Origin of the sequence: Bacteroides sp. (assembly GCF_030151085.1) — a bacterium.
Taxonomy (GTDB): domain Bacteria; phylum Bacteroidota; class Bacteroidia; order Bacteroidales; family Bacteroidaceae; genus Bacteroides.
Genome location: NZ_JASLER010000078.1, coordinates 1 through 115,343 on the forward strand (window position 1 = coordinate 1; position 115,343 = coordinate 115,343).

Annotated in this window: 85 protein-coding genes (1 of these 85 running past the window's edge); 45 read left to right on the forward strand and 40 right to left on the reverse strand. The window is 42.0% G+C overall.

The window, feature by feature from the left end; translation table 11 throughout:
* Positions 1 to 119: 119 nt before the first annotated feature.
* The 8 genes from Q1W14_RS15195 to Q1W14_RS15230 all read right to left on the reverse strand — a co-directional run bounded on the left by Q1W14_RS15195 (position 120) and on the right by Q1W14_RS15230 (position 7,688).
* Positions 120 to 518 (reverse strand): hypothetical protein, encoded by a 399-nt coding sequence (locus Q1W14_RS15195; protein WP_300702877.1) that lies wholly within the window; start codon positions 516 to 518, stop codon positions 120 to 122.
* A 155-nt stretch (positions 519 to 673) separates the two neighbouring features.
* A complete protein-coding gene (locus tag Q1W14_RS15200; RefSeq protein ID WP_300702879.1) occupies positions 674 to 2,347 on the reverse strand; it encodes a LuxR family transcriptional regulator in 1,674 nt (557 codons plus the stop codon).
* A gap of 262 nt (positions 2,348 to 2,609) precedes the next feature.
* Positions 2,610 to 3,092, reverse strand: coding sequence for a hypothetical protein (locus tag Q1W14_RS15205; RefSeq protein ID WP_300702882.1), 483 nt, complete (start codon positions 3,090 to 3,092; stop codon positions 2,610 to 2,612).
* Entirely contained in the window at positions 3,082 to 3,591 is a 510-nt protein-coding gene (locus Q1W14_RS15210) for a sigma-70 family RNA polymerase sigma factor (RefSeq protein WP_300702884.1), read from the reverse strand. Before Q1W14_RS15210 ends, Q1W14_RS15205 begins: the two co-directional genes overlap by 11 nt.
* Positions 3,592 to 3,652: 61 nt before the next feature.
* Positions 3,653 to 4,426, reverse strand: a complete 774-nt coding sequence (argB, locus tag Q1W14_RS15215) for an acetylglutamate kinase (protein WP_300703056.1) — start codon at positions 4,424 to 4,426, stop codon at positions 3,653 to 3,655.
* 43 nt (positions 4,427 to 4,469) lie between these two features.
* Positions 4,470 to 6,362 carry a biosynthetic arginine decarboxylase gene (gene speA / locus Q1W14_RS15220; protein ID WP_300702886.1) on the reverse strand — a complete coding sequence of 631 codons (1,893 nt, stop codon included), beginning with the start codon at positions 6,360 to 6,362 and terminating at the stop codon, positions 4,470 to 4,472.
* Between the two features lie 107 nt (positions 6,363 to 6,469).
* Positions 6,470 to 6,997 carry a shikimate kinase gene (locus tag Q1W14_RS15225; protein ID WP_300702888.1) on the reverse strand — a complete coding sequence of 176 codons (528 nt, stop codon included), beginning with the start codon at positions 6,995 to 6,997 and terminating at the stop codon, positions 6,470 to 6,472.
* A gap of 88 nt (positions 6,998 to 7,085) precedes the next feature.
* Positions 7,086 to 7,688 (reverse strand): nitroreductase family protein, encoded by a 603-nt coding sequence (locus Q1W14_RS15230; protein ID WP_300702890.1) that lies wholly within the window; start codon positions 7,686 to 7,688, stop codon positions 7,086 to 7,088.
* A gap of 100 nt (positions 7,689 to 7,788) precedes the next feature.
* On the opposite strand from Q1W14_RS15230, the gene Q1W14_RS15235 reads away from it, so the two are divergent.
* Positions 7,789 to 8,424, forward strand: a complete 636-nt coding sequence (locus tag Q1W14_RS15235; RefSeq protein ID WP_300702892.1) for a ribonuclease H family protein — start codon at positions 7,789 to 7,791, stop codon at positions 8,422 to 8,424.
* A gap of 313 nt (positions 8,425 to 8,737) precedes the next feature.
* On the forward strand, positions 8,738 to 8,920 hold the full coding sequence (locus Q1W14_RS15240) for a hypothetical protein (protein ID WP_300702894.1): 183 nt from the start codon (positions 8,738 to 8,740) through the stop codon (positions 8,918 to 8,920).
* Positions 8,921 to 8,973: 53 nt separating this feature from the next.
* Here the strand turns inward: Q1W14_RS15240 and Q1W14_RS15245 are convergent, their stop codons facing one another.
* Positions 8,974 to 10,812, reverse strand: coding sequence for an ABC transporter ATP-binding protein (locus tag Q1W14_RS15245; RefSeq protein ID WP_300702896.1), 1,839 nt, complete (start codon positions 10,810 to 10,812; stop codon positions 8,974 to 8,976).
* A 451-nt stretch (positions 10,813 to 11,263) separates the two neighbouring features.
* Between Q1W14_RS15245 and Q1W14_RS15250 the strand changes: the two genes are divergently transcribed.
* From Q1W14_RS15250 to Q1W14_RS15275, 6 genes are all read left to right on the forward strand, one after another.
* The gene (locus tag Q1W14_RS15250) at positions 11,264 to 12,229 is read left to right on the forward strand and encodes a glycosyltransferase (RefSeq protein ID WP_300702898.1); all 966 of its coding nucleotides are present in this window, start codon (positions 11,264 to 11,266) and stop codon (positions 12,227 to 12,229) included.
* A 112-nt stretch (positions 12,230 to 12,341) separates the two neighbouring features.
* A complete protein-coding gene (locus tag Q1W14_RS15255; RefSeq protein ID WP_300702901.1) occupies positions 12,342 to 13,343 on the forward strand; it encodes a glycosyltransferase in 1,002 nt (333 codons plus the stop codon).
* Between the two features lie 22 nt (positions 13,344 to 13,365).
* The gene (locus Q1W14_RS15260) at positions 13,366 to 14,292 is read left to right on the forward strand and encodes a glycosyltransferase family 8 protein (RefSeq protein ID WP_300702902.1); all 927 of its coding nucleotides are present in this window, start codon (positions 13,366 to 13,368) and stop codon (positions 14,290 to 14,292) included.
* Positions 14,293 to 14,338: 46 nt separating this feature from the next.
* Positions 14,339 to 15,439: a glycosyltransferase family 1 protein gene (locus Q1W14_RS15265; protein ID WP_300703058.1), complete on the forward strand. Its 1,101-nt coding sequence runs from the start codon at positions 14,339 to 14,341 to the stop codon at positions 15,437 to 15,439.
* A gap of 15 nt (positions 15,440 to 15,454) precedes the next feature.
* A complete protein-coding gene (locus Q1W14_RS15270; RefSeq protein ID WP_300702904.1) occupies positions 15,455 to 16,315 on the forward strand; it encodes a glycosyltransferase family 2 protein in 861 nt (286 codons plus the stop codon).
* 46 nt (positions 16,316 to 16,361) lie between these two features.
* Positions 16,362 to 17,348 carry a glycosyltransferase gene (locus Q1W14_RS15275; protein WP_300702907.1) on the forward strand — a complete coding sequence of 329 codons (987 nt, stop codon included), beginning with the start codon at positions 16,362 to 16,364 and terminating at the stop codon, positions 17,346 to 17,348.
* Positions 17,349 to 17,363: 15 nt separating this feature from the next.
* Here the strand turns inward: Q1W14_RS15275 and Q1W14_RS15280 are convergent, their stop codons facing one another.
* The 4 genes from Q1W14_RS15280 to Q1W14_RS15295 are packed head-to-tail and all read right to left on the reverse strand — an operon-like array spanning position 17,364 to position 21,774.
* Positions 17,364 to 18,665: a glycosyltransferase gene (locus Q1W14_RS15280; protein ID WP_300702909.1), complete on the reverse strand. Its 1,302-nt coding sequence runs from the start codon at positions 18,663 to 18,665 to the stop codon at positions 17,364 to 17,366.
* A 33-nt stretch (positions 18,666 to 18,698) separates the two neighbouring features.
* Entirely contained in the window at positions 18,699 to 19,682 is a 984-nt protein-coding gene (locus Q1W14_RS15285) for a glycosyltransferase family 2 protein (RefSeq protein ID WP_300702911.1), read from the reverse strand.
* A gap of 16 nt (positions 19,683 to 19,698) precedes the next feature.
* Positions 19,699 to 20,697, reverse strand: coding sequence for a glycosyltransferase (locus Q1W14_RS15290; RefSeq protein WP_300702914.1), 999 nt, complete (start codon positions 20,695 to 20,697; stop codon positions 19,699 to 19,701).
* A 12-nt stretch (positions 20,698 to 20,709) separates the two neighbouring features.
* Positions 20,710 to 21,774 carry a CDP-glycerol glycerophosphotransferase family protein gene (locus tag Q1W14_RS15295; protein WP_300702916.1) on the reverse strand — a complete coding sequence of 355 codons (1,065 nt, stop codon included), beginning with the start codon at positions 21,772 to 21,774 and terminating at the stop codon, positions 20,710 to 20,712.
* A 253-nt stretch (positions 21,775 to 22,027) separates the two neighbouring features.
* Between Q1W14_RS15295 and Q1W14_RS15300 the strand changes: the two genes are divergently transcribed.
* The 8 genes from Q1W14_RS15300 to Q1W14_RS15335 all read left to right on the forward strand — a co-directional run bounded on the left by Q1W14_RS15300 (position 22,028) and on the right by Q1W14_RS15335 (position 30,138).
* Complete coding sequence (locus Q1W14_RS15300; protein ID WP_300702918.1) at positions 22,028 to 23,830, forward strand: LTA synthase family protein; 1,803 nt, start codon at positions 22,028 to 22,030, stop codon at positions 23,828 to 23,830.
* Positions 23,831 to 23,913: 83 nt separating this feature from the next.
* A complete protein-coding gene (locus tag Q1W14_RS15305) occupies positions 23,914 to 24,519 on the forward strand; it encodes a DUF4254 domain-containing protein (protein WP_300702920.1) in 606 nt (201 codons plus the stop codon).
* Positions 24,516 to 25,544, forward strand: coding sequence for a glycosyltransferase family 9 protein (locus tag Q1W14_RS15310; RefSeq protein WP_300702922.1), 1,029 nt, complete (start codon positions 24,516 to 24,518; stop codon positions 25,542 to 25,544). The genes Q1W14_RS15305 and Q1W14_RS15310 overlap by 4 nt, the downstream gene beginning before the upstream one ends.
* The gene (locus Q1W14_RS15315; protein WP_300702924.1) at positions 25,541 to 26,281 is read left to right on the forward strand and encodes a lipopolysaccharide kinase InaA family protein; all 741 of its coding nucleotides are present in this window, start codon (positions 25,541 to 25,543) and stop codon (positions 26,279 to 26,281) included. Before Q1W14_RS15310 ends, Q1W14_RS15315 begins: the two co-directional genes overlap by 4 nt.
* A 101-nt stretch (positions 26,282 to 26,382) precedes the next feature.
* On the forward strand, positions 26,383 to 27,432 hold the full coding sequence (locus tag Q1W14_RS15320) for a histidinol-phosphate transaminase (protein WP_300702926.1): 1,050 nt from the start codon (positions 26,383 to 26,385) through the stop codon (positions 27,430 to 27,432).
* On the forward strand, positions 27,429 to 28,160 hold the full coding sequence (locus tag Q1W14_RS15325; RefSeq protein ID WP_300702928.1) for a phosphocholine cytidylyltransferase family protein: 732 nt from the start codon (positions 27,429 to 27,431) through the stop codon (positions 28,158 to 28,160). Before Q1W14_RS15320 ends, Q1W14_RS15325 begins: the two co-directional genes overlap by 4 nt.
* Positions 28,161 to 28,166: 6 nt before the next feature.
* Positions 28,167 to 28,979 carry a phosphorylcholine transferase LicD gene (locus Q1W14_RS15330; RefSeq protein ID WP_300702930.1) on the forward strand — a complete coding sequence of 271 codons (813 nt, stop codon included), beginning with the start codon at positions 28,167 to 28,169 and terminating at the stop codon, positions 28,977 to 28,979.
* 25 nt (positions 28,980 to 29,004) lie between these two features.
* Complete coding sequence (locus tag Q1W14_RS15335) at positions 29,005 to 30,138, forward strand: glycosyltransferase family 1 protein (RefSeq protein WP_300702932.1); 1,134 nt, start codon at positions 29,005 to 29,007, stop codon at positions 30,136 to 30,138.
* A gap of 40 nt (positions 30,139 to 30,178) precedes the next feature.
* On the opposite strand, the gene Q1W14_RS15340 is transcribed toward Q1W14_RS15335, so the two are convergent.
* The gene (locus tag Q1W14_RS15340) at positions 30,179 to 31,159 is read right to left on the reverse strand and encodes a glycosyl transferase family 90 (protein ID WP_300702933.1); all 981 of its coding nucleotides are present in this window, start codon (positions 31,157 to 31,159) and stop codon (positions 30,179 to 30,181) included.
* Positions 31,160 to 31,348: 189 nt separating this feature from the next.
* Between Q1W14_RS15340 and pdxB the strand changes: the two genes are divergently transcribed.
* A complete protein-coding gene (pdxB, locus tag Q1W14_RS15345; protein WP_300702935.1) occupies positions 31,349 to 32,392 on the forward strand; it encodes a 4-phosphoerythronate dehydrogenase PdxB in 1,044 nt (347 codons plus the stop codon).
* Positions 32,393 to 32,536: 144 nt separating this feature from the next.
* On the opposite strand, the gene purN is transcribed toward pdxB, so the two are convergent.
* Positions 32,537 to 33,112, reverse strand: a complete 576-nt coding sequence (purN, locus tag Q1W14_RS15350; protein WP_300702937.1) for a phosphoribosylglycinamide formyltransferase — start codon at positions 33,110 to 33,112, stop codon at positions 32,537 to 32,539.
* A 149-nt stretch (positions 33,113 to 33,261) separates the two neighbouring features.
* Here purN and Q1W14_RS15355 point away from each other — a divergent pair, with 149 nt between their 5' ends.
* From Q1W14_RS15355 to rnc, 3 genes are read left to right on the forward strand one after another with little or no spacing between them, the layout of a single operon-like run.
* A complete protein-coding gene (locus tag Q1W14_RS15355) occupies positions 33,262 to 33,498 on the forward strand; it encodes an acyl carrier protein (protein ID WP_002558672.1) in 237 nt (78 codons plus the stop codon).
* Between the two features lie 21 nt (positions 33,499 to 33,519).
* Entirely contained in the window at positions 33,520 to 34,785 is a 1,266-nt protein-coding gene (fabF, locus tag Q1W14_RS15360) for a beta-ketoacyl-ACP synthase II (protein WP_300702946.1), read from the forward strand.
* A 7-nt stretch (positions 34,786 to 34,792) separates the two neighbouring features.
* Positions 34,793 to 35,635, forward strand: a complete 843-nt coding sequence (rnc, locus tag Q1W14_RS15365) for a ribonuclease III (protein WP_300702949.1) — start codon at positions 34,793 to 34,795, stop codon at positions 35,633 to 35,635.
* On the opposite strand, the gene Q1W14_RS15370 is transcribed toward rnc, so the two are convergent.
* Positions 35,594 to 36,604, reverse strand: a complete 1,011-nt coding sequence (locus Q1W14_RS15370) for an ATP-dependent 6-phosphofructokinase (RefSeq protein ID WP_300702951.1) — start codon at positions 36,602 to 36,604, stop codon at positions 35,594 to 35,596. The two genes, rnc and Q1W14_RS15370, sit on opposite strands and share 42 nt — an antisense overlap.
* A 27-nt stretch (positions 36,605 to 36,631) precedes the next feature.
* Positions 36,632 to 37,681, reverse strand: coding sequence for a Gfo/Idh/MocA family oxidoreductase (locus Q1W14_RS15375; protein ID WP_300702952.1), 1,050 nt, complete (start codon positions 37,679 to 37,681; stop codon positions 36,632 to 36,634).
* A gap of 250 nt (positions 37,682 to 37,931) precedes the next feature.
* Between Q1W14_RS15375 and Q1W14_RS15380 the strand changes: the two genes are divergently transcribed.
* Entirely contained in the window at positions 37,932 to 39,443 is a 1,512-nt protein-coding gene (locus Q1W14_RS15380; protein WP_300702955.1) for a GH3 auxin-responsive promoter family protein, read from the forward strand.
* 67 nt (positions 39,444 to 39,510) lie between these two features.
* On the opposite strand, the gene Q1W14_RS15385 is transcribed toward Q1W14_RS15380, so the two are convergent.
* The 5 genes from Q1W14_RS15385 to mnmA all read right to left on the reverse strand — a co-directional run bounded on the left by Q1W14_RS15385 (position 39,511) and on the right by mnmA (position 48,603).
* Positions 39,511 to 41,058 (reverse strand): RagB/SusD family nutrient uptake outer membrane protein, encoded by a 1,548-nt coding sequence (locus Q1W14_RS15385; protein WP_300702957.1) that lies wholly within the window; start codon positions 41,056 to 41,058, stop codon positions 39,511 to 39,513.
* Between the two features lie 11 nt (positions 41,059 to 41,069).
* On the reverse strand, positions 41,070 to 43,997 hold the full coding sequence (locus Q1W14_RS15390; protein WP_300703060.1) for a TonB-dependent receptor: 2,928 nt from the start codon (positions 43,995 to 43,997) through the stop codon (positions 41,070 to 41,072).
* Between the two features lie 59 nt (positions 43,998 to 44,056).
* Entirely contained in the window at positions 44,057 to 45,508 is a 1,452-nt protein-coding gene (locus Q1W14_RS15395) for a sulfatase (protein ID WP_300702959.1), read from the reverse strand.
* 201 nt (positions 45,509 to 45,709) lie between these two features.
* Complete coding sequence (locus Q1W14_RS15400; RefSeq protein WP_300702961.1) at positions 45,710 to 47,422, reverse strand: DUF6377 domain-containing protein; 1,713 nt, start codon at positions 47,420 to 47,422, stop codon at positions 45,710 to 45,712.
* A 125-nt stretch (positions 47,423 to 47,547) separates the two neighbouring features.
* Positions 47,548 to 48,603 carry a tRNA 2-thiouridine(34) synthase MnmA gene (gene mnmA / locus Q1W14_RS15405; protein WP_300702962.1) on the reverse strand — a complete coding sequence of 352 codons (1,056 nt, stop codon included), beginning with the start codon at positions 48,601 to 48,603 and terminating at the stop codon, positions 47,548 to 47,550.
* Positions 48,604 to 48,665: 62 nt separating this feature from the next.
* Here mnmA and Q1W14_RS15410 point away from each other — a divergent pair, with 62 nt between their 5' ends.
* Positions 48,666 to 49,412, forward strand: a complete 747-nt coding sequence (locus Q1W14_RS15410) for a hypothetical protein (RefSeq protein WP_300702964.1) — start codon at positions 48,666 to 48,668, stop codon at positions 49,410 to 49,412.
* Positions 49,413 to 49,526: 114 nt separating this feature from the next.
* Positions 49,527 to 51,002, forward strand: a complete 1,476-nt coding sequence (cysS, locus tag Q1W14_RS15415) for a cysteine--tRNA ligase (protein ID WP_300702966.1) — start codon at positions 49,527 to 49,529, stop codon at positions 51,000 to 51,002.
* A gap of 60 nt (positions 51,003 to 51,062) precedes the next feature.
* Here cysS and Q1W14_RS15420 read toward each other — a convergent pair whose 3' ends face one another.
* From Q1W14_RS15420 to Q1W14_RS15435, 4 genes are all read right to left on the reverse strand, one after another.
* A complete protein-coding gene (locus Q1W14_RS15420; protein ID WP_300702968.1) occupies positions 51,063 to 51,608 on the reverse strand; it encodes a methylated-DNA--[protein]-cysteine S-methyltransferase in 546 nt (181 codons plus the stop codon).
* A 68-nt stretch (positions 51,609 to 51,676) separates the two neighbouring features.
* A complete protein-coding gene (locus Q1W14_RS15425; protein ID WP_300702970.1) occupies positions 51,677 to 53,710 on the reverse strand; it encodes a patatin-like phospholipase family protein in 2,034 nt (677 codons plus the stop codon).
* Between the two features lie 160 nt (positions 53,711 to 53,870).
* Positions 53,871 to 55,424, reverse strand: a complete 1,554-nt coding sequence (locus Q1W14_RS15430; protein ID WP_300702972.1) for a sulfatase — start codon at positions 55,422 to 55,424, stop codon at positions 53,871 to 53,873.
* The gene (locus Q1W14_RS15435) at positions 55,421 to 56,620 is read right to left on the reverse strand and encodes a glycoside hydrolase family 88 protein (protein WP_300702974.1); all 1,200 of its coding nucleotides are present in this window, start codon (positions 56,618 to 56,620) and stop codon (positions 55,421 to 55,423) included. The genes Q1W14_RS15430 and Q1W14_RS15435 overlap by 4 nt, the downstream gene beginning before the upstream one ends.
* Before the next feature lie 165 nt (positions 56,621 to 56,785).
* On the opposite strand from Q1W14_RS15435, the gene Q1W14_RS15440 reads away from it, so the two are divergent.
* A complete protein-coding gene (locus Q1W14_RS15440) occupies positions 56,786 to 57,193 on the forward strand; it encodes a hotdog fold thioesterase (RefSeq protein ID WP_300702976.1) in 408 nt (135 codons plus the stop codon).
* A gap of 26 nt (positions 57,194 to 57,219) precedes the next feature.
* Here the strand turns inward: Q1W14_RS15440 and Q1W14_RS15445 are convergent, their stop codons facing one another.
* Both Q1W14_RS15445 and Q1W14_RS15450 read right to left on the reverse strand, forming a co-directional pair.
* The gene (locus tag Q1W14_RS15445) at positions 57,220 to 58,020 is read right to left on the reverse strand and encodes a DUF3108 domain-containing protein (protein WP_300703063.1); all 801 of its coding nucleotides are present in this window, start codon (positions 58,018 to 58,020) and stop codon (positions 57,220 to 57,222) included.
* 25 nt (positions 58,021 to 58,045) lie between these two features.
* Positions 58,046 to 60,013: an Ig-like domain-containing protein gene (locus tag Q1W14_RS15450; protein WP_300702978.1), complete on the reverse strand. Its 1,968-nt coding sequence runs from the start codon at positions 60,011 to 60,013 to the stop codon at positions 58,046 to 58,048.
* A gap of 293 nt (positions 60,014 to 60,306) precedes the next feature.
* Here Q1W14_RS15450 and Q1W14_RS15455 point away from each other — a divergent pair, with 293 nt between their 5' ends.
* The 4 genes from Q1W14_RS15455 (at position 60,307) to lpxA (ending at position 67,022) form a co-directional block, all read left to right on the forward strand.
* The gene (locus Q1W14_RS15455; RefSeq protein ID WP_300702980.1) at positions 60,307 to 61,479 is read left to right on the forward strand and encodes an efflux RND transporter periplasmic adaptor subunit; all 1,173 of its coding nucleotides are present in this window, start codon (positions 60,307 to 60,309) and stop codon (positions 61,477 to 61,479) included.
* Between the two features lie 11 nt (positions 61,480 to 61,490).
* Positions 61,491 to 64,703, forward strand: a complete 3,213-nt coding sequence (locus Q1W14_RS15460; protein WP_300702982.1) for an efflux RND transporter permease subunit — start codon at positions 61,491 to 61,493, stop codon at positions 64,701 to 64,703.
* Positions 64,704 to 64,786: 83 nt separating this feature from the next.
* Positions 64,787 to 66,175 carry a TolC family protein gene (locus tag Q1W14_RS15465; RefSeq protein ID WP_300702984.1) on the forward strand — a complete coding sequence of 463 codons (1,389 nt, stop codon included), beginning with the start codon at positions 64,787 to 64,789 and terminating at the stop codon, positions 66,173 to 66,175.
* 79 nt (positions 66,176 to 66,254) lie between these two features.
* Complete coding sequence (lpxA, locus tag Q1W14_RS15470) at positions 66,255 to 67,022, forward strand: acyl-ACP--UDP-N-acetylglucosamine O-acyltransferase (protein ID WP_300702985.1); 768 nt, start codon at positions 66,255 to 66,257, stop codon at positions 67,020 to 67,022.
* Positions 67,023 to 67,115: 93 nt separating this feature from the next.
* Here lpxA and Q1W14_RS15475 read toward each other — a convergent pair whose 3' ends face one another.
* Together Q1W14_RS15475 and Q1W14_RS15480 are read right to left on the reverse strand one after the other, a co-directional pair.
* The gene (locus Q1W14_RS15475; RefSeq protein ID WP_300702987.1) at positions 67,116 to 67,721 is read right to left on the reverse strand and encodes a DUF1016 N-terminal domain-containing protein; all 606 of its coding nucleotides are present in this window, start codon (positions 67,719 to 67,721) and stop codon (positions 67,116 to 67,118) included.
* Positions 67,722 to 67,803: 82 nt separating this feature from the next.
* Entirely contained in the window at positions 67,804 to 68,697 is an 894-nt protein-coding gene (locus Q1W14_RS15480; protein ID WP_300702989.1) for a PHP domain-containing protein, read from the reverse strand.
* 925 nt (positions 68,698 to 69,622) lie between these two features.
* Between Q1W14_RS15480 and Q1W14_RS15485 the strand changes: the two genes are divergently transcribed.
* Together Q1W14_RS15485 and rhuM are read left to right on the forward strand one after the other, a co-directional pair.
* A complete protein-coding gene (locus Q1W14_RS15485) occupies positions 69,623 to 70,030 on the forward strand; it encodes a hypothetical protein (protein ID WP_300702991.1) in 408 nt (135 codons plus the stop codon).
* Between the two features lie 175 nt (positions 70,031 to 70,205).
* Positions 70,206 to 71,201 (forward strand): RhuM family protein, encoded by a 996-nt coding sequence (gene rhuM / locus Q1W14_RS15490; RefSeq protein WP_300702993.1) that lies wholly within the window; start codon positions 70,206 to 70,208, stop codon positions 71,199 to 71,201.
* A gap of 71 nt (positions 71,202 to 71,272) precedes the next feature.
* Here the strand turns inward: rhuM and Q1W14_RS15495 are convergent, their stop codons facing one another.
* Complete coding sequence (locus tag Q1W14_RS15495; protein WP_300702994.1) at positions 71,273 to 72,007, reverse strand: carbohydrate-binding family 9-like protein; 735 nt, start codon at positions 72,005 to 72,007, stop codon at positions 71,273 to 71,275.
* Positions 71,998 to 73,080: an aminoglycoside phosphotransferase family protein gene (locus Q1W14_RS15500; protein WP_300702996.1), complete on the reverse strand. Its 1,083-nt coding sequence runs from the start codon at positions 73,078 to 73,080 to the stop codon at positions 71,998 to 72,000. The genes Q1W14_RS15495 and Q1W14_RS15500 overlap by 10 nt, the downstream gene beginning before the upstream one ends.
* 189 nt (positions 73,081 to 73,269) lie before the next feature.
* On the opposite strand from Q1W14_RS15500, the gene Q1W14_RS15505 reads away from it, so the two are divergent.
* From Q1W14_RS15505 to Q1W14_RS15530, 6 genes are all read left to right on the forward strand, one after another.
* Positions 73,270 to 77,349: a hybrid sensor histidine kinase/response regulator transcription factor gene (locus Q1W14_RS15505; protein ID WP_300703065.1), complete on the forward strand. Its 4,080-nt coding sequence runs from the start codon at positions 73,270 to 73,272 to the stop codon at positions 77,347 to 77,349.
* Positions 77,350 to 77,542: 193 nt separating this feature from the next.
* On the forward strand, positions 77,543 to 79,102 hold the full coding sequence (locus tag Q1W14_RS15510) for an arylsulfatase (protein WP_300702998.1): 1,560 nt from the start codon (positions 77,543 to 77,545) through the stop codon (positions 79,100 to 79,102).
* A gap of 168 nt (positions 79,103 to 79,270) precedes the next feature.
* Entirely contained in the window at positions 79,271 to 82,351 is a 3,081-nt protein-coding gene (locus Q1W14_RS15515; protein ID WP_300703000.1) for a TonB-dependent receptor, read from the forward strand.
* Between the two features lie 23 nt (positions 82,352 to 82,374).
* Positions 82,375 to 83,877: a RagB/SusD family nutrient uptake outer membrane protein gene (locus Q1W14_RS15520; RefSeq protein WP_300703001.1), complete on the forward strand. Its 1,503-nt coding sequence runs from the start codon at positions 82,375 to 82,377 to the stop codon at positions 83,875 to 83,877.
* 195 nt (positions 83,878 to 84,072) lie between these two features.
* Positions 84,073 to 86,322: a glycoside hydrolase family 95-like protein gene (locus Q1W14_RS15525; RefSeq protein WP_300703003.1), complete on the forward strand. Its 2,250-nt coding sequence runs from the start codon at positions 84,073 to 84,075 to the stop codon at positions 86,320 to 86,322.
* Between the two features lie 186 nt (positions 86,323 to 86,508).
* Positions 86,509 to 89,325 (forward strand): two-component regulator propeller domain-containing protein, encoded by a 2,817-nt coding sequence (locus tag Q1W14_RS15530; RefSeq protein ID WP_300703005.1) that lies wholly within the window; start codon positions 86,509 to 86,511, stop codon positions 89,323 to 89,325.
* 18 nt (positions 89,326 to 89,343) lie between these two features.
* Here the strand turns inward: Q1W14_RS15530 and Q1W14_RS15535 are convergent, their stop codons facing one another.
* On the reverse strand, positions 89,344 to 89,571 hold the full coding sequence (locus Q1W14_RS15535) for a hypothetical protein (RefSeq protein ID WP_300703007.1): 228 nt from the start codon (positions 89,569 to 89,571) through the stop codon (positions 89,344 to 89,346).
* 115 nt (positions 89,572 to 89,686) lie between these two features.
* On the opposite strand from Q1W14_RS15535, the gene Q1W14_RS15540 reads away from it, so the two are divergent.
* The 3 genes from Q1W14_RS15540 to Q1W14_RS15550 all read left to right on the forward strand — a co-directional run bounded on the left by Q1W14_RS15540 (position 89,687) and on the right by Q1W14_RS15550 (position 96,794).
* On the forward strand, positions 89,687 to 92,635 hold the full coding sequence (locus Q1W14_RS15540; protein ID WP_300703009.1) for a TonB-dependent receptor: 2,949 nt from the start codon (positions 89,687 to 89,689) through the stop codon (positions 92,633 to 92,635).
* Between the two features lie 20 nt (positions 92,636 to 92,655).
* Positions 92,656 to 94,284: a RagB/SusD family nutrient uptake outer membrane protein gene (locus Q1W14_RS15545; RefSeq protein WP_300703011.1), complete on the forward strand. Its 1,629-nt coding sequence runs from the start codon at positions 92,656 to 92,658 to the stop codon at positions 94,282 to 94,284.
* Between the two features lie 158 nt (positions 94,285 to 94,442).
* A complete protein-coding gene (locus Q1W14_RS15550; protein WP_300703012.1) occupies positions 94,443 to 96,794 on the forward strand; it encodes a glycoside hydrolase family 127 protein in 2,352 nt (783 codons plus the stop codon).
* 55 nt (positions 96,795 to 96,849) lie between these two features.
* Here the strand turns inward: Q1W14_RS15550 and Q1W14_RS15555 are convergent, their stop codons facing one another.
* Both Q1W14_RS15555 and Q1W14_RS15560 read right to left on the reverse strand, forming a co-directional pair.
* Positions 96,850 to 99,495, reverse strand: coding sequence for a glycoside hydrolase family 2 TIM barrel-domain containing protein (locus Q1W14_RS15555; RefSeq protein WP_300703014.1), 2,646 nt, complete (start codon positions 99,493 to 99,495; stop codon positions 96,850 to 96,852).
* Between the two features lie 26 nt (positions 99,496 to 99,521).
* Complete coding sequence (locus tag Q1W14_RS15560) at positions 99,522 to 101,990, reverse strand: polysaccharide lyase family 8 super-sandwich domain-containing protein (RefSeq protein WP_300703016.1); 2,469 nt, start codon at positions 101,988 to 101,990, stop codon at positions 99,522 to 99,524.
* Positions 101,991 to 102,194: 204 nt separating this feature from the next.
* Here Q1W14_RS15560 and Q1W14_RS15565 point away from each other — a divergent pair, with 204 nt between their 5' ends.
* Both Q1W14_RS15565 and Q1W14_RS15570 read left to right on the forward strand, forming a co-directional pair.
* Positions 102,195 to 103,331, forward strand: coding sequence for a glycoside hydrolase family protein (locus tag Q1W14_RS15565; protein ID WP_300703018.1), 1,137 nt, complete (start codon positions 102,195 to 102,197; stop codon positions 103,329 to 103,331).
* Positions 103,332 to 103,350: 19 nt separating this feature from the next.
* A complete protein-coding gene (locus tag Q1W14_RS15570) occupies positions 103,351 to 104,301 on the forward strand; it encodes a tRNA-dihydrouridine synthase family protein (RefSeq protein ID WP_300703020.1) in 951 nt (316 codons plus the stop codon).
* A gap of 117 nt (positions 104,302 to 104,418) precedes the next feature.
* Here Q1W14_RS15570 and Q1W14_RS15575 read toward each other — a convergent pair whose 3' ends face one another.
* From Q1W14_RS15575 to Q1W14_RS15595, 5 genes are all read right to left on the reverse strand, one after another.
* Positions 104,419 to 105,777 (reverse strand): sulfatase-like hydrolase/transferase, encoded by a 1,359-nt coding sequence (locus Q1W14_RS15575; protein WP_300703067.1) that lies wholly within the window; start codon positions 105,775 to 105,777, stop codon positions 104,419 to 104,421.
* A gap of 17 nt (positions 105,778 to 105,794) precedes the next feature.
* Positions 105,795 to 108,878, reverse strand: a complete 3,084-nt coding sequence (locus Q1W14_RS15580) for a chondroitinase family polysaccharide lyase (protein ID WP_300703022.1) — start codon at positions 108,876 to 108,878, stop codon at positions 105,795 to 105,797.
* A gap of 10 nt (positions 108,879 to 108,888) precedes the next feature.
* Positions 108,889 to 109,572: a DUF6250 domain-containing protein gene (locus tag Q1W14_RS15585; protein WP_300703024.1), complete on the reverse strand. Its 684-nt coding sequence runs from the start codon at positions 109,570 to 109,572 to the stop codon at positions 108,889 to 108,891.
* Between the two features lie 318 nt (positions 109,573 to 109,890).
* On the reverse strand, positions 109,891 to 110,400 hold the full coding sequence (locus tag Q1W14_RS15590) for a DUF4348 domain-containing protein (protein WP_300703026.1): 510 nt from the start codon (positions 110,398 to 110,400) through the stop codon (positions 109,891 to 109,893).
* Between the two features lie 58 nt (positions 110,401 to 110,458).
* A complete protein-coding gene (locus tag Q1W14_RS15595; protein ID WP_300703028.1) occupies positions 110,459 to 111,745 on the reverse strand; it encodes a DUF2851 family protein in 1,287 nt (428 codons plus the stop codon).
* A gap of 97 nt (positions 111,746 to 111,842) precedes the next feature.
* On the opposite strand from Q1W14_RS15595, the gene dapB reads away from it, so the two are divergent.
* The 4 genes from dapB to Q1W14_RS15615 all read left to right on the forward strand — a co-directional run.
* Positions 111,843 to 112,616 (forward strand): 4-hydroxy-tetrahydrodipicolinate reductase, encoded by a 774-nt coding sequence (gene dapB / locus Q1W14_RS15600; protein ID WP_300703031.1) that lies wholly within the window; start codon positions 111,843 to 111,845, stop codon positions 112,614 to 112,616.
* A gap of 101 nt (positions 112,617 to 112,717) precedes the next feature.
* Positions 112,718 to 114,211, forward strand: a complete 1,494-nt coding sequence (locus tag Q1W14_RS15605) for a S26 family signal peptidase (protein ID WP_300703033.1) — start codon at positions 112,718 to 112,720, stop codon at positions 114,209 to 114,211.
* Positions 114,208 to 115,140, forward strand: coding sequence for a signal peptidase I (lepB, locus tag Q1W14_RS15610; RefSeq protein ID WP_300703034.1), 933 nt, complete (start codon positions 114,208 to 114,210; stop codon positions 115,138 to 115,140). Before Q1W14_RS15605 ends, lepB begins: the two co-directional genes overlap by 4 nt.
* A 98-nt stretch (positions 115,141 to 115,238) precedes the next feature.
* On the forward strand, positions 115,239 to 115,343 hold the 5' end (the start) of the coding sequence (locus Q1W14_RS15615) for a WbqC family protein (RefSeq protein ID WP_300703037.1). It continues 537 nt past the right edge of the window; only the first 105 of its 642 coding nucleotides appear in the window; it begins with the start codon at positions 115,239 to 115,241; the stop codon falls past the right edge of the window.

Consider the following 115,343-nt stretch of genomic DNA (forward strand, 5'->3'; position numbering starts at 1 on the left):
CTACTGTGCCCTCCACTTTAACTGTTTGTGCTATTGCTGTAATATTCACCAGCAATATCAATATATTTATTATAAATACTTTTTTCATAATATGATTTTCTATACGTAAATTATCATGTTTATTTCTTCAAAGCCTCTTCAATAAGACTCTTTATTTCTTCAGCCGAAGGAAGTTGCTTTGAGTTCCATTCTTTATCTTGATTTTCCGAAATGTCATAGACCGAATCGCAATGTTCCGACATCAGCAAATAAAGCATCTTATCCAAAGTCTCACCCGACTCTGTAATAATCTGATAGTGGACTTCGGCATACTTACAATCTTTACCGTCCACATTGCGACCATTTTTTCGTTCAAGATAACCCCAACGATATTTTTCTTTTTTGCCAAGTTGTGCCTCGACATAATCGGTAGTTGCCGATTTAATTTTAGACTGGTCACTTCCGGGGAAATAACATGAAGAACAAAGAACAAGCGTGAAGCACGCTGTAAATGCAAGTGTTTTTAATGAAGTTTTCATAAGACATTTTTATTAATTGATTTGAAGCAAAGGTATAGGGAAAAACACCTTAACGCCTACTTAATCAATGAATAAAAACTCTTAATAGCATAGCAATAAACAGCTGATTATCAATACTGTTTATTTATAAAAGTCTTAATCGGTACTTTTCAAATCTAAATGGTATTTATACAGTCTACAATATCCTGCTTTTCACCCGCTCCAATCTTCTTTCTTATAGAAGATTTCCTCACGTAAATGGTAGCGCTCGTCTGCTGCGTAACTACTCCGATTTCTTTGGTTGAGAAGTTTGCGCAAAGCAGACAACATATCTGCACTTCTTTATCTGTGAGGAGTGACCCGAATTTTTCATTAAGACGGGTATAGAAACCATCATACAAATTGTCGATAATAGGATAAAGATCCACCCAAACCAATAGTCCGTCTACCGGGATTTCATTGTTACTGATTCCTGAGATAAGTTTTAGTAAAGACTGATTTTGCGAAGTAGGTGCACCGGCTACCAAACGTATAATGCCAAGTTGTTGAAGAAGTATTTTCTTAAAGAAAGCATCACTATCTTTCTGTTCCGAATCGTCAGATACCTTTTGAGCATCGTTCAATAGCCGTGTCAATGCATCAATACTTTCTTCTGCCTCAGCAAGTCGTTTCTGTCTGTTGCGGAGATACAGATATAAGCCTGCGGTCATAGCAATTAGGAGGGCTACAATAACCACTAAGCGCAATTTTACCTTTTGACGGTTAATAATAAGCTCGTAATTTTCCTGTTGCAACTTATTCTTGGTGACTAATTGCTGCTCAATCGTGCTCTGCTGGTCTTTCATCTCAAGCACAATGGAATCTGCAAACCGCCCGAAAGTTACTATATCCAAAGGTGTCCCACTGGTATAGTCCAAGATAGCCTTTAGCTGTGCCAAACTTCCACGGATTGTAAGGTTCTTGCTTCCTTCCGTTTCCGCTTTCCGGTTGTTGTCCCAAGCAATGTTCCAGTAATACCGGGCTGAATCCAATTGATGTAAATTGATAAAGTTTTCGGAGAGTATAACTTGCAATATCGGATATTTATCATACACAGGCATCAGCTGCCTGGCTCTTTGCAGTAACTCATTGGATTTTATAAAACTATGATTGTTGGCAAGAACGGACGCATAATTCCGCATATAATGACATGCCGAAGCAGTGTCTCCCGCTGCTAAAGCCATATCAATGCTTTGTTCATAATAATCAGAATAATGAGGTTCGTTAATTAAGGACATATTCAAGCCCAGCATATAAGTCATCATATATCGTTCGCGAACAGAGAGCTTATCGGAGAATTGCAAGTACTTTTTCGTTGCATCTATCGCTGCGGCATGGTCATTCTTCAAAGTACTTATCTCCATCTTTCCACGATAGAAAGTGGTAATAGCAGAAGTATCTTTTATAGTATATGCATACTTTAAGCCACTGTCGAACACTTTCATCATACTACTATCCTGCTTGTTCCATCTCAGATAGCTCACCTCAAGCAGATAACACTCAAGCAATTTATCCGAATCATTACGTTGCCGATAATATTCCAGCGCACGAGGCAGCAAAGTATCTTCAGTCATCGACATTCCCAACCATCGATGCGCTTGCGCACGGTTCCAGATCAATTGCATCCATTCTTCTTCAGAAAGGCCACCTACTTTTTCTATGGAATCAAGCAATTTCAGAGTGCTGTCGGGATGGCTTTTCAGCAAAGAATCCGCCTGTACCAGAAGTAATTTACTCCGATTATTATTATTGCAGCCAATGATAAGCATGACGCCCAAGAACATCACGCAGATATATAATATGTTTCTCATAATCTTACTACTATTACGCTGCCCACAAAGTTGATAAAAAAAATGATATACACCAATTTTACATGAGTTAATTGCAAGGGGGGGGATAAAAATAAAAGGGACGCTGCATCTCGCGGCGTCCCGTCTATCTTAGTTAGTTTTTTATAAGATTTTGAGAGAATTGAAACTTCACAGCCTCGTTTCCAGTTGTTTTAATAAAGCACACTAACTATATTCTGTTTAAAGCAAATGAAAATGTTATTTAAAAAGTAAATGAAATCATCTATTCTTTGATTTCCTTCTTCTTATCCACACGGTGCAGACTATCCAAAATCTGTTTTTCGTGTGTCACGGCTGCATCCTCCGAAAGGGCAACCGATGGAGCGGAAATCTGTTTACCGATAGTATCGGCGGCGGCTATCTCTTTCACATCCGAGAAGAACGAATGTTGCATTACGTTGCCCAGTGAAAGAACCACTACCACTACTGCGGCGGCTTTGAACAATGGCATAAAGCGTGCGGTCAACGTCAGGCGGCGTGCCTTAACAACCGGAACTTCAACCTCAGCGAGTACTCGTGCGTCGAAATCTTCGCTCAAGTGCTCTTCTTGCAAGAATTGCTGATATACAAACAAATCTTTGTAACGAAGCAGGTGTTCAGGAACATCGTTTCCGCTAAAGAAAGCACGTAGCCGAGCTTCATCTTCCAAGGAAGTTTCGCATTGCCAGTAGCGTTCTAAGAGTTGTTCTATATATTTAAAGTCCATAACCTTCTATATTTATAAACTGTTGTTTTACTTTTTGCCGCGCCCTGAAGAGGTTCACTTTTACCTGTTCCTCGGTCAAGTTCAAGGCGACCGCTATTTCTTTGTAGCTCTTATTTTCGATATCCCTAAGCAACATAATTTGTCTTTGTTTCTCAGGGAGCTCTTTCATCAACCGGTGAATCAGCATCATTCGCTCTTTGGTCACCAGCTTTTCATAAGGGCTCGATGCATCGGAGGCTTGCTCCATGGCAGGGGTTAGTTCTACGGTTTGAGCATCTTTCTTTTCGCTGCGGTCTATCGCGAGGTTTTTTGCCACTGTCAGGCAATAGGCTTCAATAGAACCGAACTGCGTCCACTCTTCACGCTTGTTCCAGACCCTGATCAACGTTTCTTGCACGATATCTTCCGCTTCTGCCCTGTCGAATGTAATCCTTAAGGCTACCCGAAAGAGTTTATCTTTCAGGGGGAGAATGTCATTACGAAAGTTGATTTCTTGCATCTCTAATAAATTGACGGTTAAGTAATGAGAAAGTTACAGCGAGGTTGCACTTTTTTTTGAATTATTTTTTAATGTGAGTTCCACCATCACCATTAATGGCTGATGCTAAAGTAATTACAACTTCGGACACACCTGCATTAATTGCTTCAAAAGAGTTCTCCAACTTCGGAATCATGCCTCCTTGAATTACTCCTTCGGCAACGTACTGCTTAAATTCATCCGGTGTAATCTGCGGAATTACGCTGTCATCATCGTTTTCATCGCGCAACACACCTTTCTTTTCAAAACAGAAGACGAGCGTGACATCGAATTCCTTTGCCAAAGCTTTCGCTGTTTCTCCGGCAATGGTATCGGCATTTGTGTTCAATAGATGCCCGTCACCGTCGTGAGTGAGCGGAGCCATCACAGGAACTACTCCTTTATGGATAAGATCGGCAAGGAAAGTCTCGTTCACTTGCTTTACGTCTCCCACAAAGCCATAATCCACTTCTTTCACAGGACGTTTCACGGAACGAATCACGTCCATGTCGGCCCCCGTAAGTCCCAGAGCATTAACGTCACGTGCCTGTAAACCGGCCACGATGTTTTTGTTTACCAATCCACCGTATACCATCGTTACCACTTTCAAAGTTTCGGCATCCGTGATACGGCGTCCATTTACCATTTTGCTTTCAATACCCAGTTGGGCAGCTAGTTTCGTTGCCGAACGTCCACCTCCGTGAACCAAGACCTTATAGCCGTCGATAGCGGCAAAGTCATCCAACAACTTGTACAGTGTGGCTTCTTCTTCTACAATCTTGCCACCGACTTTAATTACTGTTAGTTTTTCTCTCACCATAATTTAAATTAAGAATGATTCTTAATTCTTCATTAATAATTTATTCCAAATACGTATATCCGTACAACCCTGAACGATAATTAGATAGGAATTCTTTTCCTTCTTCGAGGGAGATACGTCCTTCTTTCACAGATTGAGTTACCCATGTTTCGAGAGTGCGTACTAATTTCTTGGGGCTATATTGTACATAGTCAAGCACTTCTGCTACCGTTTCACCGTCAATCACCTGATCGATTGAATATCCTTTATCATTGACGGAGATGTGTACGGCATTGGTATCGCCAAAGAGGTTGTGCATATCACCCAGAATTTCCTGATAAGCACCTACGAGGAAGACAGCTACATAATAGGGTTCTTTCGCTTTTAAAGAATGCACGGGCAGGTAATGTGCCACGTTTTTGGTCGAAATAAAGTTGGCAATCTTCCCGTCAGAGTCGCAAGTAATATCCTGCAATGTAGCAGAACGATCGGGCTTCTCGTCCAAACGCTGAATAGGCATGATCGGGAAGATCTGGTCAATCGCCCAAGAGTCCGGCAAAGACTGGAAGAGCGAGAAGTTACAGAAATATTTATCGGCCAATAATTTGGAAAGTCCACGAAGCTCATCGGGCGAATGCTTCAACCCGCCGGATATTTGGTTGACTTCACGCATAATAGACCAGTATAGGCGCTCAATCTTGGCACGTGTTTTCAGGTCGACTATACCGTGACTGAACAAGTCCAGAGCCTCTTCGCGAATTTGCTGTGCATCGTGCCAAGCCTCTAACATCCTGTTCTGATTGAGTTTATCCCAGATATCATAGAGTTCTTGTAACAATTCATGGTCCTCCTTTGTTACCTCCTCGTCGTCGTCCCACTCCGGAAGTGTTGCAGTTTCCAGTACTTCGAAGATCAGTACGGAGTGATGGGCAGTCAACGCACGTCCGCTTTCGGTTATAATATTAGGATGAGGTATACCGTTCTTGTCACTAGCATCCACAATGGTAGAGATGGAGTCGTTCACATATTCCTGAATGGAATAGTTCACACTACTTCCACTACTGGAAGAACGGGTACCATCATAATCAACACCCAAACCACCACCAATATCCACGAACTCCACTTTGAAACCTAAAGTGTGCAACTGTACATAGAATTGTGATGCTTCACGCAGAGCAGTTTTGATACGACGTATCTTCGTAACCTGACTACCAATATGAAAATGTATCAATTTAAGACAGTCTTTCAGGCCTTTATCAGATAAAAAGTCAAGTGCTTCGAGCAATTCACTGGATGATAGTCCGAATTTACTGGCATCGCCACCAGACTCTTCCCATTTGCCACTTCCCGAAGAAGCAAGCTTAATACGAATGCCTATATTAGGTCTGACATTCAATTGCTTCGCCATCTTAGCTATCAACTTCAGCTCGTTCATTTTTTCTACTACAAGAAAAATGCGCTTACCCATCTTCTGGGCAAGCAAAGCCAGCTCTATATAGCTCTCGTCTTTATAACCATTACAGATTATCAGTGAGTCAGAATCCGTATTGACTGCAATTACCGCATGCAGCTCCGGCTTAGAACCTGCTTCCAGTCCTAAATTGAACTTCTTTCCATGACTGATAATCTCCTCAACTACAGGACGCATCTGATTCACCTTGATAGGATAAATGATGAAATTCTCAGCTTTATAGCCATATTCCTCAGCAGCTTGCTTAAAGCAGCAAGAGGTCTTTTCAATACGGTTATCAAGGATGTCGGGGAAACGAACCAGCATGGGAGCCGTCACATCACGTAACTGTAACTCGTCCACCAATTCCTTCAAATCGACGGCAACTCCATCTTTACGGGGTGTTACCACAACATGACCTTTGTCATTGATACCAAAGTACGAAGTGCCCCAACCTGTTATGTTGTAAAGCTCTTCTGAATCTTCAATACGCCATTTTCTCATTTTTTGTTACTCTGGAGTTTAGTAGTTTAAAATTATAGGGGGACAAAAATACATATAAATCTAATATCTTTCGCTGATTTCATCGAAAATTGCACATTTACAATGAATTATACTCCCAATAGGGTACGTAATTGCTGTACGGATTCTGCTATCTGCCGATGACTTTCCAAATGCCCTCCATCGAAACGATAACGTGCTTGCGTATAGAAGGGTGCACGTTTTTGGAGTGTTTCGATGATAAAGGCAAGCAATTCTTCATCGGTTTTGCCTTGCAGGATAGGTCGTTGCTGGGTAGCTACACGAAGACGGCGGAAGAGTATATCCGGATGGACATCAAGCAATACAGTTTGCCCGACTTTATTCATGTACTCCATATTATCGAAAAAGCAGGGTGTACCTCCACCGGTAGAGATGATTACATCTTCAAATTCTCCTACCTCATGCAGCATACTCCGTTCCAGTTCACGAAAAGAGGCCTCTCCCCGCTCGGTGAACAGTTCACTAATAGATTTGTGAAAACGTTCTTCGATGTACCAGTCCAGGTCAATGAACGGCACATTCAGTTCGCGGGCAAAAGCCTTTCCTAAAGTTGTTTTACCGGCTCCCATGTAGCCGGTTAAAAAAATACGTATCATATCGGCTTACCGTTTACAGCAAAGATAGTTCAGTCTATCTTCGTTTTGCGACAAAGGTAAGCAATTCTATGTTGCGAGCCGTTTACAATCAGCGGAAAATTTTAATCCGTTCGCTCAAATCCAGGAACTCTTTTCCTCCCGGTTCGGCTGTAGGCATGCCAAATGGCATTTCAGCAATCAGTTCCCACTCTTTCGGCAGTTTCCAGGTATGGCGTACTTCTTCATCAATCAGCGGGTTGTAATGCTGAAGGGTGGCACCTAGTCCAAGGTCTTCGAGCATAGTCCAAATAGCAAATTGGTGCATGGCAGAGGTATGCTGTGACCAGGTAGGGAATCTATCCTGATAAGCGGGGAAGGCTTCTTGCAGTTTCTTTACAGCGGATGTATCTTCAAAAAACAATACCGTACCGTGCCCGCTCGCAAAACAGCCGTCAATCTTGGCTTCTGTTTGGACAAAGGCTTCGGCAGAGATCATTTTTTTCAATGTTTCCTTTACAATATTCCACAGTTTCGTATGTTCATCGCCCAGCAGCAACACAATTCTCGTCGATTGCGAATTGAATGCCGAAGGCACGTTCTTTACAGCTTGACGGATGATGTGTACTACCTCTTCATCCAATACCGGAGAATCACTGCCGATTGAATAATAGGAACGGCGATGTTCCATGGCTTCTTCAAATGTTCGTCTCATGGCTTCTTCTTTCATTTTCAGTAAGTTTATTTTTATAAAACAACAAATGAAGCGAGCAAGTTGTTCAATCTATTTTATTTTCTACCTTTGTCTCCCGATTATGAAGAAAGAAAAGTTTTACGTCGTTTGGGCAGGTACCAATCCGGGTATTTATACTTCATGGACGGATTGTCAATTGCAAATAAAAGGGTACGAAGGCGCAAAGTACAAGTCATTTGAGACACGCGAAGAAGCGGAAAAAGCCTTTGCATCCTCTCCTTATGCCTATATCGGTAAAAACTCCGCACCTAAAATGAAGGAAAAAAGTGGTGCTAACACTCCCCTGCCCGCCTCTGTTATAGACAACAGCCTCGCCGTAGATGCTGCCTGTAGCGGTAACCCCGGAGCAATGGAGTATCAAGGAGTACACGTTGCCAGTCGCCAACAAATTTTTCATTTCGGACCGATGTATGGTACCAATAACATCGGAGAATTTCTTGCCATAGTCCATGGCCTCGCCCTGCTGAAGCAAAAGGGGTTTGATATGCCTATCTATAGTGATAGCGTCAATGCCATCAGTTGGGTAAAGCAGAAGAAGTGTAAAACCAAACTGCCACGCGATGCCAAAACCGAAGAACTTTTCAAATTAATAGAGCGTGCCGAGAAATGGTTACGCGAAAATACCTACACTACACCTATCTTGAAGTGGGAAACCAAACAATGGGGCGAAATTCCCGCTGATTTCGGACGCAAATAAGCTGGATTGGTATCCCTTACCACAAATGTGCATGCTTGTTTCCACAGGCAATCACGTCCGTTTCCACAAGCAGATACGAGCGTTCCCATTAGCAGATACGGTCGTTCCCATTAGAGGATACGAGCGTACCCACTAGTAGTTACGGGCGTATCCTAGCCTCAGAAACGACTGTATCCAAGTGTAGAAACGCTCGTACCCTACCTATAGGGCACGGTAACTAACAGTATTCCAATAAGATAAAAACTGTATTTTTACAAGAAGAGAATTATAAGAAAACATGGTAAAAGATAGGCATAAAATACACTTCACATAAATGGAAAGAATCTTGAGTGGTAGCAAAGTAGTGGTAGATAAGTCTACTGCCACTTTGCCTCCATTACTCAATATACTTAATAATCAATGCTATGCGAGTATGGCAGTGGAAGTAAAAAATATTGCTTCCACCTATAACGGACTTCTTATCAACAAGATAGCCAAAAAGGTGGAAGCAAATTGACAAAAACAACTTCTATGTAGTAGAAGTTATTGGAGTATTAATTACACATGGAATCAAGTAAGCGATTGCATCTCATTCAATCTCTTGTAATAGCCGTCCTTCTCCAGAAGTTCCTCATGCTTACCACGTTCCACAATTTCTCCTTCATAAAGCACACAGATCTCATCGGCATTGCGGATGGTAGAAAGTCTGTGGGCAATAGCAATGGTAGTACGGGTTTTCATCAATCTTTCCAAAGCTTCCTGTACCAGACGTTCGCTCTCTGTATCGAGTGCTGAGGTAGCCTCATCGAGAATCAATATCGGAGGATTCTTCAAGATAGCACGAGCAATACTGATACGCTGGCGCTGACCACCGGAAAGTTTACCACCCCGGTCACCGATATTTGTCTGATACCCCAGTTCAGTCTCCATAATGAAATCGTGCGCATTGGCAATCTTGGCAGCTTCAATAACCTGTTCCATGGTGGCATTTTCCACTCCGAACGAGATATTATTGAAGAAAGTATCATTGAAAAGAATAGCTTCCTGATTCACATTACCTATCAGAGCACGCAAATCATGTGTACGGAAGTTCTTGATATTCACACCATCAATAGTGATTTCTCCCAATTGCACATCATGATAACGCGGCAACAGGTCGACCAACGTAGACTTACCCGAACCGGATTGACCAACCAAAGCTATCGTTTTACCCTTAGGCACGGTCAGATTGACATGCTTCAATACATCCCGCTTCCCATCGTAGCTGAAAGTCAAATCTTTGAACTCGATCTTTTCATTCATTCCATGCAAAGGCAATGGATTGACAGGTTCCTTTATCGGGTTTTCCGCTTTCAGAATCTTGTCGACACGCTCCATAGATGCCAATCCTTTCGGTATATTGTATCCTGCTTTCGCAAAGTCCTTCAAGGGATTGATAATGCTATACAGAATTACCATATAAAAGATAAATGTCGAAGCGTCAATGGAATCGGATTTTCCCAGAATCAGCATACCACCAAACCAAAGTACCAACACAATCAACAGTGTACCCAAAAACTCACTCATCGGATGAGCCAACGACTGGCGTATAGCCACCTTATTGGTAGCATTACGCAACTCGTTACTGCATTGAGTAAAACGGTTCACCATCTTATCTTCAGCAATAAAAGCTTTGATAATACGCAGTCCGCCCAAAGTTTCTTCTAGCTGTGACATGGTATCACTCCACTTGCTCTGTGCCTCCAAGGACTTACGTTTCAGTTTCTTACCGACTTTACCCATTATCCAACCCATACCGGGCAGTACCAAAACAGTAAACAGCGTCAACTGCCAGCTAGTAACAATCAATGTCGAGAAATAGAGAAGAATCAGAATCGGGTTTTTCAACAACATATCCAGCGAACTGGTAATAGAGTTTTCTATTTCACCCACGTCACCACTCATACGGGCTATAATATCGCCCTTACGCTCTTCAGAAAAGAAACTGAGAGGCAGGTACATCACTTTAGAATATACCATGATACGGATATCGCGCACTACTCCTGTACGAAGCGGTATCATGATAGCAGACGAACCAAAGTAACAGCCCGTCTTCAGCATAGTCATGAAAGCAAGGAATAGTCCCATGAAGAGCAGTGTCATAGTTGGTCCGTGCATTTCAATCATCTGTGTAATATAGTAGTAGAAATTATTTATAACCACAGTCTTCAGGCTGCCGCTTCCCCATTCCATAAAAGTATAAACCTGTGCATTTTCACCCGTCTTAAAGAGGATATTCAAGATAGGAATCAATAAAGTAAATGAGAATACATTGAATATAGCTGATAGAACATTGAGCACAATTGCCCAACCGATATACTTCTTATAAGGCGACACAAAACGTCGCATGAGTTGCAAGAATTCCTTCATTGGTTGTAGTTAAGTGAATATGAGGGCGCAAAGATACAAGAAAATCAGAGAATGAGGAAAGAAAACGGGAGAATTCTCGGTAAAGAAAACCGAAAACACATCTCAAAGTCTCAAAGAGATGTTCCATAAATTCTTTATCAGAGAATACAAAATAGGGATAAATTGTTTATTGCAGTCAACAATCTCAGTTTTTCTAAAAAAGCAATTAAAATCATATGCTCATAGCTTCATTTTATTTAGAAGAACACGTAAAAATAAATAGCCAGGTTAAGATTATACTCAAAATCCACCTACCTTATCTACAAATACTTTATCTTTGTCCATGATAAATATAAATTGAGATATTAATGAAATGAACATATATCTTTTATAAGTATCTATTATTTATTACCATAGCTAACTAATTTATTCATATTGTTCCCAAAAGGTATATTCTCAAAAAATGAATTTTATGTTTAGACACCTATTGCAATCTTTTAGAAAAAGGAATGAGTTTTACACCGGACATTTAGAGCCTACTTATACAAATTGGAATATTTTAAGCCAAAAAGATTTGTATCTCGATAAGGTATCCGAATCCCAAAGGAAACAATCACTCCACTTGCTTACAGAAAAAACAATCTTCCATGCTTATTGGCACGGAACATTCGGTCTTAAGCAGGCTTTTTCCGTCAAAAGTTTCTTGTGCACACAAAACCTGGAACATACAGAACTGTGGTTATGGCTTGATGCAGCAGATGGCTATTCTCAAATAGAGAACAACCCCTATTTGCAGGAACTGAAAAGTCGAATAAAGATATTATCATGGAACGCTGATGATGAGATAGCCAATACGCCTCTACTTAGAATTAAGAAATACATCAACATGCCCAAGAATCTTGCGGCTAAAGGAGACGATTTCAGAATTATCTCTCTTTATAAGTATGGGGGAGTATATTTTGATTTGGACGTAATGTTTCTGAAAGACTTTACCCCACTACTAATGGGGCATGAATTTGTCTATGCATGGGAATATCAGCCCTACGCCAATAGTGCTTTACTCTATTTACGCAAGAACAGTTATATCACCAACTACTTAGCACAGAAATTCTTAGAGAGGAAAGAAGCTATGCCTTGGGTATTATTCGACTATAAAGATAAAAAGTTAGCAAACCTGCGAAACTACCCTTGTGCCTTTTTCGATCCTTTATGGGGCGGTTATTGCGAAGGCATGCCTTTCAAAGAATTTGCAGACTTCTTTAAAAGATTTGGTAATGGCTATGAAAAAGAGCCACACATCAACAGTTATAAAAACTTCTTTCCCGGCGCTTTCGCATATCATTGGCACAACAAATGGGATGCCGAAGAATTTGATGATTCATACTTCGGTTTGTTTAACTGCGAATTTAATAAAATACTGAGTCAGAATGAAATTTAAACTATTCAAAAAGAACAAGAAGCACTACACGCTCTATTCTCTTTGGAATAGAAAATGGGCATATATATCATATATTCCCGACGTGTATTACAATAAGAAAAATACATCATATATGCTTTCTCATCAAAATAAACGAGAAGCATTAATCATCGGAGAAGTATTCTATTCTTTGGGATATAATGTAAAAGTAGCACTTTACAATGCTCCCGAAGAGTGTGATAACCGCCACTATGATATCATTTTTGGATTAGAACCCAATTTCGTAACGATGATCCAAAGAAATCCTCAAGCATTGAAAATTTATTATGCTACAGGAGCTTATTGGGTACATCAATATACTATGGTAAAAGAACGGACAGACCTATTTAATAAAACACATGGAGTACATCTACCATATTCCCGGTTAGTGACTTCACACGATAGTTGTGATATAGCAGATGCTATTTTCCAAATTGGCAGTTCGTATACTATTCAAACATATCCTTCTAAATTGCAGAACAAAATCAGGATAATCAACCAATCCAGTAATTTTGCCCAAGAGTGTGATTTAGAATATAAACTCCAACATGTTTCAAAGAAAGATTTCCTTTGGTTCGGTTCTAGTGGTAGCATACTCAAAGGCTTGGATTTAGTCTTAGAATATTTCATTGAGCACCCCGAATACAAATTACATGTAGTTGGCCCTGTAGATAAAGAATTCATGGACTATTATTACGAGCAAATATCTTTATGTCCAAACATTCATTTTTATGGATTTCTTAATACCAATTCGGAACAATTCATGCATTTAGCCTATCTTTGCTCCTTTAATATTTTTCCATCCGGTAGCGAAGGATGTCCCGGTTCCGTTATAACCTTAATGCAAATGGGGATTATTCCTATCGTTTCTAAGTGGGGAGCAATAGATAAAATAGACTATTACGGATATTTATTACCGGAATTGTCTATCGATGCAATAGATATGGCCGTAAAATGGGCTTCTGCATTGCCAAAAGATGAATTGCATAAATTGATAGAAGAAAACATTTCGTATTCAAAGCAAACATGGAATTTAAAGCGGTTTGAAGTTGAACTGCGTTCTGAATTAGAAGAAGTCATAAAAACTAATATCTAAAAAAGAAAGGTATCTATTTAGTATGAATATAGTTTGTTCCATTGATAATAACTACGTTGAGCATTGCTGTGTGATGCTCTGCTCGTTTTTTACAAATAATAAGGATGAGCAGAATACAATCTTTCTGCTAGGCGATAATCTGAGTACTAGGAATCAAGCAATCATCAATGATCTCGTAACCTCTTTTAACGGAATATTCGTTTATTGCCAAGTTGATGCCGATGCACTAAAGGACTGTCCCATTAAAGAAACAGATCATCTTACCATAGCCACCTATTATCGTCTATTCATGGTAAGATTATTACCCAAGGACACAGACAAAGTATTATATTTAGACTGCGACATCGTAATAGACGGTTCTTTAAAAGAATTGTGGAATACCAACCTTGACAATTACGCCTTAGCCGGCATTGAAGAAATGGGTTGGCATTCAAATGATGTCTTTGAACGGTTAGGATTTGACAATAAATATGGTTACTTTAATGCAGGGGTTATTCTTGTCAATCTGAAATACTGGAGAGAGCAACATCTGACAGAGAAATTTATCGATTATCTCGCATTAAATTCCGCAAAACTGAAAGCCCACGATCAAGACGTGCTAAATGCCGTATTACATAATAAAAGCCTGCATATATCATGTAAATGGAATGTAGAAACCGGATTTTGTTTACACGAATTTCTCAAGATACACAACTTTGACCCTCAATTACTGAAAATAATCAGAAAACCTATAATTATACATTACACCTGGAAGCCAAAGCCATGGGAGAAAAGAAGTAAGCATCCATTTAGGATCGTTTATTATAAGTACTATAATAAACTGCCCATGAAAGAACTGTTTGGAAGAACCCTGACTTTTGAAAAGCGTCTGCGTTTGTATTGGTACAAATACTGTTTCATATTACTTTTAACTTTTTCGATTAAGAATGCAAAATACTATAAGATGTAATACTACGCTACATCACAAGGAAATATTAATAACTAAACGATAAATGATGAGATCTCCATATATATTATGTGATTCGCAAATCTTCGACTTACAGAAGTTCGGAGGAATTTCAAGGTATTTCTGCGAAATTATTTCCAGACTAAATATAAAGTATGACATATCTGTGCGCTATACAGAAAACCATTATCTCAAAAACAGCAAACTAGGCAAGCACTTTTTAAATCTACCTCACTTTATCTTCAAGCGCTATGAATGGAAACTTTATCGTAAGAACAGAAAACTGACAAAGAGAATATTGCAATCAACATCTCCTTACTTATTTCATCCAACGTATTATGATCCTTACTTCCTAAAATATATAGGTAATAATCCTTTTGTAGTAACGGTACACGATATGATTTATGAACTCTTTCCCCAGTATTTCAATGACTCAAAAGAAATTATTAGCCAGAAGAGAGAAATAATAACAAAGGCCAATAGAATCATAGCCATAAGCGAAAACACCAAAAAAGACATAATAAACATATTAAATATAGATCCTTCAAAAATTGATGTCATCTATCATGGTACAAGCATCCAAACTCCTTGCAAAAAAAACAAATTGCAACTACCGCAGAGATACATTCTTTTTGTAGGAGATAGAGTTACTTATAAAAACTTTCAACGCCTGTTAGAAGCTTTTGCTATCCTTGCCAAATCAGATAAAGAGTTAGTACTGATATGTACCGGCAAACCATTTTCTAGAGATGAAAAAGAAAAGGCTCTCCATTTAAACGTCAGTACACAAATTATGCAAATCCCGATAGATGACAAAAAGTTAAATGAGCTCTATGCCAGAGCATTACTATTTGTATATCCTTCATTATACGAAGGATTTGGCATTCCTATTCTAGAAGCATACTCTTGCAATTGTCCGGTAGCATTAAGCAAAGCGAGTTGCTTCCCCGAAATTGCAGGTGATGCCGGTGCTTATTTTGATCCTTATTCTATAGAATCGATAGCCAACACAATCTCCGATTGTATTTATAATGAAGAAAAACGAATGGAACTAATAAAAAAAGGAAAAGAAAGACTTAAACTATACTCTTGGGAAAAAGCCGCCCAAGAAACAGAGGCAGTATATCAAAAAGTTTTAAGTGAAATCTAGCAGTAAGAAAGAAATATGGAAAAGCCTACACTTAGCATTATTACAGTCAATTACAATAACAACGACGGATTAATTAGAACGTTGCAGAGCGTAAAAGCACAGTCATACAAGGATTATGAGCACATCATCATTGATGCCAATTCATCCGATGGTAGCAAAGAGACCATCATACGCTATAGCAAAGAAGAAGATAATCACCTTACCTATTGGGTGTCCGAACCGGACAATGGTATTTATAGCGGAATGAATAAAGGCATTACACAAGCTAAAGGAGAATATTTATACTTTCTGAATTCAGGAGACTGCCTGACAAATGATGTATTGAAGGATATTCCATTTGACGGAACACAATATATCTATGGAGATATGGTATTGATAGAGCCTCAAGGAAGAAGAGACAGAATTGCCCCTGACTATCCCGGTTTAATATTCTTCTTCTATGACTCCTTATCACATCAGGCATGTTTTATCCATCGGTCACTCTTTATTAACGAACTATACAGTACTCAGTACAAAATCATTTCAGACTGGGCACATAGCGTAAAGTCCATTGTATTAGAAGATTCTACTTACCGTCATATTTCACGTGTAATTGCAGAATGTGATGGAACCGGTATCAGTTCTAAATATATTGATGTTCAGACTGAACGTATCAAATGGTTCCAAGAGAATCTGTCACAACAAATGTATTCAATGCTAATGGAGTTGTTAGAGTATAACAAATCAGGATTCAAGTCTATTATACCCACAATGAACCGAACGAGACGATTTCAGAAAAGAGCTTTGAAATTAGTTAAAATCCTTCTAAAAATAAATTCTTTCTTCTCTAAACCTAAAAACAATGATCCTTATAATAATATATTATATCGTCCTTGAAGTTTGACATCCTAACCTAACGTGAATTATATCTCATTGAACAGTTATGAACACTCCTTTAAAATTCTCTATTATAATACCCGTATTCAATGCCGAAAAATACATCAGTAAATGTATTCTATCATTAATACACCAAGATATTACTCTTGATGAATATGAAATCATTGTCATCAATGATGGTTCTACAGACAACAGTACCCAAATATGCGATGAATTATCTGAGAAATACCATAATATAAAGCATATTATAACCACCAACAGTGGCGTAAGCGCAGCAAGAAATCGAGGACTGGACATTGCACAAGGAGAACTTATCTTATTTTTGGATGCTGATGATTACTTTACTACCAATACACTATCTAATATATACAAAGCGTTCAATGAACAACAATTAGACATACTCATCTTTAATTATAATTATTGGGATTCTCAAGGAAACTTATTACAAGGTTTCGACGAAAAAGAAAGAAAACATTATCCACAAATTGTTGTACCGGGAAAGGCTTTCATTAAAACGGAATACATACCTTCTACAGTCTGGACAATGGCTTATCGCAGAGAATATATGCAAAAAATGAAGTTTCACTTTATCAATATCAGGCATGAAGATGTAGAGTTTATACCTCGCGTCTGCTACTATGCAGAAAAGGTAATGTATTCTCCCTCTATCGTCTGCTACAACTATATCCAGAGCGATATTTCATTCATGCAAAACTACAAAAAAACAGGCTTCTTCGACAAAATCAAAGCTATGAGCAGTTTGAATAAATTCAAAGAGGAGTTTGTAAAAGAGAAAGACATACGCTTTCACTTAGAAAATTATATATCGTCTGTACTAATGGAAAATCTGAAATTCAGCTTTTCAATAAACAGCAAAGCTCAATTCCAGATGATAAAATCAATGAAACTGGCTAACCTCACACCACTAAAACACGCTAAGAGAAAAGGAGTACATGCTATTTTATATAAATATTTTCCCGCTTTGTTCATTGCCTATTATCGACGTAAACACTCCAAACGGAACCGCTCCTAAGCCGGCAGGAAACACTCAAGTCGGTTCTTCCAAAATTCGATTATAGATAGCTAGTCTTGTATCCAACATTTCTTGGGGATTATACAGCTGCCGCAATCGATATTCTGCCTGATTAACTATTCTCTCTTGCAAGTCCTTATCATCTGCCAATCGGGCAATTGTTGTGGCAAAGTCTTTAGCCGTATCTGCTATAAGGCATTCTTCTCCATCACGAAAATCCAGGCCTTCAACTCCTTTCGTAGTCGTAACAAACGGAGTTTTAGAAAACACAGCATCCAATATTTTCATTCGCATACCACTACCTATACGAATAGGGACCAGGACTATACTTCCACTCAAGAAGTGTTGCAAATCATCTACATATCCAACCAATTCCATTTCAGGACAAGAAGCACAAAGTTCTTTTAAAAGTTCCTTATTCCACATCCCGCTCACCTGAAAAGTAAAAGAAACCCCCAAATTACGTAAATGAGGAGCAATCTCATTACAGAACCACGCAACAGCATCCAGATTAGGACAATGATTTCCACTCCCAAAGAATGTCAGTCTATTGGTTGTAGCTGGTACAAAACCTATTTTTGAGGATTCTTTCTGCTGAACTACCGCCGGAGAAGCATAAATACATTCTTTATGTCCTACAAACTCTTCCAATACCTTGCAATCAAACGCCGTTAAAGCAATAATATACTTAAAACGCTGTAAAGCATTACGCTCAAATTCTTTTGCTATTTCAAATGACATCCGGTCTTCATCCGTAACCTCTTTGAATAACGACATTTCATTTTCATTATGTACATAACGTAACTCATGATGCAAAAAGATCGTTTTCACATCGGCCGGTAAAACATACCCTAATGAAATCAATTCATAAAATTCAACTTGAATAATATCAAATCCCTGTCTCGCCACCTGCCCTACATACTTAATATATCCAGAATCAAAATAGCTAAATACAGAATGATGAAGGGTAGACTTTTTACGTACCCAATCTACAGAACCAGTCTCTGAAAACAACAGTTGCCTGTTCAATTTCCGTTCAATGGAAGATTTCATTTTCCCTAACCATTTATAATAGATAGGTCGCTTCACTTTTAAAGTATCTTGAGCATTCTCTTTAGTAAATACAAAGAATTCTACATTCCCCCAAATCTTTCTCAATTCCTCAACATTCCTTTTTTGTGAGCCTGTTTTGGGATAAAGCAGTATAGAAACAGACATTTTATGACGGATATAGTCAACCATATTAAAAAAAGCCTGATTCCCTCCAGAATTCAGAGGATAAGGTATAAAAGGAATAATAAAAAGAATTCTTTTCATAGAGTCATATTATATAATAAGTTACAATATTTTTTATAATCGGTCTCTTTGCTCGGTAGGTAAATAAGGTATAAAAGAACTCAAATATTTATTCATTCTTTCTATCAGATATGCTTTATATCCTCCATGCAGTGTTTCGCTTAGTTTTTCTAACAAAGAATGTCTGGTCTTTGAATCAAATTGAGCACGTTCTATTTTTTTGTAGAAGATGCCACGTCGCAGAATTTTTCTATATGTAGTAATCTGCGGATATTTCTTTTCAAGTCTACTAATTACAGCAAAATCTTCTTCCCAAGCAAGCCCTGTCTTTCTTACTTGCACAGAAGTTGATTGGTGAAAACGAAAATAGTTCAACTTCTTATATACTTCAATAACCTTTCCCAAGCTTGCCATTTCTGTCCAAAACAACCAGTCTCCACTAGATTTCATAGACAACCATTCGGTTTCATCTATCAACTCTGACAAATCACGTCTAAAAAGAACACTACTGGCATTGAATATGTAACACCGCCAATACATATTGCGCAAAACATAATCTGAACTATCAAATATTCTATATCCTTCTTTACAAGAATATTGGTTTTTTCCCCATCGATCATGATCTATTTGCAGTTTATTTCCAGCCTCATCTACACAATAACTTCCCACAAAGCACAAAGCAGCGCCTTCATTTTCTTCCATCAAAGGAACAGTAGTAGCTAAAAAAGAAGTATCAGCATAATCGTCGCTTTCTGCAATCCATATATATTTGCCATGAGCCATGGAAAGCCCTTTTTCCCATTGTACAAAAGGGCTACCTGTGTTTTTACAATTTACTTCAACATAAGAAACATGAGGATGGTTCTTATATAGGTTTATAACCTCAAGACTCTCATCAGTAGATGCGTCATCCAACAAAATTATCTCAATATCCGTATACGTTTGACTCAAAATAGAATCCATACGCTGTTTTAAGAAACGCGCATAATTATAATTGGGAACAATAACACTTACTAATGGATTTTGATTCATTGCCATACCTCTAACTCAGCTGTCAAAGACGATGTCGCTTTGATTTAAACATTAATCTAAAAAAACGATATATATTACGATACAAGGATGGGCTATTATAAACCATCCATCGTTTTATTGCACAAGACACTCCTATTTGTCGCCAATTAAACCGATCATATTTATGCATCTCCAAAAGTACCTTCGTCACAATATCTTCGGTAGCAGAAGAAGAATCTACAAGTTGGATATGATCTATCAAATGTAATCCTCTCTGAATGACAAATATCGGAGTTTTATCCCAGATATCCTCAGCAAGGATAAAATCATTTTGCTCGCATACAGCCAAAAATAATTGATACTCTCTTTGAGGATTATACTTACTCTGCATTGTACTCCCCTTCCGTATCACATAATGATACTTAGGAGTATCTTGCAACACCACTTTTTCTGCCCTATAGAATATACGATAACAAATAGCCAAATCCTCAAAAACACGATTCTCCGGAAAAATAATACCTTCAAACAAGCACCGTTTGAATAATTTATCCATCATATAGTTCCTGACATGTTTATCTACTGCCAAAGCACGAACTGCTTCAACACGATCGAACATGAACTGTTCACCGGAAGAATACTTCGCCTCACTCTTTCCTCCCTTTTCTATATAACGCGAACAAATGGATATATCAGCGCCATTCTCTATCAGTAGGCGATACAAGAATTCGTACATATCCAACTCAATCCAATCATCACTATCTACAAAACCGAGATATTCACCTTGAGCTATGGCTAAACCTCTATTTCTTGCTACGCTTTGACCTGCATTTGTCTGATGAATAACTTTTATCCGTTTATCCTTTTGGGCAAATAAATCACAAAGCTCTCCCGAACCATCGGAAGAGCCGTCATCTACTAATATTATTTCCAGATTCTTATAAGTCTGCTCACAAATCGAAAGCAAGCATTTCTCTAAATAGTCTTTTACATTGTAAACAGGTACTATAATGCTTATCTGGGGCAATGTTTCAGTGTTCTCCATACGTCATAACAATTACCACAACCGTAAAGTACTCATCAAAGGATAGCCAACCCGCCATCTTAGTTTAAACTTACGTACCAAATTCCACGGTTTGGTTCTTGTTCTTCCCTGATAGTACCAAATATAGTTATTCACAGCATCCAACACGCGTGAAGAGGATTCACCATCCAAATGTGCCTCATGTCTATCAACATAAGCACGAATTTGCTCCATCAAGGCAGCAGGACGAGAGAGTGCTTTTTCCAAGGCACTTTCTACCTCATTTACATCCGTTACATTCAGCAAATGATTACCGGGGGTGGTATTGCAATAAGTCACCACCGGCTTATCTAACATCATATATTCTACAATGACAGATGATGCATCGGATAATAACACATCCGCACGATTTAATAATTCGGCATCTACCAATCCACTCTCATGGAAAATGACATTCGGACAAGTTTTTGCCAATTCCTTATACTTCTTGAGTATATCAGAATTTGCAAACTTTGGATGGAACGAGATAATCCAATCCCATTCTTTTTCTTTGGCCAAACGTTTAATGGTTTCAAACAGATAAGGAGCCGAAGTAATAGTCTTCGTAAATGTTGTAGAGTACAACACTACCGGACGTGCGTTATGAGAAGATAAATTGCGTTCTTTTACCAACGCATCTGCCTTGCACCATCCTGTTTCATAAACCTTGAAGAAACCATATTTCTTTTCAAGTTCTTTAAATGGTGCAGTACTAGTCTCCCCTTGCGTACAATACATATCGAACCAACCACGAACAGAAAAATGATCGTCCTTTTCGTCACCTCGTTTATTGATAGGATATCCATGAAAAAGACAGACTTTTACTCCCGGAAAGAAATCGTAGATATAATTGCCTGGTGCAAAAACAGCAATGGGATTGTAATCCATAACAGCCTGTACAGATCGCAACCACCTTTCATTCTTTTCCAGTAGTTTCGGACAGCCTTGCTCTATAAACCATGCAACTTCATCACCCCTGCGCAGAATTTCATCCTGCAAAGGTCGTAGAATAGGATATGAGTATGCTACCGATACAAAAAACAAATATTTCTTCTTCATAAAATTAAACGTCTCCGATACTATTCTTTGTAATCGCGAGATTAAAAACAGAATAGTTTAGTTTAGGCTAAATTAATGTCTTCTTTTCTATTCAAAAACTCACTTTCAGTAATTAAATGCAAAAGTATATATTTTACTGCATCCATACACATACTATTTATAACAATTTGCAGTTCGTTCTTAAAAACCTCATTAATTAAGGTACATTATTTTTTATTATCTTTGCCACCGAAATGATTAAATAAATAGTGCAATGACCAAAAGCAAATTACAGCGTAGCTACCACGAACATCACCGAAAAACCGATAAAGCCACTTTATTGTTCGGAATTACCATCTTTTTCAAATTCTTACTTTTTGACTTTATTTGGAGTCTGACAACTACATTTGCTTCGTTTTCTACTTTTGAGTTTTATACCACTAAATTAATCACGACTCTGGTACTACTTATCCCCTTCCTTTTTTTCAGGCTTTGGAAAACAGAAATTGTTATTATGTTCCTACTGGATATACTTCTTATCATTAATTTGATGTATTTCCGTACTTACTATACCGCTATTCCTCTAAGCAGCTATGCACTATCGGGAAATCTCGCCGATTTCAAAGGAAGTGTTTATGACTCTTTCTGCTGGTACGATATATTCTTCCCTTTATCCACTCTTGCTTGCATTCCACTTTATCTATTTTACAAACGTAAACAAGAGAAAAAGCCCCATACTCTTTATTGGATACTTTTAAGCGGTAGTATCGCAATCTTTGCTATAGTTACCACCCTCAAAGGTGGATTTAAAGAAGCATATGGTAAAATACGCCAAGAAGCTTATTTATGTGCAAGTACTACTTCTATATACACAGTATTCGGAAACTTGTATTATGATCTGATAAATCAGAAACAAGAACTCACCCCTCAAATACAACAAACAATTGAAAACTGGCTAAGTCAGAAGCCCGAACATCATGCTCTCGCCCAAAAAATATCCGTACGCAATAATTGTATCGTTATCTTGGCTGAGTCATTGGAAAGTTGGGTGCTTGAAACAAAAATAGAAGGGCAAGAAATCACTCCTCATTTAAATAAATTACTACAAGATTCCACCACTTTATATGCCCCGTATGTATTAACCCAAGTAAAGGGTGGACGGTCTATTGATGCCCAATTGCTACTTTGTGCAGGAATGCTTCCAATCAATAGCGGAACATACAGTAGCCAATACCCCGATCACACTTATGGCACTCTACAAAAGGCTATGCACCAGAAAAAGAATTCACGTAATTATCTTTTAACTATAGACAAGGTATCTACCTGGAATCAAGGTGTGATTGCCTACAATTTCGGCATCGACTCCATCATTGCTTATCATGATTTTGAGCAAACCGGAGCTTTCGGTACCCATAAACGTGTCGGAGACCACCCTTTCCTGAAACAATGCCGCAAAAAAATCGAGAATGGAGAAATCTGGAAGAAAGGAGAAAATGCATATATACAATGTATCACTTATTCCGGTCATGCACCTTTCAAGCTCCCCGAAGAATTGAAAGAAGTGTCATTCTCAACCGCCATTCCTCAAAAGATGAATGATTATATGACAATGGCACATTACACAGACAATGCGATTGGAGAATTTGTAGAATTCCTAAAAACACGTCCGGAATATGCAGAAACACTGATAGTCATCACCGGCGACCACGAAGGATTAGCCAATTACCGTCCGGAGTTATGCCATGCTCCCGGTGGAAAAGGAGTCGTATCCGATAAAACATTTACTCCATTTATTGTAGTCAACTCGCCGGTAGGAATGCGTTACGACAAAGTAATGGGACAAATAGATATGTATCCAACTCTGCTAAACCTGCTGCAATTGGATGATTATGAATGGACAGGATTAGGAGAGAGTATCCTCAATCCACAGAAAAAAGGATTTGCCGTCAACCCACAAATGAATGTAGAAGGTGAAGCAGTCAGTCCGGAAGAAAGTGAGTTTGCTAAGAATGCCTATGACATTTCCGATATGATGATTCGCTTTGACTATTTAGGCAAATGCACTAAAGAGAAGTAAAAAGGAATGTAATAATTGGAAATGTAGAAAAGTTTGCATAGTTTTGTAAACAATTAAAATTTTATCACCAAATCTTTGAATTTATGAGTTTTACAACACTTAGCAACGGTATCTTTGCGGAATCCATTCTCGATTACCACAAGAAGAATCATGTAGATACTCCTATCCAAAACCCATATCCACTAAAAAGCATCGAATACTATTTATATCTGAAAAATTGGATTGACACTGTTCAGTGGCATCTGGAAGATATCATACGTGATCCAAACATCGATCCGGTAGAAGCTTTGAAAATAAAAAGAAGAATTGATAAATCCAATCAGGATCGTACGGACCTAGTTGAATTAATTGACAGCTATTTCCTTGATAAATACAAAGATATTCAAGTAAAGACAGATGCTATTATCAATACCGAAAGTCCGGCATGGGCTATCGACCGTCTCTCTATTCTTGCATTAAAGATATATCACATGCGTCAGGAAGTGGAACGTACCGACACCACTCCCGAACACCATGCCCAGTGTGAAACTAAACTGAATATTTTGCTAGAACAACAAATTGATTTATCAACCGCCATCAACCAACTGATTGCAGACATTGAAGCCGGAAGTAAATACATGAAGGTTTATAAACAAATGAAGATGTATAACGACCCCAGCCTAAATCCTGTTCTTTACGGTAAAAAATGAGGTTACTAATTATAAGGTTCTCTGCATTGGGCGACATTGCAATGACAGTTCCGATCATTGATTCATTAGCCAAACAATATCCGCATTTAGAAATCACGGTATTGAGCAAGCCCTTTGCAGCTCCTATATTCTCACAGATGCCTGCCAACGTAAAATTTCAAGGAGCAGACATTAAACAATATAGCGGGTTTACAGGCTTATTACGATTATTCTGTAAGCTTAGAAAAGAAAAATACGATGCAGTTGCAGATCTACACGACGTACTTCGCTCTAAAGTATTACGCGGACTATTTTTCCTATTCGGGAAAAAGACTGCACATATAGATAAAGGCAGAAAAGAAAAGAAAACATTAATACGAGCTAAGCATAAAATATTGCGTCCACTAACGAGCTCCTTCAATCGATATGCAGATGTATTCCAGCAATTGGGTTTTCCAGTAGAAATAAAATTCAACTCTATCTATAAAGAGAAGAAAGGAGATACCACTCTGTTTCAAGACATTACCGGAGTACCTGATAATAAACATTGGATCGGCATCGCACCTTTTGCAGCACATAAAGGGAAAATATTGCCGGATGAAACCATTGCAACGCTTATTCATGAAGCATCTTTGCATGATGATTGGAAAATATTTCTGTTTGGAGGAGGTAAAGCTGAAACGGAAAAGCTGGAAGCTTGGGCAGGAAAACACCTCAATGTACAATCACTGGCCGGTAAACTCAACATGAATCAAGAGCTGTCACTGATGAGTTATCTGGAAGCGATGATTTCTATGGATTCAGCCAATATGCATTTAGCCTCTTTGACAGGAACACCGGTGATTTCAATATGGGGAGCTACTCATCCCTATGCAGGTTTTATGGGCTGGAAACAAAGCATTCAAAATGCAATACAAGTAGATCTTCCTTGCCGTCCATGCTCTATCTTCGGCAATAAACCTTGCTGGAGAGGTGACTATGCATGCTTGACAGGCATTCGCCCGGAAAGCATCATTCAGCATTTAGAAAAAGTAATCAAAGTATGAAAATTATTATCAGTCCTCAATATCAATCTGCACAATCATTCATTTCACAATTCCCTGAAATCTTCCGGAATAAAGGCGAGCTGATTTTCAAAAAGCGAAATGAAGTGAAACGTTTCTACACAGATTATGGTGAATGGATTGTGAAACGGTATAAAACCCCCAATATATTCCAGCAATTAGCTTATACGTTCTGGAGAAAAAGCAAAGCCGAAAGAGCATTCCTTTATGCTGAAAAGCTGTTATCGCTTGGAATTGATACTCCGACAGGCATTGCCTACATTGAAAAAAGAAAAGGAATATGGTTTGATGACAGCTATTTTATTTCCGTAGCGTGTCCTTATCCACCCGTATTCCCATTACTTATCGAAAAATCGGACTTTGATAAAGAACTGGCCAACGCACTTACTCTCTTTTTTGTAAAGCTACATCAGAAAGGTATCCTACACGGAGACCTTAACCTTGACAATATCCTCTATCATATAGATGATAAAGGTGAATATCAATTCTCCGTTATAGATACTAACCGTACTCTATTCAAATCGAAGCCTACTCCCAAAGAGTGTCTTGATAATCTAATAAGAGTTACCCATCGCCGCGATCTGCTACAATATATTGTAGAAAAATACGCTGAAATACGAAGATGGGACGCAGCCAATTGTACCCAAAAAGTCATTAAGGCTTTAGATAAATTCGAAAAAAAGAAAAGGTTAAAACGAAAATTGAGAAACAAGAAGTAAATCAGCTTGTTTGCCGCTACTAAATAAAATGCATATATTTGCAAAATTTTAATCAATATCCTTTAGTTAGGCTTATAAAAAGGAGTAATACAAAAAACAAGATGAAAGAGGATTTGAACTTTTTAGACCGTAATGAATTTAACTTTCAGCCATCAGAAGAAGTTGTAGAAGCTTTTAAGAACTTTGATATACATAAGCTTTGCTTTTATACCCGCATCTACGATGAAGGTAAAAAAAGCATACTATCTGTATTTCTGTCAGAACTATATGGAATTGAAGAACCGCAAGTTTTACTAGGTTATGGCGGAGAAGATATTCTAAAACAGGCAGTGCATTATTTCCTGACTGAAGAAGACGGCAATAAAACAATGTTGATTCCAAAATTCTCATGGTGGTATTACAAATCCATTGCCGATGAAGTGAATGGTCGTACCTTACAGTATCCTCTTTACGAAGATGGGAATACTTTCAAATATGACTTCACCGTCATGAAAGAAATGGTAAAACAAGAAAATCCAAAGATCTTATTGATTGCCTCTCCAAACAATCCTACCGGTAACGGTATGACTCCCGACGAGTTAGATTCTTTAATGGCCGAAATACCTGCTCGTACTACTGTAGTTGTAGACGAAGCATACGCTTCTTTTGTTTCGGCAGACGCCGGTTATATCCGCACGCTTATCAACAAGTATCCTAACCTGATAATTTCACGCACCCTCTCCAAATTCTATGGATTACCCGGCTTGCGGATGGGTTTCGGATTCATGAGCAAAGAACTGGAACGGTTCAGCAAATACAGCAATAAATACTTAGGTTATAATCGCATATCAGAAGATCTAGCCATTGCAGCCCTTAAATCAGATGCACACTATCGGAATATTGCTCAATTGATGAATAAGGATCGTGCCAGCTATGAATCAGAAATAGGTACATTACCAGGCTTTAAGGTATATCATTCGGTCGCTAATTTTATTTTGATCAAATATCCCATTGTGCTGAAAGAAGCTTTGCAGAAAGCTTTCGCAGAGAAAAGTTACAAAATAAAGTTCATGAATGAACCTGATATTAATACTCATCTTCGAATTACATTGGGACGGCCGGAGCAGAACCGTATTGTTATAGATACCATAAAAAAAATAGCTACCCTATGAAAGCCGTCATTTTAGCTGCCGGAATAGCCTCCCGTCTTCGTCCTTTAACTGATGAATGCCCGAAGTGTCTACTCAAAATAGGAGAGCGTTGCTTGTTGGAACGTACTTTAGACGCACTTATCGGTAACGGCATTAAAGAATTTATTATTGTTACCGGATATCGGCAGCAGCAAATAGCCAGTCTTCTGAGCAAAAATTATCCGCAGCAGGACATTACATTGATATATAATGAGCGGTATGAATCAACCAACAATATTTATTCCCTTTGGCTCACCCGCTCTCTAGTAGAGGGAGAAGATGTATTACTATTAGACAGCGACATTCTTTTTGATCCGCTAGTCATCACTGATATTCTAAACTCTGACAAAGCAAACACACTTGCTGTCAATCGCCACGAGTTAGGGAAAGAAGAGATTAAAGTAATTGTTGATACTTCGGGTAAAGTGTTGGAGATTAGTAAAACCTGCTCCATCGAACAAGCTTTGGGAGAGTCTATAGGTATTGAAAAAATGTCGCCCGCTTATACCAAAGCCTTATTCAACGAGTTGGAGACAATGATTGAAAAAGAAGGATTGGACAATATCTTCTACGAACGGGCATTTGAACGATTGATACCCAAGGGACACTGCTTCTGTATAACAGATACCACACAATATTTCTCCATTGAACTGGATACTGTAGAAGATTTTAATCAAGCGGAACGACTGATCCCAGCTCACTTACACTAAGATATTATGGCTACATACGACATTCGCCCGCTGCAACTCCGTATACTGGATATCTTGCTCGCCATTGATGAGGTTTGCAAGGCACACCATCTGAGATATTACATCATGGCCGGAACGATGTTGGGAGCTGTACGTCATAAAGGTTTTATTCCTTGGGATGACGACTTGGATATCGGGATGCCAAGAGCTGATTATGATCTGCTCATGTCGCACGCACATGAATGGTTGCCTGCGCCTTATGAAGCTGTATGCTCTGAGACTGACAAGTCTTATCCACTCCCATTCGCTAAAATACAAGATGCAAGTACCACTCTTATAGAACGAATGCACTTAAAATATCTGGGAGGTATTTATTTAGATGTATTTCCATTAGATGGCGCACCTACAGAAAAGATGTCACAACGCTGGCATTTCGCCCGCTATGAATTTTACAAACGTGTTCTTTACTTTATTCATCGTGATCCTTATAAACATGGTAAGGGGCCCAGTTCATGGCTTCCATTGTTATGCCGTTCCATTTTTACTATGGATGGCGTACAAAAGAGTATCCGCAAAATAATGAAGAAATACGATTTCGATAAGTGTGGACTTGTTTGCGATTATGATGATGGAATGAAAGGTATTATGCCAAAAGAGATCCTAGGTAATCCAACGCCTGTTCTGTTTGAAGGAAAAGAAGTATGGGGTGTCGAAAACTATCCTGTTTACTTGAAACAAAAATATGGTGATTATATGACTATTCCCAAAAGAACTCAACAGAAACAGCACAATTTCCACTATCTGGATTTGGATAAACCTTATCGGGAATTTAAAAGTTGAATATAAATAAAGCAGGAAAGAAAATATGAAAATAGGCTTTGACGGAAAACGCGCCGTACAAAATAACACAGGATTAGGTAACTACAGTCGCTACATTGTAGATATCCTGTGCCGTGCTTATCCGGAAAATGACTACGTACTTTTTTCTCCTAAGAAACAAAGAAATGGTAGACTGGAGCAATTATTAAAAGATTTTTCTCACCTCAGCCTCGTCTATCCATCACCGGCCTTCTGGAAATTGCTCAGTTCATTCTGGAGAATTTGGGGAGTCACGAGCCAACTGGAAACTGAACAAGTTACTATATTTCATGGACTAAGCAACGAGTTGCCTTTGAATATCGGCAAAAGTAGCGCTAAAAGCGTTGTCACCATCCATGACTTGATCTTCCTGCGTTTCCCAAAATATTATTCTTTTATAGACCGAAAAATATACGCATATAAATTTCGTAAAGCATGTGAGAATGCAGACAAGATTATTGCTATCAGTGAATGTACCAAAAGAGATATCCAACATTTCTATCGTATCCCGGCAGAGAAAATAGTTGTTGTTTACCAAGGATGTGATGCCTCTTTTGCTCAACCTGTATCAGACAAGAAAAAGCAGGAAGTAAAGGCTCGTTACCAACTGCCGGAGCATTACATTCTTAATGTAGGCAGCATTGAAGAACGTAAGAATGTATTGTCAGCAGTTCAGGCATTGCAACAACTTTCTTCACCGGAAACCCACCTTATTATTGTGGGGCGTCGCACCCCATATACAGAAAAAGTGGAAAAATTCATTTCTGATAACAAGTTAGGAGGAAAAGTTCATATTCTTTCTAATGTTCCTTTTAAAGATTTGGGTGCACTCTATCAAATGGCAGATATTTTTGTCTATCCTTCACGTTTCGAAGGATTCGGCATCCCAATTATTGAAGCATTAAATTCAGGTGTTCCCGTAGTTGCCGCCACAGGTTCCTGTCTGGAAGAAGCCGGTGGACCGGACTCTCTATACGTACACCCTGACGACATCAATAGTATGGCAAAAGCCTTTCATACATTACTTTCTGATGAGAAGAAACGGGAATATGTCATTGAGAAAGGGAAAGAATACGCCAGCCGGTTCTCCGAAGTAAAGCAAGCAGACCAGTTAGCAGAGATTTATCGATCAATCCTTTAATTGATTGAAATAGTTAAAATAAGGACCATTCTATGGTGTTTTAATCTAAAAAATTCTGCCCAGTCATTTTGAAATACTTATCCAATACAAGTATAGAAATCAATTTTTCCCGCTTTTTATCAAAGAATTGAGCACACCATTCATGGGCATGAGAAATTATAGCCAATGCCTCATCAGTATGTTCCATAAAATATTCCATACGTTCTTTTAAGTCTGAATAATCCGACTTGATTTCTACATAATGATAATCTGGAATCAACTTCCCTTCCATAAACCAAGTTTCACAAGTTGGCTTTGGCATTACAGCCAATGAGTTGGAATTCATCACCCATTTCAAATTACTTGCCACATCATTACCTTCAAGACACATAATAAACTTAAAATCCAGATGATCATACAACGACATCTTAGATACAACCCATTCCAAATGAACACTGTGCTTTCCTTCAATTCCGCCAATATCACAAATAGGGTCACTAAACCAACGCTCACAAAAGGCAATGCGTCGAGGTTTATCTGATATTTTACCTCGAAAAATCACCTCATTCTTTTTTTCTATAAAGCGCCTTTTATCATTCAGAAATATAAAATGCCGTACTTTATCCAAATTCAGCAATACAGAATTCTCATTTTTCTCTGTTATTGGCCGACTCTTTACAACTGATGGTGAAGACTGCAAAGTATTAACATCACCAAATCTATAATTCCACCTCAAACTTTTAGGGAAATATCTCAAAAACTCATAAGTATCAAAGAAGTATACAGAATTATACTTTCCTTTTCTACCAAAATTCATAATCATCCCCTTATCTTCCTGCATTGGGATAACAGACTGCAAACGGCAATAATAATCTACACGTGAAAGAATATAATCTTTATCTAAGCGATTATTTAAACTATCAATAATAGCCTTACGTCTAACTCTATACAGAAAGTCAGGGATAGAATACACACGTATGAAATTTATGATATAGTACTTTAACTTATTATTTTTACCACTTCGAAAAAGATATTTCAACATACTCTATATATTATTAACACGCAGAGTGCAAATCTAATAATTTTATTAACAAGATCAAAACATTCTTTTCCTATAAAATATTTCAATTTTCAGAATATCATTTTATGATTATCAAGAAGAAACATGAAAGCAAGTACAATTATAAGCAAAAGCAGTATCTTTGTAGATATTATCCTAAAAGACTAAAAAATGAAAGTCATCGTCGATAACAAAATTCCTTTTATCCAGGAAGCTATTGAAAAGATAGCTGATGAAGTAGTTTATTTATCAGGTAAAGATTTCACCCCTTCATTGGTGAAAGACGCAGACGCCTTGATTATTCGTACCCGTACTAATTGTAACCGAGAATTATTAGAAGGCAGTAAAGTCCGTTTCATAACTACTGCTACTATCGGTTTTGACCATATTGACACGGATTACTGCCACAAAGCAGGCATCACTTGGACTAATGCTCCCGGATGCAACTCTGCCTCTGTTGCTCAATATTTGCAATCCTCTTTATTACTACTGCAACAACTAAAAGGAATGCAGCTGTCAGGTTTGACATTAGGTATTATTGGAGTTGGCAATGTAGGCAGTAAAGTCAGCAAAGTAGCCCGGGATATAGGTATACATGTATTACTAAACGACTTGCCTCGTGAAGATAAAGAAGGAAATACAGATTTCAGCTCATTACAAACCCTCGCCGAAGAATGCGATATTCTCACTTTTCACGTTCCTTTATATAAAGAAGGGAAATATAAAACATTTCATCTGGGCGATGATACTTTCTTCCGGTCATTAAAACGACGTCCAGTCATCATCAACACTTCACGTGGAGAAGTAATTGAAACCAATGCACTGTTGGCCGCCTTAGAGAAAGGATTCATTTCTGATGCAATCATTGATGTTTGGGAAAATGAACCTGATATCAATCTCACCTTATTAAATAAGATATTCATCGGGACCCCACATATCGCCGGCTACTCTGCCGATGGAAAAGCGAATGCCACCCGCATGTCACTGGATGCCCTCTGCCGTTTCTTTCAGGTAGAAGCCGACTATTGCATCACTCCACCCGAACCGGAAAACTCCATCATCACAACCAGCACTTTAGCAGAAGCCTATTTACAGATGTATGATCCGAGAAGAGACAGCAATGCATTGAAAGAGCATCCGGAACTCTTTGAAACATTGCGCGGCGACTATCCTTTAAGAAGAGAAGCGGAAGCTTTTACTTTAAAACTACCCTAACCCCCATCCGGTTCTGTTCTATTTCTCCTCTCCTTCTTATTCCCTCCCTGTTTTCTCCGTGTCTATAGCGAGCTATTTTATAGGGAGCAGGTACGGACCGGGTAAGGAGCAGATAGGGAGAAGGTATGGATCGGAACAAATTGGTCATTTTGTCGAATTCAGCAGTTCATCTATCACCTTCGGGTAGAACTCATACTCCAAGGCATGAATACGATGTGCCAGGCTATCCGGTGTATCTTCCGGCATTACGACACATCTTTCCTGGCAGATGATAGCTCCTTCATCGTAATGTTCATTAGTATAATGTATAGTGATACCACTTTCTTTCTCGCCCGCAGCAATCACCGCTTCGTGTACACGATCACCATACATACCTTTACCGCCAAACTTAGGCAGTAACGAAGGATGTATATTTATCATTTTATTAGGATAAGCATGCAAAATGTTATCAGGTACTCGCGCCAGGAAGCCCGCCAACACTACAAAGTCTATACGATACTCTTGCAGCATGGATAAAATTGCCTCTCCATTTTCCCAATCACTCTTACCAAAGTAGGCACAAGGTACATTCAAGCCCTTTGCACGCTCCAAAACGAACGCATTCTGCCGGTTGGTCAAAACCAAACTCACATAATCCAATCCTTTTTCTCTAAAATAACGAATGATATTCTCGGCATTCGTACCACTTCCCGAAGCTAAAATTGCGATTTTTTTTCCCATAAACCCTCCAATCAGTGCACAAAATGGTGAAAAATGTGCAAAACAGTGCATTTAATTCCTCAAATATTTGCTAGGAACAATAAATATTTATTCCTTTGCACCGCAAATTTAAAGAAATAAAACTAATTATTAATTAAAAACTTAAAGTTATGTCTGAAATTGCATCAAGAGTGAAAGCGATTATCGTCGATAAATTAGGCGTTGAAGAATCAGAAGTTACAACAGAAGCTAGCTTCACTAACGATTTAGGAGCAGATTCTCTTGACACGGTAGAACTTATCATGGAATTCGAAAAAGAATTCGGTATCTCTATCCCTGATGACCAAGCTGAAAAGATTGGTACTGTAGGTGATGCTGTATCTTATATCGAAGAACACGCTAAGTAATTTCATCCATTATTTATTAATATGGAATTAAAAAGAGTTGTAGTAACAGGTCTTGGCGCCATTACCCCTATTGGCAAGAATGTTCCCGAGTTTTGGGAAAATCTGGTGAATGGGGTTAGCGGAGCAGGGCCTATTACTCATTTCGATGCATCCCTTTTCAAGACTCAGTTTGCATGTGAAGTAAAAGACTTTGATGCAACCCAATATATGGACCGCAAAGAAGCACGCAAAATGGACTTGTACACACAATATGCCATTGCAGTAGCTAAAGAAGCGGTAAGTGACTCTGGTCTTGACGTCGAAAATGAGGATTTAAACAAAATCGGTGTCATCTTTGGTGCCGGTATTGGTGGAATCAATACATTCGAGGAAGAAGTAGGTAACTACGCTTTGAATGGCAAAGAAAACGGTCCTAAGTTCAATCCCTTCTTCATCCCTAAGATGATTTCGGATATCGCTGCCGGACAGATTTCTATTATATATGGTTTCCACGGTCCCAACTACGCAACTTGTTCAGCATGTGCTACTTCAACGAACGCTATCGCTGATGCCTTCAACCTGATTCGTCTGGGCAAGGCAAATGCTATTGTAAGCGGTGGTTCGGAAGCAGCTATCACCCCTGGTGGTGTAGGCGGTTTCAATGCCATGCATGCATTATCAACTCGCAATGAATCTCCCGAAACAGCCTCTCGTCCGTTCAGCGCAAGCCGTGACGGTTTCGTGATGGGTGAAGGTGGCGGTTGCCTTGTTCTTGAAGAACTGGAACATGCCAAAGCACGCGGTGCTAAGATTTATGCAGAAGTTGCCGGCGTAGGAATGTCTGCCGACGCTCACCACCTGACTGCTTCTCATCCCGAAGGTTTGGGAGCAAAGTTAGTGATGAAAAATGCGTTGGAAGATGCAGAAATGACCCCTGACAAAGTAGATTATATCAATGTTCACGGTACATCTACTCCTGTAGGTGATATTTCGGAAGCCAAGGCTATCAAAGAAGTATTCGGTCAACATGCTTATGAGTTGAACATCAGCTCAACCAAGTCCATGACTGGTCACTTGCTCGGTGCTGCCGGTGCGGTAGAAGCTATCGCAAGTATTCTTGCTATCAAGAACGGCATTGTGCCTCCGACTATCAATCACGAAGAGGGTGATAATGACGAAAACATCGACTATGACTTGAATTTTACATTCGACAAGGCTCAAGAGCGTGAAGTGAATGTAGCTCTATCCAATACATTTGGATTCGGTGGTCATAATGCCTGTGTTATTTTCAAGAAATACGCAGAATAATATAGTCGTGTTACGTAATCAAATAGATAAGATAAGGCTCTTATTCCATAAGGAACGGGAGTCTTATTTTTGTTTCTATAGGATACTTGGCTTCTTTCCCCACAATATTCAAGTTTATCAGCAAGCTCTGCTACATAAGTCCACTTCTTTACGTTCAGACAAAGGACGTCCTTTAAACAATGAACGATTAGAATTTCTAGGCGATGCTATTCTTGATGCCATCGTAGGAGATATTGTCTTTAAACATTTTGAGGGTCGCCGTGAAGGTTTCCTGACTAACACTCGTTCTAAAATCGTTCAACGGGAAACCCTGAATAAACTCGCAGTAGAAATAGGACTGGATAAACTGGTAAAATACTCCACACGTTCTTCTTCTCACAACAGTTATATGTACGGTAATGCTTTCGAAGCATTCATTGGTGCCATTTATCTGGACCAAGGCTACGAACGCTGCAAACAGTTCATAGAGGAGAAGATTTTTAAGAAACATATCGACCTCGACAAGATGTCACGCAAAGAGGTTAACTTCAAGTCGAAACTCATTGAATGGAGCCAGAAGAATAAGATGGAGGTATCCTTTGAGCTTATCGAACAATTCCTTGATGAAGATTACAACCCGATGTTCCATACCGAAATACGCATAGAAGGACTTTCGGCAGGCACTGGCACAGGATATTCCAAGAAAGAATCGCAACAAAATGCCGCACAAATGGCATTAAAGAAAATCAAGAGCGACGAGACTTTCAAAGAAGAGATTCAAACTGCTTGGGAAAATCACCATAAAACAGAAATCATCACTGAAGAGGAATCAGCCGAAACAGATCCCCATACGGCGTCCCTGAACGACTAAGTCGTTATCTTCCGTCACCAGTTTCAACTTACCTGCGACTTCAGCCAATGGCGCAGAAGATATCTCATCTCCTTTCAAGGTAATCATACGACCGAATTGCCCGGTTGCAATCAATTCTGTGGCATGTCCACCCATACGTGTAGAAAGATTACGGTCAAAAGGCGTAGGTGAACCTCCACGCTGAATATAACCTAATACTGTTTCACGAGTTTCAATACCCGTCTCATACTCTATTTCCTGAGCTATATACTCAGCAGCACGTTTTCGCCCATCCGTTTGAATACCTTCGGCAACTACGACAATAGAATAAGGCTTGCCTTTCTTCAAACGATTCAGGATCGTCTCTCCTATATTATGAATGTTATAAGGGATTTCAGGTATTAATATCACATCTCCTCCACCTGCCATACCGGAATATAAAGCAATCCAACCGGCTTTGTGTCCCATTACTTCAATGACCATTACACGTTTATGCGAGCTTGCCGTAGAATGCAGACGGTCAATAGCATCGGTAGCTATACTAACGGCAGAGTCGAAACCGAAAGAAATATCTGTTCCCCAGATATCGTTATCTATCGTTTTGGGCACAGAAACAATGTTCAGTCCCAGAGCAGCCATCTTTGCGGCAGTCTTTTGAGTACCGTTGCCACCGATACAAACCACACAGTCCAGGCCTAACTCCTTTATATTCTGTTCAATCAGAGCCGGTTTGTCTACATCAGACATCACACCATTCTTCTTGAACGGCTTTTCACGCGAAGTCCCCAGCATGGTGCCACCTAGATTCAGCAATCCTGATAAAGATTTGTCTGAAAACGACTCCACATCTTTAGTTAATAATCCTTGAAAACCACTATGAATACCTACCACTTCCATCCCATAATGATTGATAGCAGTCTTACATACACCACGTATGGTAGCGTTAATACCAGGGCAATCGCCTCCTGAAGTCAAAATACCGATTCTCATAATTGTTTTTTTTGAGTTAGAACCTGTTTAACGAGATAGAATAACAGCTTTTCCTGTTTTTGAACTTTTAATAGCAGCTTCAAGTATTTCTACTACGATTAAATTGTTTTCCAGAGAAGACAAGTCTTTGGGACTTATCTGAATGTCATTCCGCACGGCAGCCTTTAAGTAATAGAAAGAATCATTATAGGGCGCTGCCAGTTTGGGAGCAGTTGCAGATACTTCCTGGTTGCTGGCACTCATGCGGATTTTAGTTGGGGTATCCTGATAAATATACCCTTTACTACCGTAAATATGCATGTCCTTACGGTTCATCGGCCAATTCCAGGAACCCATAATTTGCACGGTAGCGGATGGATATTCGGCAATGATGGTAGCGTCATCATCTACTTTAGGATATGTCTGAGGCTTATATTGTTTTAATACACCATAAACTCGAGTCGGTTTCTGACCATTAAGCAACCAAGTTGCCAAATTAGCACCATAACAACCGAAATCAATTACAGCACCTCCTCCATTCAATATCGGATCGGTCAACCAGTCGGTAAATTCTTTGCCACATTTAATTTCAAATGGTCCTTGATGCCCATCGTAGACGTTAATTCTATGGATGTCGCCAATGGTTCCCTCTTTTACTAGCCGATTTACTTCGTGATTGGTATCATACCAAGTGGTTTCATAATTGGTAAGGAGCAACGTATGATGTTTCCGGACCAGTCCAGCCATTCGGTTAGCATGTTCCATATTAACTGCTAAGGGTTTTTCCACCATTACATGAATGCCGCGGGGGGCACAAGCCTCCACAACCTTTAAGTGATCGTATATTGAACCATAAGCAACAACTGCCTCCGGTTTAGTTTTGTCCAGCATCTCTCCTAAATCTTTATAAAAGACAGAAGCACTTAACTTTTTACGCAGCCCATTGTTCTCACGAAGTTCATCGTTCTCCTCCGCAACGCCAACAACTTCAAAATCTCCTCTGGCTAGCCGGGCAATAACCTCATTCAGGTGTCCGTGAGAGACTCCGGCAACGCCCAAACGAAGTGGTTTAGAGGTTTGTCCGTTGGCATGGAACATAAATATAGATGTGAGAACGAAGTATAAAATACTAATAATTCTTGGTGTACACATAATATTTCAATATAGTTTTGACAAAGGTAAGAATAAACGCGAAAAAGAAGCTTTGAACAATATATAAAAATGTACTCAAGAAGACATGCTCGTCAACCGAATACTGTCGTAAAGATAGAAAAAAAAGTAAAAAAAAGATAGAGATGCCAATAAATAAGATTATTTTTGTGCTTTAAATATGATTTCAACTAGAACGATGAATATTACAAAGTTTCTGAATAAGGTATATTTTGCCCCCCGTCTGAAAGAAATCGAACAATACACTGACCATGCCGGTGAATTGCAACAACGTGTGTTGCAACGTCTCGTAAGCAAGGCAGCCAATACAGAATGGGGAAAGAAGTACGATTATGCCTCTATCCATACTTATAAAGAGTTCAAAAAACGCCTCCCTATACAAACTTACGAAGAGATTAAGCCGTATGTTACCCGCCTTCGTGCCGGTGAACAGAATTTGCTCTGGCCTTCAGAAATTCGTTGGTTTGCCAAATCATCCGGAACAACCAACGATAAAAGTAAGTTCCTTCCAGTCAGCAATGAAGCTTTACATGATACCCATTATAAGGGAGGTAGAGATGCCGTTGCTCTCTATCTGAAACAAAACCCCGAAAGCCAACTTTTCTCCGGCAGGAGTCTCATTTTAGGAGGAAGTCATGCTCCCAATCTGAATACCAATCACAGTCTTGTAGGCGATCTCTCCGCCATTCTGATAGAAAACATCAACCCATTAGTAAACTTCGTTCGCGTACCAAGCAAGAAGACTGCCCTGATGGAGCATTTTGAACCAAAGATGGCAGCCATTGCTGATGAAACAATCCATGCTAATGTTACCAATCTTTCTGGTGTCCCCTCGTGGATGCTTGTCCTCATCAAGCACATGCTCGAAAAGACCGGCAAAGAGAGCTTGGAGGAGATATGGCCAAACTTGGAAGTATTCTTCCACGGTGGCGTAGCTTTTACCCCCTACCGCGAACAATACAAAGAGATTATCCGTAGTAGCAAGATGCATTATGTAGAAACCTACAATGCCTCTGAAGGTTATTTTGGGACACAGAATGACCCGAATGATTCCGCCATGCTGTTAATGATAGATTATGGCATTTTCTACGAGTTCATCCCTCTGGAAGATATCGGCACAGACCATCCACGTACCTATTGCCTTGAAGAAGTTGAATTGGATAAAAACTATGCTATGGTGATCTCCACTTCTGCCGGTTTATGGCGATATATGATTGGAGATACGGTAAAGTTTACCAGCAATCATCCCTACAAGTTTGTTATTACCGGACGTACCAAGCATTTCATCAATGCCTTTGGAGAAGAGTTGATAGTGGATAACGCAGAGAGAGGCTTAGCCAAAGCATGTGCTGAGACCGGTGCACAGGTTATAGAATACTCCGCTGCTCCTGTCTTTATGGACGAACATGCCAAATGCCGACACCAATGGTTGATTGAGTTTGCTCAATTCCCGGATAATTTGAAAAGATTCGCTCAAATACTAGATGACACCTTGAAGGAAGTCAACTCGGATTATGAAGCCAAACGTCAGAATAATTTAGCATTGCAACCCTTGGAAATAATTATTGCCCGTAAAGATTTATTCCATGATTGGCTGGACAGTAAAGGCAAATTAGGAGGACAACATAAAATACCGCGTCTCTGTAACACAAGAAAGTATATTGAAGAGATGTTGAGACTCAATAAATAAAATCTTAGAACAATAAATAATGAGGGCAAGTCATTTCACGACTTGCCCTCATTGTTTGAATTAGATTTTAATATCCCGGATTTTGTTTCAGATTCGGATTCTGGTCGAGAATTGATTGGGATATCGGTAATTTATAGTAGTTCCTATTGAATAAATTGCCTAATACTGCACGACCTTTATCACGTTCAGGCAGAGAGTTCATCACTTCTTCTACCTTGCCCCAGCGTACAAGGTCATACCAGCGTTGTCCCTCTAATGCTAATTCAAGGCGTCTTTCTTTCATTAAAGTTTCAAAAGCTGCTTCTTTACCAGAAGGAGTAGATAAATCCGCTAATCCGGCACGATGTCTTACTTGATTGATAATCCCCATTGCATCACCTATACTGCCATTTCCTAGTATTAAAGCCTCAGCTTTCAGCAGTAATATATCGGCGTATCGGTATTTGATGACTGTCGAGTAAGAAGAACGTATCTTATACATAAATGGATAATGTTCTCTCGGATAATGGTTATCCCATTTCGTTTGATAATAAACCACTGTTTCCTTGAAACGTTCTGTATCTCCGGCTGACTCAAAGGCTGCTAGTAAGTCTCTGGAAGGCGTTATCCATTTGGCATAAGTAAACTGACTATCCCAATTATCCAGAAAACGTCCCAAAATATTAGGCAACCAAGAGCCACTTCCTGAAAAGTATTGCGCTTCTAAAATAGACTCAATTGTATTTCTACATTTAGCATCTGTTGCCAGATTATCAGGCCCCGGAGGTAGCATCTCATTTTGTAGTTTTACTCCAAATAAATCACTAAAATCATCGACTAAACGGAAGCCGTCCGCTGTTACTTCATCACAATATTTAATCACCTTTGAATAATTACGAAGCGGTTCTTCTGCATAAATCTTTGCCAATAGAGTACGGGCTACAGACTTAGTAAAACGTGTTTTATCTGCCGGATTATTATCAGGAGCCGAGCCAAGAGCTTCCAATAAATCCTTTTCTATTTGCTGATAGACCTCTTCTTCGGTATTTTGTGAAGGGAAATAGGCAGGATATACATCTTCTACCGTCTCCGAAGTAATATCACCGGCTTCAGTGGTTACAATAGGTACGTTTCCCCAGTTGCGTACCATATCAAAATAAATCATAGCCCTGAAAATCTTAGCCTGGGCTTTGTATGATTCCCGCTCCTGCGTTGTTAAAGAAGCATCAGTCACGGCATCTACATTACAAATCAATTTGTTAGCCCGTGCAATATCTTCCATATAACGATTCCACCCACGTTGCAAAGGAGCAATCGTGCTAGGTATCGTATTATTTTCAAAATACTGCGGAGCACCCGATCTTGTCCCGGCATACGCATTATCCGCATGGGTATCTCCAATCAGGTACATATCCTGATACCAATGCTCCTGACGATCGCGCATCTGATTATAGAGTGTCAATAAATGTGCTTCCACCGCTGCTTTATCTTTGAATACCGCACCTTTATCTTCTTCTTTCTGCACCCCTTCCGTTACATCCGAGTAGATATCAACGGGATCATAATCCAGTGAACATGAGGTAGCGGTAAAAATCAAACCACCTACCAATAATCTGAGAATAGATATATATCTCATAGTCTTTCAATTTAAAATTCAACATTAACACCAAAAACAAACGATTTACTGTGAGGATAGGAACCCCAGTCTATACCTTGTACTCCACCATTATTACCCCATTCATTTACTTCTGGGTCCATTCCTTTGTAGCCAGTAATAGTAAACAAGTTATTAGCCGTGAAATAAGGTTGCAAACGAGTGACCCCCCATTGCTTCAGTAACTTCCCTGTAAAATTATAGGAGAAAGTCAGGTTCTTAAGGCGCAAATAACTTCCATCTTCGACAAAATAGGACGAATTCTTGATCGCGAAACCGGCTTTAGGCACATCGGTTATTTGTCCCGGTTCTCTCCATCTGTTCAAAACCCGCGTCGATTGGTTCTTGCCATCGAACATAGCTTCTGTTTCAATGCGGGAGGCATTATACACATCGTTTCCCTGAGAACCCTGAATGAAGAAACTCAAATTGAAATTCTTCCAAGAGAAAGAGTTTGTCATACCATACGTAAAATCCGGATTAGGATCACCAATATAGGTACGGTCTAAGGCAGAGATGATTTTGTCATCATTAATATCCCGGTACATCAACTCTCCGGTTTGTGGGTCAACGCCATCGCTGATATAGCCATAAAAGCCTCCTAATGGGCGTCCCGGCTCATTGCGCACCACATATTCTTTTAGGATATCACTGCTGAGTTGTGCTCCCGAATAAATTTTCTGTAATTCCAGTTTTTCAAGACGATTCCGGTTGAAAGATATATTGAAGTCTGTGTTCCAAGTAAAAGCACCTTTAAAATTCTGTGTACTGACTGAAAACTCAAATCCCTTGTTAGTCATTTCTCCTTCATTACGTACTATACTATTTGCAGCTGCGGCGCCGGCAGGTAGAGAAACGTACATCAACATGTCAGTTGTTCGTTTGTAATAATAGTCCATTGTAACATTGACACGGTTGTTAAAAAGAGTTACATCCAAACCTATATCTGTTTGAGAGGTCATTTCCCAAGTCAAATCGGAAGTGCGGAGATTGGCTTGCGAAATAGTAGGCAAAGCATTCTCATTACCTTCTTTAAACCACTCCTGACGGGTGACATTATACTTCTGCAAATAAGCATAATCTCCTACACCCGATTGATTACCGGTTTGTCCCCAACTGGCACGGATTTTCAAGTCATCCAGCCACTCCAAGCCACTCATAAACTTCTCTGAAGACATACGCCATGCAGCAGATACGGAAGGGAATGTACCCCAACGATGATCCGGATGTAATTTGGAAGAACCGTCTCTACGCACATTGGCAGTCACCATATATTTCCCGTCAAAGTTATAGGACAGACGTCCGAAATAAGACATTATTCCCCATTCAGAAGCGCCTGCACCCGTATTATTCCAGGCAATCTTATTAGCAACGTTCAATGTGATGATTTCAGAGTTTCTGAAATGAGAGCCATTAATCCAGCTTTCCTTATAGTTGGAAGTAGTCCACGAAGTACCTGCCATAGCTTCTATATTGTGTTTGTTGAAAGCTTTATGATAGTTCAGTACATTATCGAAAACAATCACGGTATTCATATTCCGGTTATCTGAGGCATTTCCCCACTCATCGATACCTTCAATATGTACCGGTGGAGTGAAAGTTGTCTTGATATAATTCCTGCGGTCCAGAGTAAAAGAACTCTTCAATGACAATTCAGGCAAAAAAGTAATCGTAGCATTGCCCGAAGCAATCAAACGACCTTCCTGGGCTTTGTTATTCTTCCCGTTCTCCATTGCTTCTACCGGGTTCACCAGATTCATGCCATAAAAGTTACGGTTATAATAATTGTTTTCATCATTCCAAACCGGCACACTGGTAGGTAGATTGATAACAGCCAGTACCACACCGCCACGGTTAGAACCCATTCCTGTGGTAATGCCATTCTTTGTATTGTCTGAGTAAGATATATTAGCGCCTACCGTTAACCAGTCCCTCACCTTATTTTCAAGATTTGCACGAAAGTTATATCTCTTGAAGAAAGCAGCTTTCAAAACTCCTTGTTCATCAAGATATCCGGCAGACAGATAGTATTTAAACTTATCATTTCCATTTGACACCGACACCTGATAATTCTGGGTAAGTCCGGTTTGGTAAACCTCATCATGCCAGTCGGTAATATCAGCTGTACCAGGATTAAGGATAGCTCCAATCTCCTCTTGTAACTCCTTATATTGTACGGCATTCAGAGACTCAATTTTATTAGCAACCTGGTTAATGCCTATCTGTGCATTCAAAGCAACCTTAGCTTTACCGGTTTCTCCGGCTTTGGTAGTAATCATAATGACACCATTTGCCGCACGCGAACCATAGATGGCAGCCGAAGAAGCATCTTTCAAAATCTGCATACTAGCAATGTCATTGGGAGAAAGAAAGTTGATATTATCCACTGCTACTCCATCTACAACATACAACGGATCATTGCTTCCATTGAAAGAAGTAGTACCACGTACACGAATAGACATCTCTGCCCCCGGCGTGCCACTTGGTTGCATTACATAAACCCCGGCAGCTTTACCTTGTAATGCTTGTGCAGCCGATACAATGGGACGCTCATCAAGATCTTTCGTAGAGACGCTGGATATAGCTGTTGTTACATCTTTGCGTTTCTGCGTACCATAGCCGATAACGACTATTTCGTCCAACAATTCCCCATCTTCTTTCATTCGGATAGTCAGATTGCTTTGCTGCCCTACTTTCACTTCTTCTGTCTGATAACCGATATAGCTCAAAACTAAAACAGCATCGGCAGAAGGTATACTTACCTGGAAGTTACCATCCATATCAGTGATTCCTCCGGTAGCGGTTCCCTTTACTTGTACAGATACTCCAATCATGGTTTCACCCGTTATATTATCGAGTACCTGTCCTTTAATCATTCTCTGCTGCCCATAAGCATGGATAGCAAATAGCTGTGCCAACATAAGCAGTGTCAGCATCCATAAATTTTCTTTTTTCATGTGTATTAAATTAAGTTCAACTATTATTTCACATTCACGAACCCGTCTGTTTCCGTACTTTTATCTTTTATACCGGCTGCCTTGGCTTTTTCTCTTGCATCCTGCCGTTGCTGACGTAAATATTTGGAAGCATCATTACCGGTCATTACCATTGGAGGAGGTATTTCACCAAAGTTTCTTCTGTATTCCTGTAACTTTTGTAACATCTCTTTTACCTTTTCAGGATACTTATGATAGACATTATTCTTTTCTCCTATATCTTCACGAAGATTGAAGAGCAATGTATCATGAGCAGCGGTAGATGCACGCCAAAAATTTCCTTTAATCCCGGGAGCAGGGAGAGAAATCTTCCAATCACCGGAACGGTAATCGGTAATATCACGATTATTGCGGAAGTAAGCATAGTCCTCACTGGCACGTTTACCAGATCCATCCAAAACATCCGCCAGGTTATAACCATCCAAACGTACTTCCGGTAAAGAGGCTCCACTAAGATCGGCTACCGTTGGCAACCAGTCGAGCAAACTCACAACATCTTTATTGACCAATGGCTTGATATGCCCCTTCCAATAGGCTATACATGGAACACGGACACCACCTTCATAAGCTGTGGTTTTACCTTCGCGCAACGGCAAAGCTCTCCCACCCAATGGCCCTTCTTGTAACCAAGGTCCATTGTCACTTGTAAATACAACCAATGTATTATCATCAAGTCCCAATGAACGAAGTGCTTCCATAACCTTACCTACACTCCAGTCTACTTCCAGTACTGCATCGCCATAAATACCAGCACCCGATTTACCTGCAAACTCTTTGGAAACATAAATAGGTACATGCATCATGCTATGTGCTAAAAAAAGGAAGAAAGGCTTATCAGCTTTTCGATGGATATAATCAACGGCTTCTTCTGTATATTTCTTAGTCACATTATCAATGTCGATATGGAACTCTTCCACTTCATTGCCCCGTAGAAATACTTGGGCACTCATATCGTTGCTATACGGAATACCGAAATATTCATCGAAACCTTGCTGCAATGGCAGGAACTTGTCTCGGCTTCCTAAATGCCACTTGCCAATGCAAGCAGTTGCATACCCTTCTGCCTTCAAGACTTCTGCCATTGTAACTTCATCCGGTGCCATACCCGTGTAGCTATCCGGGTAGAAAACTCCTTGAATACCCATACGTGCCGGATAACGCCCGGTAAGAAAACCAGCACGAGAAGGGCTTGAGATAGGTGATGCTGCATAGCAATCGGTAAACTTCATGCCTTGTTCGGCTAAGGCATCTATATTCGGTGTAGTCCAGCGTGTTTCTCCATAACAACTGACATCCGAATAACCCATATCATCCATATAAATAAAGACGAAATTAGGTTTTACACTCTTGGCAGGAGTGGCTGCCATACAGGAAGCTCCGACAGTTCCCAGTACTCCACCCCATACCCAATTAAGATAGTTCTTCATGTTTTTCATACAACTAAATGTTTTTTTGAGATGGAACAAAAATAGGGGGAAAAGAAAACCGGATATCAGCGATTAAGTTGAAATGAGGATAAATGAGACCAGCCCACATCATAAACAAATGATATACAGCACACTAATCATTCCACTTTGATAGTAAGAATGAGATGAGAAGGAAATGAATAAGGAGAAATAATACCGGATTATTCCGTTTTATTCCGCAGAGAGTGTACCGATTTTCATAATCAGCACCTCAAAAGAGTCCTTGGAAACAATAGATTTATTCTTTGCTTTGGAACGTATATTATAAATCGTATTAATGGAATATCGAAGCATTTGAGCAATCGTTGCACTATCGCTAAAACCCAACCTTATCAATGCGAATACCCGTAATTCAGAAGTCAGTGTTTTACGGTCTTTTTGCTTGTCGGTCAATATTATCTGGTTTTCTTCCGCCATCAGCTTGTTATATTCTTCGATGAAATGGGGGAAAATAGAGAGGAATGCCTCATCAAAATTAGCATAAAATTCTTCCAGATCTTCATCATCGACACCGGCACTCAAAGTCATACGGAGAGCTTCTTCTATCTTTCCTTTTCGGAGAGCTTTGTTCACTTCGAGTCTGAACCTCTGGTTCTTGTCTATATACTCTGAACTCAATCGGATAAAATGGGCTACATAATTTTCTTTGATGTAGTTATTCTCCATAAGTTCATTGTTAACTTCATTCAAGTGAGTGTTGGCATCCGCTAGTTTGGAGCTTAGAGCATTCAGGTTGTCATTTGATTCCTGCAATTTGCGGTGCATGCGCGAAAGCTTGTTCTTTTGCACAACAACCACAACCAATATCCCGACACATAAAAACAGTAATAAGAAGATAACCGTAACACCTGTTCGTAGATTTGTGATATAAGTCTGATTCTTTTTTTCATAAGCCTGAGTGACTACCGGAAGCGTTTTAGCTATCTGCAAACTGCGCAAGTTGGCATTATAGAAATAAATGTCCTCCATGCAAATTTGTATGTAGCCCGCTGCTCGTGAAACTTCATCCCATTCATACAAAGTACGGGCAATGCGGTGCAAGGAGGCATGGTCTTTGATACACAACTGCATATCTTCTATAGCAGAATTCAACATAGCTTCAAAGAAACCATTTTTATCTCCCATACTGTATTTCACATCTCCTATATTGTACCAAACGCCGGCATTTTCGCGGTCATCGGATGCCATCGAGGATAAACGTTCCTTCGACAATACCAATGCCTCTGCAAATCTCTTCTCGTCCATATACTTCTGCATATAGACATCGTAGTAAATAATGGAACCACTATCCATCACTGCTAATAAAGAATCCTGATATAACTTTGCCGAGGGCGAAAAGACATGTTCGGCAAGTACTTTATCTTTGGAGATATAGGCTATTTGACGATAGATAAGGTTATAAGCACGATAATAAGAAGGAAGCAATTCCTCACTAACTTCTGCTCTTTTGATAGAATCCATCAGAACAAGGGCTTCCAGATACATACCCGATTTGGCAAGGTAAGTTGCCAGAAACATTTCCGAGTCCATTGTTTTGACATCATCATGCAATTGTTTAGAGAGCTTGATATTTTCATAGATATAATATATCAACGAGTCGCAGATATATCCCCGATATAATTGTTGTATCTCTTTATTCAGTTCATACCTTTGGGGAGACAAAGCCGGAAGTTTACTTAGTTTCTTCTTGACGTCTTTAATATCCTGCTCTTTCTTTGTCTGGAATTGCGGACGCAATTTGATAAGGCTATCAAGAGTGGTCAGTTGTTTTGTATATAGTGATATAGGGGATTGATGTTCAGTACACCCTACAAGACAAGTTATTGATACAATCAAAAGAAATATATAAATAGGAGAAATAAAAGGCTTTATTGTATTTTTCATATCGTATTATATTGTGGTATTCCTTCATTCAGACATAAAAGACTTATGCAAAAGTAAGAATAAATACAATCGACTTCATACAAACACAGAAAATTAACCTTCGCCTATCCTTTAACAGAAAGATGTTATATAATAATTCCACCACCTAAAAGCAATCCATCTGCATCATAAAATGCCGCTGCTTGTCCCGGTGCTATGGATTCCAAAGGCTCTATAAATCTAACATGCAGCAATCCCTTCTCCGTTAGGGTGACTTTACAACGGTTTGCCTGCTTGCGGTAGCGTATCTTCACAATTACCTCTTCTGCATGGAGCACACGGCAATCTTCTATAAGATTCCACTCTTTCAAATACATTTCTTCTTTATATAATGAGGATAATGGGGCAAGCATTACTTCATTTCTTTCTACAGAGATTTCTTTTACAAAAATAGCACGGTTCAAATGTATGCCCAGTCCACGGCGTTGACCTATCGTATAAAAAGGATAACCTTCGTGCCAACCTAGAAAAGCACCGTTTTCATCAACAAACCGGCCGCGCCCGGGCAGTTGTTCGACAGGTACTTCACGTTTCAGGAATGACCGATAGTCAAGCGGACAAAAGCACACACCGATGCTGTCTTTCTTGGTTGCTACACGCTCGAAGCCACGGGCGGCAGCATAGGCACGAGCATCCACTTTTGTAAGGTCGCCCATGGGGAGGAGCATACGTTGCAGGATATTCTGCTTTAGGCCCCAGAGGAAGAAAGTTTGGTCTTTATCGCGGTCGGCGGCAGGGGTGATATAGAATTTATCTGCTAAGAGGGTCTTGCGCACATAGTGTCCGGTGGAAATCCAATAAATACCCATTTTATCGGCAATATTTGCGAGGAGTGCCCATTTCAGTTCGTTATTGCAGAGGGTGCAAGGCACAGGAGTACGCCCGTTGAGATACTCGTCGAGGAAGTAACGGATGATGTGTGTACGGAATACTTCGCGAGCATCGTAAGTGATATGTTCTATACCCAGTCGGGAGGCCAGCTCACGGACATCTTGCAGATATTCTGCTGTATTGCCTTCCGCCTCATAGAAGCGAAACGTCACGCCGACCACCTCGTACCCTGCCTCTTGCAACTTCATGGCAGCCACAGAACTATCTGTACCACCACTCATACCCAATAACACACGTTTCTTTGAATTCATGGATGCAAAAGTAATAAAGGATAATTTAATTTACTACTTTTGCGAAATTTATCAATCAGCCTATGAATTATCACCTTTGCGACAAAATCACCTGGAAGCAATCGCTCCTTCTCCTGAAGCATGACATGTATGCCCAACGTTTCTATACCAACTGTTGGTATCTGACGAAAGATGTACTTTATTTATCGCTGCCCCTTAGCGGCATATGCAGTCTTGCCCTGATGATTCCTGCCTTGATAAACCCACTTGAAACCTGGTGGGATACTATCTGCATAATCGTGTTTGTTCCGCTATCATTCATCCTGCCGCTACTGTGGATATGTGCCTACTTCGGCTGGTATAAAAACATCAAGAAGATAAACACCATCATGCTCAACCTTATCAGTTCGCTGGATGGGGTCGATTCGATAGCGCAATACTCGCCCGTGGGCTATACCTTCCAGTACGAGCAGCAAGAGTTTCAAGCTGTATTCCAAGAGAACCAGTCACCCGGCAAGCCGGTATCAGTAGCAGAAGGCAAACTACTGCTGGCCTTGTTCTATATGGACCCACAGGAACGAGACTTCGAGACACTGGTAGAAGAAATAGCAGGCTACCTAAAAGGAAAACGAATCGGGGACTTTGCCATTAGTACCAACCAGTTGTTATACCGATTCGACAGCAAGCGCCTGCCATCTCCCAAAGAGGCTATTGAGGCGTTGAATCTGATGCTTTACCTAGTACAGCGATTCAATCTGGCACTCTCTTCGGAAGAAGGAGAAGAGTTATCCGATGAGGAAGAAGACGAAGATGGGAACGAGGTAGATTAAGCCCGTCGTCACTTACAGACGGAAATCTGAAGCAGGAATATTTCCTGCCTATAGATAGATTTTCACAGATTTATTATACCTTTGTGATTCAAAAGAAAACAAAATCAGAACGTTATGGAACAACAACTGACCATTTACAACACTTTAGATAGAAAGAAAGAGTTATTTGTACCGCTACATGCACCCAATGTAGGCATGTACGTCTGCGGTCCTACCGTTTACGGTGATCCGCACTTGGGGCATGCACGCCCTTCAATCACCTTCGATTTGCTTTTCCGCTACCTGACGCATATCGGTTACAAAGTGCGTTATGTGCGCAATATCACTGACGTAGGCCATCTGGAACACGATGCCGACGAAGGCGAAGACAAGATTGCCAAGAAAGCCCGCCTGGAGCAGTTGGAGCCGATGGAAGTGGCACAATACTACATCAACCGCTACCACAAGGCAATGGAAGCCTTGAACGTACTCTCCCCCAGCATCGAACCGCATGCCAGCGGTCACATTATCGAGCAGATAGAGCTGGTCAAGGAGATATTGAAGAACGGTTATGCTTACGAAAGCGAAGGTTCCGTTTACTTCGACGTAGAAAAATACAACAAGGATTACCACTACGGCAAGCTCTCCGGACGCAATCTGGACGACGTGCTGAACACCACCCGTGAGCTGGATGGACAGAGCGAGAAGCACAATCCAGCCGACTTCGCCTTGTGGAAGTGCGCACAGCCGGAACACATCATGCGTTGGCCCTCTCCCTGGAGCAACGGTTTCCCCGGTTGGCACGCCGAATGTACCGCCATGGGCAAAAAGTATCTGGGCGAGAGCTTCGACATTCACGGCGGTGGTATGGATCTCATCTTCCCGCATCACGAATGCGAAATCGCACAATCTGTAGCCAGCCAGGGGAAAGACATGGTGCGCTACTGGATGCACAATAATATGATTACCATCAACGGACAGAAGATGGGCAAGAGCCTCGGTAACTTCATCACCTTGGAAGAGTTCTTCAAAGGTAGCAACCCGCTGCTGGCACAAGCTTATACCCCGATGACTATCCGTTTCTTCATCCTGCAAGCGCACTACCGCAGCACAGTGGACTTCAGCAACGAAGCCCTGCAAGCTGCCGAGAAAGGTTTGGCAAGACTGATGGATGCTATTCACGGATTGGATAAGATTACGCCTGCCGCAACGTCAACGGTTGACGCAAAATCACTGCGCGAAAAGTGTTATGAGGCCATGAACGATGATTTGAACTCTCCGATTGTTATCGCCCATCTCTTCGACGGCGCACGCATGATAAACAATATCCTTGCAGGTAACGATACTATCACTGCCGATGATCTGGAAGAGTTGAAGGAGACATTCCATCTGTTCTCATTTGATATCCTCGGCCTTAGTTCAGACAATGCTTCCAACGAAGAGCGTGAAGCAGCCTTTGGTAAGGTAGTAGATATGCTGTTGGAAGAGCGTATGAAAGCAAAAGCCAATAAAGACTGGGCAACGTCCGACAAGATACGCAATGAACTTACCGCACTCGGTTTCGAGATAAAAGATGGTAAGGAAGGATGCGAATGGAAACTAAATAAATAAGCATATAAACTGCCTCGGAATACAGATTTACTCTACTATTTATTTCGAGGCAGTTTCTTTTTACCAAATCAGCTTATCAGCAGATTCTAATTCCAGCAATAACTTCTTTGCCAATAATCCACCGGCATATCCTACCAGTTTATGATTGCTACCGATAACCCGATGGCAAGGTACCAAAATAGAAATCGCATTTGCCCCATTGGCAGCAGCAATCGCACGAACGGCTTTAGGGTTATTCAACCTTTGCGATAAAGTAGCGTAAGAAGCTGTTTCTCCATAAGAGATATTCAACAATTCATTCCATACAGATTTCTGGAAATCAGTCCCAGCAAAGAGCAACGGGACATCAAATTCTTTTCGCTGATTAAGGAAATATTCATCTAACTGAGCTATTGTTCTTTCAATAATCTCGGAAGTACCCACTTCATAGTGGGCATGCAACGCTTTCTGTATCCTTTTATCAATCAACATTCTGCGCTGTTCATTTACCATCCAGTCGCACAGACAAAGTTTATGATTAAATGACCCCAGTATCAGTTCCCCACAGGGAGATTGATAGTACTGTATCTGCACTACATGTTTTACGTCTTGAGAATTATCATTCATATCTTACATTTTAATAATCACAAAGATACGAAGTTTGCAAATACAAAACATATCGATACATGTTAAACTTAGAATGTAAATCCTAAGCCCGCATACCAGCCAACACTCTTTGTTTGGTTAGACCAGTTAAGTTGTATCTCCACAGGCCCCAAAAAGCTATTGTACATGTAGCCAATGCCTGCTCCTACCAAATCATACGAAAGAGCATTATCAAAAAGCTCATGTAATTCTCCTGAACTCCGCCCGTAATTCCCTACTATTGATATATATTGATTCTTCAATATCCGTTGACGAAGTTTCAAACCTGCAATAATCACCGTGCCAGAAGCCAATTCCGCTTTATTAATACCTACAAAAGGAATTTGTTGCGGCATATACCGTCCCGGCATATTACCGCCCAACAGATTGCTAACGGCAAAAGTATAATTATCATGCCCCCCTGTCAAAACACGTCCATCGATTGACGGAATAGCGGTAAAGTCCTTCATCGGCGTAATACAACTCTGCCAATGGGCATAGAATGCTGAAATAGGATTATTATCCTTATACTGGAAGAAGTTATCGGTATAAAGATTATAAGTCAGTGCCCATGCCATACCTTTAGTCGGTACACTTCTTCCATTCATATTATTATATACCAATCCGGCATAATAGCTGAACAAAGATTCATTCTTGAACATGATGGCATCCACCGGTTCCAGGGATAACATATCATGATAACGATAATTATTAAAGTTTATACCTGCACTAACCTGAATCTGATGCCAGTCTTTCGCTACTCCGGCATTAATCAGTTGATGGGTAAAGGTCAAGTCCAAGGTTCGTTTACCTTCATTATAAATACTGATATCTTTATAGTCGAATTGATAAGTTATTCCGGTCTGCCAACCCTTGCGCCATTGATAGTTGTATCCAACTTGCGCCATGGTACGTTTACCCAAACGTGCCGTCAGGCTAAGTTGAGACATCTGCTGCTTACCCAGATAATAGACTGTATTCGCCTGCAAAGCCGCCAGTTCTTCGGTATCAAAACGGAAACCTACATTCAACTTATTCTCTCGTGCAGCAGGAGCAGAGATCTGCGGATCGACGGGTATTTTCTTGCTCTCGGCAACATTCGGAACAGGATAAGGACCCGGTCGATGAGGCTGGTAATCTGTACTTAACCCTAGTTGCTTCTTTAAGTCAATCAGTTTGTTCCAATCGCTTCTGGCTGCCTGCTCTCCTCTCACAATCAATGTATCAATCGCTTCTTTGCTAAAGCTTGCTGCCGAATATCCATTTACATCTACTTTGATATGCACATTGGTCTTACGAAGGTTTTCCAAATACTTCTTTTCTCCCTGAAGATTGATAATCTGCCCAAAGATATCTTTCACCGAATTCAACTGCGAAGCGTCCAGCAACGGGCTTTGTACATCTACTCCGACAATAAGGTCAGCTCCCATAGCCAAAGCTACATCCACCGGGTAATTATTAACCATTCCACCATCCACCAATACCATACTATCTAAATAAATAGGAGCAAATACACCGGGAATAGACATACTGGAGCGCATAGCCGTAGCCAATATACCGTCATGGAACACGACTTCAGTACCATTTACCAAATCCTCGGACACGCAAGCAAATGGAATAGGCAAACGACTAAAATTAGCCGAGTCCTGATAACCATACGTCAATGTAGAGAACAACCGTGCCAGGTTCTTTCCTTTAATAATTCCCGCTTCCAGCACATTACCGGACTTAAAAGAATATGGAATAGAGAGTACATAACGTTCCGATTTTAACCTGTCGTCCAGCAAAAGGTCTTTGGGATTCGGTGCATCGGATAAGAGGAATTTCCAGTTCTGAGCCCTTGCCATACTATCGAGTTGTTCTGGAGTATAGCCTATAGCATACAATCCTCCCACAATAGCTCCCATGCTTGTTCCCACTACATAATCAACCGGGATGCCTGCCTCTTCTATCACTTTCAATGCACCAATATGGGCGGCACCTTTGGCACCACCACCACTTAACACCACCGCTACCTTGGGACGACTCTGCGCCCACAAGAAAAGGGGGAGAAATAATAACGCTATTAATAATCTGTACCTCATATATTATAAATCCTCACCCCCTTTCTCCCCTCTCCAAAGTCAAGGGGTCGGGTGTAAGGATTTAATAGAACAACCCGCCCCGGCAGATAGTTCATTCTTTGCCGAAACGGGTTGCAATAAATCCCCTCAAAGGAATTTGTAGATTATCTTAAGATATTACCTATTGTCCACTATAAGGTATCATGTCCGGTAAAATATTCTCTTTATACCAAGGATCGTCTATTTCTTTCAAGACTTTTCCCATCTCGGCACACAGTTCTTTTACCACTTCCTGATTCTCTTTCAAAGGAAGATTGTGCAACTGATAAGGATCTTTCTCGTCATCGAAAAGGAGGCTCTTTGTTAGTTTATGGTCTTTACGATCAATGTAAAGCGCCAAGGTATAACGAGCGGATTTAAACCCACGGGAAGAAGGGAAATAAGAACGGACTTTGCCATCCGCATCCTTCTCACCATCCAGATTTTGAATATACAATGCTCCGGTAGGACGTACAATATCAGCCTTTTCATCGAAGAAAAGCGGTGCATAGTTACGCCCTTGCACTTCTGCCGGAATAGAATCGGACAAACCCGCTAGGCCCAACAAGGTAGGCATGATATCCGGTGAAGAAAGCATAAGGTCATCTACACGAGGCTTGATCTTCTCCGGGAAACGAACCAGGAAAGGAACATTCATAGACTCGGAATACGGAGAGTTCTTCGGATCATCCGTACGCTGGCTGCACATCGTTTCACCATGATCGGAAGCAAATACCACAATGGTATTCTTATCCAATCCAAGCTCCTTCAACGCATCGAGTATTTGCCCGAAAGCACGGTCAACCCCTGTAACAGAAGCAAAGTAATAACGTGCACTTTCAGCCTTAGCCATCTTAGGATCGGCATTCGGACGTATCAACAAGCTATCCAGAGGCTGGTCTTTATACAAGTTGAAATCCTGCTCCATACAATCGTCCAGCGAACGGTAAGGACTATGAGGCGGATTCATACCCACCATAATAAAGAAAGGTTTCTTCGGATCGCGTATATTCCCTTCGTTCTTCAGATAGGAAACAACCATGCCCGACTCATGCAAAGGCGACCATTCATGCGGGTCATGACGTTTGCCGTCTGTATCCCAGTAATGAGGATTCTTATGTTCATCGAATGTACCGTAAGAATACCAGTAATTAAATCCATGGCGACGGGATTTCGGTGTATAGGCATCCCATGCGGGTACTTTATCTTCAACATAATGCCCCGGACGTGCCGGATCGTTCGGAGTAGGAAAATCGGCATGCAGTTTACCAAAGTAGGCGCAATCATATCCCGCCTTACTGAATACATCGCCTACACATTCTACATCTTCACGCAATGAACTGATAGGGCGGTCTGAGTTGCAATTCAAAGGCACACCGCTCTTATTAGGATACATACCCGTCAGCAACGAACCACGATGAGGACTACTTAACGGACAATTGCTCATGGCCGAACTCAACACCAAAGATTGGCGGGCAAAGTTGTTCAGACGAGGGGTATGTACGGGATCATTCCGGAAGTTCACCTTATCACGGAAGCCCTCTTGTCCCCAGAACTCCATTGCCTGATTGCGATACTGGTCGGGAAAGACATAAATAACATTAGGGGATTGCACCTGTTCAGCCGACGGGGCTTTACAACCCTGCAAGGCAAACAATCCCAAGCCACCTAATATTATATTCAATTGATTTCTCATTTTTCCAAATCTCTTTTACGCATCAAGCCTTCGAGGAAATAATAATCAGCATAATTCAATGGCACATCAATCTCCGCACCGTGAGGAATACTACCTACCGAATGCATCAGGATAAAGTTTCCATTAGTACCTACCGCTGCACGATATGCAGGAGATCCCAAACTTTCCATAATCTTATCGGCTTGTTCTTTATAGCCTTTACCCGGAATATACGTGCTCAATTCATAGAGAGCGGATGCAGTACAAGCCGCAGCAGAAGCATCACGAGGCTCATTCGGTATTTTGGGAGCATCGAAGTCCCAATAAGGAACCAAGTCTTCCGGCATGTTCTTGTTATTAAAGATGAAGTTGTAAATCTTCTCAGCCTGTTCCAGGTACTTGGCATCGTGTGTATAACGGTAACACATGGTATAGCCATACAAAGCCCAAGCTTGTCCGCGTGCCCAAGCAGATTCGTCAGCATATCCCTGTGCTGTACACTTACCACGAACTTCACCGGTTTCAGGATCATAATCCACTACATGATAACAGCTGTTATCGGCACGGAAATGATTAGCCATCGTAGTATCGGCATGCTTCTTGGCTATATTATAATAGGTAGAGTCACCCGAAAGTATGCTAGCTTCAAACAATAGTTCGAGATTCATCATATTGTCAATGATAACGGGACATTTCCAACCGCGTTCAGCTTGCCAACCTTTGTCTGCATCCCAAGACTGGAGCACACCGGCTGCCGAACGGAAGCGGGTAGACAAAGATTTTGCTGTCTGTATAATAACAGGCTTATACGCTTCTTTCTGTGCAAAACGATAACCATTCAAATAGCTGGAACCAATCATAAAGCCTACATCATGATGCCAGGTGAGATACTGTACCGAATCCAAAGCTTCGGTATACTTTTTTGCCAATGGCAACCACTTCTTGTCACCAGTCAACTCATACGTGTACCAGATGTTACCGGGGAAGAATCCTGAGCACCAATCGTCAATGGGTACATAGCGGATGCTACCGTCATCATTGATAGTACGCGGATTAAGAATTTTACCTGATTTTTCGATAATGTCTGTCTGGATAGTTTCCTGAGCTACCGCATTATCAATGTTTTCCTGGATAAAGTTGCTTTCGGTCTTCTTTTGTCCTGTGCAACCAGCCAATACAAGGAGGGAAATTCCCAACGAAGTGAGGACTGTTTTCATAATAAGGGATTTATTTATTAATGTTTGATGATTTATCTTTTGCAAAAGTAGGCAAGGTGGGCAGATTTGACCCTCACAAATAATCCAATTAAAAGCTAAAATCGTTACTTTTGCCCCGAAATCATAAACAAATCACATATCACTAATAACTAATCACTAATTATCATGTCTCCACAAGAATTTTTCAAGTACGACTTATTCGCCACAAGAGCTGGCGTAGAATTGTTAGAAGTAAAAGAAGGATATAGCAAAGCAAAGATGGTTATCACAGAAGAACATCTCAATGCGGGACACCGCACACAAGGTGGCGCAATCTTCACCCTCGCCGACCTGGCTTTGGCTGCCGCCGCCAATTCACACGGAACACTGGCATTCTCACTTTCTTCCAACATAACCTTCTTGCGCAGTAGCGGACCGGGTGATACGCTGTTTGCCGAAGCTCGCGAACGTTACATAGGACGTACCACCGGTTATTATCAAATAGATGTCACCAATCAGAATGGCGATTTGATTGCCACCTTCGAGTCGAGTGTATTTAGAAAAGGAGATGCGTTGCCGTTCAACCTGTCATGATGAAATGTCAGGTTGTTTCTTCCTTCCTATTTCGCGACTATCGATGTCATTGGATAACGATTGCCCCTTACACTTTTCAGATAGGCTTTAGCCGAACCAAAGTTAAGATACATATCCAAACGGATGGGAAGGTGATTCTTGTCATCGGACACAAAGAAGGTGATAACTTCTTTCTCCTTGCCTTTCTTATATTCTACAAAGGAGAATACGAGGCAACGGTAAGTAGTATCATTATTTGCCTTAATGTTTTCCTTTCCACGATATATCAGGGTCTGCTCTTCCACTTTGCGCCCTGTTGCCATGGGAAAGAGAATCTTCTCACCTATCTTATAATCCTTCGAATCGTAGGAACGTGCCTGAGCCAGAATGCTCAACATATCAAAGATACAACGACTATCACTATATTCCATTTCCTGCGGCTCACGTAGAGGCTCATGCCATGTACGGCGTTGCTTGACATGCGACACGCCATCCGAGTAAGAGAACCAAGCTTCATCCACCGTATGGCGTTTGCCCTCTTCGGCCGCCTTACGGAAATAGAGAGGTTCCAATTTCTCGCTGACATAACAAGTCAGGGTATCACGCATCCTAAAGAAGAAGTCTGTTTGCTTGCTACCTACCGAAAGCAGGTTGAAGCGATATGCCGGTTGCGAATGATAAGTCGTAGCATTGGTAGTAAGGCTTGCCAGTCCCACCTTCTTCCATATAAACTTCCAATTAAAGTATAAATCGTACATTACATGCTCACCGGACTTGAATGCTTCATTCTTTGCCGTACACTGAGCTTGTATCGGTTGGGAGGCTACCAAACAGATCAGCCCCACCATTACTAACGTTAATATCCGTTTTTGCTTAGTAACTATAGCTTCGCCCGCTGTTACGGTTGCCGTTACGGTTGTTGCTGCTATTGTTGCGGCTATTCTGGCTATTTTGGTTATTCTTGTTTTTGTTCTTCTTGTCTTCATCTGGTTTTTGCTTTTTCATTTCTTCCGGTTTTTGCTTATCCAGTGGTTTTTCCTGTACATTCCAGTCTTGAGTCAAATCAAAGTTGGCCTTGAGATCCAAAACCTGTGGATAGTAATAAACCATTTCGGGTTGGCGTTTATCGGCATAGTTTCCTGTGTCCCATACTCCATTCCCATTTGTATCATTGATCAATCGTGCACCATACTTACCCGGATTCAAGAAATAGAAATCGGCTTTCCCATCAACCAAAGGTACAGTACGTAGCACTTTATCCTGTGCGTCCAATAATTCGACGAAAGCAAGCGAGTCGGCACCGTGCACATTAAAGAATATCTGTCCGTACTCTTCCAGTTTTTTTGCCTTGAACTCCTTCTTTATCTTATCGGTAAACAATCCATATAATCCGTTCATGGCTGTAGAGTCCACTTCAAATGCATAACTTTCGCCAGGCTGCCACTCAGCAAAAACATTGTAGCGTTTTATATCCAAGGAATCATGGACAAATTCAAACGACAAATCTTGCCAAAGCGTATCTACTTTCTGCTTTAAATGAATGGCAGCAGTATCTACACTAGCTAACGGTTCAGTAAAAGTCAAAGAGATATAGTCGTACACATCCATCGCAGAAGGGGCATACACATCTACCTGTAGGAATTCAGTATCCGGTTTCTCCGGTTCACCCTTCTTTTTTCTCTTTTCTTTTTCCTTCTCTTTCTCTTCCCGTTCCTTTTCTTTCTCCTTCTCGGTCTTAGGTTTCAACTTCGACACAAGTTTCAACGTATCTGTACGGGGAACTAATTGCTTCAAACTATCCGCATATAGGTAAGTAACGCTCATTTTCAGAGTATCTTGCTTATAGACCAAAGAATCCTTGATCCAATAATGAAGCGTATCATTACGTCCGGTAGTCTGTTCTATAATAAACGCATCACGCTCGTCAAAGTTCAAACCTTTCAATAAAGGTAAAGTATCTGCCGGGGCAGTAAAATAAAGAGAGAACTTTTGAGGAGTCAGGCGTTCGCTCTTAGCCAGACGTTGCGAGAAGTTGAGTTCTTTGAAGGAACGCAGCAAAATGTCATCGGGTAGAAAATGCGTGTACTTATGATCCATTATCGTATCTATCGTCAAAGAATCTATCCATACGGTGTCCTGATGCATCCGCTCTTCCATAGAAGGAATAATAATCGAATCGTGGAAAGCAATGATTTCCGTAGGTTGCGAAAAAGCAAAGTTCTGATCGGCATCCTGCAATCCGTAGATATGATACTTACCCGGAGATATACCACGGATGGAGAAACGGCCACGGCTATCAGTGCGCCCTACACGTTCGAAAGGCAACTTCAAGAAGGCGGAATCTTCAAGGTTGGAGTGCAGACCTACCATCATGCCCTTCACCGGTTCCAAATTATAGGCATTCAACAAAGTTCCCGATACGGCCATCGTATCGAGTTCCGCCCCCGTAGAGAATGTATACGAAAAGTTCTCCAACGGATTGCCTTCGTTGTTGTCCTGGATAGCGTCACCAAAATCGATGGTATAGGTAGTATTTGCCTTAAGGGTATCTTGCAACGTGATAACGACCTTCTTACCACTCGCCTTAATCTCGGGCTGCTGCACTTGAGGAGGGGATATAACAATCTTCTCGTTGGGCTTATCGAGCTTGATGAACTCATCAAACTCTATAACGATCTTCTTCTTGCCGACGTGAAGGGCATCCGGCGTTGGAGTACCGCCTATAAAACGCGGGGGTGCCTCATCAATCGGCCCCCCTTCTATGCGGCCTACACTTGCACAAGAATACAAGACGGCAGCAATGGTAGCAACTCCCAATAACCGGCGGAAAAGTGGCTTCATGTTAATATCATCTTTACAATTTACAAGATGCAAAAATAAAGGTTCTCTACCAATTAGCAGTATGCTTTACAGTATTTTAATCAAAAAACGCCCTTTTCACCTTATCTATATATAAAACATAGTTAAAAATGGAAGAATTTCACACCTTATATACGGATAAAAGGATAATTTTGCGAACGAAAACTAAATAAGAGCATTTAGTTTCCTGTTATACCATCAATCCGAATTATGAATTACACAGAAAGACCTTTCAATTAACGGACATAAATTATACACAGAGAATAAAAAAGAGTATGAAGAGTAGATTAGTTTTACTGGCATTTTGCCTGTCACTGTTCAGCTGTGGACAAGGTGACAAAACTGCGGGTAAAGTACCCGAGTGTGCTGTGATTGCCGTGCAATCTTCAAGTGCAAGTTTAACAAACAGCTATCCTGCTACTATTAAAGGTAAGCAAGATGTTGAAATCCGCCCGATGGTAAGCGGTTTCATCACAAAATTGAATGTGGACGAAGGTTCTATTGTACGCAAAGGACAGTCCTTATTTATCATTGACCCCGTTCAATACCAAGCTGCCGTAAATGTAGCCAAAGCGAACGTAGAAACAGCCAAAGCTGCCCTAAGCACACAGCAACTGACCGTTAACAACAAACGCGAACTGAACAAGAAGCAGATTATCAGTGACTACGACCTGCAAATGGCGGAAAACCAATTATTGCAGTCCAAAGCCAATCTGGCACAAGCTGAAGCTCAGCTTATCAACGCCAAGAATAATTTGTCTTATACCAATGTAACAAGTCCCAGCGACGGTGTGGTAGGTGTAATACCTTTCCGTGTAGGTAGCTTGGTTAGTCCTTCTTCGACTACTCCGCTTACAACGGTTTCGGACATCTCACAGATGTTTGTTTACTTCTCCATGACTGAAAAACAATTACTCAACCTCACTCGTGAAGGTGGTAGCATCAAAGAGATTCTTGAGAAGATGCCTCCGGTAAGACTGCAACTCATTGACGGAACCATGTACGCAGATAGCGGACGGGTAGAAACCATCAGTGGCGTGATAGACCAGAGCACAGGTGCCGTAAGCATGCGTGCAACTTTCCCCAACATGCGCAACATTCTGCGTAGTGGTGGTACGGCAAATGTTGTATTCCCCAACCAGTTAGAAAATATTATCCTGGTTCCGCAATCGGCCACCATCGAAATCCAAGACAAGAAGTTTGTATATGTAGCACAAGGCGACAATACACTGAAAACTACAGAAATTACAGTTTATCCTTTGAACGACGGTAAGTACTATCTGGTAACCGCAGGCTTGAAACCCGGTGACAAGATTGTAATCGAAGGTGTACAGAACCTGAAAGACGGTCAGGCTATCAAAGCTATCACTCCGGCAGAAAAAGAAGCCGAGTACCAGAAAGCAATGAAAGACCAAAGTGAAGGTAACATCGCCACTGCGTTTAATTAAACATTGAAAACATGAAATTAGATAGATTTATTACGCGTCCGGTACTATCAACGGTGATCTCCATCCTGATAGTAATCCTGGGTGTCATCGGATTGTTCACGCTTCCGATTTCCCAATACCCGGACATCGCACCTCCTACCGTATCGGTAAGAGCCACCTATACGGGTGCCAGTGCGCAGACCGTATTGAACTCCGTTATCGCCCCGCTCGAAGACCAGATTAATGGTGTGGAAAACATGATGTACATGACTTCCACGGCCTCCAACAACGGTAGTGGTGACATCAGCATTTACTTCAAACAAGGTACCAACCCCGACATGGCTGCCGTAAACGTGCAGAACCGTGTTTCTATGGCGCAAGGTTTACTGCCTGCCGAAGTAACCAAAGTCGGTGTAACCACCCAAAAGCGTCAGAACTCCATGCTGGCGGTATTCTCTCTTTACGATGAAACCGACACTTACAACGTAGAGTTTATCGAGAACTATGCCAAGATCAACTTAATCCCCGAAGTACAACGTATCAAGGGTGTGGGTGATGCCATGGTGATGGGACAAGATTACTCTATGCGTATATGGCTGAAGCCGGAGATCATGGCTCAATACAAGCTTATCCCGGGCGACGTAACAGCTGCCCTGGCTGAACAAAATGTGGAAGCTGCTCCCGGTCAATTCGGTGAACGCGGAGATCAGACCTTCCAATACACTCTCCGTTACCGCGGACGTTTGCAGCAGATACAAGAGTTCGAGAACATCGTAATTAAGGCAATGCCCGATGGTGAAGTTCTTCGCCTGAAAGATATCGCCGATGTTGAGCTAGGACGTCTTGCCTATACTTTTGAGAATAAAGTAAACGGACATACAGCTGTAACTTGTATCGTATTCCAGATGGCAGGCTCCAATGCAACCCAGACCATCAACGATATCGAAGCTCTGCTTAAAAAGTCAGAGGAAACCCTTCCCGCAGGCTTGAAGGTGAACCTTTCCATGAATGCCAACGACTTCCTCTACGCCTCTATTCATGAGGTTATCAAGACGTTGCTCGAAGCCTTCGTATTGGTATTTATCGTAGTATATGTATTCCTACAGGACATACGCTCCACTTTGATTCCCGCTATTGCTATTCCGGTAGCCTTGATCGGTACATTCTTCGTACTATCACTGATCGGATTCAGTATCAACTTGTTGACGCTTTGTGCCATGGTGCTTGCCATCGCTATTGTCGTCGATGATGCCATAGTGGTGGTGGAGGGCGTCCATGCCAAGCTTGACCAAGGCTACAAATCGGCCAAACAAGCTTCCATTGATGCCATGAGCGAGTTGGGCGGCGCTATCGTTTCCATCACCCTCGTTATGATGTCCGTATTTATTCCGGTAAGTTTCATGAGCGGTACGGCAGGTACATTCTACCGTCAGTTCGGTTTGACGATGGCTATCGCTATCGCTCTGTCCGCATTGAACGCCTTGACACTGAGTCCGGCGCTTTGTGCTATCTTCCTGAAACCTCATGATGAGCACGCAGAAAAGAAGGCTACATTGGTTTCACGTTTCCATATCGCCTTCAATGCCGCTTACGATAATGTATTGAAGAGTTATAAAAAGCGTGTGCTTTTCTTCATCCAAAAGAAGTGGCTTACCTTCGGAATGGTTGCCGGCTCTATCGTACTGTTAATATTCTTCATGCAAACTACGCCTACCGCGATGGTTCCTAACGAAGATACAGGTACACTGATGGGTGCTGTAACATTACCTCCGGGTACTTCACAAGAGCGTGCAGGCGAAATCATGAACCGTGTAGACAGTTTGATTGCTTCCGACCCTGCCGTAGAGTCACGTACTATGATCGTTGGATATAGTTTCATCGGCGGACAAGGTCCTTCTTACGGTTCATTCATCATTAAGTTGAAGAACTGGGAAGATCGTTCCATGATGCAAAACTCACAGATAGTATTTGCTTCGCTATACATGCGTGCACAGAAGGTTATCAAGGAAGCACAGGTATTGTTCTTCCAGCCGCCTATGATTCCGGGTTACTCTGCATCCAGCGATATTGAGTTGAACATGCAGGATAAGACCGGTGGTGACCTTAATAAGTTCTACGATGTGGTAAAAGATTATATTGCCGCTTTGGATGCACGTCCCGAGATTAAATCGGCACAAACCACTTTCAACCCCAACTTCCCGCAGTATATGATTGACATTGATGCGGCAGCTTGTAAGAAAGCAGGTATCAGTCCGAGCGACATTCTTACTACGATGCAGGGATATTATGGTGGTTTGTATGCTTCCAACTTCAACCGTTTCGGTAAGATGTACCGTGTAATGGTGCAGGCCGATCCGTCTATGCGTGCCAATATGGAATCACTCCAGAACATCAAGGTACGCAATGGCGACCAAATGGCTCCTATTTCACAATTCATGAGCATCAAGAAGATTTACGGACCGGATATTATCAGCCGTTTCAACCTTTACACCTCTATGAAAGTGATGGTAGCTCCTGCCGAAGGTTATACTTCCGGTCAGGCACTGGCTGCACTTTCCGAAGTCGCCAAGGAGAATCTTCCTGCCGGATTCAGTTATGAATTGGGAGGTATGGCACGCGAAGAGGCCGAAACCAGTGGTAGTACCACAGGCTTGATCTTCGTTCTCTGTTTTGTGTTCGTATATCTGTTGCTCAGTGCGCAGTACGAAAGTTACATCCTGCCGTTCTCGGTATTGCTCTCTATTCCGTTCGGATTGCTGGGTAGCTTCCTGTTCGTGAATGGTATGAGTGCGATAGGTAACATATCGGTGATGAAGATGATACTCGGCTCCATGTCCAATGACATCTACATGCAGATTGCATTGATTATGTTGATCGGTCTGTTGGCGAAGAATGCCATCTTGATTGTAGAGTTTGCGCTCGACCGCCGTAAAATGGGTATGAGTATCACTTGGGCAGCCGTACTGGGTGCCGCCGCCCGTCTTCGTCCGATCTTGATGACGTCTCTGGCAATGGTAGTAGGTTTGCTCCCGATGATGTTCGCCTTCGGTGCGGGTGCTCACGGTAACCGTACTTTGGGTACTTCGGCCATCGGCGGTATGCTTGTTGGTATGATCTTGCAGATCTTTATCGTACCCGCCTTGTTCGTAGCATTCCAATACCTGCAAGAGAAGTTCAAACCGATGGAATGGACAGATGTGGATAACTCGGATGCTAAACCTGAAATAGAGCAATACACGAAATAACGTTTAGTGATTAGTGATTAGTGATTTGTTTGTAACAGCAAATCACTAATTACTAACCACTAATCACTAAAAAAGAAGCTTTTATGAAGAAACAAATAATAACTCTGATGTGTGCCACTGCCTTCCTGAGCAGTTGCCATATCTACAAATCATACGACAGACCCGATGACATCAGTACATCTGCTCTGTATCGCGACACGGCTTCCGTAAACGATACATTAGCGGCTGATACGGCTAACTTCGGCAATCTGCCTTGGAGGGAAGTGTTTACTGATCCGCAATTACAAGCTCTTATTGAGAAAGGCTTGGAAAACAATTCGGACATACGTACTGCTGCCCTGAAAGTGAAAGAAGCGGAAGCTCCGTTACTTATAGCTAAAATGGCATACGCACCTTCGTTGACGTTGTCTCCGCAAGGAACAGTGAGTAGTTTCGACAAGAGTGCTGCTACCAAGACTTATTCGTTGCCTGTACAGGCAGGATGGCAAATCGACCTATTCGGTCAATTGCTCAATCCGAAACGTTACGCTAAAGCAACATTGGAACAAACCAAAGCTTATCAGCAAGCTGTACGCACACAGATCATTGCCAGCATAGCCAATATGTATTATACTCTTCTGATGCTCGACCGCCAGTTGGAAATCTCTACCAACACTGCCGATATTCTGAAGAAGAATACAGAAACCATGCAAGCCATGATGGATGCCGCCCTGTATAGCATCAACGGAGCCGGAGTGGAGCAGAGTCGTGCCGCATACGCACAAGTATTAGCTTCGCTACCTGAAATTCGCCGCAGCATCCGTGAGACGGAAAATGCTCTCAGCATTTTATTGGGTGAAACCCCTCAAAACGTACAACGCGGTGTATTGGAAGCTCAGCAATTACCTTCAGAATTCTCGGTAGGTATACCTTTACAACTCCTCTCCAACCGTCCGGACGTAAAAGCTGCCGAAATGTCTTTGGCCGCCGCTTACTACAATACGAATACCGCCCGTTCGGCTTTCTATCCTAAAATCATGCTGAGTGGTTCGGCTGGTTGGACAAACAGTGCAGGTTCTGCCATCATCAACCCCGCCAAGTTCCTGGCTTCGGCCATTGGTTCGCTGACTCAACCTCTGTTCCAGAATGGAGTGAACATAGCCAAACTAAGAATAGCCAAAGCTCAACAAGAAGAAGCTAAGATTCAGTTCCAGCAAACACTGTTGAGTGCCGGAGGAGAAGTAAGCAATGCTTTGTATCAATACCAAGCAGCCACAGAGACTGCCGCCTCTCGTAGCGTACAGGTAAATTCATCTAAGAATGCTGCCGATTATACAAAAGAATTGTTTAACTTAGGCACGTCAACCTACTTGGAAGTACTTTCTGCCGAGCAATCTTATCTCAGCGCACAGATTTCCGAAGTTTCCGATACTTACAACCGCATGCAGGCTGTAGTAAGCTTGTATCAGGCGCTCGGAGGAGGAAGAGAGTAAAAAATAACTGTTAGTGATTAGTGATTTGTTATCACAAGCAAATCACCAATCATTAATCACTAATATAAAATCTATTATTATGATCAGTCCGTTAGCTTTTGTAGATTCTGCCGCTAAAGTAGGCAAGAATGTAACGATTCAGCCCTTCGTTTATATCGAAGGGGATGTAGAGATTGGTGATGATTGCATAATCATGTCCGGTGCAAGAATCCTAAACGGCACTCGCTTGGGTAAAGGGAATAAGGTTCATCATGGTGCCGTACTGGGTTCCGAACCGCAGGATTTCCATTATACAGGTGAGAACAGTCTGTTAGTGATCGGTGACAACAATGATATCCGCGAGAATGTAGTGATAAGCCGTGCTACGCATGCAGGTAAAAGCACTCGCATAGGTAATGAAAACTATCTGATGGACGGCGTGCATCTTTGCCACGACGTACAGATTGGTGATCATTGCGTTGTGGGCATCAAGACCACTATTGCCGGTGATTGCTGCATAGACAGCTGTACTATCCTGAGCAGCAACGTTATCCTACAACAGTCTTGCCATATAGGAAGTTGGGTATTGATTCAAAGTGGTTGTCGCATCTCGAAGGATGTACCGCCTTATATCATTATGAATGGTAACCCGGCAGAATATCACGGTGTAAACGCCACGGTATTGCAACATAAGAACCAAGTTACCGAACGTGTATTGCGTCACATCATGAATGCATACCGTCTGGTATATCAAGGCAACTTCAGTGTGCAAGATGCGTTGCAGAAGATTGAAGACCAAGTGCCGATGAGTGACGAGATACACAATATTCTCAATTTCATCAAAAACTCCAAAGGTATTGTGAAGTAATAAGCAAGCATAAAGTGCCTATACAATTAAATAATCCCCAAACTTACTAACTGTAAGCTTGGGGATTTTTGTATGAAGCGGGGAAGATGCTGATTACAATTCCCGTTTCAATTCATTCTCCAATTCTTCTATACTTGGTAATGCACTCTTGAAATTAAGGAAGCGGGAAATATTATCGACTAAAGCTGCTTCTAATTCTTTTTCTTTAAAATTCTCAGTTAATGTCAAGAAATCAAAGTTATATGGGTCCTTCGTTAATTCCTGAGCCAAATCACTTTCTATCTCAGGTAGTTTAGCCTTGAAATTAGTTATTGCTTTTCCCTTAGCTTCATATAACCCGGTATCTAAGAAATTGAGTAATACAGCCCGGCTCCAATTGTATTGCAATGTCTCTTTGACAAAGAAAATAGCTTTGTCCATGTTTCCATCGCTTTTATCTATAATCGAACGTATATGTCCCCAAGGTATTTTGAATAATATTTGCTGCACAAAATCGTCCACAGCTTGTGGACGATTTGCCAAACAAGGAGCATATAACTCATAAAAGTACTTTGTGTATTTAAGATTAGTAGGCGAAAGCCCCTTAACATCAGGAAGTTCAGCTACCAAATCTTTACTAAGTTTCTGATAGAAACCTGTTCCGTACCGATTGTCTGCTTGATTTAAGGATATATCTTTCCCTAAATTCCAATAGCACATTATTAACAGCTATAGTAGCCTTCTTTTTCATTCTATCTATGTGTTTTTCGTCTGTCTCATCAAAGTATGAAGGCAAGCGTGTTTAAATACTTAGGTTACTCAATCGTTGTATGGAATGTTCAAGATAATCTTCGTATTGATTGTCGAACTTAGCTTGTCCGATATTTATCAGAGGCTTTGTCTTTCCATGAAAATCGCTTCCACAAGTCATTATTGCATTTCTCTTTTGAACTAAAGCGGCAAAATAACTGATTTGCTCCATACTGTGATAATTATTGAACACTTCTAGTCCTTCTGCACCATTATCCAATAACGTTTCTACAATACTTTCCTTATTTTTGAGATTAAGTCCGGGATGAGCAACGACGGGTACCCCGCCATTGTCCTTAATTATCTCAATAACATCCTTATAAGTAATGAAATTTATCGGTACAAAAGCAGGTTTACCCTGAGCAAAATAATCCAGATAAAAATTGATGTACGGCATATCACTCCTTTCCCCACCTTTCATATATGGAGTAAGTAAGGGTGAATAGTACTTCTCATCCGATAACATGACCTCAGCAATTAATTCTCCGGTAGGTAACTTACCATTTGCCTGAGCAAGAACAGTAGGGGCATCTATGATGAAGCCTAATTTGTTTATGTTATGAATCATCTCAGCAAATGAATCCATAACTTTAGAATAAACACTCTCTTCTAACCGACTAAAATCAACTGATTTCCAATTCACTTGATAGCCCAACACATGCAAATCAATGCCTTCGAAATTACAATCAATCTCAATGCCAGGTATAAAGGTTATGCCTGCTTTCTTAGCTAAAACAACAGCTTCATCTATACCTTTTACCGAATTATGATCCGTAAGAGATAAGTAATCAATGTTCTGTGCCAGACCTTTACTTATAATATCAAAAACCTCAAATTCTCCATCACTACTATAATTGGAATGGATATGTAAATCTGCTTTAATCATAGCTTTATCATTCTTTATTCTAGTTCTTCTATATCACACGTAAAGATAAAGAAGAATTGATGAACTTTATATGGCAGAAAGCAATATTTAACCATTCTCATTCGGCAATAAGCGTAAGCACATATTGGGAAAGAAACAATAAGAAGTCACTCCGTATTCTGTTTCCCCTAATAATACGATCTGTTTCAACTAGCGAAACATTTTGTTTCAAATAGAGAAACAGTTCGTTTCAACGTACAAAACAAATCGTTTTGACTTGATAAAACAAATCGTTTTCCATGTTGAAACAAATCGTTTCTATACTATAAAACAAAGTGTTCAGTTCTATGAACTAACACATTAACCTATTATCTATAATCTAAAAAGACTAAATCTGTTGTAAACTCTCTATAACACTACAATACTTACAAATACATGTGTTGCAGATAAAACATCTGCAACCTATCTGCAACAGGTATCTGCAACGCTATATCTTCCTAATTATCAGTAGTATATAAGCAAAAAGGTGGCAGATGGCAGATACTTTTCCAAAAACAAACTTTTGTGTAGAGCGAGCTGAATTCAAGTAGTAAATGCGATGTGTCTCTTTTTAATAACTTCATGCTAAATAAATTGGCATGGACAAAAAAGAGGCAGTCTACTTTGCAATTCACAATGAATCAGCTATCTTTGCAGTATGCCGAAGAAAAATGCGGCGCATTGAAACGTTTTTTGACAACGATAAAACCACCAATTTATTCTAAATAAAAAAACACCCCTTCAATGAATTTGTTTCATGCGAACGACTAAGGGTCGGGCGTGTGAGCATATTTATTTGGGGGTGTGGGCTGTGGTGGTGCCATTCGTTGGATAAATATTAGTAATACGTCCGACTTCTTTTATGAAAAGATCAAGGGCGATTTAAAAACTTTAAATCCAAGTAGATATGAAAACCCTTGATGATGAGATTTTATTTATCTTTCGCCTTATAAAAAGACAGTCTTATTTCCAAAAACTAAAAGTACTCAACTCTTTGAGCGAAAAGCAAAATTATATACTTACAGAAGATTTGGTCTTATTTCTTACTCAAACGGATGATACGAATGAAATTCAGTGCAATCTCCGACTCAAGATAGACGATATCTACGGAACTCTCTACACAGACGATTTTCTCTTTATCCTAAAGCATAATGCCGTTTTATATATTCTCAAATTAAAAGATCATGAACTATATTATTGGGAGCCTAAAAAAGATAGTATATATACATCATTAATGGGTTGGGAATGCAAAACAAGAATAGGAACCCTTTGGCTAAAGCTATTGAAGGGAATAAAGATACTTTTCGGTCTATAAATTTAGTCTACTTTCCTGAATCGGTACACCTTTCAGACTTGTCGTTAGAAAAATGTGATACAAACTTTGCTAAATATTATATCGCTCTCAGGAATAATCAATATCTTTACATGAGATATCAAGTAAATCAGTTGACATGAAAGAGTTGTTTAAATAGTAGTAAATGATTATACACATGGAACAAAATGAAATAATCATATATCAGTCTCAGGATGGTACGATAAAAGTTGATGTCCTATTCTCCGAAGAGACGGTTTGGCTAACAATTGATCAAATGGCTACTTTGTTTGGGAAATCCAGGTCAACTATCAATGAGCATATTCTGAACGCATATAGCGAAGGTGAGCTGAACGAGGAGAGAACGAAGAGAAAAATCGGAATTTCCGATTTTTCTACCAAGCCGACAAATTATTATAATCTGGACGTCATCATTTCGGTTGGTTATAGAGTAAAATCTGTGCAAGGTACGCAGTTCCGTATTTGGGCAACGCAACGTTTACGGGATTATATCATCAAGGGATTTGCTCTGAACGATGAGCGATTCAAGAGTGGATCATCTATGAACTACTTCCGGGAGCTGTTAGACAGAATTCGGGAGATTCGTTTGTCGGAGCGGCTATTCTATCAGCAGATCAAAGACATTTACTCCACAAGTATTGATTACGATCCGTCCGACGAAATGACCCTTGCCTTTTACAAAGAGGTGCAAAATAAACTTCTTTGGGCGGTTAGTGACAAGACTGCAGCGGAGTTGATTTATTATCGGGCAAATGCCGCATTACCGCAAATGGGGCTGACGTCGACTTCTTTGCCGAACAAGGTTCGTAAGGCAGATGTGGAAATTGGGAAGAACTATTTGAATGAAGAGGAGATTGGGCTTTTGAAATTGATTGTAGAGCAATTCCTTGCTTATGCGGAGACTCAAGCGATTCAACACAAACCGATGTATATGCGGGATTGGATTGAGAAACTGAAGCAGGTGCTTACGATGAATGATAAAAATATATTGGAGCACGCCGGATCAATCTCTCATAAACTGGCACTACAAAAAGCCGCTGATGAGTATGACAAATACAAGGAGACACAAAAGCAGTTGGAGCGATTAGAAAGCATTAAAGAATTGGAACAAGACATTCAAAAGCTGAATAAAAATAAGAAAAAAAGGGAATAGAAGAATCTCGCCCTCTTATAGATCAGAGAGCGAGATACTTCTATTTACTAAAATGTATTCTATTTCCGCTTTTATTCCATATTCAACGTTCCGAAGAACTCCGGACAATGGAAGTTCGGCTTTTCCAGTTCGATGGGACTCCATGAAAGAAAGTGAGGCGTCTGAAGACCATCGCCGCATTTATAGAAATTGGCACGAACCGTCTTACCATCTAAGGAAGTAATGTTGTGCAAGAAGAAAGCAGAATAAGGGATAACCAAGGCTACTTCCCAACCACACTCTCCTACTCTTTCAGGGAAAGATTCACGACCCAGTGAAGACCAGCGTTGTACTTCGTCGAGTACTTCTTGCGGGGCATGCTGACGATTGTTTCGTCCGGCACCGGCACCAATCAGTAAAGTTCCGGCACAGTTGCATTCCATATTGTAATAAACTCCATCACCAGCAGGAATAGAGAAAAACTCAACACAAGCATCTTCCCAAACCGGACCGTTGTCTTTTCCGGCAATGGCACGCACACTGGCTTCTTTCACTTTGTAATGCAACAGGATAGCATCTTCCGTATGGGCTATACGGAATTCCACATTAGGACAATACGGAAACGCAGCCCAATTTACCGTGTTTATCGGTTCAAAAGCTACCTTCTCCTGATCCAGAAGGGCGGGAACGGATTCCACAGGTATGCTTGCCGCACTTACCTTCTTTACATTCAATTCTTTCATTTTACTATTTTGAGGATTAATTGCAGATAGTGGCAGCACACAGAGTACCACTACCACTATCGTTAAACATTTTCTCATATACATGAGGCTATGAATTTTTGCATCTCCGGAGTATGTTCTTCTACGCTCTGAAGCAACTTAAACTGTGCTTTAGTACGTACAAGGTTATGTTCCGGATACTGTATTTTATAATAAGTATCACCATTAATGTAATCCGCCAAGAAACGTACACACTGCATGTAAGGGAAAAGAGCGGCAGCGTATGGCAGATTCTCAATCTCTAGCGGCAACAAGAAAGACTTAGCTGATTCCAGATAACCTTTGGTGAATGCCTTGAAGATCTCCATATTAAAGTTCACATTATCCAGGTTCTTGTCATCTTCGAGTCCGGTATTAGCACCCGAACGAAGGAAGTCGCCGAAATCGGAGAAGATATAGCTGGGCATTACGGTGTCGAGGTCGATAACACAAAGAACAGTACCATCTTCGTCGAACATCATATTATTCACCTTAGTGTCGCAATGGCAAACACGTTTCGGAAGCTTTCCTTCACGGTGCAGACGCTCTGCCTTGCACATTTCATCGGCGCGCTTCTCTATTTCATCCAAGAAGTACTGTACTTCCTTGACACGTCCTGCTGCATCGGCAGCTACTGCATCACGAAGTTGCTTCAAACGGAATTCCATGTTGTGGAAGTCGGGTATGGTTTCACCCAGTGTATCGGGAATATCTGCCAGCATAGCTTGGAAATTACCGAAGGCTGCTCCTGCATAATAGGAATATTCAGGATTCACCGTTTCGTAAGTCTTAGCACGTGGAATGAATGTCATAATACGCCAGTAGTTTTCGCCATCGTACCAGTAAGTCTTTCCATCCATAGCGGGGATGAAATGGAGTACTTTACGGTCGATATCCGTTTCTCCCTTTTCTTCCAGTTTCTTGCGGATGTGACCGGTTACAGCATCAATATTTGCCTGCAACATTTCCACATTCTGGAAAATGGCATGGTTGATGCGTTGCATTACGTAGTCAGGAGCGTCTTCCTCAACAGTAGTAACTTTGTACGTGTCGTTAATAAGTCCTGCGCCTAACGGTTTGATTTCTTGAACTGTACCCTCCAACTGGAAGTGAGATACAATAGATAAAAGGTCTTTCATGATAACTAAACATTTAATTATTATACAAATATACGTTCTTTACATTCTACTAAAAGGCTAATATCGTCCGATGAGCCTCCAAAATTATACATTTAAACAGACATTACAACAAAAACCGTTGAGTAAATGAGAAATCTTGCACAAAATATTCATATATTTGTAACTGAAACCTTAAAAAATGCCTCAACCGTGCAGAAGTTTATCATTCGGCTATCTATTGTTATAGTATGCTTGGTTACTACCACCTTGCAAGGACAGAACATTACTTTTAACCACATAACCACCGATGACGGTCTATCACAATTCTCGGTTAACAGTCTGTATATCGATGAAAACGGTGCTATTTGGATTGGTACCCGTGAGGGATTGAACCGATACGATGGAAAAGATATTCAAACTTACAAATTGCGTAAGGATGATCCAAACAGTTTGTTTTGCAATACAGTATTGCGCATAACGGGCAATCGTAAAGGTAAAATCTACCTGCTTTGTACAGAAGGAATTGCTGAATTTAATCTTGCCACACAAAAGTTCAGAACGCTACTACAGGGTAATATCAGCAGTATTTATTATAACGACGGACTTTTCATTGGGAAGAAGAACGAGATTTACTGCTATAACGAGCAGACCGGCAACTTCAATCTATACTACCAGTTGGCAAATAAGAATCTGGAGATCTTCTGCATGCACATAGACAAAGGACAGCTTTGGATGGGTACTACCAGCGACGGTGTCTATCGGCTGCATTTAGATAACAAGGAACTGACGCATCCCATCCTGAAAGGAAATATTACCAGCATTTACCAAGATAACGAAGGCAAGTTGTGGATAGGTAGTTGGGAAGAAGGCCTGTTCAAGGTAAAGACAAACGGCGAAATTGTAAACTTCAGATATGATTCCAATAATACTCACAGCCTCTCTTCCAACTTTGTAAGAGCCTGCTGTGAAGACAATCTCGGCAATATCTGGATAGGTACTTTCAACGGACTTAACCGCTACGATAAGAGTACCGGACTATTTCAGAATCACACCGCCACTGATACCCAGACTGATGGTCTGACCAATTCTTCCATCTGGTGTATCGTTAAAGATAACCAAGGCACTTTATGGATGGGGACTTACTTTGGCGGCGTTAATTACTTCAATCCTGAATATGAGATTTATACCCGCTACATCTACTCTCCGATAGAAAAGAACGGACTGAGTAATCCGGTAGTAGGACGTAGCATAGAAGACAAAGACGGTAACCTATGGATAGGAACTGAAGGAGGCGGATTGAATTATTACAACCGTCGTACGCGTGAATTCAAGTGGTTCCGACCGGGCGACGGCGCAAACAGCATCTCACACAATAATATCAAAGCTCTCTATTACGATGCCGACAAGCAATTAATATGGATAGGCACGCATCTGGGAGGTTTGAACAAACTGGATATACGCACCAATCGCTTCACGCATTACCGCATGGAAGCCAATAATCCGGAAACACTGCCTTCGGATATCGTTCGTGATATTGCCCCTTATCAAAATTATCTGATTATCGCCACACAGAATGGCGTATGCCTTTTTGATCCGGATAACGGTAAATGCCAACAGTTATTCCAGGACTCAAAAGAAGGTAAAAGGATTAAGATGGTAGCCGATGTAATGTTCGATAGCCAGGGTACTCTTTGGATTGCCGCCACAGGTGAAGGGGTATTCAGTTACCGCTTTGATACCCGCAAATTGGTTAATTACCGTTACGACCCAGCCAACATTCACAGCATCAGCAATAACAATATAAACAATATTACCGAAGATAGTAAAGGCAATTTATGGTTCTCTACTTCTGGTAGCGGACTGGACTTATATCGCCCTGCAAGCAATGATTTCGAAAACTTCGACCAACAGGACGGGTTATCCAGTGATTGTATTTACGAGACGCAAGAATCGCCCAGTAGCCACAAGCTGTTGCTCATTACCAACGAAGGCTTTTCGATCTTTGACTACCACAACAAGCAGTTCCAAAACTACAGTACGGAAAACGGATTCCCACTGACGGCTGTCAACGAGAATGCCCTTTGCGTAACCCGTGACGGCGAGATATTCCTGGGTGGTACGCAAGGCATGATCTCCTTTCACGAAATGGAATTGAACTTCACTCCCAAACCCTATCAAATCAACCTTTCACGCCTCATCGTGAACGGAACTGAAATACAGGTAGGAGATGATACGGATATCTTACAGCAGTCTTTGTTCTATACTCGTGAGATTACACTCAATGCCAATCAGTCCATGTTCAGTATAGAGTTTGCCACCTCCAACTATGTGGCTGCCAACAAAGACGATATTATCTACAAACTGGAAGGTTTTTCCAAAGATTGGAACAGCACCCGTGGATTGCATACCATTACTTATACGAACCTGAATGCAGGCACTTACAACCTACTGATTAAACCTGCCGGCAAAGATGAAAGTCTCTGTCCGCAAGTACACCTCACCATCCATGTGTTACCGCCTTATTACAAGACTCCCCTAGCCTATATTATCTATCTCATTATTACCGGGGCATTGTTATGGTACTTGGTACGTACATACAAATCGAGAATCAAACTGCGTGAGTCTCTGAAATACGAACAGAAGCACATTCAGGATGTAGAAGCGCTGAATCAGTCGAAACTGCGTTTCTTTACCAACATCTCGCACGAATTCCGTACTCCGCTAACTTTGATTGTTGCGCAAGTGGAAACCTTGCTTCAATTGCAGAACTTTACACCCGCTATTTATAATAAGGTGTTAAGCATTTACAAGAACAGTATCCAGTTGAGGGAACTCATTACCGAACTGCTCGACTTCCGCAAACAAGAACAAGGGCACATGAAGATAAAGGTAAGTCAGCACAATATAGTGAACTTCTTGTACGAAAACTATCTGTTATTCATGGAATATGCCAGCACCAAGCAAATCAGTTTCAACTTTGAGAAAGAGACCGATAGCCTGGAAGTATGGTACGACCAGAAACAGATGCAGAAAGTTATCAATAATCTTCTCTCTAATGCCATTAAACACACAAAAGCCGAAGATTCCATTACCCTCAGCATCAAGACAGAAGGTAACAACGCTGTGATTCGGGTAACCGACACCGGTAGTGGCATTGACGCCAAAGAGGTAGACAAGATTTTCGACCGCTTTTACCAAATAGAACAATTAGACTCTACCGATGCAAGTAAAACAGGTACCGGTATTGGTCTTGCCCTGACAAAAGGCATTGTGGAGCTTCATCACGGTACTATTCGTGTAGAAAGCCAGTTAGGAAAAGGAACCAGTTTCATCGTAACCTTGCAACTGGGCAATGCACAATTCATCGAAGAACAAATCAATAAGAATGTCGATAGCATTCAGCAGATAGAAGCTCCTAAACCGGAAAACGACGCTCTGCTGAAAGCTGAACTGGAAGAAAACGCACCTAATAAACGTCTGCCCGACGCCAAAATACTCATTGTAGAAGACAATGATTCTATACGTGAGATGTTGGCTAATATCTTCAATCCTTTCTATGAAGTACTTACTGCTGCCGACGGAGAGGAAGGTTTGGCTCTTGTAAACAGCGAAATGCCTACCATTGTTGTCAGTGACGTAGTAATGCCCAAAATGTCCGGTACAGAATTGTGCAAGCAGATAAAAAGTGACTTCAATACCTGCCACATCCCCGTAGTACTGCTGACGGCACGGACTGCCATCGAACAAAATATTGAAGGACTACGTATCGGAGCCGACGATTACATCACCAAACCGTTCAATACGAACTTGCTAATATCCCGATGCAACAACCTCGTGAACTCACGCATCCTCTTACAGGAGAAGTTCAGCAAGCAACCGCAAGCTTTTGCTCAAATGCTTGCCACCAACCCGATAGATAAGGATATTCTGGATCGTGCCATGACCATCATCGAAAATCACCTGGATGATACAGAGTTTAATGTCAACGTCTTTGCCCGTGAAATGGCTATGGCACGTACCAACTTGTTCACCAAGCTGAAAGCCATCACCGGACAAACCCCGAATGACTTTATCCTGACCATCCGTCTCAAGAAAGGTGCATTCATGTTGCGCAATAACCCGGAACTGAATATTACCGAGATTTCTGATAAAATAGGCTTCAGTTCTTCCCGTTACTTCTCGAAGTGCTTTAAAGATATCTATCACGTAAGTCCGCTAGCATATCGCAAAGGGGAGAATTCGGAAAACTCAGAAGATTCAGAAGACTCAGATACCGACGAGGAAGCATAATTGACTTAATCCATGAATTAATTTATTCAATTATTATCCTAACATCAAGCAAACTTTCCACTTGCATGTTGGGATAGTTCTTTCTTTGTACTTCTGTACATTTTCTCCTTTCCTGCGTACTTCTTTGTACACTGGTTAAGAATAGATAGCCCTATCTTTGGGGTCAGAAATCAAACTTAAAAGTCCAAAGACTATGAAACATTTATCCTCTCTTCTGACGTTTCTTCCAAGCACAATGCTTTTAGTTGGATGCGGTAACGCTTCCAAACAAGAGGCTAAAAGTGCTCTGCCCCAGAAACCCAATATAATATATCTGATTGCAGATGATCTCGGCATTGGCGACCTGAGTTGTTATGGTGCCACCAAAGTAAGCACTCCCAATATCGACCGCCTTGCGGGTCAAGGTATGCAGTTTACCAATGCTTACGCTACTTCGTCTACCAGTACACCTTCACGCTTCGGCCTGCTAACAGGCAAATATCCCTGGAGACAGAAGAATACAGGTATTGCCCCGGGCAACTCCGAACTTATTATTGATACAGCCTGCGTCACGATGGCCGATATGTTTCAGTCAGAAGGATACGCAACTGCCGCCATAGGTAAATGGCATTTAGGATTAGGTCCCAAAGGAGGAACGGACTTCAATCAACAAATCAAACCGAATACGCAGGACATTGGTTTCGGTTACGAATTCATCATTCCTGCCACTGTAGACCGTGTTCCCTGCGTCTTTGTCGAAAACGGACGTGTTGTAGGGCTCGACCCGAATGATCCGATTACCGTAAGCTACGATCATAAAGTAGGTAATTGGCCTACCGGATTGGAGAACCCCGAGCTGGTAAAGATGAAACCCAGTCAGGGACATAACAATACCATCATCAACGGTATTCCGCGCATCGGTTGGATGACTGGCGGTAAGTCCGCTCTTTGGGTGGATGAGGACATTGCCGATATCATCACCGACAAAGCAAAAAACTTTATTACCTCCCATAAAGATGAACCTTTCTTCCTATATATGGGTACGCAAGATGTTCACGTTCCCCGTGTACCGCATCCCCGTTTTGCAGGAAAGAGTGGCTTAGGAGTACGTGGAGACGTTATCCTTCAGCTTGACTGGACTGTTGGAGAGATTATGCGTACACTGGATAGTCTAAAGATTGCAGACAACACCATTATTGTATTCTGTAGCGATAATGGTCCTGTCATTGATGACGGTTATCAAGACCAAGCTTTTGAATTGTTGAATGGACATACTCCGATGAAGCATTACCGAGGTGGAAAATACAGTGCATACGATGCAGGAACACGTATTCCTTTTATCGTACGCTGGCCCAATGGCATCAAACCCGGCAAACAACAAGCTCTATTTTCGATGATCGATGTCTATGCTTCGCTGGCTACCTTATTGAATCATCCATTGAAACCGGGCATAGCTCCCGATAGTCGTGACCAGTTAAACAACTTCCTAGGAACGGATACTACCGGATGTGACTATATCGTACAGCAGAATTTGGACAATATTTTATCTATTATCCAAAAAGACTGGAAGTATATTGAGCCTAGCGATAAGGCTGCCATAGAATTCTGGACTAAAATGGAATTGGGCAACGATCCGAAGCCTCAATTGTACAATCTCTCCATCGACCCGTCAGAGAAAACCAACGTTGCAGAAGCCAATCCTGAAAGAGTAAAAGCCCTCTCCAGCCTATTAGAAGAGGTAAAAGCAGCCAAAAATCAAAAGGAGAGGAAATAGTACAAGCTGGATGTTGTTCGCAGATTTTGTACGAATTCGTACTATTTGCGAACAATTAACTAATACTTCATTACCTCTCATCCTATACATTTGCGGTGTGATTAATAACGCTAAACTGAAAATCAAACGAAAAACAACCTTTATTAATAACTTATTAAATTAATATTTATGAAACAGAAATCTTGCTTCCTTAAAGCATTAGGTATTTTGTTGCTCTCTGTACTTTTTGCTACGCAGGCAAACGCACAGAACATTACAGTAACTGGTACAGTGACTGACAATTTAGGTCCGGTGATCGGTGCTTCTATTCAAGTAGAGGGTACAAGTAATGGAACCATTACTGACATTGATGGAAACTACACACTCCCCAATGTACCCGCTAAATCGACTCTCATATTTTCCTTTATCGGTTATCAGACACAGAAGATTGCTGTCGCTGGAAAAACTAAGATTAATGTGCTATTGGCAGAAGATAGCCAAATGTTAAATGAAGTCGTAGTAGTAGGTTACGGCGTACAACGTAAAAGTGACTTAACGGGTGCGGTTGCATCGGTAAAGACAGCAGACGCATTGAAAAGCACACCTTCCGGTAATGTTTCCGACGCATTACAAGGACGTATGGCTGGTGTATCCGTATTGTCAGGTTCCGGTGACCCCAGTAGCGATAACACAATCCGCGTACGTGGTATTAACTCAATTACTGCCGAGACAGGTCCGTTGGTTGTTATCGACGGTTTTATCGGTGGATCTATGAAATCTCTGAATCCTTCGGACATTGCCTCAATTGAAGTCCTGAAAGATGCGTCTGCAACTGCAGTTTATGGTTCTCGGGGTGCAAATGGTGTTATTTTGGTAACAACAAAAACGCCTAACAAAGACAAGTTAACCGTATCATTGAATGCTTTTGCAAACATGAAGACAGTGGCAAAATATCCGGATACCCTTTCGCCTTATGAATACGCAAACTTAGCAAATGACTATGCTAAAGAATATTTCGGTGGAAGCCAAAAGCCATATTATGACGAGGCGCAACTGGAAGCTTTCAAGAATGGAAAGGATGGTTACAACTATGCCAAAAATATCTTCCGTGATCCGGCACTTGTTCAAAACTACGAACTCTCAATTGCCGGAGGTGGTGAGAAAACTACATTCTTAGCATCTTTACGTTATGAAAATAATGAAGGTGTCATCAAAGGATCAGAAAACAGTGTATATAGCTGGCGTTTAAAACTTGATACCAATATCAAAAAATGGTGGAAAGTAGGTTTGAACATTTATGGCTACTACAACACATCATCCAAACCCCGTATCAGCCAATATGACGGTTTAATTCAACAAGCAGCTTATTTCCCCAACACCATCATGCCTAAAAAAGATGATGGAACATACAATAATGCATTCATTGACGGTAGCGCCACATACAATCCTATGGGAATGATTTGGGAATCTAAAACTCTCAACCAAACTTTAAACAACCGTATGCAAGGTTACGTACAATTCGATATAATTGACGGTTTATCATTCCGTTCTCAACTTGGTGTAACCTTTGACAACCGCTTGAATCGTACCAATGAAAATGACTTAAGCTATACAGCATTCAAGAATGGTAATATAAACCAAGCCAGTGCAGCAAGTCAATTTAATATCGGTTGGTTGAACACTAATACATTAAGTTATGTAAAAGAGTTTAATGAAAACCACCGTATTAATGCAACTGCAGTATTTGAACAATCCTATGGAGATGATTACAGCCACACAAGTACAGCCAGAGGTTTGGATTTCGCAGATGAATTAGGTTATAATGCTTTAGGTTACTCAAATGCAGCACTTTCTACTGTTGCTTCTGAAAACGTCATCAATACCCTTATGTCCGGAATGTTCCGTGTAAATTATGTATTTATGAACCGCTATATGATCACCGCATCTATTCGCGCTGACGGTTCATCACGTCTGAAAGAAAAATGGGATTATTTCCCTTCTGCTGCTTTGGCATGGGATATCAAGCAAGAAGCATTTATGAAAGAAATAGATGTTATAGACCAACTTAAATTGCGTGCCGGTTATGGTTCTGTAGGAAATCAATCAGTGGAAGCATACCGTATCTTCTCAAAGAGAAAACCTGTAACCAATTCAGATGGTACTACTTCTTACGCTGTTGACCGCCCTGCTGCCTCCTATCTGAAATGGGAACGCAACGATCAGATAAACGTAGGTCTGGATTTCGGATTATTCAACGGTCGTTTACGCTTCACTGCCGATTGGTATAACAAAATCTCCAAAGATATCTTGTTGGACGTTGCACAACCTACTCACATGGGATTCCCTTCATTATTGAAAAATGCAGGTGAGATTAAGAATACGGGTATTGAATTTACAATCAGTGCCGACCCTGTAACCGGTAAAGACTTCAACTGGCATACTGATCTGACTTTATCTCACAACAAGGGTATCTTTAATAAGATTCCAACCTACAATCACCGCCAGCAACAAGCCGGAACCTACCAGAATACACTATTCCAGATGATAGAAGGACAAAAACTAGGAACCTTCTGGGGATACACTTTCGCAGGCATTTGGCAAGAAGATGAAGTAAAAGCACCTTTTGTAGATGCTGATGGCAAAACGAATGGTAAAACCAATGGTGAAGTATACAAGATTGTAGCAGGTAACTCTAAATATGTGGATGTTAACAAAGATGGTATTTACAGTGATGCCGACCAAGGAGTTATTGGCTGTGGCCAGCCTACATTCAACTGGGGATGGAGTAATAGTTTCAGCTATAAGAACTTTGACTTTTCATTCTTTGTCATAGGATTCCACGGATTTGACATCTATAACGCTACCGACCAAATGGGATACAATACTATCTCAGGGCAAAATATGTGCTTTGTAACTCCCAAACCGGAACTGTTGAACCGTTGGACTCCAACCAATACAAATACCAATGTACCGGGCTTTGTAAAAGGTGGCATTGAAAATAAATTCTTCAGCACACGTTTTGTTGAAAACGGAAGTTTCATAAAGATGAAAAGCATCACCTTAGGTTATTCCTTACCTGACATAGCTTGCAAAGCAATGGGTATTTCAAACCTACGTATATATGCATCAGTTCAGAATCCGTTCCACATCACAAAATATAAAGGTCTCGATCCTGAAGCAGCAATGGGAACTCCGCTAGTTCAAGGTGTTGATTGGGGTGCATATCCTAATAGCCGTAACTACTTACTTGGTTTGAATTTCTCATTTTAATCACTAATTAAATAGAACGAATTATGAAAAAAATATTATATATAGCATTAATGGCAAGTAATCTGCTTTTCACGACTGCTTGCGTTGATCTCAATCAAGAGCCTCAATCCTTTATTACAGAAGAAGAATATCTTGCTAAATTAGATATTGATGGATTGAGAAAAGCTGCCACCGGTCTTTATAACGATTTATGGCAAAGTAACTATGGTTTCAATTGCCGTATGCAAATCATTAACATCGGAGGCGATGAAATAACTTATGCAACGACTAAAGCTAATAACCGCTATGCATATTTTGCGGATTTGAATCCGAGTGCAGATGCAAACAAAGATGACGTAAGCATTCCTTGGAACCTTTTCTTTGCCGTTGTCAACAACTCAAATAAACTAATCAATAATGTTGTTATACCAGAAGGAACTACAGACGCATTAAAAAAGAAACAAAAAGAATATCAAGAAGTACTGGGTGAAGCCTACTTCATGCGCGGACTCGCCTACTTCTACTTGGTACGTATGTTTGGGGATGTGCCATTGATTTTAAATGGTACAGATGCCGAAACTAGAATGCCACGTACCTCTGTTGCCGAAATTTATGAAAAAGCTATTGTACCCAGTTTGACAAAAGCTACAGAATGGTTACCGGAAAAGAGTCGCAGCGGTTTCAGTTCTACTCCTTCCAAATGGGCAGCAAAAGCATGTCTGGCCGATGTGTATATGACTATGGCTGGATGGCCTTTAAAGAAAGGAACTGAATACTACGCAAAAGCAGCTCAGGAAACCAATGATATTATTGAGAAATCGGGTTTGAAACTCACTCCCAAGTATGAAGACTTGTGGAAAGAGGCTAAAAAAGAAGATGCAAATGAGCATTTGTTTGCCTTGCACCATAGCGCTAAACAAAAAACAGCCAGCAATTATGGCAAATCATATTATCCGAATGATTTTTATCCCAAAGCAGGTTGGGCAGATTATTATGGAGTGGAAGCTTTCTATTTAAAATATCCGGCAGGAGAACGTAAAGACTGGAATTATATGACAGAATGGCCTATTGCTAAAGATGTAGTGGTTAACTATAAGGACAGTAGAGAAAAGAATCCGGCTATCTCCAAATATTATGATTACGATGAAGGTGTACCAGGTAACAGTGCACAAGCTAATGGTATTACTTGCATCTATCGTTATGCAGACGTATTATTAATGTATGCAGAAGCCTCTACAAGAGCTACAAATTCTGTAAATGCACTGGCTGCTAAATGCCTAAAAGATGTACAAGAGCGCGCCAAATCAGCAGTTATTACCAATACTACTGATCCTACAACTTTTGAAAAAGCAGTATTTGATGAAAACGGCTGGGAGTTCTTCGCAGAAATGAGACGTTGGTTTGATCTCGTTCGCCTTGAAAAAGTTTCAGAAGTTCGTTCTACCGCATGGACAAACTCTATATATAAGGCAAACAACCATTATTATTTGCCAATTGCTGAAGAGCAGATTCGGTTGACTGGTTGGACAAATAATGCAGGCTATTAATAACGATACATAACTTCTAACCTTATTATCAAATAATTAAATAGACCTTAATCAATTTAATTTATGTGTGAGGGGAGGGGCCGTGAGGTTCCTCTCTTTTTTATGTTATGGATTATAATCTCACCTTTTTTGAACAAATTTATCCCCACTATCTGAATTATTAGCGCTTCCTTAGCACATTCTAATTTAATACCTATGAAAGCAAAATTACTTTTTATCGTCTTTATTGAATTATGTTCTTTAAACACAATCTTAGCACAAGCAAACACAAATAACCAGTCATTTCATGGACTGCAGTTCACAAAACTACCCGTTATCTGGGATGAAGGCATTCCTTTGGGAAACGGTATCATGGGTAGCCTCATCTGGGAAAAGGATGGTAAGTTAAGACTGGCTTTAGACCGTGCAGATCTTTGGGATCTACGTCCTGTCAAAGAGTTTGAGTCTCCTTCCTATTCCTATCAGTTCGTCTGCGATGAGATTATACAACGGAAAGATGTATCCAAAGTACGTGCACTGATAGATGATCGCAGCCGGAAAGATTGTGCACCGACAAAGATACCGGTTGGAGCCATTGAAATCCCCATTTCACAACTAGGGATAGTCAAAAGTGTGGAATTGGATGTACACACAGCTGTCTGTACCATCGTATGGGAATGCGGTACTGTCGGTAAATTCTTCACCGGCGCGATGGATAAAACAGGGCACTTTCGTTTCGAGAATCTACCCGCAATGCTCTCTATCGAATTACAAACACCTCGGTTTGAAGAAGACGGAACAAGCATACAAAAGGTCAGCGCACCACGTACACACCCTCTCACCCGCTTGGGATACAAAAACGGGAAAATAGCACACCATAAAAATAGCATTGTTTATCGTCAAAAAGCATACGGCAAAGTAGCCTACGAAGTGGCGGTAGAATGGAATACTCCTACTCCAAACGCCTTGGAAGGCAGTTATTGTATCACTACCCAAGGCACTTGGTATAGCGAATCCATACAGGCAGCAGATTTTATTAAGAATCATGCCAAAGACTTCAATACTTCATTAGCCGAGCATATTGACTGGTGGAAAACGTATTGGGTAAAAAGCGCAATCCATCTTCCGGACTCCATTCTGGAAAACCAATGGTATTTGGAGATGTACAAGTTTGGTGCCGCCTCACGCAAGAATGCCCCTCCTATCTGTCTGCAAGCTGTATGGACTGCTGACAACGGGCAAACGCCACCCTGGCGTGGAGACTTCCACAATGACCTGAATACCCAACTTAGCTATTGGCCGGGCTACAGTTCCAATCACCTGGAAGAATCAAGTGTCTTCACCGACTGGTTATGGAAAATAAAAAGTAACGGAGAAGAATTCACGCGCCGGTTTTTCGGAGTAGAGGGACTAAACATCCCTTGTATAGCAACCTTAGAAGGCAGAGCTATTGGCGGCTGGAGTCCTTATTCCCATCAACCAACCACCAGCGGATGGCTTGCCCAGCATTTCTATCTGCAATGGAAGTATAACGCAGATGATGATTTCCTGAAGAATCAAGCATATCCCTGGGTAAAAGAAGTGGCACGCTACTTCAGCAATGTATCCGTAAAAGACGCGAAAGGTATGCGTAAGCTTCCCCTTTCTTCTTCACCGGAAATCAACGATAACGAGTTGGATGCATGGTTCCAAAAAACAACGAACTATGACCTTGCCAATATACGGCTAACTTACACAGCAGCCGCAGAGATGGCAGATACCTTAGGCTTAATAGAAGATGCCGATCTTTGGCGCAAACAGTTGGAAGAATGGCCGGATTTTGCAAAAGATAGTACCGGATTAACGATTGCTCCGGATTACCCACTCACCGTATCTCACCGCCACCTCTCCCACATGCTGGCATTCCACCCGTTCGGTCTGCTGGATGTATCGCAGGGAAATGAGGCCGAACGCCTTATAAAACGTTCCATACATCACATGGAGGAACTTGGAAATGAGCTTTGGATCGGATACACCTATACTTGGCTGGCAAATATGAAAGCTCGCATTTTTGACGGTGATGCCGTAGCACGCAATCTGCATATCTTTATCAAAGCATTCTGTTCTCCCAATAGTTTCCACCTTAATGGTGACCAACTACAGAAAGGATATACTAATTTCACCTATCGTCCCTTCACCTTGGAAGGAAACTTTGCATACGCCTCTGCCGTACAAGAAATGTTGCTACAGAGCCACACAGGAATTATACGTATCTTCCCCGCTATTCCCGAAAGCTGGAATGAAGCTTCTTTCCGGGATTTAAGAGCCATGGGGGCTTTCCTTGTCAGTGCTGATTATAAGAACGGGAAAGTAGATAAAGTAACAGTTCGTTCTGAAAAGGGAGGTAAATTGCGCATACTAAACCCCTTCACCAATAAGGTGGAGGAGCGAAACACCAAATCCGGAGAGCTTATTGAATGGAAATAACATGAGTTGGAACTAATAGACATGCATCTAACACACCTATCTATCATGCCATAGTATATTTATAATCAATCAAATAACGTCTATAGCGTGATAGCATAACAGATGATTTATCAAAAAAACTTTTATAGATAAAGTTTGATCCTCTTTCTTTTTTATCATACTTTTGTAATTAAATGATTGCAAGCTATGATAAAATACACATTGACCTTACTTCTACTCATTTACCCCTGTCTGATACGTCCCCAAAGTATATCCATTTCGGATATTCCAACCCTGAAACAACTACCCGTCAGCGCCATACATCGTGTATTCAGAGATAGCGAAGGTTATGTGTGGTATGGAACTGTCAACGGACTATGCCGTGACGATGGCTACAACATTCAGGTATTCCGATCAGACATCAAGACTCCACGCATACTGAAAGATGACCTGATAGAATGCATTGCCGAGGATAAAGAAGGTAAAATTTGGTTTGGTACGGACAAGGGGGCCTATATCCTTAACAAAGCAGACTACAACATTGTAGCACTTGATACCAACAAACTACAAGACAAAAAAATTATGAGTATATACTCTACCAGCGACGGCTATATGTGGGTAGGAACCTACGGCAAGCTATGCAAATACAATTCTGATGGAAAGCTGATTAAAGAATATCCCATCAATAACAGCAAAGGACCAACAACCATATCCGGTTTCTGCGAAAGCCGGAAGAAAGAGATTATCATCTCCATTTGGGATGAAGGAATCTTTCACCTTGACAAACAGAAAGACATCTTTATACCCTATACTCGCAAAAAGATACTACCCACCCTAATCATACAAGACCTAGAGCACGACTACTTCTGGCTTGCCACTTGGAAGTACGGTATCGTACGCTTCGATCCGTCAGCCCCCGAAGAGTCTATGTGCCAATTCAATGATTTGCCCTTAAACTCACTTGGGCAGGAAGATGGCCTGATACTCCACATTACCCAAGACAGCAAGCTAGGCTACTTATGGGCTACTACGGGACGCGATCTCATTGCCTTCGACCCACAACCTGACGGAAAACTGAAACAAGTCAACCTCCCTGCCGGCCTCCTACCTACCAACCACATGTTAGTCGAAATCCTGAAAGGAGAAGATTGTTTATGGGTATCTGCCTTCGATCGCCATAGCTTCATCATCCATCTGTCTGAGAATATCATTCAGAATTATGCCCTACCCTCTATAAACGACCGTACCCAATATAATCCCGCTATTATGACCCTTTGTGACGATGGTGACGACGGTATTATGTGGATGATGCAAGAACGAACCGGGCTTTTGCTATATAACCTCAAGACCGATGATATAAACATCTATACTGATTTTTCAGAGCTTGCATCATTATCCTTGAGCGCAGGACGGGAAATGACTCGTGCACACACCCATAAAGGTATATGGTTGGCGCCTGACATCAGCCGCAAAGTCTTCGGACTGAATCGCCAAGGCATGAAAATGTCTCTTGTGGAAAGTGTGTTGTTAGAAGAGTACCTGCCCTCTACTTCCTTCGTCAGCAAATTACTAGAAGATAACACTGGAAACTTATGGATAGGCAGCAGTACAGGCCTCTGCATCTACGACATAAAAACAAAAAAGATCAAGTACAACAACCAGACCTTGGGACATGTTAGCAGTATAGCCGAAAGCCGGGAAGGCACGATATGGATTTGTACAAAGGACCAAGGACTCTTTCAAATGAGCCGTGACGGCAAGCCGCAACTGATGCAGCCCGGCTACAGTTTTTCCTCCATTTCCATAGCCCCGGACGGTCTACTTTGGCTGGGCACTTACGATGGCGGTGTTTACTCTTATGACCCTAACGAAAAGAAGTTGACTAGTTACAACGAAGTGTGCGGCATGAATGGTAACCAAGTCAACCAAATTGCAACCGATGTATTCAATCATATATGGATTGGCACCAATCAGAAGTTGATAGAGTTTAATCCACGCAACAACTCCTTCCGTACTTATCTCACCACAGACGGCACTATGCTCCTGAAACGCTTCCTACCCACCGCAATCTGCATGGGTATAGACGGAAACATCTACTTTGGCGGCATACCGGGTATTTGTATGGTAACTCCTTCCAACGGATTGGACCGGAAAGCCAGTAATGTACAGACAAAAATCACTGACATCAAGCTATTCAGTACTTCCATTATCTTCAATGACAAGAAGGCGGAAAATTCTTTCAACCACATCCAACTGAATCCCGAAGACCAGAATTTGGAAATCTGCTTCTCCTCACTCAACCACCGATATGCTTCTAAGATACGATACGCCTATCGTCTGAAAGGTATTGATATAGACTGGGTATATGTAGAAGGAGGAAAGAACTCCGCTTTTTACAACCATCTGAGTAAAGGCAACTACATCTTCCAGGTAAAAGCCACTGATGAAAACGGCGTATGGAGTAATGAGATAACGGAGCTGACTATTGAGCGCCTACCCGCCTTCTACGAAACATGGTGGGCTTATCTATTTTATCTGTTGATGATACTTGGTTTCTCAATCTATGCATTTCGTTTCTACCTGAAGCGTGTGGAACGCAAAAATAACGAAATCTGGGCCGATAGCAAGGAGATGATGAAAATGCGTACCTATCTGGATAGCGAAGTAAACCTTGCAGAACCGGAGTTCCAGCAATTGGACAAACTCTTTTTAGAGAAAGCCGTAAAAGCGGTAGAAGACAACCTGACGCAACCCAACTATGATGTCAATGCCCTGGCGAGTGCCATGAACATGTCACGCTCTACACTCACTCGCAAACTTAAAACAATAACCAACCGTACCCCGCTCGATTTTATCCGGAACATCAAGATGAAGCACGCCCGCCACATGCTCGAAGACAAGAACAAGAATATCACTGAAGTTGCCGCCACATTAGGATATTTCAACCGCAAGTACTTCACTGCCTGTTTCAAAGAGGAGTTTGGAATGACGCCCAGTGAATATCAAAAAACCGTCTCACATTAAACACTGATAATCTGCAAGTTACATATAGCTCATTGGATGTATATATGCAGCGCCTTGGATATATACTTCCAGCGAGCTGGATATATACTTCCAACCGACTGGATATATACTTGCAACAAACTCAATATATATATAGCCGAAGTGGCGCAGATATTCGCCCCACACACGACCTACAAATTCGTCAAATAAGGGTAATAAATACACCAAATATACACCACAACCATTTCTACCCCCTATTAGATTCATTTCCCCCCTCTGTTTACATACTTAATTTAATTCATTTGCGAAAACCTTTTGCAAAGAACGGCACACTGTGTCCAAATGCAATAAGTGTATGTTTAACCCTTAATTTAATACGAGTATGAAACACATGTTTTTGTTGCTTACCTTGCTAAGCATTTCATTAACAGCCCTCGCCCAGCAAAAAGTTACGGGCCGGGTAAAAGACACATTCGGAGAACCTGTAATAGGTGCCAGTATTGTAGTCAAGGCGAACAAAACAATCGGTACTATTACTGACTTCGACGGTAAATTTAGCCTTGAAGTTCCTGCAAAGAGTACATTAGTAATCTCTTACATCGGATACATTACTCAAGAGCTAACTCTAACCGATAAGAAGCCCCTTGACATCATTCTGAAAGAAGACACTGAGATGCTGGACGAAGTCGTAGTTATTGGCTACGGTACGCAACGCAAAGGGGACGTAACCAGTTCTGTAGCGAGCGTCAAAGCAGATAACTTCGTGAAAGGTGCCGTAAAAGATATAGGTCAACTGATTCAAGGAAAAGTAGCCGGACTGGCCATTACAAACCCTAACGGCGACCCTACAGGAAGCACTCAGATCAGACTTCGTGGTACCAGTACCATCGGTGGTGCCAATACAGCTCCGCTGGTATTGATTGACGGTATTCCAGGCGAACTCAATACCGTAGCTCCGGAAGATGTGGAAAGCGTAGACGTGCTCAAGGATGGTTCGGCAGCCGCCATTTACGGTACCCGTGGTACGAACGGTGTAATCCTTATCACCACCAAGCAAGCCAAAGGTACTGACATCAATCAAGTAGAATATAACGGTTACATCAGTACCTCTCTCATCTCAAAGAAACTGGAAATGCTCAACGCCGATGAATTCCGTGCTCTCTATCCCGATCAGGATCATGGTGCAGATACCGACTGGTTAAAAGAGATCAGCCGTACTCCCTTCAGTCACGTACACAACCTCTCGCTGATGGGTGGTAATTCGAAGACTAACTATGTTGCCAATCTGAACTACGCTTCCCGCCAGGGTATCATGAAGAAATCGGACTTCGAGAGCTTCCAGGGACGTGTAGAAGTAACACATCGTATGTTCGACGATAAGTTGAAACTGATGTTCGGTATTTTCGGCAAGAAGAATCAAATAGAATCTACCACCAATGGTGGCAGTTTCCGTGGCTGGGTATACGGACAGGCTACCCGTCGTAATCCGACCGATCCCGTAAGAAACGAAGATGGCAGCTGGAGCGAGAACGTAAGCAAGTTTGAGTACGAAAACCCGCTTGCACTTCTTTACGAAGCCGAAGGTAATGTAAAGAACACCCAAATGCGCTACAATGGAAACGTTATCTACAATCCTATCAAAGACCTTACTCTTTCAGGCGTATTCTCCTACACACGGAATAATATGAACCGTGGTTATGGTGAGACATTGAATCATATCTCGGCTTTACGCGATGGTTTGGCAGGATGGTCGTCGGTAGGCGCATCGACTTATATGGAGAAATTAATGGAACTCACCGCACAGTATAATAAGGAGATCAACGAGCACAAATTCAGCATCCTTGCCGGTTACAGCTACAACGAAACAGACTTTGAGGAAATGTGGATCGACAATTACGGTTTCCAAGACGACTACTTCGGTGGATGGCACAACATTGGCATCGGTTCGGCAGCAAAAGATGGCAAAGCCGGACTTGGTTCTAAAAAGACGGTGACTAACCTGATCGGTTTCTTCGGCCGTGCCACTTACTCATTCAAGAATCGTTATCTGTTGATGGCAGCGTTGCGTTACGAAGGTGCCAGCCAGTTATGGGGCACAGACAATGCATGGGGTCTCTTCCCTTCCGTCTCAGTGGGATGGAGAATAACCGAAGAGAACTTTATGAAAAACCAGAAGTTGTTCAACGACTTGAAGCTCCGTGTAGGATATGGTGTGACGGGATCGCAACCCAAAAATCCTTTCATGGGTATTGCCATGCTGAAGTATGGTTCATACGCTTTTGCCAATGGCAGTTGGGTACAGACCATCGTTCCGGCATCTAACGCCAACCCCGATTTGAAATGGGAAGAGAAGAAAGAAACTAATATAGGTTTGGATTGGGCTTCATGGGGCGGTCGTCTGTCTGGTTCTATCGACTACTACAGCCGCGACATCGATGGACTTATTTATGAATACAGTGTGCCTACTCCTCCCAACTTGTACAACAAGACAATGGCTAACGGTGGTACCATGCGCAACCGTGGTGTGGAAGTGTTGGTAACCGTTATACCGGTTCAGAATAAGAACTTTGAGTGGAGTACAACCGGAACATTCTCTACCAACTCCAACAAGCTGGTTAGTTTGTCGGGCAGTGTATTCAAGTCCGATTACGACTACTTCAACACCGGTACAGTAGAATACTCGGGTCAGGTATCTGATTCCCATCGTGTACAAGTGGGCGAAAGTATTGGTAACTTCTACGGTTTCAAGGTAATCGATGTAGACGATGAAGGACGCTGGATTTACGAAGACCGCAACGGCAATCCCGTAAACTATAAAGATTTCACCCATGCACCGGAGGACAAACACGTCATTGGTAATGGTCTGCCCAAGTGGTATGCAGGCTGGAACAATAGCATACGTTACAAGAACTTCGACCTCAACATCACGATGCGTGGTGCATTCGGCTTCGAAATTATCAACGGTGGACGCATGAACTACGAGAATGTGAAAAACAGCCGCTACGAAAACCGTCTGAAGTCAGTAAACGACCTCGTATTCGGCAAACATACTCTCAGTGCCGAAGTAGAGCCGGAATACAACAGTTACTACGTTGAAAAGGGCGATTATTGGAAGATTGATAACATCACACTGGGATATACCTTCGGCCAGTTAGGCAAATATATCAAGTCGTTCCGTCTGTACGGTTCGATACTCAATGCGTTGACTCTTACCGGCTATAAAGGCATCGATCCCGAAGTATCGACTGATGGTCTGACACCGGGATACGATACTCGCGATAGATACCCAAGCGTACGCTCATTTACATTCGGTGTGAACGTGAAATTTTAACTACTAAAAGACATAAGGATATGAAAACTATAACCAAAATATTCTCCATAGGAGCCATCGCCGTTGTAACACTGGTTAACACAGCTTGCACCGGTTTATTACACGATAGTTACGGTCAGGTAGTTTCAAAGGACTATGAACCAAAGACCGAAGAAGACATCAGTTATCTGGTGAATGCCGCTTACATCCCCTGGCGTGAAACGTTGTTGCAATGGAACGGGGTAGTCCGTTCACAGGAACTATGCGCCGATCAAGATGTGTTGCCCGCCCGTGACGGTATAGGCTGGGTGGACGGTTATATCTACAAGCGTTGGCACCAGCATGTATGGACCAGCGAAGACGATGAAGTGATTCAAGGCTGGGAACGCACCTACAACGGAGTAAATACCTGTAACCGTCTCCTATCACAGATAGAAGACAATGTAATTCAGGTAGAAGGAGATACGAAAGAGAAACTCATAGCCGAATTGAAAGTGCTACGTGCCTCTTACTATTATATTCTGATAGACTTATACGGCAATGTACCCATCGTGACCGACTTTAAAGACAGTTCCCTGCCTAAGCAATCTTCCCGTAAGGATGTGTACGACTTCATAGTAAAGGAAATCTCCGACAACATAAGTATGCTTTCCGATACTCCGCGGGGCTATTACTACGGTCGCTTTAACCAATGGGCAGCACACACACTGCTTGCCAAGGTGTACCTCAATGCCGAAGTATGGTCAGGCACAGCCCAGTGGCAAGAGTGCATCAACCAGTGCAACAAAGTGATAGAATATGCCGAGAAGTCCGGTGAATATGCTCTTGAGAATAATCAGAAGGACATCTTCATCACCAAAAATGAGAATTCCAAGGAGATTATCTTCGCCCTGCCTTTCGACGAAATCTATGTGACAGGCTGGAACGACTTCGACTTCCACATGTACACCCTTGCACCTGAGAATCAGGACACTTATCAACTCACTGCCCGCCCTTGGGGAGGCGTTTGTGCCGTTCCGCAGTTCATCGAGTCCTTCGATCCGGACGACTCGCGCATGAAGACCAACTACATTCAGGGACAACAATATACCTCTTCCGGCGAGGTATTGAAACGAAGCATTGACGGCAAACCGTTGATTTATTCTGTAAGCGTACCTTCCATCGACCAGTCGGACGTGGACGACGGTTTGCGTTGGGGCAAATTCGAGTATGCTATCGGCAGCACCAACCGTTTGAGCAATGACTGGCCACTATTGCGCTATGCCGATGTACTGATGATGAAAGCAGAGTCGCTGATGCGCCTCGGTCAGCCGGGAGCGGGTGCGTTGGTATCGCAAGTACGTGCACGTGCATTCAAGGATAATCCTACAAAGGCACAAGTATCAGATGATGCATTGACCAAGGGCAGCGTGTACGACTACGGTCGTCGCGATACCTACAAGACAGTTCACGATGGTGGTGCCAATATCCAATACGGGCGCTTCATGGATGAGTTGGGTTGGGAATTCTGCCAGGAAGGACGTCGTCGCCAGGATATGATTCGCTTCGGAACGTTCACCACGTTGTCGTGGTTCTCGCACGATAAGAGTGATGCGAATAAGAATCTGTATCCTATTCCGAACAAAGCCATGCTCACAAATAGCAATTTGAAGCAAAACACTGGTTATTAACGGAATACATACACACAAATTATCTATTTGTCAAACACTTGTGTCTGACGTGATAAACTCCAGTGTTTCCCGCGATAGACACAAGTGTTCAACATGATAGACACAAGTGTCTAACGCGAGAGACACCAGTGTCTGACAAACGTAACAATATTAGCAGTATGAATATAGCAAAGATACTATCCATTTCACTCTTCTTGTCTGCCACAACATCCCTACATTCCCAGTCTGTACCAAAAGCAGAGAGTTTCCCCGTCAGCAGTGTGCGTCTCACGGCAAGTCCATTCAAGCATGCCGAAGACCTTGACATCTGCTATCTGATGGCACTCAACCCTGATCGCCTTCTGGCTCCTTACCTTAAAGAAGCGGGGCTTACCCCCAAAGCCGACAATTATACCAATTGGGAGAATACCGGACTAGACGGGCACATCGGCGGCCATTACCTATCCGCCCTCTCCTACATGTATGCCGCTACAAGCAATCAAGAGATAAAGCATCGTCTGGACTACATGCTAAATGAACTGAAAGCTTGTCAGGATGCAGCCGGCGACGGTTACCTCTGTGGCGTACCCGGAGGACGAAGCATGTGGAATGATATTGCCAAAGGGAATATACAAGCAGGAGGCTTCAGCCTGAATAACAAATGGGTACCCTTGTATAATATTCATAAGATATATGCAGGATTGCGTGACGCCTATCTGCAAACCGGCAACCCGGATGCCCGCACCATGCTGGTGAAGCTGACCGACTGGATGCTTCATCTCACCGCCGGACTGAACGACCAGCAAATGCAAGACATGCTACGTAGCGAACACGGCGGATTGAATGAAGTCTTTGCCGACGTAGCCGCCATCACCGGTGACAAACGTTACCTGCAACTGGCACACCGTTTCTCACATCAACAAATACTGCAACCCTTACTGAAACAGGAAGACAAACTAACCGGCCTGCACGCCAACACGCAAATTCCTAAAGTAATAGGTTTCAAACGCATTGCCGATGTAGAAGGCAACCCTGAATGGAATAAAGCAGCCGATTACTTCTGGCAAGAGGTTGTAAACCACCGCAGCATCAGCATCGGTGGCAACAGTGTACGCGAGCACTTCCACCCTGCCGACGACTTCAGTAGCATGCTCAAAAGCGAACAGGGACCGGAAACGTGCAATACCTATAACATGCTTCGACTCACTGCCATGCTCTATCAAAGCAGTGCCGATGCCTCTTATATGGATTATTACGAACGTGCACTCTATAACCATATTCTTTCCACACAAGACCCCGTTCAAGGTGGCTTTGTGTACTTCACTCCCATGCGCTCCGGACACTACCGGGTGTATTCTCAACCGCAAACCAGTTTCTGGTGTTGCGTAGGTTCGGGTATGGAAAACCATGCCCGCTACGGTGAGATGATTTATGCACATAAGGACGATAATCTATATGTAAATCTCTTCATCCCCTCTCTTTTGCAATGGGGTGATAAACAGATAGAACAAAAGACCACCTTCCCCGATGAAGAAGGTACCACCGTAGTTGTATCTCCACATAAGAATGGAAGCACATTTGCCCTAAACTTCCGCCTGCCCGCATGGACCGATCGCAAAGCAGTCCGCTTATCAGTGAACGGACAAACTCAGGCCATAGAAATATCCAACGGCTATATCTGCCTGCGCCGTGCCTGGAACAAAGAGGATGTCGTGAAACTGGAACTTCCGATGCATCTGCAAGCCGTTTCTCTGCCGGACAACTCCGATAATTATTCCATCTTATACGGTCCTATTGTCCTAGCTTCCCGCTTAGGAAGGCAAGAGCAAACCGGTTTGTTTGCCGATGATAGCCGTGGAGGTCACATTGCCGCCGGACAACGGCTTCCCTTGCAAGATATGCCGGTCATAGTGGGTAGCAAGGAAAATATTCTATCCCATCTTCATAAAGTAGATGGCAAAAACCTGACCTTTACACTGACCGGTGTCTACCCCAATCAGTATGAAAGCATGATGTTAGAGCCTTTCTTCCGATTGCACGAATGTCGTTACATGGTGTATTGGCCTGTACTCTCCAGTCAAGAAGTAAAGAAAATGGCCGAAAAACTGGCGCATGAGGAACAAGCACGCATCGCCTTAGATGCCATTACAGCCGACTACGTAGTTTGTGGCGAACAGCAGCCCGAAAGTGACCACTTTATCCAGTCGGCAAGTTCCTTTACGGGTACCGACGATGATAAGCATTGGCGAAAAGCAGGAAATGGCAATGGCTGGTTCAGTTACCGCATGAAGACAAACGGGAAAAAGATCGCTAAAGTACAGATTGCTTTCAAAGCAGCACAAGGCAACGAGGCTCGCGTTTGGATTAACGGCAAAGAAGCAGGAATATTAAAAGCCGAACTTGCCAACGAATTTACAACGCAAACGCTGGATATTCCCCAAGTAGCTCTTGCCGAAACAATGGAAGTAAAAGTTAGTACAGGCAGTTCGAAAGAGACGCCTGCTGTTTATGAAATAAGATTGATTCATTAAATAAGGTCTCACCCCTGCCCCTGACTTTTGAAGGGAGCAGGGAGTGAGGCTCTATTTATTTCTTCTCCGTACTTTCGAAATGACGTTGTTGTTGCTCTATCTTTTTCATTTCGTCGATACGCTCTTGTTCTTCCCGGGCAGCACGTTCCAATTCGTTCAAGTCCACTTCACCGATATCTCCTTTACCAAATACTTCTGTCTTCTTCAGGACAGGTAGTTGCTTGTAGAGGAAGCTGCGCTCTGCGGGTAAGGTATTTATCTCGATTACGGCCTCAGGGTGAAACTGGATGCCAGGATGCAGCAGACGGGCTTTCACACGAATCGTACCGGGCTTGGTACTGGTACGGATCAACGCCGGAGCAGTACCCCAACGGCTAACACGAGGATTGGCTTCAATCTCTCTACCCCCTACTATTTCACCCTCACCTTCTACTTCGAAGATAATGGTTTCCTGCGAAAGGCGCTTTACATATCCGTCCTTATCGGCAATAGAAGCGATTACAGTAACGATATCCGAACCGTTGGCGCGAAGCGGCAGACCGGAATCTACGGCCAGTATCAATTGTTCGTTGCGTTTGGAAGGCATGTTCTTGGCACGAGCCATGACTTTACCATCCAGGAAGCCTTCAGCTACGATGCTGCACTGTTCAGGTTTTCCGGCACGGTGCAGGGCACGAACATCTACAAAGTTATAAGCATCTTTAAAGATGATGGGCGGATGACGGATGCCCTTTTCTTCCAATACCGGGGCTTGCACCAATGTATCTTTCTCATTAACGATGATACGCACACTGTCACAATTGGAATAAACCACAATATCTTCGGTAGAGAAAGGAGTCATGGCATTGGCTATATATACCATCGGACCGCTATCGGCCTGCTTTAACTGCAAACGCGGGTCACGCTGGCTCATCATCATGTAATAAGAGTACTTGGGCTGACGGAACATATCCATCACTCCACCCCAGAACGGATCGGGATGATAACCACGTTGATGGTCGAAAGAGTGCCACAACGTACCGCCGACATGACCACGTGGAGACTTATAGAATTGGTCTACTGTGAGCGAACCTCCATAATCTTTGCGTGCATAGTGTTGTGCCTGGCGTATCTGAGGCGCTTCGCCCCACTCACGAGCTACACGGCTATAAGAGTTGTGGGAGTTCCAGTCGTCCACACAGTCGCCGTACTCACGGGTGAAACAGGACTTGCCTAATTTCTGATAGTAGTCTTCATTCTTGGGAGCGGTATAGATAACATCGTACTCAGCGGCACCTTTGCTTTTGTCGTCGATAGCAGCATAACAGCCGGGATAAGGATATTCTTCGTGGGTGGCTTGATAAGCATTGTGTGCAAATGATTCAGGGAAAGCGGTTTCATTCAAGACAGGCTCCCACAGCAGAACGGAAGGATGGTTGCGGTCGCGGCGCACCATATTACGAATGTCGGAGATAATCCGTTGTTCGAAGATAGGATCGGAATTCCAGAATTGCCAGCCGGGAGTGGGGACTATCATAAACATACCCAGTTCATCGCAAGCATCCATAAAGGCAGGGTCTTGCGGATAATGTGCCGAGCGGATGATACGGAAACCCGCATCGCGCAGCTTTTTCACGTCCAGCCAATGCAGGTTATTGGGTACGGCATTGCCAATGTAGGCATAGTCCTGGTGACGGTTTACACCCATCAGCTTGTCTTCGAAGGGTTTGCCGTTGATATAAAGCCCGTCAGCACCTCGGAATTCGATACTACGGATGCCGATACGAGAGATTACGGCATCGCAGAGTTTACCATTCTTATAAACCGAAGTCTTAAGCTGATACAAGTTCGGAGTATCGGGATGCCACAAAGCCGGATTCTTTACTGAGAGTTGCTGGGAAAGATCACCATTAGCACCTGCCGCTAATGAAAGGCTTTTCTTGTTACCGGCTACTTGTTTACCTGTATAGTCTATCAAAGTATTTTCTATTATCAGGTTACAGGCAGTCTTTCCATCATTTACAATATGAGTCTTTACGTTAACCTTGGCTTTCTGTTCCGAGACATCTTCAAAGCTGGCGAATACACCACCACTCGCAACACAACCGGCTGCATTGGCATCACTTACATGCACTTCGTCGGTACTGATAAAGTAACAGTCGCGATAGATGCCGCCAAAGACACAAAGGTCCATGATATACTGTTTATTTCCGGGAGGGTAAGAAGGATCATCGCTATTGTCGGCACAAACAGCTACCGTTACTTCATCGCCTGCACGTACACCAGCCGCAGTCAGGTCGATGTTGACGGGAAGGTAGCCACCGAAGTGTTCTTTTACTTTCTTGCCATTAATATAGAAGCTGCTCTTGCCCATAATGGCTTCGAAGTGGAGAGACAGACGCTTGCCTTTGTATTTGGCATCCACAGTGAAGTGTTTGGTGTACCAAGCAGGACCCTGATAATTACGGGAACCACTTGCTTCGGACGGCACAAGCTGCACGGTATGAGGAAGGTTGACCAACTCCCAGTTGCTATCATTCAGTTGCAACGGGTCACTCTTTCCTGATACGTCACCACGATGGAAGCGCCATCCCGGATTGAAGTCCTGTACTTCACGAGCAGAGTTAGGCACGGAATAAAAGCCGGCAGCAGAGAAGCGCTCTTGTGCCTGAACCACACACCAACTTGCTAAAAAGGTAATAAGTAATAAAAGGTTTCTCATATAAATATAGTATAGGTATAAATAAATCAGTTTGATACACGTACCACACCCGGCTTGCCGCATAGCATTCCTTGCGGCATGGGTATGCTTATTTCTTTATCATTGAACACTAGCTTGATTTCTTTCAGACTGGCATTCATACAGGCATCAGTTACAGAGACAATATACTCAGCACCCTCCTGCTTTATCATTACCGCACAAGGAGCAGAAGCCGATAATGATATACCATCTATTTGAAGACCTGCATTTCCGGGATAAAATAGAGCCTGCACTACTTTTTCGTCAGCAGAGCGTATAGCTTGCACCAAAGTATCATTGCGCAAAACATGGAATGGCAGTTCATCGGCAAGTAGTCCATTTCCTGTATAGACCACATAACCATAAGTATCATTCACCGGATGTTGTCCGTGGTTTGCCCATAAACGGAGGATTTTAGCTTCAGCAGGCAGATTCTCTTTCTTTTCATTTACTTTATTGCGCTTTGCCCAATCCGTAGGACGAGTTTCGCAGGTTACAAAAGCTTCGCGAGTATATTCGGGAAGTATCCGGTATGCAAATTTGCCGTTCTGTACCAGCCATACGGGAGCACCATCCAAGGATAAGAGAGAGTGTATGCCCGAAATCAGATTCTCTTTTTTCCCCCTTTTCATCGTAAAAACATCATCAGTCCAAGCGGTCTGATCAATGGTAGTACGGATATCCCCTTCCTGTTCGGGACGCATGTTTGTAACTCCTGCTCCCAATGCTACCATATAATCTCCTAAAATGAAATAGGATTTATATGCCTTGAAGCCATAAAGAACTTCATTCAATCCGCCGCTATTTCCTTTGTCATTCACACCTTCCTTACTTGAGGCATTCATTTTCTCAAAGATATATCCGGCAACAGCATCTCCACCCCCATCCGTAGTACCAGCAGCAAAGTTATATTTGCTGCAATAGCCGCGCCAGTTCTCAACGGGAGTCAGTTTATACATACCTTCGCGTGCCGTAACACCGGGAGATGCCGTAACGTCCCAGCCTCCCATAATTCGGAAATACTCGTCACCACTACGTTGGAACAGGGTCATTCCATCCGTAGGATAGAAATTATATGCATCGGCAAAGCTGGCTGCACTCTCCAAACCGTCGCAACGGACAGAAGCCATATTAATGGTAATGTGATAGTCGGGGGTCTTCTTTATCAAGTCGTCATTATTGAAAAACCAACGGGTTCCGTAGTAGACACCCGGAGCATAAGCATCCATTAAAATTCGGTTTCCCTTTGCCTCTTGTTGTAATTGCAAGAGTTCTTTCTGCTCTTCGGGAGTGAAGGAATCTATCCAGTTTTCCACGATATTATCCAGCATTCCGGCATAAGGGATGGGAAGTTCCGTAGGATTATAGACATACGAACCACGATCCAGACAAGGAAGGCGATAGCCATTATAATAATACCATGCACCTCCGCGCAAGAAGTTGAGAAGAGCTTCCACGTTGTCGCGGTTCAGGTTCTTTGCCCAAGGCGAACCTTTCAGCATATTCAACACTTTGAGAGCATTGGAAGTTCCGTCAATGGGATAGCCCCAAATAAGGCATTGCTTGCCATGTCCCCAGCCTGCCCCATCGGCAGTAAAGCCTTCGGTCCAGAAAGCATCGTTATAGGTAGTTTGAGAAGTCATGCTGATACCCCGCTGACATACTTCCGCCAGCAAGTCTATCATCGGGATAGAACGGTACATGGCAGCTACCGGTAACAATGAACGATAAGCCAACGCATTGCCGCCCACCCACCATACATGGTTTCGGAAACGAGGTATGGAAACTACATTATCGTCCGTTTCATCGTGCCTCAAGGGTTGCGTCCATGCTTGCAAACCGATAGTTTTCAGCATATCGGAGGCTTTTCTCAGTAAAGCACTTCCTTTTCCGTTTTCAGCCAAGTCCATTTGTTTCAGATAGCAGAAATAGGTATTGACTGCTGCCGTAGGCATAGCAAAACAAGAGGCATGAAAGCGCGGACCGTCGTTCGGTCTTCCTGCTTCGATACTGCCATAATGCAGAATGGCTTTTAATACTTTATCCGAGAGGGCTTGCTTTTCTGTTATCTCCCCTTTGCGGTAAGCATCGGCTATCTTCCAGATACGACTGAAAGCGTCTGCCAGGAATACGCCGATTTCTGCTTGTGGGTTGGAATAAGGTTTCTGAAAGCCGTTATCTCTTCGGAACTCCGCTTCCCTCTCTTTCAGACCGGAGAAGATACCTTCAGCATCGAGTTGTGCCAGGCACTCTTGTGCACTCAGTTTTGTGTCCAACGAATGATAACGGTAAGGGTTCTCTGTGAATGAAGTGCGGAAGGCATCTATTGCTTTTTCTTTCTCCGCATCGTTTGAACGGCGGGCTTCATTATAATAACGATGGTAATTGTCGAAAGCCAGTTTCGTTTCTTTCTCTTGTGGAAAAGCCGTGATGGCTATACAAAGACTGAAAATGGTTAGAATAAGGTTTCTATGCATGCGTTTTTTATTAAATTGTGTAATTCCATAATTATACAGAGCAAATATAGGGAAAGGCAGAGAGATAGAACACCATTAATCATTCAAAAATAGTGATGTTTTCGTACGTATCAATCAGGAGGGTGTATCAGGTAAAAGAAGATTGACTACCTTTGTTTTTACAAAACAACCCAGCAATATTATCCTTAAACAAATATCACCCTTATGAAAAAATGTAGCTTACTCCTTCTCTTTATTGCCTTCATCTGCATGTCGGCATTTGCACAAAAAATAGAGAATCTGGTAGAACTAAAGCAAAAATCAGAAAACCCGTTGTTCCATCATTTAGGCAAGGCATTTCGTACTCCTGCTTTTGAGTCCAAAGGCTACTGGGTGTGGGGCAGTTCGGTTGTGAAAGGCGAAGACGGGAAGTACCATATGTTTGTCTCCCGTTTCCCGAAATCGCTGCCGTTCCATCCCGGATGGATGATAGCTTCGGAGATAGTTCATGCCGTGAGCGATGTGCCGCAAGGTCCTTACAAATTCAGTGATGTTGCCCTCCCGGCACGTGGTGCGCAATATTGGGATGGTCGCTCTACACACAATCCACGGATATTGAAGCAAAATGGCAAGTACTACCTTATCTATATGGGTTCCACCCATCCCTTTGGCGAACCGACCTACGAACAACTAACGCTGGATAGTCCCTGGTGTATTGTAGGACGATCCAACAAGCGCATAGGATTGGCAGTTGCCGATTCTCCTTATGGTCCTTGGAAGCGGTTGGACGAACCTATCTTGAAAACCAAACCGGATACATTCTATAGCTTCCTTACTTCAAATCCTTCTCCCATTATACAGGAAGACGGTTCTGTAATGATGATCTTCAAGGGACGCAGATACAAAGGCAACGACGGATATTCGGACATGAGCCTCGGAATGGCAACTGCTCCGAGTATTGAAGGCCCTTACCGGGTGCTGAACAACAACCAGCCCATCTTTCAGGTAGACGGTCAGGGTGAAGCTGAAGACCCCTTCTTGTGGAAAGACAAGGATGGTTATCATGCCATCTTCAAAGACCATGTATCCAAATTTACCGGCGAACGTGGCGGCGGTGTGATGGCACACTCCAAAGACGGCATCAGTTGGACAGTAGATAAAGACCCAAAAGCTTACTCTCTCACCGTGGAATACGTTGATGGCAAGATAGAGAAACAAGGCCAACTGGAACGTCCTTTCATCTTCTTCGAGAATGGAAAGCCTGCTTATATCTTCTTTGCCACGATGGACGGCCCCGGAGGATTTGAAAATGCATCTCATTCCTGGAATATGGTGATACCAATCGTAGCCGACAAGAAATAAAATCTGTATCTTTGCAGCCATGAACGAGAACATATTACCCATTCAGTTTGCTCCGCTGCAAGGCTATACCGATGCCGTCTATCGCCGGGCACATGCGCGCATCTTTGGCGGCATCGAGACTTATTACTCTCCTTTTGTACGCATTGAACATGGAGAAATCCGCCGGAGGGATATTCGGGATATCGGTCCTGAAAACAATACGGGACTGCTTCTGATACCGCAGCTCATTGCACCCGAATTGGGAAAGTTAGAGCAAATAATGACCCTTTTCATCGAGAAAGGCTATCAAGATGTGGATATTAATCTGGGCTGTCCTTTCCCCGTTCTCGCCAAACGGCACAATGGTTCGGGCATGTTGCCCTATCCCGAAGAGGTGAAAACTTTACTGACGAATGCCATTGAAAAGCATCCCGACATCCAGTTCTCCGTAAAGCTACGTCTGGGTTGGGATAATCCGGAAGAGTGCCTTGCCTTACTACCGCTATTCAATGAACTTCCGTTGACGCACATTATTCTGCATCCCCGCCTGGGCAGCCAGCAATATAAAGGTGAGGTTGATTTAAACAACTTCGAAGCTTTCTATAATCAATGCAACAAACCTCTGCTTTATAATGGAGATTTACATACGCTGGAAGATATTCAGTCCATTACCACACGCTTCCCGAAACTGGCCGGTCTTGTGATAGGCCGCGGTCTGCTTGCCAACCCTGCTTTAGCTTTGGAATACCAGCAAGGAAAGTCGCTTTCTACCGATGAAATGGCAAAGAAAGTGGGGCAACTGCATGCAGAGGTATTCAGCAGTTACCAGGAACAACTGCAAGGCGGCGAACTGCAAATACTGATGAAAATGAAAAGCTTCTGGGAATATCTGTTGCCGGACGGAGACCGGAAGGCAAGAAAGACTATACACAAGACAACAAAGCTTGCCAATTATCAGGCGGCTGTAAGCAACTTGCTGGGGGCATATTAAAACATCTTATCCCAATATCTCGTTTATAAGTGTACAATATATCAGACATCAGTGCCTAGGATATCAGACAGAAGATGACGCCTGACATCCTAAGCACTAATATTTCATTTCCTAGTATTACTTGCCCGGAACCAGATGTACATCGGGTCGCGTCTGGAGAACATGATGCAGCTTCATCCATTCGTTCAGAATATCACGATGCTGCAACAGGATGTCGCTGTATTTCTTCTCGATGGCAAGATTGCGCATCTCTCCACGGTCGTTCTCCATGTCATAGAGTTGTTCGCGATAGAGTCCTTTATCATAAAGTACATACTTATAGCGAGTTGTGCGAAGTGCCCATCCACGGGCTATTCCTTTATCAAACATTGTCTCCGTTACAACAAATGGCTGGTGTTGTTCTTCGGGATTTGCCTTCTCTGCCAGCTGTTTGAAAGACACACCGTGTTGTCCCATTACAAGAGGGATACCTGCCCAATCACATACAGACGCAAAGAAATCAACGCCGGCATTTATCAGTTGCGGTAATTCCTTTCCGGCATTCTTCTTCCCAGGCAAGGTTACGATCAGAGGCACATTCGTCACTTCTTCATACAAAGCCGACTTCTGGTTCCACTGATGTGCTCCCACTCCATCACCGTGATCGCTGGCGAAGATTATCACTGTATTCTTCCATAGATTTTGCCGGTCAATGGCATCGACAATCTTGCCTATCTCGGCATCTACTTGTTCGACTAGACGGTAATAAGCATTACGATACCGACGCCAGTTATCCGGAGTATAGTTGCGGGTAGGATAAGCCATATAATTCAGGCTTTGCTCGTAACCGATTACATCAGCATCGTATGGATTACGAGAGAAATTAGGAGGCAACCCCGGCCACTCGTCCTGTGGAACTTCTCCCTGATTACCATACGGAAGATTCTGACTACGTGCATACTCGCAGATATTATGCGGATTGTCGAAACCTGCTACCAGAAAGAAGGGGGTTGTATGCTTCTTTTCCAGAAAACGGACACAGGCTTCGGCCAGTCCGTTGTCATCGTGCGGATGAAGTACGGAGAAGCCGAACTCCCCTTGTGGCATAGATGCAGTATGTGCATGCCATTTACCGGCATAAGCACATTCATATCCGGCTTTCTGCATCAGTGTACCCAAGGTACGTGTACGAACAGAGTCGGGTATTGGTGTTCCATTCTTGGCAAGACCCAACTCATGGGACATATATCCCGTGAACATGGATGACCTGGAAGGGCCGCTCAACGGTGCAGAACAATAAGCATTTCTAAACAATATTCCCGACTGTGCCAAACGGTCCATATTGGGAGTATTTACATCAGTATTACCTATGCAACTCATAGCCGAAGCTGTCTGCTGGTCGGTAAGGATATATAGGATATTGGGTAACTCCCCGGCAACTGCCAACGAGGAAGTTACAATACCACTACTGCATAAAAGGATATTCTTAAAATTCATCTTCACAGAATACTGTTTTACTTCATCAATTCCACATCAAAGCTTGCCGCATCACGGCAAGTAAATCGAAGCACCGTCTGCTGCTTATCCACAGAGACCACTTTGCAGTAAGGTGTCTCGGCAACTTTCCACTCTCCTCTCAACGTAAGGGTTACGGGGATCTCACCACTCTCGTTGTCGATCCAAGGGCGGGAGTAGATACTACGCTCGATGCGTTTTCCATCTTTATCGAAAGCCTCATCACTGGGTCCACGATACAAAGCCAAATCAGGTTGAGAGACTGTAAGCAGAAGTTTGTCTGCATTCTCGCGTATCATCACGAGGCAGGAAGTATCAGCTTTCTGCAACAAGCCGTCAGTCGGAAGTACCTGCGGAGTTTCAAACAAGACGTATGAAGTCAGGTTATCCGTGAGAGAGCGAACGATATGGGCGTTGCGGTCTTGCTGAAGGACCTTATAACTAGGCTTTTGGGCGAAAGCTTTCAGAGATACAGCATCAGTGTGTGGTAATACGGCATATTCGTATGAAGCACCTTTCGGAGCTTTGCCATGTTGCAATACCAATGACACCCAATCACCGGAAGTCGGTTCGGTACTACGTTCGCCTACGGTTACCTGTGGGAAGTTCTTTTCATACTTCGCATTAAGCATAGAAGTTTTGGAGAGGCAGTAACCTACACCGTTAGGATCGATATAGGTTTGACCATCACTTTGATAAGTATCCCAATACTGATGCTTTTCGGGAGAAGTGGCAGCCAGTTGGAATACGGTGGTTTCGGTAGGATATTCCGAATTCGTGTTCTCGATATCAGTGCCCAAGCAAACAATAGTGCCATCGAAAAAGTGATAGGACTTGCGTGCACGGTGTGAACCATTATATTTATCATGTTCGTGCAGTTTCATACCGAAGTTACCATTCAGACGTGCTTGCGACAGACCGCCGGCAAAAGTTTCATCAGAATATAGCATCTCTTCCATACCGGAGAAAGTATCCACATTAAGCACCCGTGCGCGTAGTTGGTCGAAAGGCAAATGGATAGCGGTAGTACCGGGGAAACGGTTCCAGTCGAATCCGGCTTCTTGCCAGCCACTGGTAGCTAAAGTAACCATTTCATCGGGTTTTCCAGTAAGTATCTCCATACTGCCGTGGGCAAGATAACGACCGTAGAAGTTGGCTGGTAGATAGTGCTCGGCTGCCCATAGATAACGGGAATGTCCGCGAACTACAGCTGCCCAGTTGTCACGACGTTGTACAGATACACAGCCATACCCCAATGCAAGATTTCCTTGAGGATTGCCTTCGGGACGGAAACCTTGTTCTTGCAGCTGTTTCTTTAGCTCCAGTTCTTGTTTGGTCGAAGCTTTCGGCAGATATTCGACTGCATCTTTATCTGAAGTTTCGGAATAAGACATTAGACGTAGATAAGCGGCTGCCATCTCCGGATCATATTTCTGCTTGCCATCGGGAGTTCCCGCAATGGCCATCATAGCGTATTGGATAGGTATCAACTGCCCGCCTCCATTGGGATGGCGACCGGACATGGAAAGAGACCATTGTTTGAAATTGCAATAGAAGCGCATGGCAAGAAGGACGTTCTTTACTGTTTCGTGGGCAAACTCGGAGAGTTTGAACTCAGTTCCACTCAGAAGATAAATCATGTTGGTAGCTCCATCCAGTCCGCCTACGGCATATGCCGGATAGAGATTACAATGATGGAAACAGGCACCATCTGACTTGAAGGAACCCGATAAACCCTTTGTAGGGCGGCAACCATAATCCAACCAGCGAGAGAAAGAACGCAGGTATTGCAGTTTCTCCGGGGTATCTTCCATAATCAGAATACTAGCTATGCGACCTTGTAACTTCGTATTAAAAGTATCGATGTCGATACCATTGACGGTAGGTTTAGGATATACCTCGTTGGTGATGGCATACCAGTTCAGGGTGCGCTCGGCTTCGTCCAACTTACCCGCATCGCGCAACACGTCTTTCATCAGGAAATAAGATACAAAAAGACCGCGCATGCTATATCCGTAATGGTGAATATTTCCCCAACAACTGCCGTAAGCTATACCTTGATCCGTAGCATTATCGTACATAGCAAGGAATTTCTGTTTCAGTTCTTCTTTCAGAGTGGCATCCTGCGTATTCTTATAGGCAGTAGCAATACGTTTCATCAGGTTGAAATAGTCGCTGATCTCCACTCCTTGCTTAGTGAACATATCTTTATCCCAATCGGGTATCATGCGCTCGTATGCCTCTGACTGGCGTACAAAATGGATGGGAAGACCGGTCACCTTTCCATCCTTATAGGTAATCTTATAAAATTCATACTTCTTTCGAATAGATTCCATTTCTTTAACCGAGAGTTCAGAAGGAGTATAGAGCATATCCTGAAAGCGCTTTTCCATGATCCGTATATCCTGCTTTTGTGCTTCGGATATGGGTGTCAAGGCAATATCCGGCTTCCACAACGAATGATCATAGATAACCAGCCAGTGGTTGGTAGTACCTTTGTTTACGAAAGGTACTTGCAAGTCAGGAGTCTGCTGGCGTGCATCGACTTTACTGGCCGTAATCAGATGGTCAATAAACAGTTTACCTTTTACATCAGGAGCAACGACACGGATTTCATTCATTCCTTCTTCCGGAGTGCCTTGCATATCGCGTTCATAACACACCCAAGCTCCACGCCAACCGGTAAAGTTTATACCAAAAGGAAATGATGTGCATTTCTTGCCGTTTTTCAGGAACTCAAATTCAATCGTTTTCTCCTGTGCCTGTTCGTTATATACCCATACGATGAATGCGGAAAGATAAGTATCCTTTCCGGTAGGATCTTTCGGTTCGAACTTCAGGTCTTTCTTTATGGAGAGAACGGATTTCGGTTTGAAAGTCCAACTCAAGCAATGTTCACCGTCTCTATAATGTTCATTGCTGACTGCCAGTTGCGAACCGGTTGCCGTGATAAATGCCGGCACCTTGCTTTCTTCGAAGGAGAGTAAGCGCTCGTTCTTTACGATTTGCGCTTTTCCACTTGTTGGTAATAACATCCAAAGGAGTACTGCCACTCCTATTTTCCATTTACTGAATTGCATCATCTCTTCTTATTTAAGGTTCTATATTATTTACTTGAAAATCGGTAAAGAGCACATGGTTCTGCCATAGACGAAGGGCGAAGTATCCATCGCCTTTACCGTTTTCTACCGATTGACGGAAAAGTTCTTCACCATCCATGCAGTAAGTAGTTACCCCATTTACCATACGGATTTTTATTTCATACCAGTGGTTGGGTTTCAACAGATGGGCAGCATCCTCGTATTCTTTCAAAATAGGTTTAATCTTTGCATCGTCCACACCGTAATACTCTCCATGATATTCACGGAAGCGGGTGGTCTTGTTTTCGTTGCCGCCATAGCCAACGTAGTATAAATTCAGTGTATTGTAATTCTTAAAGTCGCCGTTGCGCCATTTGCTGCGGGCAAAGAAGTCATTGGGATATTGAGGATCAGCGGCACCCCAAAAGCAGTTCAAATCACTGAGACGGTCGCACTTTCCGTCCTCTACAACCACCTTTACACGGTAGGTGATTTCGTAATTGCCGGTCAAGCGTTCTTTATACCAGAGGGACAGTCCATCAGGAGAAACAATGTCCATCGTATCGCCCATGCAGGTGATTTGTACCTCGCCGGAGGAATCTTCCGACACCCAATCCGAGAGTTTGCAGGATGCATCCGAATCCGGCAGTAAGAAAATTTGTGTAAGAAGTCCTATCAACAGAATTTGTAGTCGCATATTTCAAGGTATTAGTAATTCCAACAAAATTAGCACACTACAAAGAAACCCCTCTTTTGGAAAAAGGAGGAACATAAATCGTACAGAAGAAGAGCAAAATAGTGTAAATGCGTTACATCCTAAACAGCTATACTCATCTTCGTTTTTTCCGGCACCGGGGAAGGGGTTGTTCCTCGGTGTCGAGCAAGGGGTTTCCCGGTGTCGAACCCCTCCTTACTCGGTGTCGGAGAAACACCCTATTCAGGAGGTACTCTGACGGGGGATACCCATCAGAAAGAGAACTTGATTAAATTTAAACAAGAATAAAGCCTCACCCCATTATGGGTATTGCTCTTGAAAAGTTTTGTTTTCTTCCTGCACCATCTGAATGGTTTCTTTCAGTTCGCTGATGGGCAAATCGAAGTTATACCAATCGTTGTAACAATCAGTGACAAACCATTTGTCCCCGATCAAGTCAAAAACAACACGAAGTAGCGGTTCGGACTCTTCATAGCCGGCTTCGAACTCTTTGTGAGTTGGTTCGTTGACACTAAAAAGAGAAATGTAAACTCCTCCCTCATCTTCTGTAGTACGTCCTTCTTTCAAGGTTTCTTCGTCCAGCAAAGGCCACTTTTCGCGGGTGAACGGGAAATTTTGCTCCGTCTCGCCATCATCTTTCAATAAAGTAATGGGAGTCTTCAACGGAAACTTGATACGGGAATACTGGAATGAAGCACTGGTAGTAAATTTATGGAGGAATGAATTAAAATCCTCCTCGGCAGCCTGACTACTAAAAGTAGTGAGCATCAGCGCCGTAAACAGACAAAAGACTAAGTGAATTGCCTTCATATACATGCATTATTTTACAGCGCGCAAAGATACGATATCTTCCTAATATACAAAACATTTAGCGGAAATTATGAGGAGTTTTCAAGTACTCATATCCAAAACGACAACGGAGGCAATCTTTCTTGTCACAGTACTCCTTTTGGAGTTGCAATAAGGCCTGGGAATCGGCAGCTGTAAATACCGGTAATCCTGCACCACTCCACAAACGGGTCACATGATTATTCTCTGCTTTAAGAGCCTCCAAAAAACGGGTGGCACGCTCACACAACGCTTCATCGGCTTTGTGTAATCCGTATGCATAGAGAAAGGGAATAACTGTATTGATAATGATCAGATTCTGTGCGCTCTCTCCTACCCGCTTCTCTTGGTGAGAAGAAGCTTTTTTGAAATTGAAATGCTCTTCCCAATAGGCGGAAGTCCGGGCAGTAAGTATTTTCTTCACGGCATCCAAAGTATCCGCTTCCATGATGCGGGAGAAAAATGACTGTTTTTTATGATATAAATAAGCAAGTTGTGCTAAACGTACATGAGGAAAATTACCGGGACGAAGCCGCAGGAAACGCCATTGTTCGGTAGTCATAGGTGCACCCAGTTCAAACTTATGTTGCAAGTAACGGAATTCTTTCTGAAGTTTCAGATAATAAGCATCTGCTTCCGGAAGTTCTTCTTCCAGCAATCCGGCTTGTCCCAAGAAGAAAGCTTCAATCTGAAAAAGATTATCCCGATGTTTGTCTATCGCACGAAATGGAAGATGATTAGCCCAAGCTTCAAAAGCATCTCCATTCAGTCCGAAGCCAAAGTTACGGGCAAGGGTAATGAAAAAGACATCTTCCCAATGATTTTTACAATGCTCCAATCTCTTAGATATAACACGTGCTTTCTGCTCAAAACGCTCTACCTGCAAAGCAGATAACCAAGAGTGTACAGTGAGTTTCGGCAATGAACCGAGAATGGAATAACAAGGAGGATAAATCTCCGTTTGACGCAATTCCTCATAACGCAAACGAACAGATTCGGGACAAGAAAGAATAACTTGAGGAACCAACTCACCATTCGTGCGATAAACATCGCAGTTTGATTCACTTACCACATGCAGAATAACAGAGTCGTATGCTCTATCTCGATCATGTCCATGACGTAGCCAGTCTGATGCCTGAGTATGTATTTCTACGTTTCCTACCCAGAGTGTACCGTCTATTTTTAGTTTGGCATTAAAGAAATCGGGGCCTGCATTCTTATTTGGCAAACCGGGATCTATCACTTCGACCGACTGCCCGGAGGTAGTTCGGAGCATCTTTAAAGGGAGTATTTTATGCTTCCAAACATAATGCAGTAATTCTTCCATTGTTAACAAGAAGTTAATGTTGTGCGCAAATGTAAGAAAAAGATTACCTTTGCGACCTATAGTTTGTTGATAAACTGAATAAAAACATATAGAACCAATGAAAATCGCATTAATCGGTTACGGAAAAATGGGCAAACAAATCGAGCAGATAGCCCTTAGCCGCGGACACGAAATCGTCAGCATCATCGACGTCAACAATCAGGAAGACTTCGAATCGGCAGCTTTCAAAAGTGCCGACGTTGCCATAGAGTTCACTAATCCCATGGTAGCATACAACAACTACATGAAAGCTTTCAATGCCGGAGTGAAACTCGTTTCAGGCAGTACGGGCTGGATGGCGGAACACGGTGAAGAAGTGAAAAGACTTTGTACCGAAGGTGGCAAAACATTGTTTTGGGCTTCTAACTTCAGCCTTGGAGTAAGCATTTTCTCGGCTGTAAATAAATACCTCGCAAAGATAATGAACCAATTTCCCGCATACGATGTAACCATGAGCGAAACGCACCACATCCACAAACTGGATGCTCCGAGCGGTACAGCTATCACACTTGCCGAAGATATTCTGGAGAACCTCGACCGTAAAGACAAATGGGTGGAAGGGACTTTTCAAGCACCGGACAGATCGCTTTCGGGTTCCAATCAATGTGCGGCAAACGAACTGCCTATCGACTCCATCCGTGAAGGTGAAGTTCCGGGCATTCATAGCATCCGCTACGATTCCGAAGCCGACAGTATTACGATCACCCATGATGCCAAGAACCGTAGTGGTTTTGCTCTAGGTGCTGTTCTTGCTGCAGAATATACAGCCGCACATGAGGGATATTTAGGAATGCAGGACTTGTTTCCCTTTTTAACCCCTCGGACCCCCTAAAGGGGGAGGGGAATACTATGCCTTATATAAACTAAAAAATAAGATCTTTAACTATCCCCCTCCCCCTTTAGGGGGTCCGGGGGGTTAACAATGTACATTATATGAGAAAAGCAACACGTGCCCAATGGATTAAGTTTGTAATTGTCTCCTTACTCTATCTCGCATTCCTTTTTTGGGTAAAAAGTTGGTGGGGATTGATTGTGCTTCCTTTCATCTTCGACATTTATATCAGTAAGAAAATACCTTGGGGCTTCTGGAAAAAATCTAAGAACCCTGCCGTCCGTGGTGTCATGAGTTGGGTAGACGCCATTGTTTTTGCTTTGGTGGCTGTTTACTTCGTGAACATCTACATATTCCAGAATTACCAGATACCCTCTTCTTCTTTGGAGAAATCTTTGCTGGTAGGCGATTTCCTCTATGTAAGCAAAATGAGTTATGGCCCGCGAGTACCGAATACACCGCTTTCCATGCCGTTGGCACAACATACGTTACCTATTCTGAATTCCAAATCGTACATTGAATGGCCTCAATGGGAGTACAAACGTGTACCGGGCTTCGGAAAAGTGAAGTTAAACGATATCGTTGTGTTCAACTTCCCTGCGGGTGATACAGTAGCTACCAACTATCAGCAGACTGACTTCTACAGTCTTGCATACGAAGCCGGCCAACGTGTTTATCCGAATAAAGTGAGCATGGATAGCCTGACGCGTGAACAACAACGTACTGTTTACGACCTGTATTACAATGCCGGGCGCAACATGCTCCTCACCAACCCACAGATGTACGGTGAGATTGTAGTACGTCCCGTAGACCGTCGGGAGAATTATGTGAAACGTTGTGTAGGTTTGCCGGGTGATACATTGCAAATCAAAGGGGGACAAGTTTATATTGATGGCAAAGCCATTGAGAACCCCCAAGAGATGCAGTTCAACTACTTCGTACAAACTACCGGACCATATATACCGGAAGAGATGTTCCGCGAACTAGGCATCAGCAATGAAGATCAGACTTTGATGACCAGTGACCTGAATTGGGAAGAAGGATTAATGGAAATGGGATTGGATCGTCGCGATGCCCAAGGCAAACTAACTCCTGTTTACCATCTGCCTCTCACTAAAAAGATGTATGAAACGCTTTCAGGAAACAAGAAACTTATCAGCCGTATCGTAGTAGAGCCGGGAGAATTTTCCGGTCCTCTTTATCCGCTGAACCTTTATACCAAATGGGACCGCAACAACTACGGACCTATCTGGATTCCTGCCAAGGGAGCCACTATCCAGTTAACTCCTGATAATCTGCCTATCTACGAACGCTGCATCGTAGCATACGAAGGCAACAAGCTTGAACGGAAGCCCGACGGCATTTATATCAATGGCAAGAAGACCGATTCTTATACCTTCAAAATGGACTATTACTGGATGATGGGAGACAATCGCGATAAGTCCGCCGACTCTCGTTACTGGGGCTTCGTACCCGAAGACCATGTAGTAGGTAAACCTATCGTTGTTTGGTTATCACTAGACAAAGACCGTGGCTGGTTTGATGGTAAGATTCGTTGGAACCGAATCTTTAAGTGGGTAGATAATATAAAATGAAAGCTTGGAAGGTAACAGGCGCGGCTATTGGGGTAGTACTCATTGTAGTATTACTTCGGAGTTGTGTGGCAACTTCCTACTCGATACCTTCTTCAGGAATGGAGAACTCAATCTATTGTGGCGAACGTATTCTTGTAAACAAATGGAGTTACGGACTACGTTTGCCATTTATTAATTTATGGGGGTATCACCGATGGGCAGACAGTCCCGTACAAAAAGAAGATATCTTTGTTTTCAACAATCCTGCTAACTTTTCAGAACGCACCATAGACAAACGGGAAGTTTTCATTAGCCGATGCATCGGTATACCCGGAGACACCTTATTAATTGATTCTCTTTTCTCCGTTGTTCCTTCAGAGAAGAATGCTCCTGACCAAAAGTTTCTTTATACCTATCCAAGAGCGAAAGAATGCCAGCTGGACTCATTGTTATCCATTCTCTCTATAAAGCCTAATAGACTTCTAGGGCAAGATTCGGTAAAGAATGTTCGCAGTTTCAGCCGATACGAGTATTACTTGCTGGAACAGGCTTTAAATAATAACTGCTGGATTGAACCGAACATAAAAGAAGATTCGATAGAAGTTTTAAAGCCTCTGATAGTACCGGGTAAGGGCAGCCCTATACGTGTATACCCTTGGAATATAACACTACTAAGAAATACCTTGGTCCTGCATGAGAAGAAACACGCTGAGATAAAGAATGATACTCTTTATATAGAAGGCAAGCCCGTGCAACATTGCTACTTCACCAAAGACTATTATTGGGTAGGGGCCAATAACTCCATCAATCTTTCCGACTCCCGCTTATTCGGTTTTGTCCCTAAGGATCATATCATAGGCAAAGCTTCAATCATTTGGTTCTCCAAAGAAAAAGGAACAAACATCTTCGACGGTTACCGGTGGAACAGGATGTGGAAGAAAGTTAAGTAAAGGTGATAAAGTAATGTAGGTGATAGAGTGAGAAAAGTGATAAGTTCTAAAAGTAATTTCAATCGTAAATAGTAAATCGTCTAATCGTAAATATATTAATGAAAACCGTTTTTCTTTCTTCCGCCTATCTGGCACCTGTAGAATATTATACCAAACTGTTGGCATACGATAAAGTGTTCATTGAGCAACACGACCATTATATG

Excerpts from the sequence above, each read along its gene's own strand:
- Q1W14_RS15370 (WP_300702951.1), bottom strand. The coding sequence starts at position 36,604 with ATGAGAATCGGTATTTTGACTTCAGGAGGCGATTGCCCTGGTATTAAC.
- Q1W14_RS15375 (WP_300702952.1), bottom strand. The coding sequence starts at position 37,681 with ATGTTCCATGCCAACGGACAAACCTCTAAACCACTTCGTTTGGGCGTT.
- Q1W14_RS15385 (WP_300702957.1), bottom strand. The coding sequence starts at position 41,058 with ATGAGATATATATCTATTCTCAGATTATTGGTAGGTGGTTTGATTTTT.
- Q1W14_RS15225 (WP_300702888.1), bottom strand. The coding sequence starts at position 6,997 with ATGATACGTATTTTTTTAACCGGCTACATGGGAGCCGGTAAAACAACT.
- Q1W14_RS15435 (WP_300702974.1), bottom strand. The coding sequence starts at position 56,620 with ATGAAAACAGTCCTCACTTCGTTGGGAATTTCCCTCCTTGTATTGGCT.
- Q1W14_RS15445 (WP_300703063.1), bottom strand. The coding sequence starts at position 58,020 with ATGGTGGGGCTGATCTGTTTGGTAGCCTCCCAACCGATACAAGCTCAG.
- Q1W14_RS15310 (WP_300702922.1), top strand. The coding sequence starts at position 24,516 with ATGAGGTTACTAATTATAAGGTTCTCTGCATTGGGCGACATTGCAATG.
- Q1W14_RS15530 (WP_300703005.1), top strand. The coding sequence starts at position 86,509 with ATGATAAAATACACATTGACCTTACTTCTACTCATTTACCCCTGTCTG.
- Q1W14_RS15585 (WP_300703024.1), bottom strand. The coding sequence starts at position 109,572 with ATGCGACTACAAATTCTGTTGATAGGACTTCTTACACAAATTTTCTTA.
- Q1W14_RS15555 (WP_300703014.1), bottom strand. The coding sequence starts at position 99,495 with ATGAGAAACCTTTTATTACTTATTACCTTTTTAGCAAGTTGGTGTGTG.
- Q1W14_RS15590 (WP_300703026.1), bottom strand. The coding sequence starts at position 110,400 with ATGAAGGCAATTCACTTAGTCTTTTGTCTGTTTACGGCGCTGATGCTC.
- Q1W14_RS15525 (WP_300703003.1), top strand. The coding sequence starts at position 84,073 with ATGAAAGCAAAATTACTTTTTATCGTCTTTATTGAATTATGTTCTTTA.
- purN (WP_300702937.1), bottom strand. The coding sequence starts at position 33,112 with ATGGGAAAAAAAATCGCAATTTTAGCTTCGGGAAGTGGTACGAATGCC.
- Q1W14_RS15450 (WP_300702978.1), bottom strand. The coding sequence starts at position 60,013 with ATGAAGCCACTTTTCCGCCGGTTATTGGGAGTTGCTACCATTGCTGCC.
- Q1W14_RS15515 (WP_300703000.1), top strand. The coding sequence starts at position 79,271 with ATGAAACAGAAATCTTGCTTCCTTAAAGCATTAGGTATTTTGTTGCTC.
- Q1W14_RS15280 (WP_300702909.1), bottom strand. The coding sequence starts at position 18,665 with ATGAAAAGAATTCTTTTTATTATTCCTTTTATACCTTATCCTCTGAAT.
- Q1W14_RS15410 (WP_300702964.1), top strand. The coding sequence starts at position 48,666 with ATGAATTATCACCTTTGCGACAAAATCACCTGGAAGCAATCGCTCCTT.
- Q1W14_RS15565 (WP_300703018.1), top strand. The coding sequence starts at position 102,195 with ATGAAAAAATGTAGCTTACTCCTTCTCTTTATTGCCTTCATCTGCATG.
- Q1W14_RS15265 (WP_300703058.1), top strand. The coding sequence starts at position 14,339 with ATGAGATCTCCATATATATTATGTGATTCGCAAATCTTCGACTTACAG.
- Q1W14_RS15205 (WP_300702882.1), bottom strand. The coding sequence starts at position 3,092 with ATGGACTTTAAATATATAGAACAACTCTTAGAACGCTACTGGCAATGC.
- Q1W14_RS15305 (WP_300702920.1), top strand. The coding sequence starts at position 23,914 with ATGAGTTTTACAACACTTAGCAACGGTATCTTTGCGGAATCCATTCTC.
- Q1W14_RS15230 (WP_300702890.1), bottom strand. The coding sequence starts at position 7,688 with ATGAGACGAACATTTGAAGAAGCCATGGAACATCGCCGTTCCTATTAT.
- Q1W14_RS15285 (WP_300702911.1), bottom strand. The coding sequence starts at position 19,682 with ATGGCAATGAATCAAAATCCATTAGTAAGTGTTATTGTTCCCAATTAT.
- Q1W14_RS15460 (WP_300702982.1), top strand. The coding sequence starts at position 61,491 with ATGAAATTAGATAGATTTATTACGCGTCCGGTACTATCAACGGTGATC.
- Q1W14_RS15250 (WP_300702898.1), top strand. The coding sequence starts at position 11,264 with ATGTTTAGACACCTATTGCAATCTTTTAGAAAAAGGAATGAGTTTTAC.
- Q1W14_RS15440 (WP_300702976.1), top strand. The coding sequence starts at position 56,786 with ATGTCTCCACAAGAATTTTTCAAGTACGACTTATTCGCCACAAGAGCT.
- Q1W14_RS15200 (WP_300702879.1), bottom strand. The coding sequence starts at position 2,347 with ATGAGAAACATATTATATATCTGCGTGATGTTCTTGGGCGTCATGCTT.
- Q1W14_RS15595 (WP_300703028.1), bottom strand. The coding sequence starts at position 111,745 with ATGGAAGAATTACTGCATTATGTTTGGAAGCATAAAATACTCCCTTTA.
- Q1W14_RS15315 (WP_300702924.1), top strand. The coding sequence starts at position 25,541 with ATGAAAATTATTATCAGTCCTCAATATCAATCTGCACAATCATTCATT.
- lepB (WP_300703034.1), top strand. The coding sequence starts at position 114,208 with ATGAAAGCTTGGAAGGTAACAGGCGCGGCTATTGGGGTAGTACTCATT.
- Q1W14_RS15535 (WP_300703007.1), bottom strand. The coding sequence starts at position 89,571 with ATGAATCTAATAGGGGGTAGAAATGGTTGTGGTGTATATTTGGTGTAT.
- speA (WP_300702886.1), bottom strand. The coding sequence starts at position 6,362 with ATGAGAAAATGGCGTATTGAAGATTCAGAAGAGCTTTACAACATAACA.
- dapB (WP_300703031.1), top strand. The coding sequence starts at position 111,843 with ATGAAAATCGCATTAATCGGTTACGGAAAAATGGGCAAACAAATCGAG.
- Q1W14_RS15550 (WP_300703012.1), top strand. The coding sequence starts at position 94,443 with ATGAATATAGCAAAGATACTATCCATTTCACTCTTCTTGTCTGCCACA.
- Q1W14_RS15355 (WP_002558672.1), top strand. The coding sequence starts at position 33,262 with ATGTCTGAAATTGCATCAAGAGTGAAAGCGATTATCGTCGATAAATTA.
- Q1W14_RS15325 (WP_300702928.1), top strand. The coding sequence starts at position 27,429 with ATGAAAGCCGTCATTTTAGCTGCCGGAATAGCCTCCCGTCTTCGTCCT.
- Q1W14_RS15395 (WP_300702959.1), bottom strand. The coding sequence starts at position 45,508 with ATGAAAAACATGAAGAACTATCTTAATTGGGTATGGGGTGGAGTACTG.
- rhuM (WP_300702993.1), top strand. The coding sequence starts at position 70,206 with ATGGAACAAAATGAAATAATCATATATCAGTCTCAGGATGGTACGATA.
- Q1W14_RS15330 (WP_300702930.1), top strand. The coding sequence starts at position 28,167 with ATGGCTACATACGACATTCGCCCGCTGCAACTCCGTATACTGGATATC.
- Q1W14_RS15335 (WP_300702932.1), top strand. The coding sequence starts at position 29,005 with ATGAAAATAGGCTTTGACGGAAAACGCGCCGTACAAAATAACACAGGA.
- Q1W14_RS15295 (WP_300702916.1), bottom strand. The coding sequence starts at position 21,774 with ATGAAGAAGAAATATTTGTTTTTTGTATCGGTAGCATACTCATATCCT.
- mnmA (WP_300702962.1), bottom strand. The coding sequence starts at position 48,603 with ATGAATTCAAAGAAACGTGTGTTATTGGGTATGAGTGGTGGTACAGAT.
- lpxA (WP_300702985.1), top strand. The coding sequence starts at position 66,255 with ATGATCAGTCCGTTAGCTTTTGTAGATTCTGCCGCTAAAGTAGGCAAG.
- Q1W14_RS15480 (WP_300702989.1), bottom strand. The coding sequence starts at position 68,697 with ATGATTAAAGCAGATTTACATATCCATTCCAATTATAGTAGTGATGGA.
- Q1W14_RS15235 (WP_300702892.1), top strand. The coding sequence starts at position 7,789 with ATGAAGAAAGAAAAGTTTTACGTCGTTTGGGCAGGTACCAATCCGGGT.
- Q1W14_RS15605 (WP_300703033.1), top strand. The coding sequence starts at position 112,718 with ATGAGAAAAGCAACACGTGCCCAATGGATTAAGTTTGTAATTGTCTCC.
- Q1W14_RS15260 (WP_300702902.1), top strand. The coding sequence starts at position 13,366 with ATGAATATAGTTTGTTCCATTGATAATAACTACGTTGAGCATTGCTGT.
- Q1W14_RS15570 (WP_300703020.1), top strand. The coding sequence starts at position 103,351 with ATGAACGAGAACATATTACCCATTCAGTTTGCTCCGCTGCAAGGCTAT.
- Q1W14_RS15500 (WP_300702996.1), bottom strand. The coding sequence starts at position 73,080 with ATGAAAGACCTTTTATCTATTGTATCTCACTTCCAGTTGGAGGGTACA.
- Q1W14_RS15390 (WP_300703060.1), bottom strand. The coding sequence starts at position 43,997 with ATGTTGGCACAGCTATTTGCTATCCATGCTTATGGGCAGCAGAGAATG.
- Q1W14_RS15245 (WP_300702896.1), bottom strand. The coding sequence starts at position 10,812 with ATGAAGGAATTCTTGCAACTCATGCGACGTTTTGTGTCGCCTTATAAG.
- Q1W14_RS15455 (WP_300702980.1), top strand. The coding sequence starts at position 60,307 with ATGAAGAGTAGATTAGTTTTACTGGCATTTTGCCTGTCACTGTTCAGC.
- Q1W14_RS15420 (WP_300702968.1), bottom strand. The coding sequence starts at position 51,608 with ATGAATGATAATTCTCAAGACGTAAAACATGTAGTGCAGATACAGTAC.
- Q1W14_RS15465 (WP_300702984.1), top strand. The coding sequence starts at position 64,787 with ATGAAGAAACAAATAATAACTCTGATGTGTGCCACTGCCTTCCTGAGC.
- pdxB (WP_300702935.1), top strand. The coding sequence starts at position 31,349 with ATGAAAGTCATCGTCGATAACAAAATTCCTTTTATCCAGGAAGCTATT.
- Q1W14_RS15520 (WP_300703001.1), top strand. The coding sequence starts at position 82,375 with ATGAAAAAAATATTATATATAGCATTAATGGCAAGTAATCTGCTTTTC.
- cysS (WP_300702966.1), top strand. The coding sequence starts at position 49,527 with ATGGAACAACAACTGACCATTTACAACACTTTAGATAGAAAGAAAGAG.
- Q1W14_RS15255 (WP_300702901.1), top strand. The coding sequence starts at position 12,342 with ATGCTTTCTCATCAAAATAAACGAGAAGCATTAATCATCGGAGAAGTA.
- Q1W14_RS15290 (WP_300702914.1), bottom strand. The coding sequence starts at position 20,697 with ATGGAGAACACTGAAACATTGCCCCAGATAAGCATTATAGTACCTGTT.
- Q1W14_RS15340 (WP_300702933.1), bottom strand. The coding sequence starts at position 31,159 with ATGTTGAAATATCTTTTTCGAAGTGGTAAAAATAATAAGTTAAAGTAC.
- Q1W14_RS15510 (WP_300702998.1), top strand. The coding sequence starts at position 77,543 with ATGAAACATTTATCCTCTCTTCTGACGTTTCTTCCAAGCACAATGCTT.
- fabF (WP_300702946.1), top strand. The coding sequence starts at position 33,520 with ATGGAATTAAAAAGAGTTGTAGTAACAGGTCTTGGCGCCATTACCCCT.
- Q1W14_RS15275 (WP_300702907.1), top strand. The coding sequence starts at position 16,362 with ATGAACACTCCTTTAAAATTCTCTATTATAATACCCGTATTCAATGCC.
- Q1W14_RS15320 (WP_300702926.1), top strand. The coding sequence starts at position 26,383 with ATGAAAGAGGATTTGAACTTTTTAGACCGTAATGAATTTAACTTTCAG.
- Q1W14_RS15430 (WP_300702972.1), bottom strand. The coding sequence starts at position 55,424 with ATGAGAAATCAATTGAATATAATATTAGGTGGCTTGGGATTGTTTGCC.
- Q1W14_RS15300 (WP_300702918.1), top strand. The coding sequence starts at position 22,028 with ATGACCAAAAGCAAATTACAGCGTAGCTACCACGAACATCACCGAAAA.
- Q1W14_RS15425 (WP_300702970.1), bottom strand. The coding sequence starts at position 53,710 with ATGAGGTACAGATTATTAATAGCGTTATTATTTCTCCCCCTTTTCTTG.
- Q1W14_RS15270 (WP_300702904.1), top strand. The coding sequence starts at position 15,455 with ATGGAAAAGCCTACACTTAGCATTATTACAGTCAATTACAATAACAAC.
- Q1W14_RS15560 (WP_300703016.1), bottom strand. The coding sequence starts at position 101,990 with ATGCATAGAAACCTTATTCTAACCATTTTCAGTCTTTGTATAGCCATC.
- Q1W14_RS15540 (WP_300703009.1), top strand. The coding sequence starts at position 89,687 with ATGAAACACATGTTTTTGTTGCTTACCTTGCTAAGCATTTCATTAACA.
- Q1W14_RS15485 (WP_300702991.1), top strand. The coding sequence starts at position 69,623 with ATGAAAACCCTTGATGATGAGATTTTATTTATCTTTCGCCTTATAAAA.
- Q1W14_RS15580 (WP_300703022.1), bottom strand. The coding sequence starts at position 108,878 with ATGATGCAATTCAGTAAATGGAAAATAGGAGTGGCAGTACTCCTTTGG.
- Q1W14_RS15195 (WP_300702877.1), bottom strand. The coding sequence starts at position 518 with ATGAAAACTTCATTAAAAACACTTGCATTTACAGCGTGCTTCACGCTT.
- Q1W14_RS15380 (WP_300702955.1), top strand. The coding sequence starts at position 37,932 with ATGAATATTACAAAGTTTCTGAATAAGGTATATTTTGCCCCCCGTCTG.
- Q1W14_RS15475 (WP_300702987.1), bottom strand. The coding sequence starts at position 67,721 with ATGTGCTATTGGAATTTAGGGAAAGATATATCCTTAAATCAAGCAGAC.
- Q1W14_RS15210 (WP_300702884.1), bottom strand. The coding sequence starts at position 3,591 with ATGCAAGAAATCAACTTTCGTAATGACATTCTCCCCCTGAAAGATAAA.
- Q1W14_RS15495 (WP_300702994.1), bottom strand. The coding sequence starts at position 72,007 with ATGTATATGAGAAAATGTTTAACGATAGTGGTAGTGGTACTCTGTGTG.
- Q1W14_RS15575 (WP_300703067.1), bottom strand. The coding sequence starts at position 105,777 with ATGAATTTTAAGAATATCCTTTTATGCAGTAGTGGTATTGTAACTTCC.
- Q1W14_RS15545 (WP_300703011.1), top strand. The coding sequence starts at position 92,656 with ATGAAAACTATAACCAAAATATTCTCCATAGGAGCCATCGCCGTTGTA.
- Q1W14_RS15240 (WP_300702894.1), top strand. The coding sequence starts at position 8,738 with ATGGAAAGAATCTTGAGTGGTAGCAAAGTAGTGGTAGATAAGTCTACT.
- Q1W14_RS15400 (WP_300702961.1), bottom strand. The coding sequence starts at position 47,422 with ATGAAAAATACAATAAAGCCTTTTATTTCTCCTATTTATATATTTCTT.